The sequence below is a fragment of the Vibrio sp. RC586 genome, assembly GCF_000176715.1.
Taxonomy (GTDB): domain Bacteria; phylum Pseudomonadota; class Gammaproteobacteria; order Enterobacterales; family Vibrionaceae; genus Vibrio.
The window spans coordinates 1-115,343 of record NZ_ADBD01000008.1 but is presented as its reverse complement, the minus strand read 5'-3'; the positions used below and the strand labels follow the sequence as shown (position 1 = coordinate 115,343).

At 46.7% G+C, this 115,343-nt stretch carries 85 protein-coding genes and 3 pseudogenes (1 of these 88 running past the window's edge); 65 read left to right on the top strand and 23 right to left on the bottom strand.

Features of this window, described 5'->3' with window-relative positions:
* The 4 genes from VOA_RS09775 to VOA_RS09790 all read left to right on the top strand — a co-directional run.
* A protein-coding gene (locus VOA_RS09775) for a CHASE domain-containing protein (RefSeq protein ID WP_000032312.1) crosses the window boundary here: on the top strand, positions 1–4,483 show its 3' portion. It extends 278 nt beyond the left edge of the window; the window shows 4,483 of its 4,761 coding nt (coding positions 279–4,761); the start codon falls outside the window, past its left edge; the stop codon is at positions 4,481–4,483.
* A complete protein-coding gene (locus VOA_RS09780) occupies positions 4,480–5,424 on the top strand; it encodes a GGDEF domain-containing protein (protein ID WP_001006497.1) in 945 nt (314 codons plus the stop codon). The genes VOA_RS09775 and VOA_RS09780 overlap by 4 nt, the downstream gene beginning before the upstream one ends.
* Positions 5,425–5,578: 154 nt before the next feature.
* Positions 5,579–5,926 (top strand): hypothetical protein, encoded by a 348-nt coding sequence (locus VOA_RS09785; RefSeq protein ID WP_001069525.1) that lies wholly within the window; start codon positions 5,579–5,581, stop codon positions 5,924–5,926.
* A gap of 111 nt (positions 5,927–6,037) precedes the next feature.
* Entirely contained in the window at positions 6,038–7,450 is a 1,413-nt protein-coding gene (locus tag VOA_RS09790; RefSeq protein WP_000109033.1) for a PepSY-associated TM helix domain-containing protein, read from the top strand.
* A 77-nt stretch (positions 7,451–7,527) separates the two neighbouring features.
* On the opposite strand, the gene gloA2 is transcribed toward VOA_RS09790, so the two are convergent.
* The 3 genes from gloA2 to VOA_RS09805 form a co-directional block, all read right to left on the bottom strand.
* The gene (gene gloA2 / locus VOA_RS09795; RefSeq protein WP_000919369.1) at positions 7,528–7,911 is read right to left on the bottom strand and encodes an SMU1112c/YaeR family gloxylase I-like metalloprotein; all 384 of its coding nucleotides are present in this window, start codon (positions 7,909–7,911) and stop codon (positions 7,528–7,530) included.
* A complete protein-coding gene (locus tag VOA_RS09800; RefSeq protein ID WP_000926308.1) occupies positions 7,905–8,843 on the bottom strand; it encodes a LysR family transcriptional regulator in 939 nt (312 codons plus the stop codon). The genes gloA2 and VOA_RS09800 overlap by 7 nt, the downstream gene beginning before the upstream one ends.
* Before the next feature lie 146 nt (positions 8,844–8,989).
* Positions 8,990–10,258 (bottom strand): O-acetylhomoserine aminocarboxypropyltransferase/cysteine synthase family protein, encoded by a 1,269-nt coding sequence (locus VOA_RS09805; protein WP_000651105.1) that lies wholly within the window; start codon positions 10,256–10,258, stop codon positions 8,990–8,992.
* Between the two features lie 310 nt (positions 10,259–10,568).
* Between VOA_RS09805 and VOA_RS09810 the strand changes: the two genes are divergently transcribed.
* On the top strand, positions 10,569–11,762 hold the full coding sequence (locus VOA_RS09810; RefSeq protein ID WP_000092861.1) for a glycine C-acetyltransferase: 1,194 nt from the start codon (positions 10,569–10,571) through the stop codon (positions 11,760–11,762).
* A gap of 2 nt (positions 11,763–11,764) precedes the next feature.
* Positions 11,765–12,796 carry an L-threonine 3-dehydrogenase gene (gene tdh, locus VOA_RS09815; RefSeq protein ID WP_000692623.1) on the top strand — a complete coding sequence of 344 codons (1,032 nt, stop codon included), beginning with the start codon at positions 11,765–11,767 and terminating at the stop codon, positions 12,794–12,796.
* A gap of 381 nt (positions 12,797–13,177) precedes the next feature.
* Here tdh and dcm read toward each other — a convergent pair whose 3' ends face one another.
* A complete protein-coding gene (gene dcm, locus VOA_RS09820) occupies positions 13,178–14,503 on the bottom strand; it encodes a DNA (cytosine-5-)-methyltransferase (protein WP_000151217.1) in 1,326 nt (441 codons plus the stop codon).
* A gap of 70 nt (positions 14,504–14,573) precedes the next feature.
* Between dcm and VOA_RS09825 the strand changes: the two genes are divergently transcribed.
* Positions 14,574–16,022, top strand: a complete 1,449-nt coding sequence (locus tag VOA_RS09825) for an AAA family ATPase (RefSeq protein ID WP_000490936.1) — start codon at positions 14,574–14,576, stop codon at positions 16,020–16,022.
* Positions 16,015–17,319 (top strand): LlaJI family restriction endonuclease, encoded by a 1,305-nt coding sequence (locus VOA_RS09830; protein ID WP_000551758.1) that lies wholly within the window; start codon positions 16,015–16,017, stop codon positions 17,317–17,319. Before VOA_RS09825 ends, VOA_RS09830 begins: the two co-directional genes overlap by 8 nt.
* A gap of 219 nt (positions 17,320–17,538) precedes the next feature.
* Here the strand turns inward: VOA_RS09830 and VOA_RS09835 are convergent, their stop codons facing one another.
* From VOA_RS09835 to VOA_RS09850, 4 genes are all read right to left on the bottom strand, one after another.
* Complete coding sequence (locus VOA_RS09835) at positions 17,539–18,762, bottom strand: site-specific integrase (RefSeq protein WP_000157849.1); 1,224 nt, start codon at positions 18,760–18,762, stop codon at positions 17,539–17,541.
* Positions 18,744–18,926 (bottom strand): hypothetical protein, encoded by a 183-nt coding sequence (locus VOA_RS09840; RefSeq protein ID WP_000083583.1) that lies wholly within the window; start codon positions 18,924–18,926, stop codon positions 18,744–18,746. The genes VOA_RS09835 and VOA_RS09840 overlap by 19 nt, the downstream gene beginning before the upstream one ends.
* Before the next feature lie 5 nt (positions 18,927–18,931).
* Complete coding sequence (locus VOA_RS09845) at positions 18,932–19,195, bottom strand: hypothetical protein (RefSeq protein ID WP_000741597.1); 264 nt, start codon at positions 19,193–19,195, stop codon at positions 18,932–18,934.
* 251 nt (positions 19,196–19,446) lie between these two features.
* Positions 19,447–20,160, bottom strand: a complete 714-nt coding sequence (locus VOA_RS09850; protein ID WP_000196480.1) for a S24 family peptidase — start codon at positions 20,158–20,160, stop codon at positions 19,447–19,449.
* Between the two features lie 75 nt (positions 20,161–20,235).
* Between VOA_RS09850 and VOA_RS0117755 the strand changes: the two genes are divergently transcribed.
* The 38 genes from VOA_RS0117755 to VOA_RS10020 all read left to right on the top strand — a co-directional run bounded on the left by VOA_RS0117755 (position 20,236) and on the right by VOA_RS10020 (position 54,157).
* Positions 20,236–20,430, top strand: a complete 195-nt coding sequence (locus tag VOA_RS0117755; protein WP_000844441.1) for a Cro/CI family transcriptional regulator — start codon at positions 20,236–20,238, stop codon at positions 20,428–20,430.
* 617 nt (positions 20,431–21,047) lie between these two features.
* The gene (locus VOA_RS09855) at positions 21,048–22,016 is read left to right on the top strand and encodes a helix-turn-helix domain-containing protein (RefSeq protein WP_032468229.1); all 969 of its coding nucleotides are present in this window, start codon (positions 21,048–21,050) and stop codon (positions 22,014–22,016) included.
* A 63-nt stretch (positions 22,017–22,079) separates the two neighbouring features.
* Positions 22,080–22,898, top strand: coding sequence for a TIGR02642 family protein (locus tag VOA_RS09860; protein ID WP_000038417.1), 819 nt, complete (start codon positions 22,080–22,082; stop codon positions 22,896–22,898).
* Positions 22,899–23,011: 113 nt separating this feature from the next.
* Positions 23,012–23,857 (top strand): hypothetical protein, encoded by an 846-nt coding sequence (locus VOA_RS09865; RefSeq protein ID WP_000968086.1) that lies wholly within the window; start codon positions 23,012–23,014, stop codon positions 23,855–23,857.
* Positions 23,850–25,547, top strand: a complete 1,698-nt coding sequence (locus VOA_RS09870) for a hypothetical protein (RefSeq protein ID WP_000609066.1) — start codon at positions 23,850–23,852, stop codon at positions 25,545–25,547. Before VOA_RS09865 ends, VOA_RS09870 begins: the two co-directional genes overlap by 8 nt.
* Positions 25,544–27,631, top strand: coding sequence for a portal protein (locus VOA_RS09875; protein WP_000983247.1), 2,088 nt, complete (start codon positions 25,544–25,546; stop codon positions 27,629–27,631). Before VOA_RS09870 ends, VOA_RS09875 begins: the two co-directional genes overlap by 4 nt.
* Positions 27,632–27,925: 294 nt before the next feature.
* On the top strand, positions 27,926–28,138 hold the full coding sequence (locus VOA_RS09880) for a cold-shock protein (RefSeq protein ID WP_000066466.1): 213 nt from the start codon (positions 27,926–27,928) through the stop codon (positions 28,136–28,138).
* Positions 28,139–28,303: 165 nt separating this feature from the next.
* Entirely contained in the window at positions 28,304–28,489 is a 186-nt protein-coding gene (locus tag VOA_RS09885) for a hypothetical protein (protein WP_000901369.1), read from the top strand.
* Positions 28,490–28,640: 151 nt separating this feature from the next.
* Complete coding sequence (gene nhaA / locus VOA_RS09890; protein WP_032468250.1) at positions 28,641–29,987, top strand: Na+/H+ antiporter NhaA; 1,347 nt, start codon at positions 28,641–28,643, stop codon at positions 29,985–29,987.
* Positions 29,988–30,255: 268 nt separating this feature from the next.
* A complete protein-coding gene (locus VOA_RS09895) occupies positions 30,256–31,404 on the top strand; it encodes a DUF1611 domain-containing protein (RefSeq protein ID WP_009355900.1) in 1,149 nt (382 codons plus the stop codon).
* Positions 31,405–31,417: 13 nt separating this feature from the next.
* Positions 31,418–31,669, top strand: a complete 252-nt coding sequence (locus VOA_RS0117745; protein WP_000249021.1) for a hypothetical protein — start codon at positions 31,418–31,420, stop codon at positions 31,667–31,669.
* Positions 31,670–31,829: 160 nt separating this feature from the next.
* Entirely contained in the window at positions 31,830–32,237 is a 408-nt protein-coding gene (locus tag VOA_RS09900; RefSeq protein WP_000864712.1) for a LexA family protein, read from the top strand.
* Complete coding sequence (locus VOA_RS09905) at positions 32,237–33,493, top strand: Y-family DNA polymerase (protein ID WP_000457815.1); 1,257 nt, start codon at positions 32,237–32,239, stop codon at positions 33,491–33,493. Before VOA_RS09900 ends, VOA_RS09905 begins: the two co-directional genes overlap by 1 nt.
* A 302-nt stretch (positions 33,494–33,795) precedes the next feature.
* Positions 33,796–35,550, top strand: a complete 1,755-nt coding sequence (locus tag VOA_RS09910) for a MotA/TolQ/ExbB proton channel family protein (RefSeq protein ID WP_009355898.1) — start codon at positions 33,796–33,798, stop codon at positions 35,548–35,550.
* 2 nt (positions 35,551–35,552) lie between these two features.
* A complete protein-coding gene (locus VOA_RS09915; RefSeq protein ID WP_000413035.1) occupies positions 35,553–36,260 on the top strand; it encodes an OmpA family protein in 708 nt (235 codons plus the stop codon).
* Positions 36,257–37,375: an HNH endonuclease gene (locus tag VOA_RS09920; protein WP_000779144.1), complete on the top strand. Its 1,119-nt coding sequence runs from the start codon at positions 36,257–36,259 to the stop codon at positions 37,373–37,375. Before VOA_RS09915 ends, VOA_RS09920 begins: the two co-directional genes overlap by 4 nt.
* A gap of 131 nt (positions 37,376–37,506) precedes the next feature.
* Positions 37,507–37,818, top strand: coding sequence for a phage holin family protein (locus tag VOA_RS09925; RefSeq protein ID WP_001128531.1), 312 nt, complete (start codon positions 37,507–37,509; stop codon positions 37,816–37,818).
* 68 nt (positions 37,819–37,886) lie between these two features.
* Entirely contained in the window at positions 37,887–38,405 is a 519-nt protein-coding gene (locus tag VOA_RS09930) for a glycoside hydrolase family 108 protein (protein ID WP_000460727.1), read from the top strand.
* 9 nt (positions 38,406–38,414) lie between these two features.
* Positions 38,415–38,573 carry a hypothetical protein gene (locus VOA_RS20015; protein WP_000359321.1) on the top strand — a complete coding sequence of 53 codons (159 nt, stop codon included), beginning with the start codon at positions 38,415–38,417 and terminating at the stop codon, positions 38,571–38,573.
* A gap of 4 nt (positions 38,574–38,577) precedes the next feature.
* Complete coding sequence (locus VOA_RS20010; protein WP_001007095.1) at positions 38,578–38,754, top strand: hypothetical protein; 177 nt, start codon at positions 38,578–38,580, stop codon at positions 38,752–38,754.
* Between the two features lie 94 nt (positions 38,755–38,848).
* Entirely contained in the window at positions 38,849–39,070 is a 222-nt protein-coding gene (locus tag VOA_RS09935; protein WP_000835321.1) for a hypothetical protein, read from the top strand.
* Between the two features lie 2 nt (positions 39,071–39,072).
* Positions 39,073–39,651, top strand: coding sequence for a hypothetical protein (locus VOA_RS09940; protein ID WP_000228312.1), 579 nt, complete (start codon positions 39,073–39,075; stop codon positions 39,649–39,651).
* Between the two features lie 11 nt (positions 39,652–39,662).
* Entirely contained in the window at positions 39,663–39,923 is a 261-nt protein-coding gene (locus VOA_RS09945; protein ID WP_032468249.1) for a hypothetical protein, read from the top strand.
* A gap of 117 nt (positions 39,924–40,040) precedes the next feature.
* Positions 40,041–41,045, top strand: coding sequence for a hypothetical protein (locus tag VOA_RS09950; protein WP_001091867.1), 1,005 nt, complete (start codon positions 40,041–40,043; stop codon positions 41,043–41,045).
* A gap of 62 nt (positions 41,046–41,107) precedes the next feature.
* Positions 41,108–42,313 (top strand): phage capsid family protein, encoded by a 1,206-nt coding sequence (locus VOA_RS09955; RefSeq protein WP_000207895.1) that lies wholly within the window; start codon positions 41,108–41,110, stop codon positions 42,311–42,313.
* Between the two features lie 14 nt (positions 42,314–42,327).
* Complete coding sequence (locus VOA_RS09960) at positions 42,328–42,708, top strand: hypothetical protein (RefSeq protein ID WP_000149719.1); 381 nt, start codon at positions 42,328–42,330, stop codon at positions 42,706–42,708.
* Positions 42,709–42,765: 57 nt separating this feature from the next.
* A complete protein-coding gene (locus VOA_RS09965) occupies positions 42,766–43,230 on the top strand; it encodes a hypothetical protein (RefSeq protein WP_000149031.1) in 465 nt (154 codons plus the stop codon).
* Between the two features lie 2 nt (positions 43,231–43,232).
* Complete coding sequence (locus tag VOA_RS09970; protein WP_000450578.1) at positions 43,233–43,832, top strand: hypothetical protein; 600 nt, start codon at positions 43,233–43,235, stop codon at positions 43,830–43,832.
* Positions 43,832–44,461 (top strand): phage adaptor protein, encoded by a 630-nt coding sequence (locus tag VOA_RS09975; RefSeq protein WP_000117292.1) that lies wholly within the window; start codon positions 43,832–43,834, stop codon positions 44,459–44,461. The genes VOA_RS09970 and VOA_RS09975 overlap by 1 nt, the downstream gene beginning before the upstream one ends.
* Entirely contained in the window at positions 44,461–46,980 is a 2,520-nt protein-coding gene (locus tag VOA_RS09980; RefSeq protein ID WP_232202785.1) for a right-handed parallel beta-helix repeat-containing protein, read from the top strand. Before VOA_RS09975 ends, VOA_RS09980 begins: the two co-directional genes overlap by 1 nt.
* Positions 46,981–47,052: 72 nt before the next feature.
* Positions 47,053–48,660, top strand: coding sequence for a hypothetical protein (locus VOA_RS09985; protein ID WP_001217585.1), 1,608 nt, complete (start codon positions 47,053–47,055; stop codon positions 48,658–48,660).
* Complete coding sequence (locus VOA_RS09990; protein WP_001129477.1) at positions 48,660–50,636, top strand: phage tail tip fiber protein; 1,977 nt, start codon at positions 48,660–48,662, stop codon at positions 50,634–50,636. The genes VOA_RS09985 and VOA_RS09990 overlap by 1 nt, the downstream gene beginning before the upstream one ends.
* 4 nt (positions 50,637–50,640) lie before the next feature.
* Complete coding sequence (locus tag VOA_RS09995) at positions 50,641–51,003, top strand: hypothetical protein (RefSeq protein ID WP_000989818.1); 363 nt, start codon at positions 50,641–50,643, stop codon at positions 51,001–51,003.
* Positions 51,004–51,043: 40 nt separating this feature from the next.
* Positions 51,044–51,385, top strand: a complete 342-nt coding sequence (locus tag VOA_RS10000) for a hypothetical protein (protein ID WP_032468248.1) — start codon at positions 51,044–51,046, stop codon at positions 51,383–51,385.
* Positions 51,385–52,035, top strand: coding sequence for a hypothetical protein (locus VOA_RS10005; protein WP_000509008.1), 651 nt, complete (start codon positions 51,385–51,387; stop codon positions 52,033–52,035). Before VOA_RS10000 ends, VOA_RS10005 begins: the two co-directional genes overlap by 1 nt.
* 3 nt (positions 52,036–52,038) lie before the next feature.
* On the top strand, positions 52,039–52,416 hold the full coding sequence (locus VOA_RS10010) for a hypothetical protein (RefSeq protein WP_000115807.1): 378 nt from the start codon (positions 52,039–52,041) through the stop codon (positions 52,414–52,416).
* Between the two features lie 2 nt (positions 52,417–52,418).
* Positions 52,419–52,679, top strand: a complete 261-nt coding sequence (locus VOA_RS10015) for a hypothetical protein (protein WP_000331793.1) — start codon at positions 52,419–52,421, stop codon at positions 52,677–52,679.
* Positions 52,679–54,157 (top strand): hypothetical protein, encoded by a 1,479-nt coding sequence (locus VOA_RS10020; RefSeq protein ID WP_001175572.1) that lies wholly within the window; start codon positions 52,679–52,681, stop codon positions 54,155–54,157. The genes VOA_RS10015 and VOA_RS10020 overlap by 1 nt, the downstream gene beginning before the upstream one ends.
* Positions 54,158–54,293: 136 nt before the next feature.
* Here VOA_RS10020 and VOA_RS0117740 read toward each other — a convergent pair whose 3' ends face one another.
* The 6 genes from VOA_RS0117740 to VOA_RS10040 form a co-directional block, all read right to left on the bottom strand.
* Positions 54,294–54,638, bottom strand: coding sequence for a hypothetical protein (locus tag VOA_RS0117740; RefSeq protein WP_000032307.1), 345 nt, complete (start codon positions 54,636–54,638; stop codon positions 54,294–54,296).
* Positions 54,631–55,191 (bottom strand): EndoU domain-containing protein, encoded by a 561-nt coding sequence (locus VOA_RS10025; protein WP_000708300.1) that lies wholly within the window; start codon positions 55,189–55,191, stop codon positions 54,631–54,633. Before VOA_RS10025 ends, VOA_RS0117740 begins: the two co-directional genes overlap by 8 nt.
* A 105-nt stretch (positions 55,192–55,296) precedes the next feature.
* Positions 55,297–56,166 (bottom strand): hypothetical protein, encoded by an 870-nt coding sequence (locus VOA_RS10030; protein ID WP_000016431.1) that lies wholly within the window; start codon positions 56,164–56,166, stop codon positions 55,297–55,299.
* Positions 56,167–56,564: 398 nt separating this feature from the next.
* Complete coding sequence (locus tag VOA_RS0117735) at positions 56,565–57,026, bottom strand: YrhA family protein (RefSeq protein ID WP_001009527.1); 462 nt, start codon at positions 57,024–57,026, stop codon at positions 56,565–56,567.
* A 7-nt stretch (positions 57,027–57,033) separates the two neighbouring features.
* Entirely contained in the window at positions 57,034–58,077 is a 1,044-nt protein-coding gene (locus VOA_RS10035; RefSeq protein ID WP_000570346.1) for an HNH endonuclease, read from the bottom strand.
* A gap of 245 nt (positions 58,078–58,322) precedes the next feature.
* Entirely contained in the window at positions 58,323–59,408 is a 1,086-nt protein-coding gene (locus VOA_RS10040; protein ID WP_000944731.1) for a M23 family metallopeptidase, read from the bottom strand.
* A gap of 376 nt (positions 59,409–59,784) precedes the next feature.
* Between VOA_RS10040 and VOA_RS10045 the strand changes: the two genes are divergently transcribed.
* From VOA_RS10045 to VOA_RS10055, 5 genes and pseudogenes are all read left to right on the top strand, one after another.
* Positions 59,785–72,495 carry a PLxRFG domain-containing protein gene (locus VOA_RS10045; RefSeq protein ID WP_001152925.1) on the top strand — a complete coding sequence of 4,237 codons (12,711 nt, stop codon included), beginning with the start codon at positions 59,785–59,787 and terminating at the stop codon, positions 72,493–72,495.
* Positions 72,496–72,776: 281 nt separating this feature from the next.
* Positions 72,777–73,004 carry a hypothetical protein gene (locus VOA_RS0117730; RefSeq protein WP_002022671.1) on the top strand — a complete coding sequence of 76 codons (228 nt, stop codon included), beginning with the start codon at positions 72,777–72,779 and terminating at the stop codon, positions 73,002–73,004.
* A 160-nt stretch (positions 73,005–73,164) separates the two neighbouring features.
* Positions 73,165–73,326: pseudogene (locus VOA_RS19115) on the top strand (L-threonine 3-dehydrogenase); the annotation flags it as partial.
* Positions 73,327–73,773: 447 nt separating this feature from the next.
* Complete coding sequence (locus tag VOA_RS10050) at positions 73,774–76,464, top strand: AAA family ATPase (protein WP_232202784.1); 2,691 nt, start codon at positions 73,774–73,776, stop codon at positions 76,462–76,464.
* A 311-nt stretch (positions 76,465–76,775) separates the two neighbouring features.
* A complete protein-coding gene (locus VOA_RS10055; RefSeq protein ID WP_000903432.1) occupies positions 76,776–77,816 on the top strand; it encodes an IS481-like element ISVvu4 family transposase in 1,041 nt (346 codons plus the stop codon).
* A gap of 101 nt (positions 77,817–77,917) precedes the next feature.
* On the opposite strand, the gene VOA_RS0117725 is transcribed toward VOA_RS10055, so the two are convergent.
* Together VOA_RS0117725 and accD are read right to left on the bottom strand one after the other, a co-directional pair.
* Positions 77,918–78,157 (bottom strand): tyrosine-type recombinase/integrase, encoded by a 240-nt coding sequence (locus tag VOA_RS0117725; protein ID WP_000269805.1) that lies wholly within the window; start codon positions 78,155–78,157, stop codon positions 77,918–77,920.
* 29 nt (positions 78,158–78,186) lie between these two features.
* Positions 78,187–79,083 (bottom strand): acetyl-CoA carboxylase, carboxyltransferase subunit beta, encoded by an 897-nt coding sequence (gene accD, locus VOA_RS10060; RefSeq protein WP_009355895.1) that lies wholly within the window; start codon positions 79,081–79,083, stop codon positions 78,187–78,189.
* Positions 79,084–79,191: 108 nt separating this feature from the next.
* Between accD and VOA_RS10065 the strand changes: the two genes are divergently transcribed.
* Positions 79,192–80,091, top strand: a complete 900-nt coding sequence (locus VOA_RS10065) for a LysR family transcriptional regulator (RefSeq protein WP_009355894.1) — start codon at positions 79,192–79,194, stop codon at positions 80,089–80,091.
* Between the two features lie 121 nt (positions 80,092–80,212).
* Here the strand turns inward: VOA_RS10065 and pbpG are convergent, their stop codons facing one another.
* The 3 genes from pbpG to VOA_RS10080 form a co-directional block, all read right to left on the bottom strand.
* Positions 80,213–81,160 carry a D-alanyl-D-alanine endopeptidase gene (pbpG, locus tag VOA_RS10070; protein ID WP_000765630.1) on the bottom strand — a complete coding sequence of 316 codons (948 nt, stop codon included), beginning with the start codon at positions 81,158–81,160 and terminating at the stop codon, positions 80,213–80,215.
* Between the two features lie 358 nt (positions 81,161–81,518).
* A complete protein-coding gene (locus VOA_RS10075; RefSeq protein WP_000793077.1) occupies positions 81,519–83,168 on the bottom strand; it encodes a hypothetical protein in 1,650 nt (549 codons plus the stop codon).
* 479 nt (positions 83,169–83,647) lie between these two features.
* Positions 83,648–83,884, bottom strand: a complete 237-nt coding sequence (locus VOA_RS10080; RefSeq protein ID WP_000369570.1) for a hypothetical protein — start codon at positions 83,882–83,884, stop codon at positions 83,648–83,650.
* Positions 83,885–84,124: 240 nt separating this feature from the next.
* Between VOA_RS10080 and ompW the strand changes: the two genes are divergently transcribed.
* On the top strand, positions 84,125–84,769 hold the full coding sequence (gene ompW, locus VOA_RS10085) for an outer membrane protein OmpW (RefSeq protein WP_000751636.1): 645 nt from the start codon (positions 84,125–84,127) through the stop codon (positions 84,767–84,769).
* A gap of 381 nt (positions 84,770–85,150) precedes the next feature.
* Positions 85,151–86,989, top strand: a complete 1,839-nt coding sequence (locus VOA_RS10090) for a M4 family metallopeptidase (protein ID WP_000809710.1) — start codon at positions 85,151–85,153, stop codon at positions 86,987–86,989.
* Positions 86,990–87,073: 84 nt separating this feature from the next.
* Here VOA_RS10090 and VOA_RS10095 read toward each other — a convergent pair.
* From VOA_RS10095 to VOA_RS10105, 3 genes and pseudogenes are all read right to left on the bottom strand, one after another.
* Positions 87,074–89,469 (bottom strand): annotated as a pseudogene (locus VOA_RS10095) (VolA/Pla-1 family phospholipase).
* Between the two features lie 15 nt (positions 89,470–89,484).
* Positions 89,485–90,720, bottom strand: a complete 1,236-nt coding sequence (locus VOA_RS10100; protein WP_000932967.1) for an outer membrane protein transport protein — start codon at positions 90,718–90,720, stop codon at positions 89,485–89,487.
* Positions 90,721–91,103: 383 nt separating this feature from the next.
* Entirely contained in the window at positions 91,104–93,161 is a 2,058-nt protein-coding gene (locus tag VOA_RS10105; protein WP_000772609.1) for an alpha-amylase, read from the bottom strand.
* 291 nt (positions 93,162–93,452) lie between these two features.
* On the opposite strand from VOA_RS10105, the gene VOA_RS10110 reads away from it, so the two are divergent.
* From VOA_RS10110 to VOA_RS10160, 11 genes and pseudogenes are all read left to right on the top strand, one after another.
* Complete coding sequence (locus VOA_RS10110; protein WP_001187212.1) at positions 93,453–94,376, top strand: aldo/keto reductase; 924 nt, start codon at positions 93,453–93,455, stop codon at positions 94,374–94,376.
* A 272-nt stretch (positions 94,377–94,648) separates the two neighbouring features.
* Entirely contained in the window at positions 94,649–95,299 is a 651-nt protein-coding gene (locus tag VOA_RS10115) for a hypothetical protein (protein WP_000845180.1), read from the top strand.
* A 10-nt stretch (positions 95,300–95,309) separates the two neighbouring features.
* The gene (locus VOA_RS10120; RefSeq protein ID WP_000911537.1) at positions 95,310–95,993 is read left to right on the top strand and encodes an ABC transporter ATP-binding protein; all 684 of its coding nucleotides are present in this window, start codon (positions 95,310–95,312) and stop codon (positions 95,991–95,993) included.
* The gene (locus VOA_RS10125; RefSeq protein WP_000517224.1) at positions 95,981–97,240 is read left to right on the top strand and encodes an ABC transporter permease; all 1,260 of its coding nucleotides are present in this window, start codon (positions 95,981–95,983) and stop codon (positions 97,238–97,240) included. The genes VOA_RS10120 and VOA_RS10125 overlap by 13 nt, the downstream gene beginning before the upstream one ends.
* Positions 97,233–97,979 carry an outer membrane lipoprotein-sorting protein gene (locus VOA_RS10130; RefSeq protein ID WP_000335402.1) on the top strand — a complete coding sequence of 249 codons (747 nt, stop codon included), beginning with the start codon at positions 97,233–97,235 and terminating at the stop codon, positions 97,977–97,979. Before VOA_RS10125 ends, VOA_RS10130 begins: the two co-directional genes overlap by 8 nt.
* A 10-nt stretch (positions 97,980–97,989) precedes the next feature.
* Entirely contained in the window at positions 97,990–99,237 is a 1,248-nt protein-coding gene (locus VOA_RS10135; RefSeq protein ID WP_009355889.1) for a hypothetical protein, read from the top strand.
* Positions 99,238–100,293, top strand: a complete 1,056-nt coding sequence (locus tag VOA_RS10140; protein WP_000970550.1) for a sensor histidine kinase — start codon at positions 99,238–99,240, stop codon at positions 100,291–100,293.
* A 24-nt stretch (positions 100,294–100,317) separates the two neighbouring features.
* Positions 100,318–101,097, top strand: a complete 780-nt coding sequence (locus VOA_RS10145; protein WP_032468228.1) for a LytR/AlgR family response regulator transcription factor — start codon at positions 100,318–100,320, stop codon at positions 101,095–101,097.
* 232 nt (positions 101,098–101,329) lie between these two features.
* Positions 101,330–102,322 (top strand): retention module-containing protein, encoded by a 993-nt coding sequence (locus VOA_RS20115; RefSeq protein ID WP_009355888.1) that lies wholly within the window; start codon positions 101,330–101,332, stop codon positions 102,320–102,322.
* A complete protein-coding gene (locus tag VOA_RS10155) occupies positions 102,210–113,717 on the top strand; it encodes a T1SS-143 repeat domain-containing protein (RefSeq protein WP_083806476.1) in 11,508 nt (3,835 codons plus the stop codon). Before VOA_RS20115 ends, VOA_RS10155 begins: the two co-directional genes overlap by 113 nt.
* A 146-nt stretch (positions 113,718–113,863) precedes the next feature.
* Positions 113,864–114,523: pseudogene (locus VOA_RS10160) on the top strand (diguanylate cyclase domain-containing protein); the annotation flags it as partial.
* A gap of 317 nt (positions 114,524–114,840) precedes the next feature.
* Here VOA_RS10160 and VOA_RS0117710 read toward each other — a convergent pair.
* Positions 114,841–115,343, bottom strand: a 503-nt coding sequence (locus VOA_RS0117710) for a type II toxin-antitoxin system HipA family toxin (protein WP_000385645.1), incomplete at its 5' end; no start/stop codon positions are given.

The following is a 115,343-nucleotide window of genomic DNA, read 5'->3' as shown; positions in this document are numbered from 1 at the left end:
CGATATAGAACGAGAGTTTCCAGGCGCTCTAGGGTTTGGGTTTATTCGGAGAGTTCCTGTAGCACAGGAAGCGGATTTTGTTGCTGCCGCGCGCCGAGATGATTTTCCCAACTTTACCATTCGCACACTCACCCCTCATGATGGCGATCGCTTCATTATCCAATACATCTATCCTGAGAAACCCAATCTTCAGGCGATTGGGCTAGATATCGGTTCCGAAACTAACCGTCGAAAAGCGGCGCTTGCTTCAGTTCGAGAGCAGCAACCTTATCTCACCGCGCCAATTACCTTAGTTCAGGCGGATAGTAAGCCTCGTCGTGGCGTACTCATTCTGTTGCCGGTCTACCCAAGCCGAATGGAACTCAAAACCCCAGCTGAAAGAGAGAAATACTTTTTAGGATGGGCATACGCCCCCTTAGTTGTGGACGATGTGTTATCCGATTTAAGTTCGGTCATGGCCCATGCCATGATTCAACTCAGCAATACCACCGAGAATGAACCCTTCTTTCGCTCTCAAGTTTCCAACAATAAGTACTACCCAGAAGAAAGTATTACCCGAACGATTTCAGTGCTTGGGCAAGAGTGGGTGTTTGAACTTGTGCCCAATGATCTGGCTTTCCAGCATGTCCGGTGGGATATCCGCTGGGTTATTGTGCTTGGTCTTGGGGTGACGTTTTTAAGTGTATTAGCGCTGAATGTATTGCGGACAAGTGCTGGCGGAGAAACGGTCGCGGAAGATGTCATGCCCAAAGGGCTAAAAGGCGTGTCCTTATTCTGGAATAGCTCAGTAAGAAAACGCACTTGGCCGCCTGCTATAGCCGCTTTGCTACTGATCTTTCTCACCATCGCATGGCTGATTGTTGAGCGTGAACTCAACGATGTGAAAGCAAATCTAACCAATGCGACAGGCACTTCTTTGGCTCGATTAGAAGATGCAGCAAAGCAATATAGTCGAGATACGGTTTCTCTGGCCAAAACGCCACCGTTGCATGCATTGATAGAAAATCAAGGTAATAACGAAGCTGCTGAACAATGGAAAGCGCGGCTTGCCGATGTGTTTAAGGCTTACATGTTGGCGACCCCGGAAATTTACCAAATTCGCTTGCTTACGGCTCAATCTGGTTGGCGTGAGCAGGTGAAAATTCAACAAAGCGAAAAGTTGTTCGAAACGTTCAAGGATGATGCTCTGCAAAATAAAAGTGGAGAGCTCTACATTCGGGAAACACTGAAAATGGGTGCGGATAAAGTCTACATGTCCGATATCAGTCTGCATCGGGAGTTCGGGGTAATTGTGCACCCTGAACGCCCAATTTGGCGCTTTTCCACCCCCATTTTTGCCGATGATGGGACACCGTTTGGGATTGTCATCATTAATATCAGTGTGAAACCCGTTTTGAGTGAGATTGCCGAAAATGATCGCTACGATGTGATTACCTATGTCACTAATACAGAAGGCGAATTTATCTATCATCCTGATCCGGAAAGCACCTTTGCATTTGAGCATGGGCACTCTTTTCGTTGGCAAGATGCGTTTAAAGAGGCCGATTTTCTCAGTTTAGATGTGGCGGGGGTTCTGAGCATTAAAGGCTGGCGGGGAAATTTCTGGGAAAAACAAGCGAAATTGTTGCTTGATGCCGGCTTGGATCAACGTTTTATTACCATTCATAACGCGCAACCGCAGCTACCTGTACTCATGCGTATTGCGACACAAATATTGATAGTGATCGCCATCATGATGGTTTTTGTGTTGATGAGTGTCAGTATTCAATACTGGTTGTGGTTAACTTCCATGGTGAAGCAAAGGGAAGAGTGGAACCTTCAATTGCAGAACCAAAAAGAAAAAGAAGTGCTTCGGTTTAAAGCCTTATTGGAATCCTCTCCCGAGGCGACGCTGATTGTGGATACCAGTGGCATCATCAAAATGGTCAATGAAGAAGCGGAAAAAGTGTTTGGGTATGGGCGAGATGAACTCGAAGGGTATCCCATGCATCGCTTGTTTCTTCATGATCTCGAATCAGCGCGTGCGAAACATGCGCGATGGTACGAGTTACGACCGGGTAATCAAAGAATAGAGATCGCGGTGAGGTCTGATGAAACAGAATTCCCTGTTGAAATTAGTTCCAGCTCTGTGCAGATGGATGATGGGCTATTAATTTCCGTTTCCATCCGTAACATTACAGACAGGTTAGCGTTTGAGCAGACACTCAAAAAAGCATTGCACGATGCTGAGCAAGCCACTCAGGCAAAAAGTGTGTTCCTTGCCAATACCAGCCATGAAATCCGTACGCCGTTGAACGCCATTCTTGGCTTAACCCATTTACTGTCGGATGAATCGTTAACCGAATCTCAGCATCGTTTGGTGGATAAAATTGGCATTTCAGGAAAATCGTTATTGGGGATCGTCAACGATGTTCTTGATTTATCGAAAATTGAAGCCAATGAGATGATACTTGAAGCGTTACCGCTTGATCTCAAAGAGTTTCTCGAAGAAGTAGCCAGTGTTTTCTCCACTCAAGCTGAAGCTAAAAACCTCGATTTCAAGCTTGAAATGGGCGCGGATTTACCACATTGGGTCATCGCCGACAGTATGCGCCTGCGGCAGATATTAACGAACTTGCTGAGTAATGCGCTGAAATTCACCAGTGTGGGTCATATTGCATTGCGTGTAGAAGTTATCGACAAATTTAGTTGGAATGGCGCAGAAAAAAACATTGTCCGTTTCTCTATCACGGATACCGGGATAGGGATATCAGAAGAAGCGCAGAAACGGTTATTCAAACCATTTTCTCAAGCTGACACGAGCACAAGCCGCCGATTTGGAGGCACAGGTTTAGGGCTTTCCATTGTTCACAAACTGTTGGGATTGATGGAGGGGAAAATTGGCGTAGAGAGCAGTGAAGGGCAAGGTAGTACCTTCTGGGCAGAAATGCCGTTACAGACGCTGTCGGATGAAGACATTATCCTACAAGAACAGCAGGCGCAGACTCTGTTTGTGCTGATCGCGGAAGATAATCAGGAAGAAGCGAAACACCTTCAATCTATTGCGCACTCCCTCGGCTGGCGTTCGGAAATTGTGCATGATGGTGCCGCTTTGATAGATGCCGTGAAGGTGAGAAAAACACAAAAATTGCAGCTTCCGGATGTGCTTATAGTGGATAACCAGATGCCAGCGATGGATGGGTTAACCGCAATACATCATCTCACTGAAACATTCGGTGCCGAGAGCCCACCTGTCGTATTGATCAACTCCGATGGCAGCTTAGAACAGCACAAGATCCAAGAAAGTGAACTTGGGGTCAACAGCTTATTAGATAAGCCCATTAATGCTTCTGCTGTGTTTAATGCAGTGAATAGCGCCGTTAGTCAACATTCTGGAAATGCCAACCGGGTTTTGTTGTCGACACGTACAGAAGCGATCAAGGCGAAATGGCTGCTCGGTTTTCGAGTGCTGGTGGTGGATGACAGTGCCACTAACCTTGAAGTTGCAGACTATGTACTGACCCAAGCGGGAGCGACCACGAATGTGGTTGCCAGTGGTGAAGAAGCGATTAATAAGCTAAAGCAGCAAAACGAGTATGACGCGGTTTTAATGGATGTTCAGATGCCGGGAATGGATGGGCTGGAAACGACGCGTTATATACGCAATACATTAAAATTACACTCATTACCCATTATTGCTTTAACCGCGGGCGCGTTAGTGGAGGAGCGTAAACGCGCCTTTGCGTCGGGGATGAATGATTTTCTGACCAAACCGATCAGCCCATCACGTTTGATTAGTGTATTGCGTACTCAAGTTGCAAAGTATCGAGGAGAGGATTACTTGTCTGAAAATATCAGTTCACAACCGCTTAGCGTTAATGATTGGCCGCAAATTGAAGGGCTTAATCAGGAGCAGGCACAAGAGTTTTTCATGGGTAATCAACAGCTCTTTTTTACCGCCTTGAGTCATCTGATAGAAGACAATACGAATCTCACCGAAGGTGAGCAGGATTTTGATGTCCTAGACGCTAAGCCGTTACGTCTGGCTACCGCTGAACAAGTTCATAAATTGCGCAGCACTTCTGGAATGATAGGTGCTGAAAAAATGCAGCAAATGGCTTCGGAAGCAGAGGTGATACTGCGCCAGCAAGGTGTGCCAGCCAATGCCATTATGGCGGAGCTTTCCTCTGAGTTGCTCACCTTGATTCAAGTGAGCAAAGAGTCGATTGCTGCTTGGAAAAAAGCCTCTCAGCTTGAACTGTCTCCGGCAGAGAGGGATGCGGTGGATACGATTTCACCTGAAACGCTCAAACTCTTGCTGCAACTGTTGGCTGACCAAGATCTGGAAATATTAGATCAGGTTGAACAACATCGCGCTGCTCTGTATTCGGCAATGGGCGTTGAAGCTTTCCAACAACTGTCAGACTCATTGGAACGGTTGAACTTCAAACAAGCAAAAAGCCTAGTTGAATCACTCACGCAACATATGGGGGCATCAGCATGAATGAAGTGGGCGATACGACATTACCTGACATTCTCATCATTGATGATGACAGCACGGTCGTGATGTCATTGCATAAAGTGCTATGCAAAATAGGGCGCATTCGTTTCGCCTCGGATGCGACACAAGCTTTCTCGATGATCGATGCATTAAAGCCCGATCTCATTTTGCTGGATGTTGAACTGCCGGATATGAACGGCTTAATTGTGTGTGCCAAGCTCAAAAGTAACCCCGCGACACAAGACATCCCAGTGCTGTTTATTACCAGTAAAGCGGAGACTGGATTTGAAGAAAAAGTGTTTGATGCGGGGGCGGCTGATTACATTGTTAAGCCACTTAAACCGCGTGTTGTAGCGGCTCGTGCGCAAACTCATCTGGCTTACCACAAAGCGATTCGGTTATTGGATAAAATGGCGCACACCGATAGCCTATCCAACTTAGCCAACCGCCTTACCTTTGATGAACAGTTGGATGTCGAATTCAGACGATCTCGACGCCATAATGACCCCTTAACCGTTGCGTTGATTGATATCGATGAGTTCAAAAAATTTAACGATCATTTTGGGCATATCGCGGGGGATGAATGTATTCGAAAAATTGCGCATGCCCTACGCAGTATTACCAAAAGACCCGCAGACTTAGCCGCGCGTTATGGAGGAGAGGAATTCGCCCTCATCTTACCGAGTACCGAGGAAGAAGGTGCCAAATCCATGGTGAATGAGTTAATCAAAGCGGTTGAGCAGCTTGAAATCGCGCATTCACCAGAGGCGATGAACCAATGCGTTACGGTGTCTGTGGGCTATACCGTTCTTTACCCAGAACAAGTGGATTTTGAACAGATGAAAGCCGTTGATGTTGCTCAAACGGCGGATAAAGCGCTTTATACCTCAAAGCATAATGGCCGCAATCAAGCTACGTTTGAACCGCTTCCCATTGCCACATAAGACAATATTTGAGAGCCAAGCGTATTCATCGGTTTGCTCTCCATTAACGTGTTTGTAAACAAAGCTTGGTTTTTTGTTAAAAACTTAGGCATGTCCCACTGTTATGGTTATCACTAATGGTTATAGTAGTGCCCAATCCATAAAGAGTGTTGTTATGAACCCGCAACGTACTTTTCACCGTTTGATGCTGAAACTCAGCCTGCTTAGCTGGCTGCTGGTTTCGCTCATGCCTGTGCTGAATGCGCACGGTAATGCGGCGGGTGTTTGGGCAACACTCTGTACCATCAATGGTTTTGAACTGGTTAAAATTGAAGATGGCAAACCGCAAACTCAACACAGTAAACCGTGTCCGTTTGCCCATTTCTCCAACTTTCATCACACCGAACTTCCAACCACACGACTTCCAATTCGACAAACGACGGCGCAAGTAGATGGTTACACTTTTTTGGCTCTAAGTGTCCGTTTTGAAAGTGCTGTCCCGCGTGCTCCGCCTTTGGCTTAACTGAATTCACTCCCCAATAACAATAAATCTATTTAGTAAAGTCACACGCTCATATCCCATTTGGTTTCTCGACCAAAGGGATAATTTGCGTTTAAAAAAGGAAGAAATACGTTGAGTACCGTTACTACACCTCAACCGACGGCGGCTGCGCGTCGTAAAACCCTCTATTTTCTCACTTGGCGTTGGCATTTTTATGCGGGCCTGTTTGTGGTGCCTTTTATGTTGATGTTGGCGCTGACGGGCTTAGTCATGTTGTTTGATGATGAAATTGAACAAGCTCGCTATGCCGAGGTATTAAACGTTACACCACAAGCGCAGGTCATGCCTGTTTCTCAGCAGCTTGCGGCAGTACAAAAGGCGTATCCAGAAGCGCAAGTTACCCAGTTTATTCCTGCGCCTCAGCCGAATTTAGCTAACCGTTTTTCTGTACTGTTTAGCGATGGTTCAACCCAATTTGTCACGGTTAATCCGTATAGCGCTGTGGTTCTGGGCACCATTGATCGTAGCGAAAGCTGGTATGAATGGGCGAACAGCATTCACGGTACCTTATTGATTGGCGATTGGGGCGACTATTTGATTGAAGTCGCGGCGAGCTTGGGGATGATTTTACTGGTGAGTGGTATCTACTTATGGTTGCCGCTGGATAATGCGCGTAAAGCGGGGTTTCTCAAAATCCGAGTGGGCAGTGGGGCGCGATTGTTCTGGCGTGATCTACACGCCAATTTAGGTGGCATGCTGTCCTTAGTTTTGCTGTTTTTCCTGATTTCCGGTCTTTCTTGGGCGGGCATTTGGGGCGGAAAATTGGTGCAGGCATGGAATACGTTCCCGACTTACTACACTTGGGGAGAAAAGCCACAATCAGTACTGACGCATGCGGACTTAAACCACGGCTCAGAAAAAGAGATGCCTTGGAACTTAGAGCAAACACCAGTACCACAATCGCATCATCATGGGGGTGAGCATGAAATGGTTGCGGTTAATCCTCAATTCGGTATCGATCAAGTGATCGCTCAGGCCAAGGCGCTCGGTTTTACGCAGTACCGCGTTGCTTTTCCGCGTGGGGAAACGGGCGTGTATACCGTTTCTGCCAATACCATGGCGGGTGATATTGTCGATCCACGTGATGATCGCACCGCGCATTTTGACCAATATTCTGGTGCGTTACTCACCGAGGTCACTTGGCAAGATTATTCGCCATTTGCCAAAGCAATGGCGGCGGGGATTTCGCTACACCAAGGCGATCTGAGTGTATGGAACAAAATAGCCAACGTGCTGTTTTGCCTCGCTTTCATTCTTATCTCTATCACGGGTGTGGTGATGTGGTGGCTGCGCCGCCCAACTGGTCAAGCTCGGTTAGGTGTTCCGCCACGTTTTGAACAAGATGGGATCTGGAAAGCTGGCTTAGCTACGCTACTGGTGATTGGCGTGGCATTCCCATTGGCGGGAGCGACGATTGTGTTGGCTTTGCTGCTTGATGGGTTACTGGTGAGCCGTATCACTAAGTTGAAAATTGCTTTCAGTTAAGCGCAAAAGTAGGAAAGAAAATAGAGGCCAGATTTTATCTGGCCTTTTTCGCTCACATGAGTACGAGGCAATCTTGTTTAAGCCTGATACAACTCAAGTGGCAACCCATCCGGATCAGCAAAAAAGGTGTAGGCTTTGCCTGTGTATTCATCAATGCGGATCGGCTCCACACTCACGCCTTGTTGCTCTAACTGAGCTTTTATTTCAGCCACATCATCCACCACAAACGCCAAATGGCGCAGCCCTTGTGCTTCCGGAAAACTTGGCCGTTCAGGTGCGTTGGGAAAAGAGAACAACTCAATTTGCGAATCATCGGGCAGGGCTAAATCTAGCTTGTAAGAATCTCGTGCTGCGCGGTAGTTTTCGGCCAATACGCGCAAGCCTAAAATTTCTGTATAAAACGCTTTTGAGCGTGGGTAATCCGAGCAAATGATCGCAGCATGATGAATGCGTTTTAGCATATGGACTCCTGACCATTGAGCTTGGGACTGAGGTGTTCGAGCACAAAATCAATAAACACTCGCAATCGAGTAGGCATGTATTTGGTCTGCGCGTACTGCATCGCAATCGCGCCGTGATAATTGCTCTTAATATTCCACTCTTGCAGCACTTGTACCACCTTGCCAGCCGCCAGCGCATCTTGCACCACAAAATCATGGAAAATGCCGATGCCGAGGTGATTTTTCACCCCAGTTAAACGCAGTTGCGATTGGTTCACCGCATAACGGCCACTCACTGCTACGGTGTGCGTTTCATCGCCTTTGGCAAACGTCCAGATATGATCTTTATCGGTTTCCGCGAGGTAGAGGCAATCATGCTCGGCTAAATCGGTGGGGTGAGTCGGCGTGCCGCGCTGCGCCAAATATTCAGGACTGGCACACAGCACCAAATTGGTTTTGCACAGCTCACGCAGCACGAGGTTCTCATCCGGTTTATCGGTGAGGCGAAAGGCGACATCAATATTGTGTTTGAACAGATCAATGTCACCATCCGCCGCACGCAGCTTGAGCTGAATATGCGGATATTGGGCAAGAAAGGGCACCACAAACGGCTGCAATACGGAATTTAAAAACGCCTCTGGTGCAGCAACCGTCAGCGCGCCAGTCGGCTCGGCATGTTCTGAGCTAGAGATTTCAATGGCTTGCTGCGCGGCATTGACCATCAATAAGCTTTGGTCATACACCTTTTGCCCCGCTTGAGTAATGATGAGTTTGCGCGTCGTGCGTTCAAACAGCTTGACCGACAAGGCTTGCTCGAGGCGAGTAATCAGCTTACTGAGCGCGGAAGGGGTAACGCCAAGTTTGCTGGCCGCAGCGGTAAAACTGCCTTCATTGACCACCACAATAAAAGTGGCGAGGTCGGGCAGTAGGGCAATCAATTTGGGAAGTAGCATAAGTGTCGATAAGTCGGCCAACAAGTGGCGTCACTGTCGCAGAATCATCGGCTAAATGCAATTTGGTGAAACTAAAGTGAGGGGGTGTCGGACAAGAACAGTATCCCGCCTAGATCTAGATATAGACGGGACAAGGTAAGCATTGCTTAAGCGTTCAATGCTTGTTCTAAGTCAGCCAGAATGTCATCGATGTGTTCAATGCCGACTGAAAGGCGGATCATCTCCGGTTTCACGCCCGCTTTGAATTGCTCTTCCTCACTCATTTGACGGTGAGTGGTAGACGCAGGGTGGCAAGCCAGCGATTTAGCGTCTCCAATATTGACCAAGCGTTTGAAGATTTGCAGCGCATCGTAAAAACGCACGCCTGCTTCATAACCGTCTTTCAAACCAAAGGACAAAATCGCCGAAGGTTTACCGCCCATGTATTTTTGCGCTAGCGCGTAATACGGCGAGTCTTCTAATCCGGCATAGCTTACCCAACTGACTTTTGGATGCTGTTTTAGGTACTGCGCAACTTTCAGCGCGTTTTCGGTGTGGCGCTCCATACGCAGTGGCAGCGTTTCCAAACCTTGTAGGATCATGAAGGCGTTCATGGGTGAGAGGGCAGAGCCAGTATTGCGCAGCGGCACCGTACGCGCGCGGCCAATAAAGGCGGCATCGCCAAAGGCTTCGGTGTACACCACACCGTGATAAGACGGTTCTGGTTGATTAAATACGGGGAAGCGCTCTTTGTGTTGCGCCCACGGGAATTTGCCTGAATCGACAATCACGCCGCCCAACGTGGTGCCGTGTCCGCCACAATATTTGGTCAGCGAATGGACAACGATATCTGCCCCAAAGTGAATGGGTTTACACAATGCAGGGCTGGCGACCGTGTTATCGACCATCACCGGCACACCTTTGGCGTGGGCTAAATTCGCGAGGCTTTGTAAATCAATAATGTTGCCCGCTGGGTTGCCAATGCTTTCGCAGTATACCGCTTTGGTCTTGTCATCGATAAGCTCAATCAAACTCTCGGGGCGATCGTCCTTGGCGAAGCGCACTTCAATCCCTTGGCTTGGCAACATATGCGCAAATAGGGTGTAGGTGCCGCCATACAGTTGCGGGGTGGAAACAATATTATCGCCTGCTTGCGCCAACGTAAGAATCGCGTAGTTGATAGCGGCGCTGCCCGCACTCACGACCAACGCGCCAATTCCGCCTTCGAGGGCGGCCATGCGCTTTTCCAACACGTCATTGGTTGGGTTCATGATCCGCGTATAAATGTTGCCCGGCACCGCTAAGTTGAATAGGTCTGCGCCGTGTTGTGCGTTATCAAATTCGTAAGCGACCGTTTGGTAAATCGGAGTTGCCACCGATTTGGTGGTCGGGTCGGTGGTGTAACCAAAATGGATAGCCAGTGTTTCGTCTTTCATCGTCTGTCCTTTGACTGGATTGTTAATAAGACATCTTTGAAGTTTCATGCTCATAAATCAAGCGTTCGCGATTCAACACGAGATGCATGACACAACGAATCCTCAATAAGATTGGCTAGAAAAGTGTATCTGTGCCTGAGATTCATGAATGCTTTTCCGTTACCGCAGATAATCGCTTGCGTGAGCTTGGATTACACTAAGGAAAAGGTTTTTACAGTGTAAATATACCCTTGCGACTTGAAGCATTGCCGCTAAGTATCTTAGGTATAAATCCTGTTACCCACAAAACAAAAACAAGAAGGAACACGCAATGTCTTCTGCTTTTTATCAGCAACTCCGTACTCAGCTTGAGGAAGTGAAAGCTGAAGGGCTTTATAAATCCGAACGTGTGATCACCTCGCAGCAACAAGCGGCGGTCGAAATTTCTACGGGTGAACAAGTTCTGAATTTCTGCGCCAACAACTACCTTGGCTTAGCCAATCACCCTGTGTTGATTGAAGCGGCGAAACAGGGGATGGACAGCCACGGCTTTGGTATGGCTTCGGTGCGTTTTATCTGTGGTACGCAAGATATCCATAAACAGCTAGAACAGAAGCTCTCTCAATTCTTAGGTAAAGAAGACACCATTCTTTATACTTCGTGCTTTGACGCCAACGCAGGTCTGTTTGAAACCCTGCTTGATAAAGAAGATGCGATCATTTCTGATGCGCTAAACCACGCTTCAATCATTGATGGTGTGCGCCTGTGTAAAGCGATGCGTTTTCGCTATTCAAATAACAACATGCAAGAGCTAGAAGAGCAACTTATCGCGGCAGATGCTGCCGGTGCTCGCCACAAGCTGATCGTGACTGATGGCGTGTTCTCAATGGACGGCGTAGTGGCTAACTTGCCTGCCATCTGTGACTTGGCAGATAAATACAACGCCTTAGTGATGGTGGATGATTCTCACGCGGTCGGCTTCATGGGCGCGAATGGTCGCGGTACACATGAATACCACGATGTGATTGACCGCATCGACATCATCACCGGTACGCTGGGCAAAGCCATGGGCGGTGCATCCGGCGGTTATACCTCTGGTAAGAAAGAAGTGATTGATTGGCTGCGTCAACGTTCACGTCCATATCTGTTTTCTAACTCGGTTGCACCTTCGATTGTTGCGGCATCTTTGCGCGTGTTGGATTTGCTACAAGAGAGCGGTGATCTGCGTGAGCGCCTATGGGAAAACGCAGCGCACTTCCGTACTCGTATGGAAGCGGCGGGTTTCACCATGGGGGGCGCTGACCACGCCATCATTCCAATCATGCTAGGCGATGCCAAAGTGGCTGCAGAATTTGCGGAACGCGCACTGGCCAAAGGCATTTACGTTATTGGTTTCTCATTCCCGGTTGTACCAAAGGGACAAGCGCGCATTCGTACGCAAATGTCAGCCGCACACAGCCGTGAACAACTGGACAAAGCCATCGACGCCTTCATTGAAGTCGGGCGTGATATGGGACTCATTTAATTATGAAAATCAAAGCACTTTCAAAACTGAAACCAGAGCAGGGCATCTGGATGAACGAAGTGGACATGCCTGAGCTTGGCCACAACGACCTGCTGATCAAAATTAAGAAAACCGCAATTTGTGGTACGGACGTACACATTTATAACTGGGATGAGTGGTCACAAAAAACCATTCCAGTGCCTATGGTAGTCGGCCATGAATATGTGGGTGAAGTGGTTGGCATTGGCCAAGAAGTGCGTGGTTTCCAAATTGGTGATCGCGTTTCTGGTGAAGGTCACATCACTTGTGGCCACTGCCGTAACTGCCGTGGCGGCCGCACGCACCTGTGCCGCAACACCATTGGTGTGGGCGTAAACCGCACCGGTTGTTTCTCTGAATATTTGGTGATCCCCGCCTTTAACGCATTCAAGATCCCGGATGGTATTTCAGATGATCTGGCGTCTATCTTCGACCCGTTTGGTAACGCAGTGCATACCGCGCTTTCTTTCGACTTAGTGGGTGAAGATGTGCTGATCACCGGTGCTGGCCCAATCGGCATTATGGCCGCTGCGGTTGCAAAACACGTAGGTGCACGCCATGTGGTGATCACCGATGTGAACGAATACCGCCTTGATTTGGCTCGTAAAATGGGTGTAACTCGCGCTGTGAACGTTGCGGAGCAAAACCTAGAAGAGGTGATGAAAGAGCTCGGCATGACCGAAGGCTTTGATGTGGGCCTAGAGATGTCTGGCGTACCAAGTGCGTTTAGCGCCATGCTAAAAACCATGAACCACGGTGGCCGCATCGCTCTGTTAGGTATTCCACCATCATCTATGGCGATTGATTGGAACCAAGTGATCTTCAAAGGTCTGGTGATCAAAGGCATCTACGGCCGCGAGATGTTTGAAACTTGGTATAAGATGGCGAGCCTGATCCAATCGGGTCTTGATATCAGCCCAATTATCACTCACCACTTCAAAGTGGATGACTTCCAAAAAGGCTTCGACATCATGCGCAGCGGGGCTTCCGGCAAAGTTATCCTCGATTGGCAGTAACCGAAAATCTCTCCACAGAGCGCTCCGTAAGGGGCGCTTTGTTTTTGGCTAACACTGTTTTTATAAACAGTAAAGTGGAAAATATGACCCGATTTAGCCCTCGCTTTGGTCCCATTTTGGTCCCATCTCACTTTGTAATGGGACCACGTTCAGTTTGTTTTGGTCCCATCATCGCAACACGTAGAGGCGAAGAAGTTCTATGTAATAATTGGACATAAATCATTTAGAATACCAACTTAAATTGGCAATTTATAAATTATTTTTTGTATAGCGGCGTGAGTTAAGGACAACTAGCGCTATGGTTAAAATGGCGCTAGCTGAAAGGGTTGGATTAGTTTAGCTTCGTACAAAGTGCTACTACGTAAAATCCAATTTTTCACATTATGCGGCTTTTACCTGCGAAGTTTTGATTTTTTCAGCAGCCTTGAGTGTTGAAACCATTTTTTCTGCCACCGCTTCGATGACTTTCACGCAGACCGAGTTCCCGAATTGCTTGTAAATCTGCCCCTGTGAAACTGCATCAATGATAAATTTCTCCGGAAATCCCTGCAGGTTGGCGCACTCTCTTGGTGTCAGCTTACGTGGATTCTTGCCCAGATGTTCTTGGTCAATTAGGATTTCTGAGCCGTCTTTGTAATAACGTGCACTGATAGTGTTGGTATATTCGCTGTCCGCATTGAAAAGTGAATAACCAAAGCCGTTACCTTTGATTTTATGCTCTTCCTTGCGCTTTTTATGGCCGTCCCAGAGTTTGTCTGAAATTGTGTACCTGTCCTTACCAAGCGCTTGCTTTTCTTCATCCAACACATGCTGTGGCTCCAGAATGTCACCTACACGGGTTGGCGTTTTAGGCGCTTCCGGCCATGAAAACAGCGAATCAAAATTCACACCGCGGAAGTAATTTTTGTCAAAACCAACGATGAAAATACGTTCGCGGTTTTGTGGTACGCCGAAATCAGCCGCTCTGAGTACCTTGTAGCTCACCCAGTAGTTGAGCTTTTCAGACAGCGCGTGGCGCGACTCCTCACTCATCGGGATGTCTTCAGGAATTTCTTGGTCATGTTCCCCACGCAGTATGTTGGTAATGGTTTTCAGAGTGCGCCCTTTGTCATGGCCCTGAAGCTGCTTGACGTTTTCCAGCAGGAACGCTTTAGGTTTTTTCTCAGTCAGTATTCTCTGGATCTCAAAGAACATGGTACCGCGTGTATCACTGAAACCCTGCTTCAGGCCAGCCTGTGAAAAGGCTTGGCACGGAAAACCGCCAAGAAGAATATCGTGGTCTTTAATGTCTTTTGCGCTGATCTGGGTGATATCGCCGCTCGGCATTTCACCGTAGTTGGCCAGATAGGTTTTCTGGGCGAACTTGTCCCATTCAGAAGTAAAAACACAGTGTCCGTTCAGTTTCTGAAAAGGGAGCCTGATCCCGCCGATACCGGCGAAAAGATCGATAAACGTAAACTCGGAGTCTTCAACCGGATTTTGTTTGAACGGCGCGTTTTCAAAGTGCTTCTGAAGGGATGCTTCCAGAGCCATGACCGCTTTCATCTTGGCTGGAGTCGGTGTGTGTTCGCCGTTTTCCCAGCCGCGGATGGTGCGCTCTCCAGAGGCGTTCATTCCCAGTAAATTTGCCATTTCTGAGGCACCGAGCCCGAGCTTTTGTCGTAGGTTTTTGATATATTGTGCATTATCTAGAATTTCAATTGTCATACAGGCTCACTTATCCGGTTTTTATCCCGGGATGTTAGCACTGTGTTTATGAACATGCAATGGAGCAGTGATGTTTAGCGGAGCTATCGATCAATTTATCGATCAATGCAATGGGTTATCAGGCGAAATGGGTGTTAGCTACAGTAACGTTGCTCCCACATTCGTATTCTCAAATACAGGTCGTCGGGGCGATACAAAGTACTTCTCTATTACGCTTTGTCAGCTTATTGAGGTATTGCAAGACATTATTGATAATCATTCAGAATATGTTTCGAACGCGCAGTACGTTGAAAAGAATTGGAGAGATTTGTTTTCCGACACTATTTCGAATGATGTGGTTAATGCTTTATCAACAGTTCAGACCCTTCCACTATTTGAATTGATCAATAAGGTGATTATTATCGCCAACGGCCTGCAACATCGTTATAAATACAAGGAAATGGATTTATCTCCTGGGAATGTAGAAAGGGCAAAATCTTATCTGGAAAGCCAGCTTCCTGATAACGAAATTTATTTGGCAGGACTGTCTGGACGAAGAAGTTCTACGGTGGGAACTTTATCAACTGTTCAAGGCCGTAATGAAATCTACTACGGCGCACCCGGTACCGGCAAGAGCCACACAATTGATGAACTGACTGCCGGAGCCAGAAAGGTAGTCACTGTTTTCCACCCTGATACCCAGCATTCTGATTTTGTCGGTGCGCTGAAACCGGTGATGAACGGTGGCAACATCACCTATCAGTTTCGCCCAGGTCCTTTCACACTAGCGCTGATTGAAGCGCTGACCCATGCGGATCAGCATGTCTATCTGATCATCGAGGAGATCAATCGAGCGCCGGCTGCAGCCGTATTCGGTGAGCTGTTCCAGCTTCTGGATCGCAAAGACGGTGCCAGCAAGTATGATATCGATGCGGCTGACCCTGATATGCTGGCCTACATTAACGCCTCGCTAGCTGCTAAGGGTATTGCTGCAGTAGATAAACTCTCTATTCCTTCCAACCTTTCTCTACTGGCCACCATGAACAGTAGCGATCAGGCGGTGATGCCGCTGGATACGGCTTTCAAACGCCGCTGGTCATTCCGCTATAACAAAATTGATTTCAGCAACCAAGACGTCAGCAATCAGACGTTCCGACTGATGACATCACAGGGGGAGGTAGATATTACCTGGCGTGATTTTGCCGATAAAGTGATCAATTACTATCTCAAAGAGCTGAATGTTCCTGAAGACCGTCTGCTTGGTCCTTTCTTCCTAAGTAAAACTGAATTGTCTGATGAGGCTTCTGCAAAGGATGCCTTATGCGGAAAGTTATTCGTTTACCTGTGGGATGATGTGCTCCGTCACCGAGGCAGGGATACTATTTTTGCCGAAAATATCAGAACATTCGGTGAGCTTCATGACACCTTTCTGGCCGGCAAGGTTCCGGTATTCAGGGGCGATGTGGATGCCGCTGTTTACAAGCAGGGTAAGGCAGTGGATGAAACTGAGGAGCCAGAGGAAAACGGTGAAGATGCATAATCTTTACTATTTCACTGACCGCTCCTATCTGTCTTGGCTGAATGAGCCGACGGGCACCTTGGTGGAAGCAATGCGTCAGCAGGGGATCATTGCACCCGATCACCACAGAGTGCGGTTCTGTGGTTTCTTTTTTTGGTGTGGTGGGACGGCGGTATTTCTGCCGGCAAACAGCGATGTTTCGGTAAAACCTGCGCTTTCCGCACACTTGCTTCTGCGCACCCTGAACCGTTATTACGCTGGCCGGCCAACTGGTATTCTGGGTACTGGGGGGGATTCTCTGATCGGAGGAAGTTTGCTCTCGCTTGCCGTCACCCTCTTTGATGACTATCAGGCCAACGGGCTATATGTCCGCCGGTGCCGGCATCGCACCATTAATCAGGGAAAAACCAACTGGCCACGGACCTTCGCCCGTCATACCCCGTTTCCGGCTGCGACGGCACCGATTTATTTTGAACTGGAGTCTTCGAGAACACGCTACGTTTCCGACTGTGAAACCGCAAGAATACACGCTGCAGTGATCAGGGATATCAGGGAAAAGTTCGGTATTCTGCTTTACGGTGAAACCGTTCTTTCCGACGAAAACCTTGAGAAAATGCAGTCGCCAACTGGGGGCAGAGAGGCGCAGCTCGCGTATCTCAACAGGGAATTGTCTCTCAGCTACTCTGAACGTGACATTACGCTTATCAATTCACTGAAGCGTTATATCGACAGTTCCCAGGGCTGCGATGAGGATTCACTCATCATCGGTACCCGTCATTTCCACAGTGTTTGGGAGGTGATGCTGGACAATGTGCTATCGGGTGAACGGAATTTCAACAGCAGGCTACCGGTGCCTTACTACTTCAAAGATGGGCTTTTCCATGAAGTGGCGGAAAAGGGGCAGCGGACGGACACCGTGCTCCGCAATGATGACGGTACCCGTTATGCTGTGGTTGATGCGAAGTACTATACGGCGTCAGCGCCTAAAGATGCGCCGGGCTGGCCGGATTTGGTGAAACAGTTTTTCTATCAGAAAGCGGTAAAATCGGTGACCAATAAGGATGCAGAGGTGACGACTCACTTTGTATTTCCAGGCTCCGTCAGTTACCTAACATCGGCACATGTGGGTGAAAGGGGGCAGCATCAGCAGAAAACGCTGCAACATACTTCGGGCTATCCGGTCGTTAACTGTCACTACTGTGATCCTACTGATCTGATGAAAGCGTATGTCTCTTATGGAAAGATGCAAAACCTCCGTGATTCCATTCTGAACATTTCTGAGACGTGGTACTCTGATTGCCAAGGCCATTTGGAGTGACTTCCGTATATAGATGGCTTCTTGATCGCATAACGACTATTACCTCAGCTTTCCAAGCTGATGACCAAGATTTAATCGGGCAAATGCACGCTCACTAAATTTTCAGAGTATTTGGTCTAAGCATTTTGGGGGCAAAAGTTTGTTGTCATACCCACTTATCTGGTCATGTACAGTTTCAATAGACCATTCGATAGGATCAAAAAACCGCCTAATCGGCGGTTATTGATTCCTCACTTTTTCTAGCTCTTGCCATACCCGTTCGGATTCTTTCTTGTTCGACTCAATCAGCCATTTACCGTAGACCCTTGCGACCATGGTGATATCAGCGTGGCCCATTTGTTGTGCCAAGTAACTCACGTTGACGTTAGCGTGAGTGATCATCCAACTAGCGTAGGTATGTCGAAGTTGATACTGGTTACGGTAACGGACACCTCCTTTTTTACAAAGTGCCGTCCACATTCGGCCTAGTGCACGTTTGCCATAATAGTCATAGCCACTGACCTTCTGTTCCCTAACGACTTTGGGATTAAACACAAAACGCAAAGACTCTTTTCTGTAGGCCTGACCGGGTAATTCGACATCGTACTCTTTAGGCTCTAACGAGTAGGTTAAATATTGTTGAGCTTTTAAAGCATCTAAAGCGGGTGGCAGTAAGTCAACAAACCGCTCTTTGTCTGTTTTGGTGGTTTTTAATCCGCGCATATCATAAGTCGAACGGCGGATATGGATCGTTTTATTCTCAAAATCCACATCCTCCCATGCGAGCGCACAAAGCTCGCCACTGCGTATGCCACTATAGACAAGCAAGGTCACGATATTGCGGTGCTGCAGTTGGTGGCAGTGTTTCAAAATGCTGTCGATCTCCGCCATCGAAAAGGGCTGAATATCGACTTCGCTTTCTTTGACTCTTTGCAAAACCTTGGATAAATCGCGACTGATGTATTCCATTTTATAGAGCCAAGCAAGGAAGGCGTTGATTGTCACCAGATTTCGGTTAATGGTGCGACCTGTTTTCCCTTTAACGAGCTCTTGGCGAAACTCCGTCAAAGTGCGCGGTGAAAGAGTGTCACTACTTCTTGTTTTTCCATAAATTTCAATAAAATCTCTTAATACCCAATCATATCTTTGCAACGTAGAGCGGCGGATATCGTGATCTTTAGAGGCAAGGAATTGCTTAGTAAGTTGCAATAGACTCTTTGCCCTCGGTACGCCTGATGCGTGTTTTGACTCGGGAAAGTGGGCGGCATAATTGAAAGTACCGATCTTGATTTCATATTGAATTGCTTCCCGCTTCTGTTTAGCAAAATTTATGTTTTGTTTTGTTGGAGGTAAGCCTAATGATTCTCTACGACGTTTGCCCATGTAATAAAATGAAATTCTCAGAGAATTGCCGCGGATTTCTACGCCTGATGGGAGATTGTCGGTTACTGCATTCGATGCCATTTGTTCCATTCCTCAATATCAACCATCCAAGTACCGCAAATTTTTTTCACGATTGTTGATGGATAAAATCCTTCGCGTGCTTTATGCCTCAGCGTTTTAGTGCTTAGGCCAATCACTTCTGCAGCTTTTTTAAGAGTGATGATGGAAATTTGTGATTGACTCATATTGCCTACCTCTCGATGCCATCTTGTTCACCAACCTTTTTGATGGAGTGCATCGCGCCAAGCTTTTTAGCGAGTGGTGCGGCATCATTGGCAAACATGTTGAGAAATGAAGGTGTAATCGTGATTTCTGCTGGGCATTCTCGGCTTAGCCCCCAGCTATCGTCAGTGGGATAAAGTGTTAGCGCGATTACTGAACGATGTAATCTTTGACTAAAGTAAGGTGGTGAAGTGGTTACTGTTCCGTATTGAGTATCAATGGTTGCCGCCATGGATATTTCCTCGCAATAAGTGATTGTGAATCAGGAATCACGCGCTATTGGAATAGCTATGATTAGATAACTTATATTTTATGTTAGTTATCTAACCTCGATATTGCAAGTGTTAATGTAAGAAAACTAACTTTAATGTGTTAGGTCAAACATTTCTAAGATTTGGCTTATGGAGTAGTAGAAAGGAACGGTGATGAATCACCATTCATTGTTGAGTGTGTAGTATGACGAATTGGGAAAGAAATAAGGAATTACAACAGGACTGAATACCAGAAAACCCTACCTACAATAGAGATTTGTTGTTCAGCAACTTGCTCTTGTAAATACTCTCTCGGAGGGTATTCAATTTCATTAAAACTATAAATTCTTAGTCCACCACCGGGCAGACGATAGAGCTTTTTGATAAAGAGTTCGCCGTTGTGGTTAATGGCGTAAATCTTCCCATCAATGAGCGTTTTATCCCCACAATCAATACCTACCGTGGAGCCATTTGGCAAGACGGGTTCCATGCTATCACCTGTGATGGCCACACAAACTGCATTTTCAGGGTCAACGTTATATCGGCGTAAGGTGGACTTGGCGAATCTTAATCGAAAGCCATTATCTGATTCACTATCACTGACGAAGCCATTTCCTGCCGATAAACGCACATCAGATAAGAAGGGAACCGCAACCTCGTCATCACCAAGGGGAGTATTGCTATCCCAAACTTGCATGTTACCAAGTAGTTCAGCATTACCCGCGGTTGAGTCTTGAGTTCCCTTGCCTGTTTGCAGCCACAGCGGATCAACTCGCAACTTTTTGCACAGAGCAATTAGGTTCGAGCCTTTAGGCGTAGTTTCATTTCTCTCCCAGAAAACAAGAGATGTGGGTGAGACTCCAATACTGGAGGCCACTTGTTGTTGGGTGAGTTTGAGTTCTTTTCGAACTCGGCGAATACGCTCGCCAATCGTTTCTCTCGTCATGTTAGATATCTTACATTCACTTGCGTTAAGTTTTCTAATGATATTTAATGTTAGAAAACTAATAACGAGTGAAGTATGAAATCCTATTTACCACCCATTAAGACCGCAGATGTCATTAAGTTCTTTGGTTCTAAACAAAAAGTTGCTGAAGCAGTCCAGACCACGCATTCAGCTGTTAGCCAGTGGGGAGAATTTGTACCTGATAGCCGAGTCTTCGAATTTCATTTTTTGATGAAAACCAAAGAGTGGAAGCGAAGCTGTAACAGCTAAATTTCTATCATTCTGATTTATGGTGATTTTATGAGAACAAACTCATTTTGGACCACGGTGGAGCAGCTTGCCTGTATCACGGTGAATACCTGTCGCGTAGCGTTATCGCAGGGGCAGGAGACATTAACTTTCGAGAGGGATCAAATTCAGCGATTGAAGGATAAGTGTGAGCATTACCTTCGGGTATTGGATGAGGAAAGAGAGTTGGCTTTAAACCGCGGCAACGGTTTAAAGCCGAGTGAAAAGTCTTGCGAGGAAATTTCACATACCACTTCGGAGAAGCAGTGATGGGAAGAATAGCATTAAGAGCTCGGATTGAGAATCTTCAATGGCGTTTGTTCAAGGTTGAGAAAGGTCAGCAAACCGAGATTACCTACGACGAAATGGCTGACCTTTATGAAGCTAAGCGTCTGTATGTCAAAGCTGTCTATGAGGGATTGGTCCGTGGTTAGAAAGATGCCATGTTTTCCGTACCGAATGCTCGGTGAGTGGATCTGGTTGGTGGCAAGCTTACTTCATCACTTTCTGATTGCGAGGGAATGGGCTTTCTATTGGCCATGGGGAGCTATTCGTAGACGGCAAGTGGCTTTAGATAGATTGATCATTGAGGTAATACGATGTCCGTTAAGGTAATGAGCTACGTATGGGATATTTCTCTTTTCAAGGGTTCTGACAAACTCATTATGCTTTGTCTGGCGGATCATGCTGATGATGCTGGCGTGTGCTGGCCTTCGATTGAAACCATCGCCCGTAAAAGTGGTGTCTCTCCAACTACAGTCAAAGCAACCTTGAAAAAGTTGGAAGCGGGTGGCTGGATTGTGAAACGAAACCAGTTCAAGAAAGCCGATTCAGGTCGATTAGTGCGTTCCAATAACCAATATCAACTGCCCGTGAAGCGATTGAAATCTACCGCTGATGAACAGTCGGATTTCGAACAGTCGGATTTCGTCCATTCAAAACTCGAACATTCGAAATACGAACAGACGAATTTACCCGAGGGGGTAGGTCAGATTTCGGCTGGGGGTAGGTCGGATTTCGGCTATAAACCATCAATAGATCCATTAATAGATCCACCAAAAGGCGATGCGCCGCTTTTCAGTGCTCAAACTGACCCTATTTTGGATCCGGTTGTGTTTGAGATCCCACTCAAAGGTAAAAACGTTTCGTATCCGGTGACCCAATCTCAGTTGGTGGAATGGCGCTCGCTCTATCCTGCCGTTGATATTCGCCAACAGCTTCGCAACATGATCGGTTGGTGTCAGGCAAACCCAACACGCCAGAAAACCGCGCAAGGGATCCAGCGATTTATCCACGCTTGGCTTTGCAAAGAGCAAGACAAGGGGCGAATCGTCGCGGTGTCTCAAGCTGCGGCAAAGCCCATTGATGATGCGCAGTTGTTGAAGCGAAAGATCCAGCAAATTGAAATCGATATTAATAACGAGAACGTCGCGCTGATTTCATTTAAACAGCGTAAGTCCGCGGCATCAGAGCAGGCTGTGCAATCGGCTGAGCGTAAAATCAAGGCCATGATGGCTCAACGAGAAAGTTGGCTTCGAGAGCTTTCGGTGCGAGCGAATGAGTCTTGATGTAATGAGCCCATACCGTTTTGCCATTTTTAGACCATATTCTCAGAGTAAGGAGTCACGACAGTGAGTAAAAAGCTTGAGCTTTTAACACTATTAAGCGCCGCAAGAACCATGAAATGGGAAGAGTCTGTCAGTAAAAATGGACCGACCAAAGAGCAGCTTCTCGGTGCGATGGGCTTAGCGCAGCGCGATAATCCTATTGGTATGGCAATCCTTAATGCCAAATACTTGGATTGTGCTTATTCGTTGGTGGTATTGAGGGATTTTCTTGGATCACTGGAGGTTCATCGCTTAGAGATCGGTTTGGCTTCGAATGAGCTTAAACATTTGCATTATCTGGTCATGGCGGATGTGTTGAATGTTCCGATAGACAGTCAGCAAGCTCGTTTGGCTTCGGTTTGGCGACGATACAGCGCCTACGCAGCGAGGACCCAGAAATCGATTGAAGTACTTAGTAAAGCCATGCGCTCGATGGAGCGAGCAATAGAGATCAAAACCAATCCATTTGAGAGCCGTCGTTTGCAGGCCAACATTGCGTCACACCAAACTCGTATTGATGCGCAGAAGCAGCTATTGGCCGATTACGCACAGAAAAAGGCCGCAGAATCAGCAAAATGTCCGCGTTGCAAAGCAACAGGCGTTATTCCCAAAACGCAGCGACCTTGTGAGAGTTGTGATGGCGTAGGTGAGTTTCGAACGACGGAAGCGGATTGGAAATCCTCATTTTTGGGTGCAGCTTTGCCGGCTCACAAAGAGCTCATCATTCGCCATTGGCCTGCGATTGTTCACCTACTTCAAGAGTGGAGAACGCAATTGTATCAGCATGAAGCCGAGGCACTTTCGACGCTTGAAAAGCGCTTATCTGCTGAGTTTGAAGATTGAGTAAACTCGAGTCGCTCATTGATATGACAAGGTAATTGCGGTAGATTTTCCAACAATAGCGAGGCTGCATCTTTTGATGCGGCCTTTTTTATTGCTCGCAATTCGGAGCCTTAATGATGGCCAAACGAGATTGGAAAGCGCTGCAACAAGAGTACAAACTCGCGTTTGAACAAACAGGCATCACAATCAAAGCGTGGTGCGATCAAAACCAAATCAATTACAACACGGCGCGTCGATATCTGCAGGTGTTGAACTCGCCACTCGAAAACAGCGAAAACCCAGCAAAAAACGTTCAATCCCCACGTGCTATCACTTCTTCGCCCGATGTGGAACGGCTCGCTCAATGTGATCAGTTAGGAGGGGGTAGGGGAAAAAAGGTTTTTAAATCAAAAGGTAAGGATAAAAATGCGCCAGTGATCAGTGAAAGTGATCAGTTCACTGATCACGTGACTGATCAATACTCACCGAAACCGACCCATGCGCAATTTTTACAGCGTGTTTTGCATCTAGATACGACTCATCAACGCGATGAAAGTGGGCGGTTTATTCATGGCAACCAGTGCTCAACCAAACACAATGGCTATGCACAGCGCTTAAATGATCCAGATGCCATTTTTGATGCAGCGAACTCGGACATTGACCACGAGATTGTGTTTTGTCGGGCGCGGGTGCTGAAAGCCATGGAAACCTACCAGAAGATAGGAGCCGAGCTTGGCAAGGAGGGCTTGGCGCTGGCTGAACGCGTCAAACTGTATGAGCTCTACGTCAGCACCGACAACATTGTTGATAGAAACATGGCGCGTGTGGAATCTCTACTACGAACCAAAGCACAGGTAAAGAAAACAGAATTGGAAGCTGAGCGTATTGCACAAGAGTCTGCTGGGCTTGGAACTGCAATTGCCGACATTGTGCAAGAAATTCAAGAGATGGGATCGGACGGGTTTGTTCTGAATGATTAACCTTGGTTCCGTCCCTCAAGAGAAGATAAGCGCGCAGGATCGCGCTTTTCTTTTTTCTCGGCTGAGCAATAAGTGGTGGCGGCTCAATCATCTTTACAAGATAGAGAATGAAGATGGCGAGCTGGTGACGTTCAAGCTTCGCCCTGCCCAAGCATTGCTGTTTAAGATGATGGGCCATCGCAACATTATCCTAAAAGCGCGCCAGCTTGGTTTTTCGACCGCCATTGATATCTACCTACTCGATGAAGCGCTATTCAATAAACGGCTTAAGTGCGGCATCGTCGCGCAGGACAAACAAGCTGCGGGGGAGATTTTCAGAACTAAAGTGGAAGTGCCTTATGACAACCTTCCGGCATGGCTCAAGGCGGCAATCCCAACCGAAGAGCGTAAGAGTGGAGCCAACGGTGGGCGCATGGTGTTTAAGAACGGCTCAAGTATTCAGGTTGCCACCTCCTTTCGTTCCGGTACTGTGCAGCGCTTGCATATTTCTGAGCATGGCAAAATTTGTGCGAAGTACCCACACAAAGCCAAAGAGGTGAAAACCGGTACGCTTAACGCGATACATCAGAACGCGATCTGTTTTATTGAGTCGACGGCAGAAGGTGTCGGGGGCGATTTCTATACCATGTGCATGCGCGCTATGGAGCAAGCCAAAAGTGGGGTAGAGCTGAGCCGCGAGGATTATCAGTTTCATTTTTTCGCATGGTGGCAAGATCCGAAATACCGCTCAAAAGTGCCGATGAATGGGCTCGTTGTGCCGAAAGTGATGGCTGAGTACTTTACTGGAGTCGAAAAATCGATGGGCTGCCAGCTCGATGATGAGCAAAAGCAGTGGTATCTCGAGAAAGAAGCCATGCAGGGCGAGGAGATGAAACAGGAATTCCCGTCCACGCCGCTGGAGGCGTTTTTAACCTCAGGGCGTCGGGTGTTTAATCCTGTCCATATTATGGCCGCGGAAGCGGATGTTCTTGCCCCGTTCTTGGTCTATGACCTTGAACCTATGACGGGAAACCTAACTCGGGTGCACTCGATGGAGAGTCACGATTCGCTTCGCATGCAGCGCAACGCGATGAACCTTTTGCTGATGTGGGAAATGTTTGATGAGGATGAAGAGTATGCGCTGGGTGTGGATATTGCCGAAGGGCTAGAGCATGGCGACCGCAGTAGTATCGATGTTGTGAAAAAATCCGATGGTGAGCAAGTGGCCCACTGGTTTGGCTATATCGATGCTGAGTTATTGGCTTATCTGGTTAAACATATCGCGATTTTATACGGCAACGCTTACGTGATGCCTGAGCGCAATAACCACGGCCATGCCTTTATTCAAAAGCTTCGAGAAATCTACCCCACACCCTACATCTATTCAGAACAATACCTAGATCGCGACAACGATGATGAGACGGTCAAGCTCGGCTGGTTAACCACCAAACAATCCAAACCTATCCTCACAGAAGGCATGAAGACGCTCTTTCAAAACGGCGTCTCTGGCATTCGTTGGATGGGGACTATTTCGGAATACCACAGCTATGTGTACGACAAAAAGGGAGCGATGAACGCTCAGGAAGGGTGTTTTGATGACCAAGTGATGAGTCATATGCTCGCCCAAGAAGCCCGTGCACGTATGCCAAAGCGTGTGAAGTCAGAAGACCTCAAACGCGATCCTTCTAACAATCATTGGCAGACCAAATGATGCAACACGCAAAACTCGATACTTTTATGCTGCGTATTCTCTCCGATATTGATGGACAACCTGACTGGCGCAGCGCTGCCAAAGTTGCCACCGCGTACTACGATGGCGATCAGCTTGATCCGAGAGTCAAAGATAAGCTTAAACAGCGTGGCCAGCCCACCACAATCCATAACCTGATTGCGCCGACCATTGATGGTGTCCTCGGGATGGAAGCCAAAACACGCACCGACCTTTTGGTGTGCGCAGATGATCCCGATGAACAAATGGAACTGATGGCGGAAGCCGTGAATGCCGAGTTTGCGGATGCGGCTCGGCTAGGTCGACTCGATAAAGCACGCTCAGAGGCGTATGGGTCGCAAATCAAAGCGGGCGTGGGTTTTGTTGAGGCATACCGAAATCCGAACCCGTTCGGGCCTAAATACAAAATCAAGCTTATCCCTCGTGATGAAGTGTTTTGGGACTGGTTCTCCACTGAACCCGACTGGAGCGATTGTCGCTGGGTGATGCGTATGCGCTGGATCGATATTGATGAGCTCGCGACTTTGGTTCCCCACAAAGCGAAGGTACTGGAATACGCGAAAAAGGATTGGCGTGGATTTGTTGATGTTGAAAATCTCGAAGGGCTCGACCCACTGTTGACCAGTGCGCATGAGGCATTTAATCACTGGTCACGGGATCATTCGGAGTACTTATCCCATAACCGTGAGCGTATTCGTTTGCAGATTGTGTATGTGCGTCATATAGAGCGCAAAGCCGTGCTTGAAACCCAAGATGGGCGTGTGATGGAGTTTGACCCGAGCGACCTGACTCATGCGATGGCACTGGCGATGGAGAGAGCCACACTGCGGCAGGCTCAAGTCAGCCGGATTAAAGAAGAGTGGTACGCCGGGATGTATCACTTATTGAGCCGTGACTGTGCCGCGCCTAATGGCCAGTTTCCTATTGTGCCGTTCTGGGGATTTCGCAAAGACGCCAGTGGTGAGCCCTATGGTCTGATTGCTCGAGCCATTCCTGCGCAAGATGAAGTCAACTTTAGGCGCATTAAATTGACGTGGTTACTGCAGGCCAAACGAGTCTTAATGGATGAAGATGCCACCAATATGAGCCAACAACAGATTTTAGAAGAGGTTGAACGACCCGATGGCCTGATTAAGCTCAATCCACAGCGGAAAAACCAAAAATCCATCAGCGAAGTGTTTCAGGTTCAACAAGATTTCAATATCGCCGCGCAGCAATTTAATGTGATGCAGGATTCGATGAAGCTTATCCAAGATACCATGGGCGTTTATGGAGCCTTCTTGGGGCAAGAATCCAACGCGACCAGTGGGATTGCGATTGCCAATCTGGTGGAGCAAGGGGCGACAACGCTTGCCGAAATCAACGATAACTACAACTTTGGATCGCAGCTATTGGGTGAGCTGCTACTGGGGTATATCCTTGAGGATATGCGTGAGCAGCACAATAAAGCGATTGTGATCAACCGCAATGACAAGCGAAAGCGCAAAACCGTGGTAATGAACCATGTCGATGAACAAGGGCTACTGACCAATGATTTAACCCGCTTACGCGCCCATATTGCGCTCGCTCCCATTCAGCAAACCTCTGCTTACAAATCGCAGTTGGCAGAGCGAATGATGATGATCACCGCGCAGTTGCCGCCAGAGGTACAAATCACCGTGATTGATTTAGTGCTTGAGCTTACCGATGTGCCGAATAAGCAAGAGTTTATGGAGCGTGTCCGAGCGGCGCTGAATATTGAAAAAGAGCCGGAGGATATGACAGAGGAAGAGCAGGCCGAGTTAGCCGCACAAAAGCAGCAGGAGCAACAGCTTCAGCAAAAGCAGCTTGAGTTGCAGATGCGGGAAATGGAGGCTAAGGTCCTCAAACTGGAAAGCGAAGCAAAGAACATCATGGCCAAGGCGCAGCGCGAAGAAGGTTTAACCGATAGCCAGCGCTACGATAATGCCAAAACCCAAGCCGAAACCAAGCGGATTTTGCAAGAAATCGAAAACCTTAATCTCGAAATGAGTCAAATGCAAAGCCAGATGCTGCAAACCGTAGAGGCCATGATTGAACAGATGTGACTCACGCTTGTGTCATTTCGATAGAATTGAAAGGATTATAAATCAACAAAGGCTTAATATTGTTAACCTAATGATCTTAAAAAATAAATCAAATAAACGAAAAATGGCTGTTTATTCTGTATGCAAAGTGTATAGTGTAGTGGGCTCACAAATGCGGGCTATTAATGAATAATTTAGTTCAAGTATCTTCCTAGTTCTCTTTCGAATCTTTTCGTCATATTACTCCTTCGGTACCTTACCTTTATCCCATTAAATAGCTTCGTATATTGGTTTTTAATTTTTATCGAGGTGTTTATGTCTAATAAATTAACAGGTTCGGTTAAGTGGTTTAATGAAAGTAAAGGCTTTGGCTTCATTACTCCTGATATTGGCGGCTCTGATGTATTTGTTCACTTCAATTCGATCGCTTCAGGTGGTGTTAAAACTTTATTTGAAGGTCAAAAAGTCAATTTTAGTATCGAACAGGGAAGTAAGGGCCTACAGGCTGTGAATGTCATTCCTGCTTAAATTTTGATGCAGGTGCATCTATACATCAGCTTAATAGTGATATGTTTAAACAGTATACAGCACCTAAAAGAGGATTTTTTGATAATGTTCTTCATTTCTATTTCTGTGAATAGATAGGCAGATGTGAAATATTGGACAGTAAAAATCTGTGCTTAGGAGTTTTTATTGTTGGGAAATAACGGTTTTTATGGGGATTTTATTATGAAGAAAAGAAATAAGAAAAAAATAACTAAAAATGATGAACTTAATCAGGATAAGACTGAAAGCTTGAACCAAGTGAGAAGACGAATTGAGGATATCTTATTGAAAAGAGAACAAGATAAACTGTTTGAACTCGATATGTATTATTAAGAACAAGAAATCATCTCTTGCCTACCAATGCTGGCATTTTTATGTGTGCCAATATATTTAGCGAAATAAATCTTGCTTTGATGAATTAACGTAGATTATTGATAGATTACGTTGGAGTGACGTGTTTTCGTTGATGGATAATATACTAAATATGAATTTCAAATCTAGAAAACCCACTACCATGAATTTAACTCAGTTACCTAAAGAGTATATTGATTGGTTCTCAAAACCTATTACTAGATTTATTGCGATTGAATCGGCAGCTGGGATTGTATTGTTTATTGCAACTTTATGTGCGGTTATTATTGCGAACTCACCTCTTAGTGAGTCATATGCCAAGTTTTGGGAGCTTTCGTTAGGTATTACAATTGGTTCTTTTGTGTTTGAGCGATCATTACACTCATGGATTAATGACGCTGCAATGACAATTTTTTTCTTTCTTATCGCATTAGAACTTAAACGTGAGCTCGTATTGGGTGAACTACGTAACCCTAAGTTAGCCATGCTTTCTATTTCGGCGGCTCTCGGGGGAATGTTGGTTCCTGCTTTTTTCTACCTAACCCTTCAAATTGGAGAGCCCGGACAAAATGGTTGGGGTACAGTTATGGCAACGGATACAGCATTTGTTATTGGATGCCTTGCTTTATTAGGAAAGAGTATCCCTAAAAGCTTAAGGGTATTCATGTTGTCAATGGCTGTTGTGGATGATATCGGGGCTATTTTGGTGGTTGCCATTGGTTATGGAGAAGATATCAAGTGGCTTGCTATTTGCTTTTCAATTCTTGGATTTCTAATGGTTCGCCTCATGTCTTTTATGGGGATCCGCAGCATTGGACTATTTTCTATTGCTGGGAGTTTAGTGTGGTTAGCCGTTGATGCTTCTGGCGTACATCCGACATTAACCGGTGTTATCCTTGGCTTGTTAACACCGACAAGTAGATGGGTTAGCAAACAGCGCCTCTATACTATTATGAACACGATAGTTTCAGCGTCACCTCGTGGGCACTGGAGTGGCAATAATATAGAGCGTCTTACTTTGAAAACTGCAGGTGCTGCGGCACGGGAAGTTCTCTCACCTGTTGAGCGATTAGAGATCATGTTGCATCCCTGGGTCGGATTTCTAATCATGCCATTATTTGCGTTAGCAAATGCTGGTGTTGTGTTAGAGAGAAGCAGTTTTTTCTCACCAATTACGCTTGCGGTACTTACCGGGTTTGTCTTTGGGAAACCTATTGGTGTTCTATTATTTAGTTGGTTTGCAGTTAAAATAAATATAGCAAAGCGTCCCGATAATCTGCAGTGGAATATGATTATTGGTGGGGGGATGTTAGCGGGGATCGGGTTTACAATGGCTCTATTTATCGCCGAGTTGGCGTATACCCCTGAGCAAATTCAGTTTGCTAAGATAGGTATTTTTTCAGCGTCTATCCTGTCAGCATCTTTAGGATTTCTTTTCTTACGATATTGTACGGGTTCTCCATCCTCAAGAATTGATTAAACAGCCATTTTCTTTGGTTCACGCAGGCATGTACGAGTTTAATAATATAAAATACGAGTATTCATGAACTTACTTAGAACCTAAGAATGCGGTTATATCTAGGCGTGAGCATTGTTGATGAAAAAGTGTTCAAATGTCTTGTTGGTATTTTGAAATACGTGCTACAGTGTTTGCCATCCCCCACAGCTTAGTGGGGACATTTTGTCGAAACTGGAAAAACTAGCCTCCCCATTTTGCCCTCCTAAGCCTAACCGAGTTAGGTCTTATCATGTCTTCTACAACACGGAAAATGACTACGAGTCAGTATCTTCAAGGTGCTTCTTTACCTCAATCTAATTTATTTCCACAACAGAGAGAAACGGCCATTGTATATAGTGAAGGTTACTTTGGTGAAAATACTGGAAAAACAGCGAATGGTCTTATTCGAGAGTCAAATCGCTTCCATATTATGTCCATCATTGATAGTACAAAAGCGGGGCAAGACAGTGGGTTGTATCTTAATGGTATTGAAAATGGAATCCCGATTTGCTCAAGCTTAAGTCAAGCTATTTCCATTAGTGAATGTATACCTGAATATTTTATTTATGGCTTAGCACCGGATAGTGGACATTTAACTTTAATTGAAAGACAGCTAATTCATAAAGCTATGCGTCTTGGTATGAATATTGTTATTGGTTTGCATGAGTTCTTAAATGAGGACCCGGAGTTTGTTGAAACGGCAAAGAAGCATCATGTAAAAATTGTTGATATTAGAAAGCCGAGACCCACGAAAGACTTAAAGATTTTTTCTAATCGTATTCAAAATGTACACTGTCCAAGAATTTTAGTGATGGGCACGGATTGTGCGATAGGAAAACGTACAACGGCTTTAGCATTAACAAGAATGTTGAAAAATAGCGGGTTAAACGCAGTTATGATTGCAACTGGGCAAACTGGCTTGATTCAAGGCTCAAGTTATGGTGTTGCGCTAGATGCTGTTCCTTCTCAATATTGTGTGGGTGAGCTTGAGGCAGTCATTGTGGAGGCCTATGATAATGAGAAGCCAGATGTGATAGTCATAGAAGGGCAAGGTGCACTTAGTCATCCTTCGTTTTGTACTAGTGCCTCTATCATTCGAGGCTCTCAACCGACAGCTATCATTCTACAACATTCTCCTATGCGTGTTTATTTGAGTGGCTCCGAAGAGTATTTAATGCCTGAACTGGGAGCAGAAATCGATTTGATAGAACATTTTTCGGGAGCTCCTGTTATTGGTATAACATTGAACAATACAGGTATGGATGAACATTCGATCAGAGAAACAATTTTTCAATATAGTAATAAATATCAAGTGCCTGTAACCGAATTGTTTACATTACCCAATGATGTTTTAGTGAATATGGTTCTTGACAGGTTCCCTGAATTAGATGTGGTCTAATGACTGAAATTAAATGGTGCCCAATATCAGATTAATACCAAAAATATCAAAGCTACCTTCGGGTGGCTTTTTTATTTTTGAATACTGCCAATGGTGTGGTTTTTTATACCTTGATCGGGAGTTGAGGTACCATCGCAAGAGCCAATGCTATGACAACGCCAAACCCAAGCGGATTTTGCAAGAAATCGAAAGCCTCAATCTCGAAATGAGTCAAATGCAAAGCCAGATGCTGCAAACCGTGGAGGCAATGATTGAACAGATGTAGCAGGTTAGATTTGAAAGTGTATTGATTACAGACATTTGGACAAACGCCTCTCAAATGCTCGCTGAGAGGATAGGAAATTTGTAACTTAGTATCGTTTTTAAATTGCTTTTTCGCGATTTCAATATAAAAATAATACTGTATATAAGTACAGTAAGGTTATATGAAAGTCATACCTATTTACGCAAGTGCGGGCATCACAGGTTTTGAAAGTCCTGCAACTGAATACAAACAACTCTCCATTGATCTTGATGGTTTACTTATCCAGCATCCGAGTGCCACTTTTATTGGTAAAGCGAGCGGCGATTCTATGCAAGGAGTGGGGATATTTGATGGCGATTTGCTGATTGTTGATCGTCATCTTGAAGCGATGAATCACGATGTGATTGTTGCGAATTTTAATGGCGAGTTTGTGTGTAAGATCCTCGATATTCGTCGTCGATTATTGCTCTCTGCAAATGAAAAAATGCAGCCTGTCGCTATCAACGATTTTGATACCTTCTCTTTAGAAGGCGTTGTGGTTAGCTCCATTCGTTTCCATCGAAGTAATCAGATATTGAGTGATCAGTGATGTTTGCTTTAGTTGATGCTAACTCGTTTTACTGTAGTGCTGAACAAGTCTTTCGTCCGGATTGGCGAGGAAAGCCCATCATAGTGTTATCAAACAATGATGGTTGTGTTGTGGCTGCGAATCGCCAAGCAAAGGAAGCGGGTGTTGAGAAGTTTAAACCCTACTTTCAGGTTAAAGCGCTTTGTGAGCAAAAAGGCGTTATTGCACTTTCATCAAACTATGAATTGTATGCCGACTTATCGTCAAAGATGATGCAGGTGATCGGGAGATTCGCGCCCGAGCAACACATATACAGTATCGATGAGTCTTTCCTTTCATTTGAGCATAGCTTTCCTGCCATTCGTTCTCTCAAAGAGCATGGTATGAAATTACGACGAGCCGTCTGGCGTGAGTGCCGTCTTCCTGTAAGTGTTGGCTTTGGGAGTACATTAACACTCGCGAAAGCGGCTAACCATGCCGCAAAAAAATTGGATGCTTATCAGGGTGTTTGTGTACTTGATAATGAAAAAGAGCGTCAAATAGTGTTATCTCAATTACGAGCAGTTGATGTGTGGGGCATCGGCCGTAAACTTGGACAGCGCCTACAGCTAATGGGCATTAAAACCGCTTTACAACTGGCTAACTATCCTCCCGCCCTCATTAGGAAAGAGTTTAACGTTGAGGTTGAACGTACCGTTCGTGAGTTGAATGGACAAAAATGCAAAGGATGGGATGTAGCTCGAGCCGATAAGAAACAAATTTTTTCTACGCGTAGTGCAGGGCAGCGAATTACAGATATTGAGTCCTTGAAGCAAGCCTTGTGTAAACATGCCAATATTGCCTCTTATAAGGCCCGTCAACAAAAATCACTCTGCCGAGTCATGCTCTGTTTTGCAAATAGCTCACCGTTTGACGAGTATTCGGTTGTACGTAGAGCGATCCATAGATTTGCTTATCCGACATCTGATGTGACGCAATTGACCCAGATTGCCTCTTTATTGGCTGAGCAATTGTTTCAGGAGGATATTCGGTTTTATAAGATTGGCGTGGGTTTGCTTGACCTTGTTGATGGGCAACATGAACAACCAGATTTATTCAATCCTAATCCGAACAACCCTGCGTTGATGCATGTCTACGATACCCTAAATGACCGGTATGGGAGTGATACCCTTTTTTTGGCGGCGCAGGGTATCACTCAGAAATGGGCAATGCGGCGTGATATGTTGACCCCGCAGTACACAACGCGTTGGCAAGATATCCCCAAGATAAGATGTTGAATTAGCAAAATCTTGAGAGTAAGTGGCTAAGACTTTGTAAAAAAGCATCGTTTCGTTTGAACTGGTCGTCAATTTCAAACAAATGACTCAATAATTACGATTCTCAATCTCGGCGATTTAAAAAGTGAATCGCGATTAAATGCATATGTGATTGTTGTGTGTATACATGGCGCCGATCCTATAATCTAAGGTTTTCATAACTATTGCCTACTTCACGATCTAAGCATTTAAGGTATAGCGTGCCACATATCTTTGATTTAGAATTTTGTTCCTCGTCACCATATACAACAAGTTTTTAAGCAATGACAAACGCATTGGCAAGCTTTATAGCATCATACTCCGCAGCAGCAATTTCAGACGCATTTATTATTCTCATTGTACTTCTTTTGGTTTTGTCGACGGCATTGGCTTACAAAGGGAAAGCACCAAGATTTACCTCAAGTACGACAAACATTTTAACATCACTTGGTATCCTTGGTACTTTTGCTGGAATAGTTGTCGGCTTAATGGAGTTCAATCCGTCGAATATTGATGAAAGCATAGAGTCTCTATTAGCAGGTCTTAAAACTGCTTTCTTGACAAGCCTCGTGGGCATGGCGGCTTCAATACTATACAAAGCTTTCTTAGGCTTGATTTCACAGAAAGAGAAAGAAGTTATAAAAAGTGTTGGGCCTGAGGAAATCTATTCCGTTATGTCTGCACAACTGAACTCGTCACAAGAACTGTTGACAGCGATAAAAGGGGATGAGGACTCATCATTGACATCGCAGATAAAAAATCTCCGGATTGACATTAATGATGGACAAAAGTCTATGAATCGTTATTTGGAGCAAGCAGCCATAGACAGTAGCAATTTTCAAAGCAAACTGTGGCAGAAGATGGATGAGTTTGGTGACCTTTTATCAAAATCAGCAACAGAACAAGTTATTAACGCTTTGAAAGAAGTAATAGTTGAGTTTAATGACAAATTGACAGAACAGTTTGGTGAAAACTTCAAGCGTTTAGATGAGTCCGTCAAGAAGCTAGTTGACTGGCAAGAAAATTACAAAGCACAGCTAGCAGATATGGCAATCAAATATCAGATGGGAGTTGATGCCATTTCATTTACTGAAAAATCGGTTGCAAGTATTCGTGAACGTACAGAAGCGATCCCAGCAACGATGGAAAAACTACAACAAGTGATGGAGTTTGGTCACGAGCAAGTTATTGAGCTTGAACATAGATTAGAAGCTTTCAAAGATCTTCGTGATAAAGCGATTGAAGCAATGCCTCAAATTCGTGAACAGATGGATAATACCATGTCGGTTATCTCTGAATCTGTTCAAGCCGCATCAAGCCACTACGTAGCAATGCTGCATGAGTCGCAAAACATAATCGAGCAATTTACTTCAACTGCGAATCAAAGTGTTGAACATCTACGCATGAATTTAGAAACTGGTGCTGAAAAGGTATCCCAACAGCTAATTGAAAGCTCACATACTTTAAGTGGCAAACTAGCAGAAGCGTCATTAGATATTCAGGAACAAGTCGGTACTGCCACTGGTGGTTTAAGCAATGTTACGAGTCACTTGACTGATACAACAGAACAGATCCGCCAACATCTTGAAGATTCCATCACTGAGCTAAATGGTCAATTACGTGTACTTGTTGCGGACATCAAAGATGATGCTCGTGAAACAGGTAAAGTTTTGAAGGATGCGAATCAAGAACTAATCATTAGTACGAAAGAGGTTCAATCTGAAATGACTTCGGCTACCACTAAGCTACATGAACGCTTGGAAACAACGTTGGATGAAATATTCAAGGTACAAGCTCAAGCAGTGCGTAGAACATTCGATAGTCTTGAAGATCAGATTACACAATCGGTAAGTAAAACAGGCAGTGCAGTCGAAAAGCAGGTTGAAATTCTAGATCTACAGATGCAACAAGAAATTAATAGAACCATGAATGAAATGGGAGAGGCTCTGGCAACAATCACCCAGCAATTTACTAGAGATTACCAAAAGCTGGTCAGAGAAATGTCAAACGTGGTCAATGCAAGTAGAGCTGCAGTGTAATCATGGAAAAATTATTTGGTGTTTCTAAAACTGCCGAACAAGGTGGTGAACATTGGATGTCAGTATCAGATCTCATGGCTGGTTTGATGATGGTTTTCCTCTTTATATCTGTAGCTTTAATGCGAGATGCAGTGGTTGAACGTGACAAAATAAAAGATGTTGCTGAAGCTTATCAAAAAACTCAACATGCGATTTATGTTTCACTATTAGACGAATTTTCCAAAGATCTTGAAAAGTGGGGAGCGGAGATAGATAGAGATACGCTAAGTGTAAATTTTACAGCTCCTGAAGTGCTTTTTGCTAATGGTAAAGCTGATTTGACGCAGCAATTTCAAATCATTCTCAATGACTTTTTTCCTCGTTATCTTGAAGTCCTTGAACAGTATAAGCCAACAATTCAAGAAATTAAGATTGAAGGGCATACCTCTAGTCGTTGGAACCATGATTCAAGCGATTATGAAGCCTATTTCAATAATATGGGTTTGTCTCAGTCACGAACGCGTGCTGTTCTTAGCTATGTTATGGCTATTGATAAAGTGAGAATAAATCATTACGGATGGGTAAAGAATAACGTTGCAGCTGTTGGTTATTCATCATCGAAAGCAGTTATTAAAAATGGTTTAGAAGATGAAAAACGCTCCCGTAGAGTATCGTTTCGAGTGATCACAAATGCGGAGGCACAGATCTTGAAAATACTGGGGGCAGAATGAAGTTAACTCTCAATCTACTCTCTTTGAAAAATGCTATCGCCGAAATGAAGCCTGATGAAAAAGGCATATTTGCGTGGGTACGCGAAGTCACACCGATAAGTAAGATTGATTATGAGTTAGCACAAGGTAAGGATGTCGAACTCAAAGATGTTGATATTGATTCGGGGCTGCTCAGTTGTAAAGGTAGACAGGTTATTTTATATATAAAGGATCATGGTTCAATGACTCAATCTGCAATCAATATTCCATATTCAGGTAAGAAATTCCATCTTGCAGATTGTTCAACCTTGAAGGACAAGAGATCGAAAGGACGATTTGAAAGGTTCGTTGCAACTAATGATACATCAGGGGAATTTTTGATTTCTGGAGATGGGATTGAAGGAAAAGCGATATTGAGGATCTGCCAAAATTGTCTTAGCACTTTGAACTACAAAGGATGGTCTACAGGTGAAGAGCGTAGCAAAATACTTAATAATTTTAGTATGGCAGAATTCTTTTCAACCTACAGTTCGTTTTTTCCTCACATGCCTTCAAGGATTGCTGAAACAGCAGAAAGCGACTATGCAAGTAATTGGGCCAAAATCTCTTCTCATTATAGAGTTGAAAAAAATTTTGAATGTGAACAATGCGGCGTGAATATGCGTTCTCATAGAGCACTTTTACATGTTCATCATATAAATGGTGTTAAATCTGACAATAGGCCTTCGAATTTAAAAGCACTTTGTATTGATTGTCATAGTAAACAGCCTATGCATGAACATATGACTCTGAGTCATCGTGAGCGCCAAACTATCAATGATATGCGTAAGCAGCAAGGCCTTTTAGATAGATTAACGACATGGAAAGAATTGTTCGATTATGCTGATCCCGGTTTACACGGTGTTATATATGCATGTAGAGATGCTGGTTTAAAATTACCGGAAGTTAATTATTTAATAAAAGATAGTTCTGGTAAATTAGCCGCCCATCTGGAGTTAGCATGGCCCAAACATAAGTTTGGTATTGCTATATCAGAAAATGATATTAATGATGCTAGAAGCAATGGTTGGAGTGTTGTGGGAATGAATGAGTTTTTAGATAACTACAAGTCACAGTCTTACAACCTCAAATTCTAAAGATGGTAACTCTTGAGCTTTCCTCCAACTTGCGGTAAATTTTCCAACAATACCAAAGCTGCCTCCGGGCAGCTTTTTTGTTTCAGGACCCTGCAATTGGCGGGGTTTTTTATTGGCTGTCGGGAGTTGAGATGCCATTGAAAGAGCCGGAGAGCTGGACCCAACTCCAATCCATAGGCCTTGCGCTGATGGCGATTTGGGGAGGGCTGGTGACTTATATCATCGATATTCGCAAAAAAAATCGTCCCTTTCGTTGGGTTGAAGCGCTGATGCAAATCATCGTCTCTGGATTTGCGGGCGCATTGTGTGCTTTGGCCGCAATGTACTTTGAATGGCCGCAAGAATTGGCGGGGTTTGCTTGTGGTATCAGTGGTTACGCTGGCTCGCGGATCCTTGCCATTTTTGAGCGCAAATTTATTAGCTCTATCTCAAATCAGCCTTAAACGCCGAATGCTTTGTATTGCCCTCACATGCTTGGTTGGATGTGGGGGCTTTTTATTGGAGAAACGTCATGTTTGATGTGGTGTTCGAACGTCTCATGCCCCACGAAGGTGGCTTTCAATGTGACCCCAAAGATCGCGGCAACTGGACGGGAGGACGTGTCGGCGTTGGTGAGCTTAAGGGCACCAATCGTGGTATTGCCGCGATGACTTACCCACATCTTGATATCAAAAGCCTCTCTTATGAGCAGGTGAAGGCGATTTACTTCGAGGATTGGTGGCAAGCACTCGGTATGGCGCGTTTTCGTCCGGCGATGCAATACCAACTTTTTGATGCTGCGGTGCAGCATGGTTGGCATCGTGCCGTGAAAATGCTGCAAAGCTCGGTGGGTGAAAAGCCTGACGGCATTATCGGCCCGAAGACGCTGTCGGCGACACAAACGATGGATCTCAATGATTTACTGATGCGCTACATCGCCTATCGCATCACGTTTTACACCAAAGTCTCGACCTTCAACGAATACGGACGAGGGTGGATGCGCCGAGTCGCGCAGTGCTTGCTGTTCGCCGCAGTGGATAATGACCTTTAAGGGGAACTTATGGATAAGCTAGGTCTTATTTTGAAAAGCCGCAAAGTGATCCGAGCGTTGGTGGCGTTATTGGCGGCACTGATGCTGTCATTGGGCTACCAGATATCGCCGGAGTTTCAGTCGCGGGTGTCACAGGCGGTGTGTGAAGTGATGGAGTGTATCGAGTAACACCATGAACGAATGGTTATCCCTTTTGATGAGGCTAGTGAATGCGATTTTGGATTCGATTAATCGGTCGCGTAAACAAGCGGCAACCGATTCTCCTAGTGAGCATATTGCTAATGGTGGTCTCGTGCAGCGCAGTGAGAAAACCTTCGCCGATGTGGCCAACCAACCTGACCGTGATTGAGCTCGCTGATGGCGGACTTTGCCTTGACCGAGCTTCGGCAGAAAAGCTTGCCGCTTTTAAAGCGGAATTAGAGTCGTTGTAAGCGGGAGAATTGATGAAAAGTATCGCGCATGAACTTACAGTCTTGGTGGATAAATCCAAGCCGTTTCGTTCGTTATTGGTAAAAGCTGAGGTGGGTGGCTCCGTCGAACTGCAATACGAGCTCGATGGTGAGCGGATCACCGCACAAACCTTTACTGCGACAGGTCACTATGAGCTGGTGATCTTGCGTAGCGGGTACCTTGTTCCAAACAATGCCCACTTTTCCTTGGTGTAAGCATGGTCGATCAACAGCCACTTTGGGTACGCCGAGTCTTGGTGAGCCGCGAACGCTACGCCCCATATTTTGATGGTTTAACGCAATATGGAGTATTGGATAAACCTATGGTTTTCACTGGTGATTTTGATATTTCTATTGAGGCCGAAGGGTTAAGAAACGACAGTTTTCAAGCGCTCTTTTCTGGAGAGACGGTCGATAACTTCTTTCGATTGCTCCAAGGTGGCAGTGGGATCCAGTGCTATATCGGTGGTGCAATTGTCTCTTGGTTGACCAATCAGTTTGATGCGTCTAAGCCTCATCATTACCGGCTGAAACGGGTGGGGTCAGTGGCCTCAATTGGGGTTGATGGCGAATGGAAAGTCAGCCGTGAAGGTATTCAAACGCCGCTCACCGTCACTCGTATGATGCGCTCTTGGACCACTTCACTTTTCACAAGAGGGCAGATCCGCGAGCTCATCATTCAAGGGGCGGTGTATCCCTTAGATCAGAAAGAGAGTGCTATTCAAAGAAGCCAGCCAGATAACGGCAATTCGCTGACCATTATCAACCATACCAAAGCGATGTGGAGACGGGTGTGAGCATTTATCAGATGTATGCTTTCCTTTCGATGTCCGAGTGGCAAATGTACTTTAAAGCCCGATTTCCTGATGCGGTTGAGGTTCAGGGCTATAAGCTGGCGGTGTTTTTGAATACAGAAAAGGGGACGTTGATGCGTCAGGCGAGCCAAGCTGTCGAACTGGAGGCGAGCGCCATTATCACCGCACTGGCCACACAAAATCACGCCTGCATGATTTGCGATTACGCTGCCGCCATGCAGGTTTGCCAGCATTTCGAGTCCAGCGAGCAATAGTCCCCATGAGTATTCAGTGCCGAGCCTTGTGCTCGGCTTTGTTGTTTTTGTCGCTAAGCGTTTTTTCGAGAGCGCTTAACCGCACAGACAGCGACACGTCTAATCAAAGGAGTCACCATGAATACCCATCAAGACACGATTGCCGTCACTGGTAATGAAACATTGGAAGAGCTGGAAGCTTTGCTGGAATCGATGGAAGCGGAAGAAAGTCGCGCAACTGTCGAGAAGGAACAAGGCGCTGACGAGCACCTTGCTCCCTCTTCACAGTCGCAAAGCGTGGAAGGTTTAGACGGCGATACCGATGCAGCCTCGCCAACTGCAGAGCCTAACGCAAAGCCAGACGGTATTCTTGCCAAAGACCAAAAGCACATTATCCCGATGGAGGTGCTCGAGCGAGAGCGGCAAGAAAAAGCTCAGCTTCGCCAAGAGCTTGAAGAGTTAAAAGCGCATTCAGCGCAGCTTGAAAAAGCGCAGCGCATGATTGATGTGCGTAATAAACAACTCGAGGAATTGGGCGTTGCGCCGGCTGACTTACCCGAAGATGTCACCATTGATGAAAAAAAACTTGCCGCGTTACAGGAGGATTACCCCGAGCTTGCCCCTTTCTTTTTGGCTATGAATAACAAAATTGAGGCGTTGGTTTCCAGTGGCACGGTGGCGGCCTCGACCACACCACCGGAGACTGAAAGCGCCGCGCCAGTGGACAACGCTGAGTTGACGACCGCGCTAAAAGCAAACGCGGATTTGCAGTCGTGGATGAGTGAAGGTGGTGCGCGTTGGAATGCCGCGCAGCAAATTGATGACCATTTGGCTTCAAGTTCTGAATGGGCGAATCGAAGCTACGCCGAGCGATTTGAAGAGGTCAGTAAGCGGGTACGACTGGCGTTTGGTGATGATCCTAAATTGTCAGCCCAAGAGGCTCTGAGCGCGGCGCAAGAAGCAAGCCGTAAAGCGAAAAACGCTTTGCCTGCGTCACCGAGTGAGCTTGGCAATACTCATCGCACGGGGGATTCCGATCTGATGAACCGGGTACAAAGTGCTAATCACGAAGAGTTGGGTAAATTGTTTGACTCTCTCAGTGAAGCGCAAATCGAGCAACTGCTTTATAACGCTGGATTCTAAACCCGTTTTTCAAACACTAAGCCTCAGCTGACACGCTGGGGCTTTTTTATTGGAGTGAAAGTATGACAACCATTACTGACGGCGTGAAGTTACAGGAAACCGCGCTGTTCAAAGCGACCCTGCGCAATCGCTCGTTTACTAATATGTTGACCGAAGATGCGCCGCAGAGTGTGACCAGTAATAAAAAAGGCAATGAGCAAACCTCACCTCATGCTCCGATTGTCCGCTGCTCCGACTTAAGTAAATCGGCAGGGGATGAGGTAGAAATGCAGATTGTGCATGGTTTGACGAAAAAGCCGACCATGGGCGATCGCCGAATTGCCGGACGGGGTGAAAGTTTAGAGTTCGCGGACTTCTCACTGAAAATCAACCAAGGCCGCCATCAAGTGGATTCTGGCGGTAAGATGACGCAGCAAAAGACTCGCCATCCACTGCGTAAACTCACTCGAGCTTTACTGCCGGATTACGTGAATACGCTGCAAGATCAGGTTACGACAGTGCACCTTGCCGGAGCACGGGGGGATTATGCGACCGATGACATCATTGTGCCTTTAGAAAGTGATACTGAGTTTGCCGAGATCATGGTCAATGATGTCTTGCCGCCAACGTATGATCGCCACTTCTTTGGGGGCGATGCGACCTCCTTTGAAGGGCTCGATGCGGCGGATATTTTCTCGATTGAAACATTGGATAATATCGGTCTCTACCTTGAAGAGATGCCTCATCCACTGCAGCCAATCCGTTTTAATGACGACAAGATGGCGGGTGATGAGCCCTTCTATTTACTGAGTGTTACCCCACGTCAATGGAGTGACTTCTATACCTCAACCTCAGGTAAAGATTGGCAAAACCTCACTGCGAATGCGATTTCCCGCTCGCGTAACTTTAATCATCCGGTGTTTCGTGGCGACTGTCTGATGCGGGGCAATATCTTGGTACGCAAATACAAAGGTATGCCGATCCGTTTTAATCCTAGTTCTGTTGTCTCGATTTCCAATAACGATAAAGCAGCCAGTATGCGTCAAGTCAATGCGGCCACCACCATAGATCGCGCCATGTTACTCGGCGGGCAGGCGTTGGCATACGCGTGGGGGAAAACGCAGGGTGGCCAATCCTTCCGTTATCACGAAGAAGATGTGGATGCGGGTAACCGTACCGAAGTCACTGTGTATTGGATGAATGGCTCCAAGAAAATTCGCTTTAAAGACAAAACGGGTCGCGTGAACGATCACGGGGTGATTGCGCTCGATACGGCTGTGAACCTGTAGTGGAGTAAACGTGAATGACTCATCGACAAAGTGAAACCTTTAACAACCGTGTCTACGTTGGGGCGCACGGCAATTTATCACTTGAAGAAGGAAAACTCAGTGCCAAAAACACGCCTATCGACACGGTATTCGCTGTCTTGGAGCTGCCGATTGGTTTAAAGCTGACGGGGGTACGTCTGGTGACCAATGGGCTTGGAGCCTCGGTCAGCGTCGATATCAAAGTCAACGATATCGCCCTAGCGCTTGGGGAAGCGGTCGCCAATAAAGTCGCCAAGCAGATCCCTATCAAGCCCGTGTACCTCAAAGAAAAGGGCATCCTGAATGTCACCATTAAAGGTGGCGTCGCCACAGGCGAGCTTCTCATCTTGCCGGAGTACGTCAACGTTGGGTATTAAGCCCAGCCACTGTAGAGAGGGAGGCCAAGAGCCTCCTTTGATTTTTGGGAGAGAGTGATGACGCATAAAATTGCTGTGGTCTATATCGGGCCTAAGCCGAAGAAAAAAGACACGGTCGCTGGCTCTAGGCTGGTGTTTCCGCGCCATAAGCCGGTGTTAGTTGAACAAGATTTGGCTTATCAGCTACTGGATTTTCCGAGCGTATGGATAACGGAAGAGGAGTTAGAGGATCATCTGAAGCTTCTTGATGAAAAGGCCCAAGCGATGGCTCATCAACGGGCAGCGCAAGAAGCAATGCAGGAGGCAGAAGAAAAAGCGGCGTCCATGGTTGTGATGCTAAATGGTGAGGAGTTGGATCTCGATAAGCTCAACTCAGCCAAGTTAAAGACGCTGATCGCTGCTAATGAGCTAGATATCGCCCCCAAAGGCGCGCAGGAAGAGGTGACAGAGTTTCGAGTACGAGTGCGCGATTATCTGCGTCGCATAAGTGAAGAGAGTGAACCGGCAAACCTCGCGGAGTGATTATGGAAACCGTCGCTATCGAACAGTTTGTGCCTACCCTTCGGCAATTGGTCAATGTCGCACTTGCGCCATTACTGCACAGTGCTTTGCTGCAAGCCGGACAAGAGTTTTGCCGAGAAAGTGGTCTTGTACGTTACACGAGAACAATCGACAGGGTTAGTGCGCACCAAGTGGTCGCGATTGTGGGTAGCTCTGAGTTGAATTTACCGAGTGTTGGTCGGTACACCACCGCTGAGTTGATGGCGGTGGTGGATGATAAAGGCTCGGCATTAATCAAAGGTATTGATTATCTGCAAACCAGTCGTGATGAGCTGCGCTTTCTAAGGGAGGGGAAAGATCTTTTCATCCACTGTGCGATAGAGCCGCAACGTGACTCACAGACCTTACCCAAAGTGCTTTGGGATGAGTATGGCCAAGCGATCTGTTATGGCGCAGCCCATTGTCTGATGTTGCAACCCGATAGTGATTGGCACAATCCATCGCTGGGTCGTGAGTATCGAACGTGGTTTGTTGAGGCGATCCGCTGCGCTAAGCGTTTTGGCTTAGAAACGGGTCAACAACAGGTCTTTACCAATCCGGTACGTCAACGGGAGTTCTTCTGATGAGCGTCACCATTAAAGGGCTTATTGATCGCGTTGCGCGCGATCTCATCGATGTTCGACATGTGCGCTGGTCGCGCCCTGAGTTGATGGACTTTGTGAATGATGCCATTTCAGCCATGGTGATTCGCCGGCCTGATTTATCTCGAACAACGGCGATGATCGAATCAAGTTCTTATCAGGTCAGTCTACCGGCGGATGCCTATCAAATTTTGGCGGTCAACCACATCAATCAACAGGCGGCGCAGTTTGTGAATATTCATAAACTCAATCAACTCTATCCAGAGTGGCGTAAAACCGCAGGGGTACCTGTTTGTTGGACGCGTAATGAGCTTGATGAAACCACCCTGTTTTTATACCCGTCGCCTCAAGCACCAGTCAATGTGGAGCTGGTTTACTCACGGACGTTACAAGTGGCGAGCGAAAGCGATGCCTTTCCACTGCCTGAGATCTATTTAGGGGTAGTGTCGGATTTTGTGATGTACCGAGCCTATAACAAAGATTCGCAAAATCCTGCAGAAGGCCAAAAGGCTCAGTTGCATTTACAAGCCTTTGCTACCGCGTTGGGCGATAAGACGGCCACCGATAATGCTAAGGCGCAGATGATCCTGAGCAGTGAAGGGGCACGTTAATGAGTTCGCCGTCGATGGAAGCACTGGTGAAAACGATTGATGCGCTCGAGAAATCCACCGCAGAGCTGGTGGATCTATACACTCAAGCGCTCTTTGGTGTGGATTCGAGTGCCCATGTGCTCAGTAGTAACGTCAACGCGAAAGCGCTGCAAGTGGCTGAGAATGCTATCACTACGACGGCGAAAGCAAGAGAAGCGGCGCTATCGGCGCACATTGCCACCGAACAAGCCTCACTCTCTGCGCTGCATGCCGACCGCTCTGAAGCGGCGACGCAGATTGCGGTGATTCATGTTTCGCATTTAAAAGCGCTGCCGACCTATGAGCTGACTGACGGGAAACAGTTTTCTGTCGCGGGGTTTTACGCGGGGAGTTATGCCGGTGGCGGCTTCTTTGTGTTCGATAGTGAGCGAGATTTCTCGGATCATAATGGCGCAGAGGTCATAGCCCTGGATGCACTAAAAGCTTGGGATGGCGAAGAGCAGACGGTAAACACATTTTTAAGTTGGTCGGGTGTGGGGCAAGGTTGCTTTGTGCAAATCGGTACGCAAACGCTGTATGCCAGCCAGTTTGTGACAGATCCCAATGATCCCGTCTCGGTCTATCGAGGACTCGATAGGCTCAATAAGCAGGTGACCCACGGCTCAATCATTTATTTGGATAGGCCGATGGTTGCGCCGAGTTCTGCACTCATCATCGACAAAAATCAGGTCAAAGTGATTGGTGGAGCCCTGACTCGAACGTCTGGCGCGACCGAATACCCATTTTGGGTTGGTCGCGCAGATACCCAAGTCGACGGAGTCACTTTTATTGGTCTTTCCTTGACAGGTGAGCGAGAGGACAGCAATCCGCAGTGGGGTAAGCAAGGGGTATATATTCGTCGGGCCACCAATACGGCGTTTATCGGCTGTCAGTTTAAAAAAGTGGGGGATGCCGCAATTCGACTGGCCGCGTCTCTCTCTAGCCATACGGTGGAGGGCGCTTTAGAGTCGCGAACCGATGGGGTTCAGTTGATTGGTTGCGTCTTTGAAGATTGTACGCAGGTAACCACCAATAACACGGGAGCACAGAGTGTGATTTTCAGTGGCTGTGTGCTGCGGCGCATTGGCTCGGTGAAGTTCACCCAAAGAAATTTGGTCAAAGGCAAACCCAGTCTGCTCATCGGCTGCTTATTTGATGATGTGTCAAAAATTATCGAGGTACAGGGTGGGGGCAATGTAGAGATAGTCAATTGCTCTGGGAAAGCAGAAATGCTGATTGCCGCTTACCCAAACGCTTCCACATTTGTGACGGGACAACCTATTCCTTACGGCAATATCCAAATTTGCGGGGGCAGCTTTGTATTGAGCTGCCCCTCTGGGAACGCCTGTTATCTGGAAACCCTCGACTCTCCCAGTGGGGAAAGAGTGGTTAACTACGGCTCAGTAGCCATTTTAGGTGCGAAGCTCACGTCGTTAAATCCTCAAGCTCGATTGCTGCGTGCACACGCCAATCCTTCGGTCACGGCCTCAATGCATCCCAATATTCGCGTGGATGGATGCCAACTGAATAACTTTCTTGGTGATGGATTGGTCAGTGTGAGTCACAGCGTGGTGGATGAGTGGTCGCTAGAGATAGCGAATAACCAGTGGGATGAGGTGAATCGCGTGTTAGTGGCCGAATTGAGAAGCGGTGGAGCTTGGTCCATCGATCTCTCCAATAACCGTGGCAAAGTTCGTCTAGGGTCCCACAGTATTGCTCGTGCAGCTTTGGGGCGATTACTCAAAGTTCATCGTAATCGCTTGGAATGCAGCTCGAATGAGGGCAACAGTTTTGCCTTCTTTGATATGGCGTTCTTCGCGTTTACCTTGGAATTGACCGAAAACGAGCTAGATGTTTCCCAGTATTGGCGACCTGTTTGCGCCTCATTTGCTCAGCCCAGCACTTCGGGATGCACCCTGAAAATGGGGGGGAATAAGCTTTATCTGCCTGCCTTGGGATCAGAAGGTACGCTGCCAAGACCTGTGTATGTCAGTGCTGGTACGGGGATAGGTTGGCAGGGCGTTTTACAATGTTACCCAAGTTATGTGTTTGGAGAGGGGCGCAAACTCAGGGCGGAAACGGCCAGTGGCCTCAGTTTTTCGGTGATTGAATTTGAGTACCTCTGGGTGGGTAAAGAGTCGAGCCGCCGATTACTGAAAAGAGTCTTTGCGGAAAACATCGCAGGCGTCAGTGGTGCTTGGCGAGTCGTTGAGGTGTACAGCGATGGCGTGGTGAGAAGCCATGGCCGGCACCAAAACCAAACCGCCAATGATTTTAACCTTTACTTTCCCTTTTCTGGGTCGACTTTACTGGCTGAGCCATTCGCGCCGCAGATCATCCCTGAAGAGCCTTGCTTACCTTATTTTGTGCAGCCGATCAGTAATGGGTTGGTCGTCAGATTTATGAATTTAGCGGGTCAAGGCGTTTCGCCATGGTTTCGTTATTCGGTGGAATACAAGGTGAGTCTGAATGAGCTGGCGAACTGGACCGGCGGCAGTTAATGCAGAAAGAGAGATTGAGTCATTTTTCGATGCGGTCTGTGGCCGTAGGGTTTGTTTTTTTAAGGGGAGCGTATGCGTATTGAGATCTCGACAATGAAAGGTGAAATACCTCGCCTTGAGTCTCATCTATTGCCAAACGAAGCGGCTTCTCTGGCGTTTGACTGCACTTATGAGCGTGGCGTGGTTGCGCCGATGCGCTCAGATCAAGAGCATGGCACCTTGGCGACTCTGTCACCGGTCACGCTGTTTTATTATGCACACTCACATTGGTTTACCTTCACTCAACGCGTGAGTGTGATTGCTAATCCGATGGCGCAAGATGCTTATCAACGAGTCTATTGGACAGGGCAAGGTAAACCCAAGGTGACCGCACAAGATATTGCGGTTACACAAGGTCAAATGCCAGCCGCGTGGTATGACTTAGGTGTGCCAAGACCTATGGGTAAGCCCGTTGTGATTAAGGTCGATGCGACGACCGGCGACAATCCCCCTGAGGGCGAGTTACCCGCCTACGATGATGAAGACAGGCTCTACATTCAAACCTACGTGACACGCTTTGGGGAAGAAGGGGCACCGGGTTTGCCGAGTGTCCCTGTATTGATTGAGAAACCTGGCTCGACGGTGACGGTGCAACTCGCGCCAATGTCTGTCAACACACACAATATCACTCACACTCGCTTGTATCGTTCGGTATCTGCAAGCGGAGTTGGGGATTATTTACTGGTCGCTGAGCTTCCCATCAGCCAAACCGAGTACCTAGATTCGGCACGCAATGTCAATGGACCACCGATTGAAACATGGGACTACGATATGCCCGATGCCAATATGCAGGGACTTTGCACAATGGCGAATGGCATTTGCGCCGGCTTTGCGGGTAACGAGGTGATGTTCTCTGAAGCCTATTTGCCCTATGCGTGGAGTAAGAGTCATCGTGGTGTTACGGATGACGATATTGTAGCCATCGCTCCAATTGAAACGTCACTGGTTGTAGTCACTAAAGGCAAACCATACCTCTTTTCTGGTGTCACACCGAGTATGGTTACCAGCATGCGCCTTAATGTTGAGCAAGCCTGTGTGAGTGCCCCCTCCTTGGTCGTTATAAACGGAATGGCGATGTATGCCTCGCCGGATGGTCTAGTCGCGATTTCGGGAACGAGCGCCATCGTCATCACCGAAGGCATTATGGATAGAGAGAGTTGGCAGAATTTCATGCCAACGACGATCAAAGCGTGGGTTGCCGAAGGCCAATATATCGCTCAATACCAAGGCGGAGCGTTTATTTTTGATCCGAGTACGCACAGCCTGACACGTTTATCGAATACTTGGGATAGTGCATTTCACTACTTGCATGACGATACGTTGTTCATTGCCAAGGGCAATACGCTTAACGCTTGGCAACGAGGTCATCAACCGGTCGCCATGACATGGCAAACCAAAGCTTTTCTTATTCCTCAGCACGCCTTTTTGACTTGCGCTCGCCTTGAAGCGAAAGCGCCTGAACGTTTAAGGGTAACGGTTATCGTCGATGGTGAGGCGATTTTCAAGCTGGAACAGGGCGAGCTCACTCACGCGCCATTTCGGTTGCCCGCAGTACGCGGCAGCCGATGGCAAATCAAGGTAGAAGGGACCAGTCAGGTCGAGCGGATTGTCATGGCAGATAGCCTCTCGGAGTTGTACTGATGGCAAAGCGATCGCCTTTTCGGGCAGGACGTTCACTGGAGGCGTTGTACGAAAACGTCGAAATTTTAACTGGGCAACGTGGCGATGGTCGTTACCGAGCGGTGACCGAAAAAGAGGTGGTTACGCTCAATGCGATAATCGCGCAATCGAATCTGAATCAAAATAGCGAATCTTCATCGAGTTTGGTTCAAGTCCCGCATGCACCCCACCACGTGCAAGCCTTTGGTGGGTTTACTGCCATCTTAGTACAATGGGATACGCCACAATTTAGAGGATTTGCATACGCTGAAGTATGGCGGGCAAATCACAATGACTTTTCTCAAGCGGTAGTCGTGGCGACAACGCCGGCTAATGTGTTTTCTGATGTGGTCAACGCAGGGAGCCGATTCTATTACTGGGTTCGCTTCATCAATACGAAGAATTTTGCGGGACCTTACCATGGCGTAAACGGGATACTGGGTGAAACCTCGCAAAACATTGGTCAAGTGATTGATGAGCTGGCCGAGCAGCTAAAACAATCCGAGCTTATTCAACTCTTGCAACAAGAGATAAGCGCTAAAGCGCCACAGACTTTGCTTGAACAACTGGATAGTGAGCTGGCGGCTTCTGGAGAGCTGATCGCGCAAATCCAGCGCCAATTGAAAAGTGCGACAGAAACCTTCGCGGCTCAAGTGACTCAGCTTCATGCATCTTCACTGGCAAGAGATGAGGCGCAAGCCGCGTTGAATGAAGCGAAACTTCTTGATGTCTCGACGGTGTTTGCAAATGCAGATCAAGCATTAGCCGAGCGAGTGAATACCGTTGAAGCCACCGCGGGTAACGCCAAGGCCGCCGCGCAAACCAATGCCCAAGCGATAGCGACCATCAATCAAGATGGGAGCGTGGCATTTAAGGCAATGTGGGGGGCGAAAGCGCAAGCAGGCGAGATTAGCGTTGGGATTGGTTTGATTGCGAAGAGCGATGGCACCAGCCAAGTGGCAGTCAGTGCCAGTCAATTCTTTGTCTACGATCCCAATAAGCCCGGAACCTTAGTGCCGACGTTCGCGATTGATAATGGCGCGGTCGTTATCCCCAAAGCGATCATTGAAAAAGCGACTATTCAGATCCTGCAAGCACAAACCATTGTGGCCGATGAAGTGAAAGCGGGTATCGAAATCACTTCGCCTGTTATTCATACCGGTCAATTGCGAGGTGGTGACGCAGGATTCGGTGCGGGTGGTCCTTATAACGGCTATCACACCTTTATTCACTCAAACGGCCTCTTACAAACCAACAATTTACAGGCCAATAATGGTTATTTTCGTGGCAACATCGAAGGGACCACCATTAATGGTGGTGTGATCAAAGGGGCGACAATTATCGCCAGCACCTTCTATCAATCGGTAGTGCTCTATACCACATTTGGGGATAACGCGACGACCAGCCTCTCTTACCCTTCTGCGTTAGGGGGCGGGTTAGTGGTCACCTCTGAATCGGTTCGTGTGACCTTGCCGGAAACAAGCTACTACAGTGATGGCGCTACCGCTCCGGTGGATTTTTTCCCAGCAGGGGATGTGTCCATTAACACCATGAACCGAGCACGTTACCGCACTATTCCGGATGGAGTATTTAACTTTACGGTGAGACGGCCAAGAGTGGGGGGCTCTGGTTTTTTACAAATCTTTGTACAGGCCATCAATCTCAGTGGTGGCGTCGTTGCCGAGGCAAGGATTGTCGGAACCGATACCGCCAATGCGGTAGGTACAACCGTAAATGTGGCAGGGGTGAGTTTTGCGCTGACTTATTACCGAGGAGGAAGCAGCGGTTATGCTGTCGAAGAGGCGCACATTGCGAGTCGTCGTTCGCTGTTGGGTTCGGGCTGGACTTACTCTGCTTCCCAATCTTTACGCTTTCGGCTGCGTTTAACATCGCTGCACGATGGTGCGGTGATCGTCAATATGTCGGCCTCTATCAATAACAGTATTGACCCAAGGTGATGGCATGATGGTGACAACTGAAAAAGAGCCATATCGCTTTTACTTCCAAGGCGAAGTGACCGACTGGAACACGTTCAAGGCGGCTTATGATGCCGGAAACATCCCAGATGAACTTTATTATGAGCGATTGGCACTGCGGCAAACGTGGCTTGACGGTCATGAGGTCAATGAAAGGGCTTGGGCGCGCGCTGAACTTGCGGCTACCGATTTTATGGAGTTGCCAACGGCGACCTATCAAGGAGAGCGGTTAGTGACATCGCCAAAACTTGCTGAAATGTTGGCTTATCGCGAAGCGGTGCGACGTTACGATTTACGTGAAGAGTCTCGCCCATTGAGGCCGGCATGGTTTGTCGATGAGTCTTTATAAACTGTCTTACGAATCGTGGCGTTCTCGAGTATTGCCGTTGATGGAACAGACCGAGAAGCGCAACCAGCACTGGTTCGCCAAACAAGTGGATGAAGCCCTACTCAATAGTAGGGCTTCGCTGTTTTTGGTGGAGGAGGGATTCTTCGTCCTTGAGCCCAGTTTGGACAATGGTGAAATGCAGGTATGGGTACTGTTTGCTTGGAGCAATCAAAAAGGTGCGCTTAAGCGCCATTTACCGACGGTAGAGCAGTTAGCTAAGCGGGTAAAGGCCAAGAGGTTACTGCTGAATACTGCCGTGAAAGCTTTGCAAGTAAGCCTTATTGACGGTGGGTTTAGTTGTATCGAAACCGGTGATGTTGAGACTTGGTGCAAGGAGATCTAATGGGTGGGAAAAAAGATGGCCGCATTCAGGAAACCTCGGCGGAAATCGCCGCTTCCCAAGTTGCGGTGAAAGAGTGGAACTTATACAACACAGAGCTCAAAGCGTTTGAAGATATCTTCATACGGCGAGTGAACAACCTTAACTCAGAGGCCAATATGGCCGACGTGAAACAGGCGGCAGATTTAAATTATCAAAGCGAGTACGGCCAAGCGCGAGAGGCGGCCACCGAGAATCTTGTGGCCTCAGGTGTTGATCCGAGCTCCGGAACATTTAAAGCAACGTTAAGCCGTTTGGCGACAGACCAAACTCTCGCTCAGGGCGATACCGTAAACCGCGCTCAAGTCAATGAGCAGGACAAGTATGTGGTGGGTAAGCAAGATATCGTCGCTCTCGGTGCTGGTCAGAAAGCCGAAGGCTTGGCTGGCATGGAAGAGACAGCGCGGCTCTCTTTGAAAAAAGCCACAAGCGATGCCGCCACAGCGTTTAACCGACGTAGCGCGAATGCTCAGGCTGTAGGGACGTTGGCTGGGATTGGAACCAGTATGTACATGAACCGTGCCAAGCCAGATACGAGCTTTGTCAATGTCGATACTAAGACGCTGAAAGGTCAAGCGGGCATGGATCAGAACTATGTACTCAACAGAGGGTAAGTGATGAGCGTTAATGTTTCAGGTTCGGCGGCCAATAACTATGCCAATATCACTCATGCCATGTATCAAGACTGGTTAGAGCGATTTTATCCGCAGCAAAAACAGCTTTTAGAGCAAACACAAAATGGCGAGTTACTGACACAGCAACTTGGCCGAGTTGGAGCCAATTTTTCGAGCGCGCAACAGAGTGCGCGGCTTGCGAATGTTAACCAAATGGCACGTTTTGGAGTTGGGGCAGATACCAATTCTAACGATGAAGCCAAGCTCTCTCTGGCACAGGTGACGGCCAAGAACAGTTTGCGTGAGAACGAGCAAGAGCGTGCGATGAGCGTGCTCAGTGGTGGCGCAAAGGGGAAGTTATCACAGCTTAAAGTGGGGTAATCATGGCATACAGTTTATTGAATTTAGGCGCAGATACCCGCAAACGTGCATTGGCAGGGATGCAAGAATCGGCGCAACGTGAAGAGCAGCGTAATCAAACCAATCAAAGCCTCAAAGACGCGCAGCGTACCAAGCGTTTATCCAGTGTCACCACGGGGGCTGGCATGGGCATGATGGCGGGCATGCAAGCGGGTAGTGTGGGTGGACCCATGGGCGCGGCGATGGGTGCGGCAGCAGGTTTGATTCTAGGGGAGCTTTTTTAATGCAGTTAGATACACGCAGCGCTATTGATGGTGCAATCCGCGGATTTCAGGTCGCAGAAGGTTACTACCAGCGTAAAGCGGATAATGAACGCCAAGCGAAATTGGATGAGCGTAACGAGGCTCGCTATCAAGATGAGCGGTCTAGACTCTCTCAGATTGAAGCCAAGAACGAGCAACGTTATCAAGACGAGAAGGCTTTTCGTCAGGCTGAAACGGAAAAAGCCGATAAACGTTATCAAGATAGCCTTAAACGAGAAAATGAGGATCGAATCCAGCGTGATCGACTAATTGATGTACAGGTTGATGCGCAGAAAAGTGCAAAAGCATTGAGCCAATACCAGCTCAATCAGCAAAAGAAAATGGCTTACATGCAGGAGAATTTGCCGCTAATTCAATCTGGCCTCAAACGTTACATGGAAACCGGAGAACTTGATCCCTTGTTTGAGCAGGAGCACATTAAGGGCAGTGCTTACGACCCGCGCCGTTATACACCTCGTGTGGTACAGGCGGCCTTTGATATCGAATCGACTATGCCTAAAGTGCTTGATGGCTCTATTTCTTACCAAGACTCACAATTCACCAAATCGATGGGCGTGTTGCTTGAGCGTAATGTTAAGCAAGGGATTGGCGATAAAGATCATGAATCGGGTAAGGTGATTAAGGATAAAGAGTATCTGCGTCATGATTTTGTTGCCGATATTGACCCAAATCGCGAAGGCGATCAGCCGGGCGTGGTGGTCGGTTTGAAAGTGACTTATGAGGATGGCACGACTAAAACCGCGCCAGTAACCGAAAGCCGTTTGGCAGGTAGCCAAGAAGCTGTAAAAGTGATCCCGCTCGATGCGTTAATGAAAGACGTGACAGGCCAAATCCATATGGCTAAGCAGTTTTTTACCAACGAGCACTATGCCAACCTTTTCAATGTGGCAGAGACAAAATCACGCACTGAAATGGATAAGCAGTGGCGAGAGGCGGTGACCGAGCTTGAAAAAGACCGTACTGCAGCGCTGAATGATTTGTTGGAGCCGACACCAGAGCAAATTTCCGTGGTTAATGCTCGATTTGATGAAAGAAAATCGATAATTAATCAAGTGTATGGACGATTAGGTGACAATCAATCCAATCGTGAGGTCGGATCAAATAGCGCGCAAAGATGGGCAGGCGAAGACCCACAAAAGCGCCAATTCATCAATGAGCTCAGTCAATCCATGAATCTCGCAGAACTGACACCCGAAGCGTTGGAGCATAACTATCAGCGAGTTCTGACAATAAAGGCGAATCACGAAGCCGAATTGAAGAAGCAGCAACAGTTAGAACGATTACGCCAAAGCCAGCAATCTCAAAAAATTTATGAGGATTCAGGGGTGTATGGTGCTGCTAAGCCAACCGATGGTAGAGATGCGATGAAGTATGGCAGCCACAGCCTACTGAACCGCCATGAGTGGAATACTACTCCGAATGGAGAGTTGAAGTTTTAGTGGGGATTATCAGTTCCGTAAACTTTGAGCCGAGTAAATATCATGTATCATCATGAAAGACCTAAATAATAGTTGGGGGATAGATGAATATCCCCAACTATTTTAGGATTTATTAACTGACTAGCTTAATGCAAGATCATTCAGTTTTAGGTGCCTCATTACGATTAAATATTATCATTTCCGCTATAGTCAAAGCAGATAAGATATCATCATAATCCACGATGACTGGAGTTCTGGAGTCATTTGGATACAGGCAATCAATATAAAAACCATCGTGCCTACACTCGAACTCATACGCATTTCCAGAACCGGAGAAATCATGATTTTTAGTTAAATATTCAATGATTCCAACGCGGAAAAAAGTACATTGCTCTTTCGAGCTCTGTACTTCAGTAGCAATTAGGCTTTTAATAACTTGGTGCCCCAAATTTCCATCTTTATATTTTGTCCAAGTTATGTTTTCTAAGTTTTCTTTACTCATCGATAGGGAACGCTGTATTCAATTTTGTGTTGTCATTAGGTAGAGTGGCAGTAGCGATAGTAAAAGCTTTGCCATTTTTTCCAATACAATAAAGTTTACTATTGTCTTCTTTGGGAGAACTAGGCCCACACGTTGCCCAATTAACATTTTTACACTGACCATTACTGTTTTTATGAGAATATACAGCGGAAGCATTAATTTGCTCTAAGGTGCAAGATGTTGGGAACATCGTACTAAATGCTTTCTCTACTTTCAACCCATTAAAATCTAAGACGATTTTTTTTAGTGAATACAAACCGAACTCATTTTCAGGTGAAGAAGTTTCTGAAGATTTAAAAGTACTTGGTGGATTATTATCTGGCATAGAATGAAAGCCTACTGCTTTTGTATTGTTTTTATTCGGCTCTCCACAGAATATATGATGTTGATTCACTACCATTCCATCATAAGTGTTGCTCCATGTCGAGAGTTTGTCGCACTCAATACCAGTAGCATTTACTGTGAATGGTAGAAATATAGAAAGAAATATAAGATGAGTACCATAGATTTTCATTTTTGATAATTCCATTTTTCTTTTGTTGAGAAATCGATGCTGAAATAAAAAATATTCAGCATCGATTTGTAGACTATATAAAACACATGCATTAATAATGATTATCTATACAGCAGAAAGATCACAATTCTTACATGCATTCTTCATATTTTGAAGTTCTTCGTATGCAGATCTTTGTTGATCTTGTAACATTTTTAAGGTGTCAAGCCTTGCTGAGAGAGCCTTACTTAAATCGATATTATCAAGAGGGACAGATGCAAGTTGAGAACCTAAAGATTGGATCATTTTGTTGATTGTCATGTTGAATGACTCAATTTGACTCTCAAGTTCAAGGACATGCTCCACTTGAGCATCTTGTTTTGCAAGATCTAAGTTGAAGCAAAGCTCATATGTAAAGTAATAATTGTAAACGGAGCTAGACGCTAATATGTGGTTGGTGTCTCTCTTGGCTGATACTGCATAACAAAACATTCTCAGACCAATCCCTACAGACTCTGTTTTCACTTCATAGCTATATGTGTTTGATTCTTCGTAGGTCAGCGAATTAAGAATATCGCCAATGACTTCACCAGCCAATAAAAGGTATGTTGCTTGCGATTTTGCCAATATACTTGTTTGACCTGTAAGGTTTTCCAGTAATTTATCGGTTTTATCTTTATTGTCTTTGTTAGCTTCTGCTTTCGTACCATCCATGTTTATACTGTTATTTGAACCAGTAAACACACTAACAATGCCTTTAACCATATTACCGATTACAGAAAGATCTGTTTTTTCTTCACAGCTATAGTGATAGCTTTCGCCATAACCAAGCGACAGAGTTTGATTAGGATTCACTGATTTAAAAGCTGCATCCTTCATTTCTTGAATTTTCACTTTTGCTAACGAAGTGTATTTTTCTTGTATATCTTTCGTTTGTTGAGCAACGTAGTCGTCGAAAGCTTTTTTATCTTCTTTGTAACTGTTGTTTCCAGACATTTTTTTTCTCCAATAGTTTTTTACCTAGCCAGTAAAACTTTACTGACAGGACAAACGATAGTAGACCTTACGATTTAATCCACTCCATATGAATCAAGTTGCTTATTGTGTGATCTGTATCACGCATTAAGAGAGGGGTATTTTGTAATGAGTTCACTAATGCAAGCTTTAAGTTATTAGAGATTTGTTGCCTAAATGGATGGAACTAAGTCTAAATTCCACGATCTGCGAGATTCATTTGCTATAGTAGGATTATGTCTAAACATTGTTACAGTATTACGAAAAGATATTAGCTAATTGGACAATAGTTAGAATAGGCTGTTTATCATTGACAATGGTGAGCATAGTAGCTAACCATTGTCATTTTTAATTTAGATGACCGTGATCGGTTTTATGTTTTAAAAAATACAACAATCTTCTAAGTTAAAGCTTAAAGCCTCTATAAAATTATCGAATTCATAAAGTTTATCCCAAGATACTCTATCTACAATTTCATACATTTTACTTTCAATGTTAAATACAATGCGAGTTGTAGACTCTTCACTATAAGCAAAGTACTTTCTAAGAGACTCCTCTTCCCAGAACTCCAAGTTTATTGCGATAATACCATCCAGATAATAAGGTTCTTCTTTTTGTTTACTACCATAAAGATTAAAACCGTTACAAGAAAATCCATCAGTATATTTTAATATCTCAGCATAGTTTTCGTCTAAATGAAACTTAAAAAGTTTTGTTGTATTCTCTATGCATTGACTAATTTCATGAGCTTCTGCGGGAGGTGTCATAAAGCCAACTCCGAAATTTTTACGGTCTGCCTCATTTTGGGAAATTAAAAAGTCTAATAATTCTTTGAAATTCATAAAACACCTATTTTTTGGGGTAAATTGAACCATCTGGAACTGGCCATTTAACTTCTTCTACACTTCCTACAGTTAAACCTTTTGTTGTTTGTTTTTGATATGTAGTAAGGGCAGCATGTTCTGGCGCTTTTCTTATCAGAACTAAATTCGAAAAGTCGTTAGTACCACTGTCATCTAAGGGTAACTTATGGTGTACTTCAAATGAAGCAGGGACTCTACCTGAAGCTAGTTTATTTATTTCTGCATCAGGTACATTGAGTTGTCTTAACTTTTTAATCACTTCATCATCTTTGGATAGCTCAATTAAATAGTCTTTTCTAACGCCATTGTTGAACTCCTTTCTTAGTAAATTAAGTTCTTCTCGGTTTCTTTTAAGATATTTTACATCGACCATCTTCAAATCATCGAGAACAATATCCTTACCCTTATATTTTCCTACAAAATTAGTAAGATTATCCGCGTACTTACCTGGGATAGCAACTACAGCCATTGCTGCTGCAGCTTGCCAAGATGGATCTGTTACCAAGTCCTTGGCTGCTTCAAACGTATCAATGATCTCATCAACAAGCATAGAGGCTGGATCAATATTTACTGGGGATATTGCTTGAGAGCCCGGATTTTTCAGGGCTTCATCAAGATCGAATTTAGGGACTTCAATTCGCTTCTTTGGTGTTCCAGTTCGGTTGATGAAGGCTTCTCTTTCTGCTGAGTATCGAGCTTGGTTTGCCTCAACATATGCCCAAGTATTGTCTGATTCTGAAAGGCGTTCTTTACGTTGACGAGCAATTTTATCTTTAGGGCTTTCTAAAGGGAAATCGGGCGCAAGTAGCGTTTTAATATTAGGAACCGTAGTGCCCGATGGACTGATGTTTTTTGCTTCAGCTGCTTTTAGTGCAGAACGACTTGTACTCACTAGCCTTTGGTTAAAACAAGAAGCGCAAGAGCAAGTATCAGGGTCTTTCCAAAATGGGCAGCGATATTGTATTTCATTATTGAATATATCGAGCATAGCGTTAGTGAAATCTCTGACGTTTTTGAATTTTTCTATCATAACCCTAAAAGTTCGCAGGCAAAAATTTGCCCAGAAATGATAGGCTTATCAAAAAAGCTAGCTTTACGATTTTTTCGCTTAGCAGTTGGTTATCGAAAAGAGTTTAGTGTTCCCTGCGCTAACATCAGTCGATTAATTTTGCTGATACAGCCTTATTGGTGTAAAGGTGATAAATACCCAGATGTTCAATTTGCCAGAGATTGAACATCTGGGTTATCTAGTAATGAATGGATTCAAACTTCTTACTACTGTGCAGGGTTATCAACCTGCTGAAACAGACAAATTTTACGTTGATTACGTGTGTCAGTTAACCAACTATAGCGACAGTTATTGTCGTAACTATATCGCCCTGTTTGAATTTGATAAGGGCCAAATCTAACACCTTGCAGAGATTGAAAACGGCCATTGTAAAGCAATGAAAAATGTAAATGGGGTCCAGTCGATGAACCACCTTCGCAAAGTGCAATCGAACGTTGGCTTGCGTACACACCTAGTTTGGTATCTTTCGTTACCCACTGATTGTTGCCTACTTGAATACCATCCATATGATAATAGTTTGTCGCCCACCCATTTGGATTGGTTACTCTCACCTGACAACGAGACATAACAGTGACATAGCCATCATGAGCGGCAGTAACACTGTAGGTTGGTTGTCCCCATTGCGGCCAATCGTAAGATACATCTATTGAGGATAACGGGAATCCAGAACCGCTATGAGCATGTGGTCCGTTTGGTACCCAAGAATAACCCTGTCGCCATGGCCATTGCATTGTAGCTAGGGTTGCTAAAGAGGGCTGGGTAGAATCGATATCAAACTCTGACGCAATAGGCTCAAACCATGCTACATACTGGCGTTGCCAATCGATCCAGTTTGTTAGCTCCGGCAACTGCTGTGCTATCGCTAGTGTTGCAGCAGTGTAACTTTCCAGAATGAACGAAGTACTGGAATCATAATAATAGAAACGTTGTGAGAGTTGGTTAGCGATTGCCTTAACATCCTCAGATGAAGGTAGATCCCTAGGGTGCAGAATCGCCAGCGTCGTTATAAGTACTCTAGGATCAACACCTGTAGCCCCTGCCCAATGTTGTAGCGATTCTTGAAGACTTTTCCACGACGGTTGAGTGTCTGATAAGAATTTTTCAAAATCAAATGGACGAAGATAGGGTTGATAAACAAACTTATTGTCACTGAGCAACACCGTTGGCAGATTACTGTGAGTTAACTTTGTAAGAGGGATTTCATGAATTGTAATCTCGGGATATAGGGAGTGTGCTAGCACGCCACCACTAAAACTGAACCAAGCTAATCCGATAGACATTTTTCTTAACATAAGACAAACCTCATAAGATATTGGTTGAATATCAAATGTAGCCTAATACATCCAAAAAGCACGTTAAACGGGTAATTCGCTGAGCAGTTCATGCCACCACTTTAAGTAAATAAAAGCTGTTTACACAATGAGTTGGCAGTAACACAACGAAGATTGAGCATTCTGATGCCCTTGTATTTCTTTACTATTTTTCTGGAAACCAATTAAAAATATTACAAATCAAAATCTTATATCAATAAGGCGGCTTGCATTCTGTACGTTCAGTAGCTGTATATCCGAAATTGTGGTAGCGTTTCCCACACTAACACCAGTCTATTAATTAAGCCGCTGCCCTTCGGGGTGGCGGTTTTTTTATGCCTGAAATTTGGAGCCGCACATGCAAGACAAGAAGTTATTGGGCGATGAACTCTCACTAAAATCGACCATTAATGCCACTACGGATATGAGTCAGTCTGCTTTTCTACCGAAAGGCTTTCAGTTTGAAGCCCCTAAAGCGCCGCAACGTAACTACGATGTGACGTTAGGGGATACCGCTAAAGCCGTCGGTAGTGGCGCTCTGCGTTCACTGGCTGGCCTTGGTGAACTCTCGGAGAACTTCCTTGGTGTGGGTGAGAGCTTTCGAGATTTGATGTCGTCTGGCTCGGATTCTCTGCAAGAGAGTATGACTCAAGATGGTCGCGACGCTCTGAACTCCCGTATCTTTGAAGAAAACGAAAATGGCAATCCGACGTTTGCCGAAGGTGCGGCGGATATCGATGTGTGGGCGATGAAAATCGCTGACGGGCTAGGTTCGCTGGCGGCCAACTTTGCCGGTGGTGGTTTTGCAGGTGCGGGTGCAAAAGTGGCACTGCGCTCAACCATTACTAAATCGATGCTGAAAAAGGGCATGACAGAAAAAGCTGCGCAAGCCGTGGCTGATAAAGCCATCTCTCGAATGGCGGCCACCAGTGCGGGTGCTACGGGTGTAGGAACGTCGCTCGGTGGCGCAAGCATGGATGCGCGTGACGCGGTAATGCAGATGGATAGCTCATGGCTTGCGGATCACTCGGAGTATTTTCAGCAATCCTTGCTCCGCCTTGCGGATGATCCGCAATATCAGGGGATGAGCGCAACGGAGTTATTCGACCTTGCTAAAGAAGAGACGGCCAGTTATGCCAGCTTGCAAATGTCTACCGACCCGACCGCCGTGGCGGCCTCTGTCGCTGGTGCGATGGGTGATAAGTATTTGTTTGGCGCGTTACTCGGCAAGATGGGTAAAAAGGGTGTGGTTGCTGGCGCAGCGAAAGGCGCACTCACCGAAGGCGGTACGGAGTTTATTGAAGGCTATGGTCAGACTTATGCCAGAAACCAAGTGATCAATGAGGTGACGGGGCAAGAGATTGACCCTACGACCGGTGCTTTGGTGGATGGTTTGGAAGGTGCGGTGATCGGTGGTGCGCTTGGTGGTCCTCTTGGCGCTGTCGGTGGGTATCGAGCTAAAGGACAACCGACTGAGAATACGCCCGCGCAAACGAACTCGCAAAATGTTAGCGATACTCAAGAGCAAGAGATCGCAGAGCAAGCCGCAGATGAAGCGCAAGCGATGCCTAACAGTGGGGATGCGCCTGCGCAAACTGCCGCGATGAATGCGGTTGATCCTACGTTGAACCCACAAGGTCAATACGAGGAGTTGCTGCAAGGTGCGCAGCAAAGACAAGCGGATAATGGTAGGGATGCGGCCATCCGCTCTCGCTTTGCGCAAAGTCGCCAAGCGCTGACTGAGCGTGGTGTGTTGCCAGAGCGCAACGCTTACCAAGAAACGATTGAGATGGCTCGCGCCGTAGACCCCACGCGGGCTGCGGAGATTGAGCAATTCCTGAAAAGCGAAGAGGCAGACCAAAATCCAGAGTTGACCGCACAGCTAGAACGAGAGTACGAGTCTCTTGCGCAAAAAGGGCGTGATCTCGATATCGACCCGACGTTAACCCAAATTGAACACCGCCAAAACCAAAACCGTTTGGATATGGCCAAGCGTGAAAAGCCGCACCAGCGTATCGAGCGCAAGCAGAATGAGTACCAGCTCGATGATACGGTAAGCTCACGCAAAGCAGCGATTCGCGCAGAAATCGAGCCTCAGTTACTCAAGGAGGACCGCAATAAGCCTGAGCTTCTAGAGCGCATGGTGGAACTGGAATACGCCCGCCGCTACCCACAGCCTGAGAAGGAAAAAGCGACCGGAGATCAGGATGATGGCTTAGCGCAGTTTAAGTTTGCCCGTTTTGACCGTGATACGGCGCAAGCGGCGATTGAAGCTAAGGCGCAGGAGAGTAAAAACGCCGCGCAATTGGCCGCCGCACAGCGCGAAAGAGACAGCCGCCCTGCTTCACCGGATGAGAATCCGGCATGGTTTGGTGTGCATCCTGAATCGGGTGAGCGCACGACTCGCGCTTTTATGCGTGACTTGGCCAACCAGAAAGGACAGGCACAAGCTTCTGAGCGCCAAATCGATCTCGATGCGCGCCGTGAGCGTTTAGGTCAGCCGGTATCGAGCTTTGTGGACCGCCCGAACTCGATGAAAATGCGCGAACAAGGCAAGAAGCCTATCCGTGATTTTGCGGGGATTGAGGGAAAAACGTCAAGAATGTCGAAGCGTTTACGCAAGCGCTTAAGTCGTGCTAAAGGCTTTGATACCGATGCGGTTTTAGCGGAATTTCAAAACCATGAGAAGCGCCTCGCCGCCTACGAAGAAGCCGCCCGTCGCCGTGCTGACTATGAGGCGAATCAGCCTGAGAATATCGAGCGTCGTAAGAATGCCGAAGCGCTGTTTAAAGAGTTTGTTAGCGACACTGAGGCGCGTACCTTTGCTGAGAACGAAATCACTCAGACGATCAAACGAATTAATGCGTTAGTTGATGCCTCGCCACAAGGTTCGGTATTAGAGCTGGATGGGCAAACCAGCTCATTACCGGTTATTAAAAAGCAGATGGCACACAGTGTGCGTAATTTGGCGAATCAGTTTGTGGGTAAAACTGCCGCGATGATGAACGCCGCCGCGTTTAAGGAGGAGGTTAGTACACAGTCCGTAGGAAGCTTGGACGAGCCCAATATCATTCGACAAGCAAAAGCAGTGATCCGCGAGGTCATTGATAACAATGGTGGTGCCAAACCCAAGCTTAAAGGCGTACGCGAAGCTTATCGAGATAAAGGTTTTACCGCAAAGGCGCTGCAAGAAGCGCTAGGCGATAAGTCCCTTTCGGATTTCGAGCGTGAGCAAAAAGAGAGCTATACCGAAAGGTTATCTGCCTTATCTGAACCTTCAATTCATTCTGGCCAAGAAGTACCACTACAATCAAAAGGAGATATCAACCATGGCAACGAAACCTCAAATACAGCAAGATTTGATGAAAGATCTTCGCCGCAATCCGAAGTACAAGAAAATGAGCAACGAGGAACTGACGCCAATCGCCAAAGCGTTAGCGAAGAAGACGCGAGCGCGGGAAGACGAGCTAATGAGTCTAGGCGTACATTACCTGACAGCACAGAGCGAAGCGTATCGAGAGACGCTATTGAACGCCTAGCGCTCGATGAGGTGGATAACCTCGCCAATGGAACTGCTACACAAAGGATCGCCGCGAATATCGCGGCGATTCGCTTAATGAAGGATCTCACTCAGTCAGGAATGCCCGCGACGCTTGAGCAGAAAAAGGTACTGGCACAGTATGTGGGATGGGGCGGCCTCGCTTCTGTGTTTGATAACACGAACACTTCCAAATCACAGCAAGCCGCGCACCAAGAGCTAAAAACGCTGCTGACCGAAGAGGAATACAACAACGTTCGGATGAGTACCCGTAACGCCTTCTATACCTCAGAGGCCGTAGTGAAAGGCATGTGGAGTGGCGTGAAAGCGTTGGGTCTTGGCAACAGCCCGATGAATGTGGTCGAGCCATCGCTGGGTTCAGGTAACTTTATTGGTTGGCAACCGTCCGACATGCGCGATCAATCGCGCTGGTTTGCCTCCGAACTCGATCCTGTGACCGGCAATATTGCCAAGCTTATCTACCCTGAAGCCGATGTTCAGGTAAAAGGATTCCAAGAAACGCCGTTTAAAAACGGCGTTTTTTCTTTGGCGATTGGCAACCCGCCTTTTGGCAGTCAGTCTATCCGTGACAACAAGAACCCTGATATTTCAGGCATGGCGATCCATAACTATTTCATCGCTAAATCAAGCAAGCTTTTGCATGAAAACGGTTTGCTGATGATGGTGGTGACAAACCGCTTCCTCGATACGCTGAACAAAAACCACAAACAACTGAGCCAAGAGCTGGATTTTGTCGGCGCGGTGCGCCTGCCGAATACGGCGTTTAAGAGCAATGCTGGTACGGAAGTGACCACGGATATCGTGGTGTTTCGCAAGCTTAAGCAGGGGGAGACGGCCAAGAATACGGTTTGGACGGACGTAGACGGCGAGGTGAACGGTTTTCGTGTTAACCAGTGGTTTGCGCAAAACCCGCAATACATTCTGGGCGAAGTCGCGCAAGGCAAGATGTACCGTGGGGATGAAAGCGAATCGACGGTGAACCCTGTGCCACAACACGCGAACCTTGAGCAGTCAATCAGCAAAGCGCTGGCCTCACTCGCACAAGGGCAAGATTTAGCGTTAACCCCTGAAACCAAAGATGCGATTGCCGGTGAGGTGATGTTGGCGGAATCCGACCTTGCGATAGGCGGCATGATGGTGAACGCCGACGGCAAGGTGATGCGCCGTGGCGACGATCACCCGACCAATGGTGCTCAGGTGTATGAAGTGACGCCCGATTCGATTTGGAGTGATGATGGCTGGTTGATGAGTCGAGCGCGCCATTTTGTCGAGCAGGGTGATAAAGCGCGCCTACAACAGTTCGCAGACAATGAGTTTCTGAATAAAGGCAAAATCAAAAGTGATTTTACTGGCTCCAAACTCAAAGAGAGCGCGGTCAAGGCGGTGCTGGCTTACCTCACCGGACAGCAATCCAAAAACCAAGCTTTGAGCGCGCTTGATGACGCCATTGATAACACGCGCCTTGGTCCTAATAAGTTTCGCAAACTGAAAGCGATGCTGACCATTCGCAATAGCGCACTGGCACTGCTGCGCGCCGAGAAAACCGGTGCGGGGGATATCGAGCGTCTGCGTCAGCGCCTGAACGTGCAATACGATGAATTTGCCAAGGCGTTTGCGACCAAAGGCAAAAACAGTAAGCCCGCGACGCTGACTAAAAACCTGAACCTTCTTGACGGCGATACCGGCATTGAAGCGGGTTTGGATAATGTCAGTGAGAGCGGGGTGATCACGAAGAGTGATCTCTTCTCTAAACGTTTGCTCTTCCCTTATCAGCGCCCTGAATCAGCAAGTAATGTGGCGGATGCGGTGAACTACTCGATGCGTGAACGCGGTAAGGTGGATATCGAGTACGTGAGCGGCTTGCTTGGGCTTGGCTATGATGATGTGTTGGCGAAGCTGACCGAAGGTGAAAAGCCGTATTTGCTGATGAACCCTGAAACGCAAAAGTATGAGTTCATCGACGATTACTTATCGGGCAATGTGAAGGCGAAGTACCAAGCGGCGAAGAGTGCAGGGCTAGACACTAACGTGAAGCTTTTGGAAGCCGTGCTTCCCGAAGACAAAACGCCAGAGCAAGTGAAGCCCTCTATCCGAGCAACATGGATTGACTCTGATGTGTTTGAACGCTTTGCCGAAGCGCTAGGTTATAAGGCGACGGTGAATGTTAACCGTCATATCGGGGCTATTTCAGTGTTGGGCGAGGCGGGCGGCTCACTGAGTGCATTAGGCTCACAGTTTAAGCATGACCGCGCCACACTGGCGGATTTATTGAACTCTGCGGCCAATGGTAAATCGCTGGTGATTTACGACACCAATGGCAAAGAGCGCACCAAAAACGAGAAAGCGACCAAGGAAGTTAACGCGCTGGCCAATAAGCTCGCTTCGACGTTTGTGACGTGGGCGAAAAGTGATGCGCAGATTGCTAAGCAAATCGCCGATAACTTTAACGAGCGGATTAATACCCACGTTAACCGTAAATACAACGGGCGTTTGTACCTGCAAACCGTCGGGATGAACCCTGCGGTCGATATGCGTAAAACCCAGCTCGATGGCGCGCTTCGCATGATCCAGAGTAAAAATACTTTACTCGATCATACTGTGGGGGCGGGGAAAACCTTTACGGCCATTACCGGCATGATGGAGCGTAAACGCCTTGGCCTAAGCAAAAAGCCGATGGCGGTGGTTCCTAACCATATTCTTGGCTCCTTCCATAAAGATATTTTGAAGCTCTACCCGTCGGCTAAGGTGCTGGTCGCGGATGATAAAGCCTTTACGGCCAAGAAGCGTAAGCAGTTTTTCTCACGCATTGCGACCGGCGATTACGATGTGGTGTTGATGGGGCATAGCCATTTGCGCGCCATGCCCAATGATATTGAGCATTTCCGCACGGTGATTAACGAGAAAATTGACGAGTTGCGCAGCGCACTGGAAGAGGCGAAAGCCGAAGCTAAGCAGTCAGGGCAGCGTGGGGCGACGGTCAAACAGATTGATGACTCGATTTCCCGTCTGCAAGACAAAATCAAAGAGAAAGAGGAAGCGCTGAGTAAGAACGCTGACCAAATCGGGTTTACCTTTGGGGATTTGGGCGTGGATTACTTGGTGGTCGATGAGGCGCACGAGTTTAAAAACCTGACTTACGCGACACGCACTGACCGTGTAGTGGGGATGAACGATCCGAAAGGCTCCGAAAAGGCGCTCGATTTGCTCATCAAAATCCGCAGCATTCAGGGCTTAGAGAACGGTGGTGTGACCTTTATGACCGGTACACCGATTTCTAACAGCTTGGTCGAGGTGTACACCATGATGTATTACCTTGGCCACGACACGCTGAAAGAGCTGAAAATGTCTTTCTATGATGCGTTTGCCGGCTCGTTCTTCAATACCGAAATCACCTTGGAATACACGCCAACCGGCACGGTGAAAGAGCGCAGTGTGTTGAAGGGACTCAATAACATGCAGCAACTCTCGACCCTGTATCGTCAGTTTGCCGATGTGATCACCCAAAAAGATATGGTGAACATCTTCCGTCAGGATGTGGAGGCCAAGAACAAGGCGACGGGCGAGAATAAAGCGACCCGATTCCCTATTCCTAATATCAAAGGCGGTAAACGTCAGCTTAACATCGCACCAGCGACCGAAGCGCAGCGCGAGTACAACGATTATCTGATTGCCCGTATGGAGGCGTTTAACCAGCTCAAAACCAAAGAGGAGCGAATCGCTTACGCTAAGATTGATAACCCACTGTGGGTACTGACCGATGCGAAAAAAGCCTCGCTCGATGTGCGCTTGGTGGACCCGACCGCACAGCGTGACCCAACAGGGAAAGTGGCTCGCGCCGCCGAGCGGATCAAATCGATTTACGACCAGTGGCAGGACGATAAAGGTACACAACTGGTGTTCTCCGATATGGGGACGCCCGCGAAGTACGCGATTGCAACGGTGAAATCAGACCTGAAAAGCTTGGCGGAAACGGTCTTAGGTAAGGGCAAAGCGGCAGCGTTTATTTCCAGTCGTTTGGAAATCTACGAGGGGGAAATGCCTTACTCGCAAACGCTAAAAGAGTTGGTTGATAAGGTGAACGCTCAAGCGGAAACCGGCGAGATTGATGCGGACCAGTACGAGAAGCTGGAAGAGCAGATCCGCGAACTGACCGCCTCTACCATGACGGCGGATACCGGCTTTAGTGTGTACGATGACCTGAAAGCCTCGCTGATGGAAAAGGGCATTCCCGACGATGAGATTGCGTTTATCCACGACTACAACACTACGTTGAAAAAAGAGGCGCTGTTTGATCGCGTTCGCCGTGGTGAGGTACGGGTATTGATTGGCTCATCGATGAAGATGGGCGCGGGAACCAACGTGCAAAATCGTTTGGTGGCCTTGCATCATATGGATGCGCCTTGGCGTCCGTCAGATATGGAGCAGCGCGAAGGGCGAATTGTGCGTCAGGGCAATGAGTTTTACCAACGTGCTGCGAACGCGGGTAAACCGGAAGACTTTGAGGTTGAGTTGATTGCGTACACCACTCAAGGTTCGAGTGACCCTGTGATGTGGCAAATCCTAGAGCGTAAAGCGGGCGCGATTGAGCAGTTCCGTAACGGCGAGTTAGATCAGTTTGTTGAAAACAGCAATTCGGATGCGGATAGCTACGCGGAGTTTAAAGCCGCGTCAACCGGCAACCCTATTTACCGTTTGAAACTGGAATCGGACGCTAAGCTTTTGGATTTAGACAGCTCTTACACGGCGCAAGCCAGCTCGATTGGCGCGGCCAAGCGTTTTGTTGAGCGTTTTGACGATGAGAAAGCCGCGATTGAATTGCGCCTTGAAACGCTGCGTCAGGCTGATATCACGGAGTTTGATGCACAAGCGTTCACAGAGCTGTACCGTGATGCACAAGCCGATTATTTAGCGGCGGATAATGAATACGATGCGGCGATGGCGATTTACTCTGAGCTGGATGCGAAAACCCGCAAAGAGCGCGGCTTGAAGAAACCGCAAAAGCCTAAGCGACCAATGATCCATGAACTGGATGATGAGTATTCTATCGAGCTGAATAAGGCCATTATTCAGCCCGCGATTGCAGCGATCGAGCAATCTCGGCGTTGGCAAGGGGAAATCAAGCTGGGTAAGCAATTGGGCTTGGTGATGGACGTGGATTATTTCACCCATGAGGGAACGAAAACGCCTCTGATTGACGTGCGCTTGGTGGATGGCAAGGGTAAGACCATCGACTATATGACGCGAGGGATGCAAAGCAGTTCGATTGTGCAATCGCCTAAGCTGATGAATGCGCTGCACCTTAATGCGATTGCCACGGCGTTAAATGGCGAGCAAGAGCGCTTCGAGAGAAAGCTGCAAAGCTTGCAAAGTACGCTCAAGGATTCGCGCCAGATTGCCAAGATGGATATCACCGCGCTTAAACAAGAGCTGGATGAGGCGAAAAGCCGCAACCTGTGGTTGTCGGTAGAAGCCTCGATGGCCGATATCAAAGAAGAGCTACGCCGAAGTGAAACGCCCAACAAGTTTGTTGACCGTGAAAAGCTGCGCAAAGTGAAGCGCTCCACCTTTGACCCGAACTCTATCCGCCCTGAAACGGTTGAGCATAACGGCCAGCGTTACCAGACAGTGGGTGTGCGCATTCCTTATCCCGGCTGGCAATACGATTCAGTGATGCCGGCGCTCGATGCTAACGGGGATTATGTGCATCTTCTTCTTTCACACAACTCAACAGTGGGGGAAGCGCCGGTACTGTCTGAGGTGATACCGCAACCGACTCAAACGCCCAAAGCGGAGTATGCGTTTTTAGCTGAGGCTAAAGCGCGCCATGAAGCGCGCCAAATTGAAGAGGCCAAACGCGAGATTGGCTCGCCGGTGGATGAGTCGTCGGGGGATTCAGCGGCGAGTGATGGCGTCGTCTTGTTTAGTCGTACCAGTACGAATGCAGGGCGTACCGGGGTGAAAACCGGAAAGATAGCCGGTGGTATCACTGTGAAACGGAGCACCATTGATGCGGTGACTCGCACGGCGCTCGGCAAGCTCGGCCTCAAAGACTTCACGCTCCGCTTTGAGACGGTGGATACGGAGGCGGATCTTCCTGATTATGTAAAAACTGCCATAGCCAAGAATGATGCCCAAGGCGAAGTGTACGGGCTTTATGACACCAAAGAGCACAAAGTCTGGTTGGTCGCTGAAAAACATAATTATGCCTCAGAGGTAGAAGAAACGATTTTCCACGAAGTGGCCGGTCACGTTGGTTTGGCGCGATTGCTCAAAGAAGGCAAGGCGCAACCGGATATTAATACCCTAGCCTTAAGGTTAGGCGGCATCAAGGGAATTCAACGGTTTGCAGAGCAAAATGGTGTGGACTTAACACCTTACTTAAATTCCACGCAGACGCTCACTAAGGCGGATGCCGAAGAAGTTCTGGTGCATGAGCTGGTCGCGCACTTGGCTGAGCAGCAAAAGTTTGCGACGCCTATTCAGCGACTATTGGCGAAAGTGCGCGGGATGCTGCGTTCGTTATTTGGTTTTATTTACTCCCCTGAGTTTAACAATAATGAATTACTCACCTTGGTATTCAAAGCTAAGGAGCAGCTAAAAGCGCCGCCGCCAAAAGATAAGGTGACTAGACCTGAGAATGATGCGCTGTTTTTCTCGCGCTCAAGAGCGCAGGGTACGCCAGCGGATACGGCCTCTACATCAAACCAGATGAGCGCCGATGAGGCGCTGGCACAAAAGCAAAACGCTTTGGTGAGTAAAATCAAACAGGCGCTGTATGGTGCGCCGGTGATTGGGCAATCGCTCGATGCGCTTGGCCGCAACAAATACGCGATGTTGACGCTGCGCCAGATGGGGGAAGTTTCCGCCGTGATCAACAAGCCTTTGGGCAAGATGATTGACGCCTACCAAGATGAAATCAACTCTATGGTGGTGACACAGAACATGTTGGCCGAAGAGGCGGCCAAGATTGCCGAAGACCTTAGCGATTGGGCTAAGGCGAACCAGAAAGAGGCGGATGAACTGTTTGCTTTTGCGCACGAGGCGACCTTGGCGGATGTGGACCCGTCTGAGGCGTTCCAATCCCGCGAGGAAGAGCTGAAAGAGAGTATTGCTAAGCAAGAGCGGATTTTGAAAGAAGAGGGCGGCTTAAACAGTGAACGTGGCTCTAAGGCTTGGAAAACCCTTCAAGAAGAGCGAGAGCTTTTGAAACAAGAGCCAAACCGCCGCAAGCGCCATGTGGAGTTACGCCCCAAATTTGCCCTCCTCAACGCTGAGCAGAAGCGCCGTTATCGACAAATGCGCGATCACTATCGTGCTCAATCTGAGCGGATGAATAAAGCGCTGGAAGAGAACATTGTACGAGCGGTGTTTGATGCCAAGATCCGCAAAGCGATGCTGGCCGAGTTGCGCCAGCGTCACGAGCGCGCCGCCAAAGGGTTGTACTTCCCATTGTCACGCAACGGTGATTATTGGATTGACTTTGCCGATGAGAACGGCGAACGCCAATTTATGATGTTTGAAACCAAAGGTGAAATGGAACTGGCCGCCGAGAAACTGCGTAAGGCTGGCTTTTCTCTCAACTCTGGTATGAAAGCGCAATTTAATGCGGTGCAGAAGGCGTCGCTGCCGTTTGTGGCCGATGTGTTGCAGTTGGTAGAGCAAGCGAACATGCACACACCGGCGAAAGAGTCGCTGAGTGATGAGATTTACCAGATGTATTTGCGCACGTTGCCCGCTCGCTCGATGCGCCGTAACTTCATTCACCGCAAAGGCGTTGCCGGTTTTAGCCAAGATGCGGTGCGAGCACTGGCTGACCAAGGCTTTAGACAATCGCGTCAGCAGGCTCGCCTCGACCATATGGATATTCTGGATAACCACCTCGATAGCATTCAGAAGTACGTGCATGAGCTGCCGAACAATGTGGAAGCCGACCGTGTAGTGGAAGAGTTGAACAAGCGCCATGAATGGGTGCGCAATCCTTCCCGCGCTGGTTGGGCGCAAAAACTGACCAGTTTGGGCTTTGTGTGGATGCTGGGTTTAACGCCTGCCGCAGCACTGGTGAACTTAACCCAAAACCTTCAAGTCGCCCTGCCTATTTTGGGTTCCCGCTACGGTATGGCGGAGTCTTCCAAAATGATGAGCCAAGCGACGGCGCAATACCTGAAAGCAGCATTTACCCGAAACCGCCCGAAAGGTCAGGGGATATTGGGAAGCGTGCTCACTGGTGGCGAGAAAGAGGCGATGCGCCGTGCGGTTGCGCAGGGCGTGATTGATGTTACGCAAGCGGCAGACTTAGCTGGTTTGGCAGAAAACCCCAACGCGAAGTATTCAGGGACTTGGAATAAAGCGATGAACATCATTGGTTGGGCTTTCCACCATGCCGAAGTGTTTAACCGCGAAGTGAGCTATATTGCGGCCTATCGTCTTGCTATGAAGAAACACGGCGACCATGAAAAGGCAATCGCGGATGCGATTAAAGATACGTGGGATAGCCATTTTGACTACTCATCGATTAACCGTGCGCGCTTTATGCAAAGCGATATGGCGGCGGTCGCCCTCCAGTTTAAGCAGTACAGCCAGAACATGACTTATTACTTGTGGGCGAACATAGCCAAAGCGTTAAAAGGGGAGACGCCCGAAGTCAAATCGATGGCACGTAAACAGCTTTTAGGAACGCTGGCCTCGACCTTTTTTATTGGTGGTGCGGGTGCGTTGCCATTGTGGGCGATCACCACGGCGATTGACGCGGCGCAAGAGATTGTGGGGGATGACGACGAGCCGTTTGATGCGGAAACTGAATTAAAACGTATGCTGGCCGAAGCATTTGGTAAAGAGAACGCAGCGTTAATCTGGCATGGTACTTTACCGAGTATTTCTGGCCGTATCTCACTTAATGATTTGTGGGTGCGCAGCATTAACCGTGATGTGGATGCCTCCACCGCGTATGTGGAATACATGAAGCAAGCGTTAGGACCGGTGATTGGTGGTATTGGTGTTTCATGGGCGCAAGGCTTATCCGATATTTCTAACGACCAATTTGCTCGCGGTATCGAGCGTATCCCGCCGAAAGCGATTAAAGATGTGCTTAAAACCGCTCGATACATCAATGAAGGTGGCGTGACGACGAAGAACGGCGACGAGATTGTGAGTGATCTAACGGCCTTTGAGCTGCTTGGCCAAGCGTCTGGTTTTGCGATTGGCCGTGCGAACCTTCAGTATGATGAGAACAATGCGATTAAGAACTATGAAACCTTTATCGTTAAGCGCCGCCAAAGCTTGATGAACGCCTACTACACGGCCTATCGCCTGAAAGATGGTGAAGCAATGAAGTCGGTGATGGTGAAGATCCACAAGTTCAATCAATCGCAATATGGTAAGCGCAACCCTATCACTAGTGAAATCTTAAGGCAGTCGCTGAAAGTGCGAGCTCGCAAGCGTTCAATTACGCAAAATGGAGTTCAGGTGAACCCTAAAATGAATTCGCTCGTTATGCAGTATGACTATTTCTGAGTGCTGGGCCTGTAAGGTAGTATTTAGCCTATGATGATCTAAATGCTCATGTCATGAATAAATACCTTTGGTTCATAAGGTTATCGTAAGATAGGATCCCTTTGAAACTCGGTAGTCTGACAAAATTCCGCGATTAGGCTAGGGTGTTTAATGTGAAAATTTTTATCAAATGGGTTTTGCTCTTGCTCGTATCTACCAGCTTAGCTCTGGTGATATTGGGAACGTTATTGTTCAAGTTGGAGTCTTCTCATACTCCAGATGATGCTCAGGTTATTGGGCGTATGCTTTGGTTTCCAGAACCCACGGCAAGAGGGCTTAGTATTGTAGAAAGCCGTCACCCTATTTACAGGATTAGGGTCACTTGTGGTTCGCCCGATGAGATTTGTCATGAAGGTCAGTTTGCGTATAAAGGCAACAAACTCAGTGGCATCGAACTGACAGATTTTGCGAGCTACTTAGGGGAAGAGATCGTATTAAAAAATGGCGAAAGTTTAGAACCTGTAGAGTAGAGAAGAGATTGTAACTTACTGATTTAATATACTATCGATGGGATTAATCAGTTTTTAGGCAGTAGAAATACAAGGGTTTAAACTTATAGCCCCATTTTAGCCCCAATGATGGTGGCCTTGCCGTTAATGCATTGATTTTAAAAAACAAAAATGAATGGTGCGCAATATGTTCGAAACTTGGTATAAGATGGCGAGCCTGATCCAATCGGGTCTTGATATCAGCCCAATCATCACTCACCACTTCAAAGTGGATGACTTCCAAAAAGGCTTCGACATCATGCGCAGCGGGGCTTCCGGCAAAGTTATCCTCGATTGGCAGTAACCGAAAATCTCTCCACAGAGCGCTCCGAAAGGGGCGCTTTGTTTTTGACTGACACTATTTTTATAAACAGTAAAGTGGAAAATGCGACCGAATCTAGCCTTTCAAAAAGCCCTAATTTAGCCCTAATTTACCTTGATACAGATCCCTAAAAAGTAAGATTTAGCCCTAAAGCTCATGGTCCTATTTTGGATAGCAGATCGCTTCAAAGGGTAGAGCGAAATGTTGCTCTTACAAAAGACCCAAAGTGTTCCTACTAAATCGTTTTTGGACAATTCCGTGCCAGTGGCTTTCCTAAATTAGCATCTCACGGATAATTTCAGGTATTGCAAACCTCCAATCAAGTGTTCGAATTCCCTCAGCCACTACAATTAGCCAGTCCTCCTTATATGGTCATATCAAGGAGAAATAATTTGAGAAGATAATAAATATTATGAATAATTTAATTACTTGTTGATTTTACGCATTTTATTAAACGATACACCAATTTTTTATACCTTTGGTGCAACTGAACTCTATTATACTAGGCTCTTATTTGGCGTGTTAAGGTTAATGATGATGAATGCGGTAGAATCAATAGTAGAGTGGTCCAAGGATAAGCCCGTATGGTGGAATCTAGCACTAAAGGTTGCTCTTGAAGAAGGAGAGCTAAACCAAAACCATATCGATTTTATTTTCAATTTTGCGAAGAGTGTTGAGGGCTTGGAACCGAAACACCCAAACCATGAGCAGCTGTTATCACCGATTGATATATCGGGCTACATGGCCGAAGAAAACTCGGTTCGACTGATTAGCTTGTCTCAAGTTGAAGGTGTTGCTGCGTTAGCGGAAGATCAAAAATTAGATTTTAGAAAAGATGGATTAACTATCGTATATGGAGACAACGGAGCCGGTAAGTCGAGCTATACGTCTATTTTAAAACATGCGTGTTTGACTCGGGGAGCATTGAAACCTATCGCGGGTAATGTTTTCACTTCTGCACCTAAACCTCCTCAAGCTTTACTCACACTCGAGATTGATAACACACCGACAGAATTAACTTGGAGTAATGGGGCATCAAACAATAATGCTGCCAAGTCTATTCGTGTATTCGATACATCTTCAGCACACCACTATTTATCTAATGAAGACGCTTTAGGTTATAAACCAGTAGGTTTGAACTTAATCACAGAACTTACAAAGGTTGTGGAAAGTATAAAAAATAGAATAAGTGAAGATGTCATGAGTGGTAACGGTTTTGTTGCTATTCCATCGTTAAATTCACAAAGTAAAGCTTCATTGTTCCTTAATCAAATTTCAGAGTTAACAAATGAAGCTGATATTGAATTGCACTGCGCAACTAAGGACGAAATTGAATCTATAAAACCATTGCAGGACGAGCTTGTTAGCGACATGGCCAAATCGCCAGAACAAATCAGAAAGAGTTTAATTAAGCAACGTAGTTATATTTCCCCTTTACTTGAGTCATACAAAAGACCTATCGAAGTACTCGGTCCTAGTAACTTCGAAGTGTTAAAAAGTTTAGATCTCGACTATCAAAAAAAGAAACAAGTATCTGATACTTTGAGACAAAAAACACTGAGTGATCTGCCGTTTGATAATATTTGTGATACACAATGGACTGTCCTTTGGAGAGCAGCAAAAGACTTCTTGGTAAAAGAAAATAAAGGCCAGAAATTCCCTCCAACAAAAGGTGATTCCTGTCCGTTATGCTTACAAGATATCCAAGAGACGTCGGCCGACAAACTACAAGAACTCGAAGCTTTTATTAATGACAAGGCTGCAAAAAATACAGATGAAGCATTGAAAGCGCTAATTCAGGCTAAATCTGTCGTTAGATCTTTGAGTTTGAATATTGCCCAATTTGAAGGTGTATTGAATGAACTTGACGTAATTAAACCTGGGTTAAAAGTTGGGCTTGAGAAATTAAACCAGAGTTTAATAAACAGACAGGCTGTTTTATCAGGTTCCGCGCTACCCGAGTCATTAGACGAAATTAGCTTGTCTCATTTCCAAGCATTGCGGGAAATAGATAAAGAGCTGTTCACGCAAATCGGAGAACTTGAACAGCAAAGCAGTAACAACGAATTTGTGGCAAAAAAACAAGCAAGACTGACCGAATTAACAGATCGAGCCTATGTTGCCAAACACAAAGCAAACATCATAACTAATGTAAGACGGTCAAAAATAGTCGCTAAGTTAAACAAGATCTCAGATCAGAGCGCTACGAGAAGTATATCAACGTTGTCAGCTAGGATTTATTCACAAGGTGTTATAGAGCCACTAAAAGAGTCTTTTGTAAAAGAACTTAAATCCTTTGGTTTTAATAGATTTGACATCAACGTTAAAACAAGAAATAAAGCCGGACAACAGCAATTTAAATTAGAGCTAGCAAACTCAAACGAATCTGTTGTTGGTAAAGTTGCTAGTGAAGGTGAACAAAGGTGTATAGCAATAGCGAGCTTTTTATCAGAAATGAAAGCTGATTCTAGAAGATCTGCTGTTCTATTTGATGATCCAGTGAATTCGCTTAGCCATCAATGGAGTGCAAAAGTCGCAAAAAGGTTAATAGAGGAATCACTAGAACGCCAAGTCATTGTATTTACTCACGACATAGTATTCTACAAGCTACTACTAGAAGCTTCAGATAGCCTAAAGCAAGATAAGGTCAATTGCATCAGCCTCGAAAGATCTAGAAGTAACTCCGGCCTTGTAAGAACTAACCCTCCGTGGGACGCGCTTCCTACATCGAAACGAATTGGAGTTTTAACTACTAAGCTCCAAAAGCTTCGAAAGATTGATGAGACAGGAACAGAGACTGAATTTAGAGAAGCTGCTGCGGTTTTCTATAGTTTTCTGCGTGAAGCATGGGAGCGATTGGTTGAAGAGAAACTATTAAATAAAGTCGTTAATAGGTTCGAAAGAGGTGTGCATCTGCAAAGATTAAATCGAGTAGATGATATTACTAGTGTTGATTTAGAGCGTATTCACCTTGCGTATGATAAATGTTGTGTCGACTTTGTTGGTCACGACACAGCCGCAGGTATACGTCCTTGTCCAACGATCGATGAAGTGGTAGCAGATTTAGAAGAAATCAAAGACTACCTCAACCATCTACAAACAGTTCGAAAGAGGACTTAAGATTAGCTAACGCTGAAGGAAAGGTGGAACTTACCCCAGTGATACAACATGGGGATTCACAACAAACAGCATTGGAAGAATGAATAACTTTTAGTGGGGCAAAAACCCCATTAACAGGATATGAATGAGTAAAAGGTCTATCCAATAATGGGGCAAAAGTTTGTTGTCATACCTAGTTGTGCGAGGATGAGCAGTCTCGATATATGTATTAGTTCCGACTAGATCTGACACTTCAATTTGAAAAGAAGAGAGTTACCCATTTTGATTAAAGGTGCTTAATCACTAATCAAAGACAAAAAGAGGTAACTCTCATGCTTCATACTAGCAATCCAATTATCAAACACAAAGCGGGCCTTCTCAATCTTGCAGAAGAACTCGGTAATGTATCTAGAGCCTGTAAGGTTATGGGGGTATCAAGAGATACTTTCTACCGTTATCAAGAGTTGGTTGAGACGGGGGGTATTGATGCTCTGATTAACCGTAGCCGAAGAGCACCGAATTTGAAGAACCGTGTTGATAGTGAAACTGAGCAAGCCGTTATCAAATACGCCATCGACTTCCCAGCTCATGGACAAGTTAGAACGAGTAATGAATTACGTAAATTGGGAGTGTTTATCTCTCCAAGTGGCGTACGCTCAATCTGGCTTCGCAATGACCTAGAGAACTTCAAGAAACGTCTTATCGCACTGGAGAAACAGGTCGCAGAGAACGGTATTATCCTAACGGACGAGCAAGTTGCGGCTCTTGAGCGTAAGAAGCACGATGATGAGGCTTGTGGTGAGATAGAAACAGCGCATCCAGGTTATCTCGGCTCTCAAGACACATTCTATGTTGGCAACTTGAAAGGTGTTGGGCGCATCTATCAACAAACCTTCGTTGATACCTACAGTAAAGTCGCCTTTGCCAAGCTCTACACAACGAAAACACCAATCACCGCAGCGGATATATTGAATGATAAGGTTCTACCGTTCTTTGAGGCGCATGAACTGCCAATGCTGCGAATCTTGACTGACCGAGGCACTGAATACTGTGGTCGTGTTGAACAGCACGATTACCAGCTCTACCTAGCTATTAATGATATCGACCACACGAAAACTAAAGCGATGTCACCACAAACAAATGGTATCTGCGAGCGCTTCCACAAGACCATATTGAATGAGTTCTACCAAGTGACATTCAGAAAGAAACTGTATGGTTCTATCGAAGAGTTGCAGAAAGATCTGGACGAATGGATGGACTACTACAACAATCACCGTACTCATCAAGGAAAAATGTGCTGTGGCAGAACGCCGATAGAAACATTAGAGGATGGGAAATCAATCTGGGCTGAAAAGAATCTAGCCCAGATATAATCTGACAGGCACCAAGTCGAAAAGTGGGTAACTGTCAGATCAGGTCTGAATTAGTACACGATATAGCATCTAGATGCGATCAAAAAACCGCCTTTCGGCGGTTATTGATTCCTGACTCTTTCTAGCTCTTGCCAAACGCGTTCAGACTCTTTCTTGTTCGACTCAACTAGCCATTTACCGTAGACCCTTGCGACCATGGTGATATCTGCGTGGCCCATTTGTTGTGCCAAGTAACTCACGTTGACGTTAGCATGGGTGATCATCCAACTGGCATAGGTATGTCGCAGTTGATACTGGTTACGGTAACGGACGCCTCCTTTTTTACACAGTGCTGTCCACATTCGGCTGAGCGCACGTTTGCCGTAATGTTTTAACCGTTGGAAGAATGAAAACTCATACGCTCTATATCCAATGAAGTGGTGGTATTGGTCATTTTAGCGATCAGTCCCCCAATTCGTTTGCGCATCTCACGTCTATCCACAATCATATCTAGAGCGCCATGTTCTAAGAGGAATTCACTTTGCTGAAAGTCTTCTGGTAGTTTCTCTCGAACGGTTTGTTCTATAACTCGGCGCCCAGCAAACCCGATCCTTGCTTTCGGCTCGCCAATATTAATGTCACCTAACATGGCGACACTTGCAGATACTCCCCCATAAGTTTGATCGGTTAACACTGAGATGTAGGGCAATTTAGCCATTGATAACTGATTCAATGCGGCACTGGTTTTAGCCATCTGCATCAGTGCAATGAGTGATTCTTGCATTCGAGCGCCCCCACAAGCAGAAAAGCACACCAATCCACAATTTGCATCAATAGCTGCGTCAACAGCCCGAACAAAACGCGCACCTACCACTGACCCCATTGAACCGGCCATAAAAGAGAACTCGAATGCGCAAGCGACAACAGGTAAGCCCATCACTTTTCCCTTAATCACAACCAGTGCATCTTTTTCACCAGTGCTTTTCTGTGCTTGAGTAAGGCGCTCTTTATAGCGTTTTAAGTCCTTAAAATTGAGCAAATCTCTTGGTTCACATTCGCTTGCTATTTCGATTCGCTCTTCTTTGTCCAAAAAGCTGTCTAATCGTTGGCGAGCGCCCATCCGCAGATGGTGATTGCATTTGGGGCATACTGAGAGATTATCCTGGAGTGCTATTCGGAATAAGATCTGCTCGCATGAGGGGCATTTAGTCCATACACCTTCTGGAATGGATGCTTTACGTACATTGATAATGTCTTTCTTATCCAATAGCTTTTCTAGCCAATTCATGGAGAAACCTTACTCAAATAGTATGAATAAAGAGCATTGTATTAGCCTGACTTGGGTAATAAAGTGGCAATTATTAATTTAATAATCCCACTAAATGGGACTAAATATATGCTTGATAAGATTGAACAGCAGTGGTTAAAAAGTTTTCATTGTGTCTATGAGAACAACAGTTTTAAACGAGCGGCGGAATTTTTAGGTTTACCCACATCCAATGTCAGCCGTCATGTTGCCCTTTTGGAAGAGCGCTTGAATATACGGCTATTTGATAGAACGACACGCCGCATTGCAGCGACTGATGCGGGTGATCATCTTTATTTGTGTACACAACCATTGTTGGAAAAGTTGAATGATGCTCTTGAGGAGGTGACTCTTCATGCAAACCAAGTAATAGGCCAGCTTAACGTGTTAATGCCTGACTCACCGGCTTTAGCTCAAGCTGTGGTTTCTTTTTGTCTCCGGCACCCCTCTATTTCATTATGTTGTGATACGAGCATCAGCCCGAAAGAGGATCTGCTTGATGGCTTCGACATCGTTTTAAGTTTTCATCGGGGTAAGCTCGAAGATAACAGTTGGGTTGCTCAGGAGATTAAACGGTGGCCAAGTGCTGTTGTGGCATCGCCCCAAATACTACAGCGCTTTCCAAGACCCTTTCAGATGAGTGATTTAAAACATGTTCCATGTATTAATAGCTTTACCGTAATAAATGGCGCGCCATGGATATTTAAAAACGCTAAAGGTGAGCTGATTATTCAAAAAGTACAATCGGCTTTTAAAGTGAACAGTGGGCATCTTGCCAAAACAGGGGCAATATCTGGTTTAGGATTGGCGATACTTCCTACTGAATTTTGTCAGTCTGAGATAGAGGCAGGGACTTTAGAAGTGGTGGAAATGGAATATCAACCCGCTGATCTTGTTCTATGTGCTTTTTATTCCTCTAGAAAGCACTTAGCTAAGAAAATTAAGATGTTTATTGAACATCTGAAGTGTCACGCAAATATCGTCAACTGAGCTGAATACTTGATTAGAAAGACGCTGGGGCTTTGTTGCATAACTCAGCCCCACAATAACCCCCCCCCATTAGATGTATAAGAGACAAAATGGCAATTTGGCTCAGGGTTGGGTTTGGCTGCTAATTTTTGTAATCACTGATTTTGGCAATTTGCTCTCGGCTGCGTTGTTTCTTGTATTGCTTCGCATCGGCAGGGATTGGGGTGACTTTGCCAGTTTCAACCCAAGTTCGTAAACGGTTTGCATCGCCGACAGGCGAAAGCTTTCCTTTAGTGTCTAACACAACAAAAGCGACTTGGCGTTTCCCCATTTGTGTTCGCATAACAAGGCAATGACCTGCAGCGTTGGTAAACCCTGTTTTGGTTAAGTCAATCTTCCAGTTATCGTTAAAAACCAAGCGATTGGTATTACGAAAATCGAGAGTGTATCTAGGTTTTGCAAAGGTCACGGTTTTCTTCTCTGTCGAACTGAGTTGGCCGAGCAGAGGGTACTTTTTACTGGCCTTCAGTAACACCACCAAATCGCGGGCACTGGATACATTTTTTGGTGAAAGCCCAGTCGGTTCAACAAAGCGAGTGTTTTTCATTCCCAAGGCTTTTGCCTTGGTATTCATTGCTTTGATAAAAGCTTTATAGCCACCGGGGTAGTGGTGAGCAAGGCTTGCTGCGGCTCTGTTTTCCGAAGACATCAACGTGAGTAGCAACATGTCTTTGCGGCTAATTTCGCTGCCAATTTTAACTCGTGAATGCACCCCTTTCATCTCTTTGGCTTCTTTGATAGTGATAGGTAGTTTGGTATCCATTGGCAGTTTGGCATCCAAAGTGACAATTGCGGTCATCAGCTTGGTGACGGAAGCAATGGGCTTAACCGCATCTGGGTTGCTCGAATAAATCACTTCGTTGGTTTTAAGATCGATGACCAAAGCGCTGTTTGCAGCAAGCTCCTGTTTTTTAACAGTCTTTTTTGCAACAGCCTTTGTTGTTACTGAATCTGCGGAATAGGTTGGCATTGCAATGCTAGAGCCAATGCATATTAAGAAAACACTACCAAGGAAAGAGAAGAGTTTCATGTTGAGTTCACTGGGTGGTTGGTTAAGTCAGGTATGTCACAACGCTTTTGTTGAGTATAAGAGAGCAATGAAAAGAGCAGTAGAAAACACCATGAAAATATATTTATGCTCAATCTTTACTCGGACACTTGAAAATCGACCATTCTGGTATAGGGATTTCCGTGCTGAGCTTATGTGAAAATTGAAACTTAGAAAAGATGTAGATCGGATGCCTGTCGCACTTAATGATAAAGTTCAGTTTTTTTAGTCGGTAATCATCTTGGGTCTCCTCCCTCTTTCAGTTTTTTGAATTTTCTTTAAAGTTTGACTTTTGGGAAGGGTAAAAAGCCCCATTAATTGATGAGGCTTTGAGTGGAGTTTATTTTGGGGTGAATAAAAGGAACTGATAGGCATCGGCTGGTATCGAATAATTCCAAGCACTAAAATTTTGGCCTATTGGATTTTTTTGAAAATCAAAATAATTAATTTTTCCCACATCTCTGTACCCCAAAAACATATGGCCACTTTGATCTTCAAGTAAACCATTGACAATACGCTTAGGCCTTGTAAAAGCAACTCCAGCTGTAGATTGCTCTGGTAATGTTTTCATTGCCTCCTCAAGAGCAAATTTAGAATGATATTTTCTGATTTCAACCTCTTGTCCTGCCGCTTTAAAAAGGTCTTTTATTTTCTGTATATCGGCTAAACAAAATTCTGGAATTCCTGTTTGAGCCGCTAAATCCGCTGTGGTTGAGAAGTTGAGTAAGACGGCTGCTGTTACATAGGAACAGTTTTTATCTCCACCAGAGATATTCACTATATTTTGAGGTGGGACAGTATTAAAACCTCTTGTAGGTGCTGACATATTATTAGTATCAAGTGTTTCCGCTATAGATTGAAATTCAGCACCTGTGCTTCTAATTAAAATTGGATGTTTTCCTGCTTGGTCGTACAGTCGAAAGGTGCCACCTTCTTCATATACCGGCACCGCTTTTCCATTTAGATTACCCAGAACCAAATGCCCATTTTGGCCTGCTCGAAGCCTAGTTCCATTAGCATTAGCTAATTTTCTTATGCCATTATGCTCGCTACTTGTAACAATGTAGTTTTGATTTTCATAGGTAATAACGTCTCCTGGAACGGTATTGCTAAATGCTGTTTTAGCTTCTGTTTCTAATACCGAGTCTTCCAGTGCTTCACCAGCATATTTGTCATAGTCAATAACTCGGAAAGCCCCTGTTCGATGAAGACGTTTAGCAACATTAAAAATGTGCTTTTCGTGTCCTTCAACAACCTCTATGGTGCCTCGATGAAAGATCCGCACATCAACTTGCTTGTTGATTGGGTCATACTCACCCACTTCGAAGTTTCTTGCCCACTTCCCACTTAACGCTCTCACTTCATTTTGGACAACATTCTTGGCTTGTAAACCTTCAGGAAAAAAACTCCAAGCAGTTCTTTGGATTTCGCCTCTTGCTATGGCTGCTTTTAGTTCTGGTGAAAATTCTTTCTCCATATTAATCAAAGCTTCCCTCATAACAGTTCCTGAGTAGGAAGACACAGGGTACAGTTGACTATCCTCAACGAGGGCCATTGTTTCGGTGATAGATAAATTTATAGGATGCAATACAGCATCTCCTGCAGTTTCTTCTCCAGCAGCAGCTGAAATATCAGTTAGTTGAGTAAAAACAGAGGCCTCTGTTGCTATCAAACCATCTAAATTTGAAACAGCCTTTTCTAAGGTGATGATTTCCTCTGCAACATTAGTGGTTCCGAATAAACCTAATGTTAAAAGGTTTAATAATCTGTTTGAAAAATGTGTTTTCATTGGTTGGAAGGCCAAAGTGGTAGGCCGTTTTACAAAAGTACCGACTAACCACAATGCAGAACGCTTTTCTCGTGATGAGCTTTCAGCACTTGATATCACAGTGTCAGAAATATTTTCAGCAGCAGTAATTGGTGTGCAGACTATAAAACTACTACTGATAGCAGCAGCGATGGTTATTTTTTTTGATATTAAATTTTTCATTCTAATCTCCGGTCAATAATATTTATTGAATGCTTTTGTTTCCAGTGCTGTATTTGGTGGTTTTTAAAACCACTCTATAATTAATTGCAAGTTTATTTTTGTTGGGTAGTTTATTATTTATTTATGGTTACTTTTTTTAAGTTTTCTGTTTAAAGCAAAGAATCAGCACAGGGAAATTAGCAATTTAAATATTTATAATTAATAATTTTTACTGTTAATTGGCCATGGCTTCTAAAATTCAACACAAACGGTTACTATTGACTGTTTTGTAATTTGATGTCGGTTCGAAATTTATAAATTGCCTATCTATATGACAGAAAATAATGAAGTAGGTAGGTACTGCTTCCTTCCATTCCTCCTATTTGAGGTGCAGTAACTCAAATAGGAGGTAGTGAATAGTTATTTGCATTGCAATATGCAAATGGCGGCTTATGCCGCCATTCATCATACCGTTATTAGTGCCAAGAGTAGGATGCGACTCAATGGGCAATGTTCACGTTTGTGGTTTCAAATTGGCTGATATCCCACGCCGTCAATGAATCGGTCACTTTGCCCACTAAAGGGAGCAAACGCCAAGCCTCGCGCTCTTGAAATGGGTGGTTAGTGATCACTGCAAATCCTGCAATGTAGCAGTGGCCGCCACGGGACCGAATAAAGCTAGCAATGGTATTTACGGCTTCATCGCTGTAAGACTCGATCTTATAAAGATTATCCATGTTGCTATCCTCCATTTGGGGAACATGGAATTTATTGCATATTTGATGCCATGATGGCACGCCAAAGTTGCACTAGATAACCGTTAATTGTGTTTTTAAAAGGTGACTTAAGTTGCATAAATGTATTATTGATGTGCGCAGATGATGCAAATTGATTTCCATCAAGTTTGTGTGGTTTTTGTGTGCTACTGTGCGCGCAACAGAAAGATAACAATAGCCCTACACAAAAAGGAAAATGTAATGAAAAAAACACTTTGCGGTTTATCCGTGCTTGCAGCCCTTATGTCTACTCACGTTATGGCACATCAAGAAGGTGATGTTATTGTTCGTGTCGGTGTTGCTTCGGTAGTGCCTAATGACAGCAGTGACAAAATCTTAGGCAGTCAAAGTGAACTTGCTGTCAACAGCAACACTCAACTGGGTTTAACTCTTGGTTATATGTTTACGGATAACATCAGCTTTGAAGTGTTGGCTGCTACGCCTTTCTCACACAAAATTTCTACCGATCTTTCGAACCTAGGTGATATTGGTGAAACAAAACATCTGCCGCCGACTTTCATGGTTCAATATTATTTTGGAGAAGCAAATTCTACGATTCGCCCTTATGTTGGTGCGGGTTTAAACTACACCACTTTCTTTGATGAAGGCTTCAACAGCTCAGGTGAAGGTGCAGGTTTGAGTGATCTGAAACTGGATGATTCATGGGGTTTGGCTGCGAATGCCGGTGTGGATTACATGCTTAATGACAGTTGGTTCCTCAACGCTTCTGTGTGGTATGCCAATATAGAAACGACAGCGACTTACAAAGCGGGGGCAGATGCCAAATCCACTGATGTAAAGATCAATCCGTGGGTATTTATGATCGCTGGTGGTTATAAATTCTAACCCCCGAACTTGATATAAAGCCGCGCGTCAGCGGCTTTATTTTTTCTCGCCTTATGCGATATTCATTCATAGCACGGTAAGTTCGTCAATCTTGCCATCGTATTGATAAATAAGTGTCTAATTTTAAAGGCACAATCCTATCAATGGATATCTATCTCAATGATTTTATGTGTTTTTATTCTGCTTTTTATGCAATGTAAATGGGCTTAATGAGTAGTTTGTGACACGAAAAATGCACACCTTTATTTAACATTAAATTAACCTCGGGTTGGTGTTTTCAATCGTTCTGTACCACTTTGATTGAACGCGGTATTTCGCGTGCAATCGGCGTTGATGGGAGCTGTTCAACGCTTAATAACCTAACATCTCTAGGATTGAGAAATGAAACAAATACCCCGTCCTTTGAATTGGCTAGTTTTGGCTGGTGCAGCCACCGGTTTTCCTGTTTACGCGGCACAAATGGTGACGATTGATGATGCATCGTTTGTCCAGCAGGCCTTAGTTCAACAGCAGTACAGTATGGTATCTTCCGCTAATGGTTTTAAAGCGGTCAACACCATTCAGTTACCTAATGGCAAGGTGAAAGTACGTTATCAGCAACTCTACAATGGGGTGCCTGTATATGGTACAGCAATCGTTGCAACGGAATCGACGAAGGGCATTACCCAAGTTTATGGGCAGATGGCACAGCAATTAGAAGCCGATCTTCCCAGTGTGGCTCCCGATATTGATAGTCAACAAGCTATTGCTTTGGTGACAACTCATTTTGGTCAACAGCAAGCGAATGTGCTTGGTGAAACTTTGCCGATTGAGAATGCAAACGCTCAGTTGCTAGTGCGTTTGGATGGCAATCAACAAGCTCAGCTCGTGTACTTAGTTGATTTCTTTGTTGCCTCAGATTCGCCAACTCGCCCGTTCTACTTTATCAGTGCGACCACAGGTGAGGTACTTGAACAGTGGGATGGTATTAACCATGCGCAAGCTACTGGCTCCGGTCCTGGCGGTAACCAAAAAACAGGTCGTTATGAATATGGCAGCAATGGTTTACCTGGTTTTAGTATCGATAAAACCGGTACGACCTGTACTATGAACAATAGCGCGGTAAAAACCGTGAATCTGAATGGTGGTACGACAGGGACAACGGCCTTTAGTTACGCCTGTAACGACAGTACCAATTACAACAGCGTGAAAACGGTCAATGGCGCTTATTCACCACTTAACGATGCGCACTATTTCGGTAAAGTGGTGTTCGATATGTATCAGCAGTGGCTGAATACCTCTCCACTCACCTTCCAATTGACTATGCGTGTGCATTACGGCAGTAACTATGAAAATGCATTTTGGGATGGTCGCGCAATGACCTTTGGTGACGGCTATACCCGCTTCTATCCACTGGTTGATATTAACGTCAGTGCGCATGAAGTAAGCCACGGATTCACCGAGCAAAACTCAGGTCTTGTTTACAAGGATATGTCAGGGGGTATTAACGAAGCCTATTCCGATATTGCGGGGGAAGCTGCGGAATATTATATGCGTGGCAGTGTTGACTGGGTGGTTGGGTCAGACATCTTTAAATCTTCCGGAGGTCTGCGCTATTTTGATCAACCATCGCGTGATGGTCGTTCGATAGATCATGCATCACAGTATTACAGTGGTATTGATGTTCACCATTCAAGCGGGGTTTTTAATCGCGCATTTTATCTTCTCGCGAATAAAACCGGTTGGAATGTGCGTAAAGGCTTTGAAGTTTTTGCCGTTGCTAACCAGTTGTACTGGACACCTAACAGCACGTTTGATCAAGGTGCCTGCGGTGTGGTGAAAGCTGCACAGGATCTTAGCTACAACACGGCGGATGTGGTAACTGCGTTTAATACGGTAGGTGTGAATGCCTCTTGTGGCACAACGCCTCCACCGGTCGGTAAAGTGCTTGAGAAAGGTAAGCCGATCACAGGACTGAGCGGCCTACGTGGAGGGGAAGATTTTTATACCTTTACGGTGACCAACTCGGGCAACGTTGTTGTTTCCACCAGCGGTGGCACCGGTGATGTGGATCTGTATGTCAAAGCGGGCAGTAAACCCACCACAACGGTTTGGGATTGCCGACCTTATCGTTCAGGTAATGCAGAGCAATGCGCGATCTCGGCGGTAGCAGGTACGACTTACCATGTCATGTTGCGTGGTTACAGTAACTACTCCAGCGTTACGTTAAGACTTGATTAAATTCCCATTTCCCTTGTAAAACAAAGCGCACTCTTAGAGTGCGCTTTTTCTCGTTATCCCTAACCCTTTTAGAAGGGGTGAAGATTATTTCAAGACAGAATTGCTATTGGACACGGTTCCAAGGCTATCGTCAGCAAGGAAATCAGCGGTTTCAGTTTGCATTTCGGTGTGATGATTCAAGTCAGCGTATCCCGTATCTTGTGGGGCAACAAAGGTCGAGTGTTTCGCCGTGCTGTTAAACTGAACAAAGCTTTTGGTTGCGTCTGGAGCGGTTTGTCCTGAATTGACAGTGGTTAGGCTCAGTAAAGTTGCGAGTGGTTCGGTACCTGCAAATTGTGGGCTGAGATAATCCCCCGAGCCAGTAGGATTACTCACCTTGTTAGGTACCACGCTGTCACCATCCACTTCTGAGAAGTAAAGTGGCGTGGTCAGCCCACCATTATTGAGCTTTGTGCTCACTACAGAGTAAGGGTCAATGGTGTCGAGTAGGGTCTGCGCCGCATACGAGAACATCTGGAAGCCTGAGGTGACTTGAGCACGTTGCTCTTCAGTTGCCGAGGTTTCAAACGACTTATAGCAAGTCGAATCGTCTAGGCTGGTACATTGTGCATCAGCAAAACCTTTGTATTCTGTGCTAGCGCTTAATGCAACGTTATGCTTGATCTGCGGCCCAAAGTATTCAGACCCTAACAGTAAGTTAGAAATTTGGCCTCCCGAGTTTTGAATGGCCGCTCCAGAGAAACTGTACAGAGCGTTAGCCAGTGTGGAGCCCAATGTTTTATTGCTTTCTGCTACGGCAGAAGTGCTGACAATTCCCCCTAATGAATGCCCCAGCATGCGAACTTTCGAACCTGTACCTACATTGATGCCAGACAGTGGTGTACCACTGAATAGAGGTTGAGACAGGGTTAACGCAGCTCGCAGTCCCAATACATCGAGAATGCTTTGGCGTAAGTTATCCCGTGCCACGGCCAAGTAGGTGAGGTTGATGTAAGCGAGAGGATCACTATTGGCCGAGCGTGTGCTGTCTAAACTACGTTCACCGTGCAGCGGTAAGTCAATGGCAATAACAGCAAGTCCTGCAGCCGTAAGATTTTTCGCGAAAGCGTAGGCATTTTCTTTGGCATTGGTGACACCGTGTTGATAAATCACGATATTGGTTGGTGTGCTGCCATTGGGTGTAAAGAGTAGGAATGGCACATTTTGCACCGATTTCACTTTGGGTACGGGTGAATAGCGAGTGATGTAGCGTTCAGGATCCAGTTGGCTGCCATCCGATTTGGTTAGGGTAAGGCCAATCAGCTTAAGTTGTTCACTGGCATCAGTGGCCAATTTACTGGTATCAATACCTGCTGCGAGTAGTTGTCCACCAATCGCTAATTGCTCATTAGTATCGGCGAGAGCTGCTTTAATTTTGGCAAGACTTGGCATCGCCGATTCAAACGGCTGAGTATTCCAGTTACTGCCAGTTTCAAGGTAGTAAGGCAGGCGAACGGTACCTTTGGTCACATTTACGGTACCTGCGCTGTATGTACCTAAAATAGCGGTTTTTTTGCTTGCACCAATATACGTACTGAAATTGTCATCCGCTGTCAAAGCGGCAGCTAAGTCAACTGGTGTGCCTAATTGCATTGTGTAAGCCGTATCGAGTCCAATGCCAGTTTGTTTCCACACTGTCTCTAATTGGTTACTACCACTGGCAAACGCAGATGCCGTTGCGGCGCGAGTAGCAAACAAGGTATTGCTCACCGATTGAGTTGAGAACCAAGTCGAATAGACGATTTGAGTATCATCCACACCACTGAGTCGGAAGATTTTTTCTACGCCTTGCGTCACTTTTTGCAGGGTTGAAATATCACCCTCGGTATATATCTTTTTCTTGGATTTCAGGGCGGCGTAACTGGACGATGTGCCAACTGGATTGCCGTTGGCGTCTGAAACGTCTGAGGTCACCGCCAGAATATATTCGGAAGAAGCATTCAGTGCTTTAATTGGCACAATGAGAATTTTATCGGACGCCGAGCTGGAAATTGCAGTGTAATCTGTACCATTAACTAACAAGGTTTTGATGCTCGGAGAGCCGGTCATCGAGTCGGTTAACTCGTACAGATAAATGCCCGATGTGATGATGTTATCGGCCAAACCTGCGCCTTTAAAATCGAGGAATAGCGGCATGGTGATGGGCCAGCCATCGACTTGTCCCATAGCAACTAACGGGTTAGAGCCAGAAGTATTGCTGCCAGGGGGAATTTCTAATGTGCCATCGTCTGGGTTCATCAGCGCAAAAGAGGGCAGGGGCACATTGGCATTGCTGCCACTTAACGCAAATTTAATGGTGGTGTCTCGATTGAGCGCTTGCTGAATATAGGATTCATATTCAACCGTGGTGCTCGCTCCTGAGCTCGTGGTTTCATTGCCACAGCCGACTAACCAGAGCGCTGAGCAGAGAAGAGAAGAGAGATCTTAATAACCTGTTTCATGTTCGACTCCGGAAATTAGTTGAAGCGGTAGTTAAATTGCAATGCGCTAATATAGGCGATGCCCTCAGAATCAAATTTGAGGGTTTGGCCGATTTGGTTTTCTTCGGTAAAGGTGCCTTTTCGGCTTTGCACAAGAGCAAAACCTGCGTCCATCGTTAGTTGAGAATTGATGGAATAAGTGAATCCTGCGGAATACCAGAAACGGTCACTATCCGGAATGCTCAGTGTTGCCTTGCCAGCTTGCTCATCAAACGCCACACCAGCACGGAATGTCCAACTTGTATTTAGGGTATACGTAGCGCCAGCAGACCAGCGTCCGTTGTCTTCGTATTTCTCGATTTTTTGGAAACAGGTGCCGTTTTTACATTGGCTTGAAGTCGCGGAGAGTTCACTAAAGCTGCTCCAATCCGTTTGCTGATAGCTGTAATGGATTGACCATTGGTCGTTCAATTGATGGAAGCCGGAGAGTTCCCAAATCGCTGGGAGCTCAATTTTGAGTTGCCCAGGAACCACAGCGCTGGTGGCGATGCCCGAATCGTAACTGGAGAATTCGCCATCATCAAAATTGAGTTTAACGCGTGAGCGATAACCAAAACCGATGCGATTTTTATCATCGAGTTCGTAGAGTGCGCCGATATTCCAACCCAACCCAAAAGTTTCGCCGGTCATGCCAATCAAGTTATCGCTAGGATTGCCACCAACAAAAGGGGCAAGGCCGCCTTTGTGACGAGTCAGCTCCGCTTTGGCGGCAACCAAATCAAGGCCAAAACCTAAGCTGAGCTCTTGGTTGACACGGTAGGCAATATTGGGATTTAGATTGACGGAAATTAACGAAGTATCACCGGCTAAATCACCAGCATAAATATCGTTCGGGTAGTCAGTTGCTACGCCGTAAGTGGTGAACATGGCAAAACCCCATGCCCACTGTTCATTGATCGGACTGATGTAGTAGGCCGCTGGAACGATTTGCAGTGGCGCAATATCTTTCATCGATTGGTTGTTGGAAAGATCATCTACGTTAACTTCGGGATCGACGATGGATAATGCACCAGAAAATTGCGCAGTTTCAAACAGCATCATGGCGGCGGGGTTACGTGCCAGTACGCTGGCGTTATCGGCCACTGCCGCTTCACCTGAAAACGCTCGGCCTAAACCGGATGCGGAGTGCTCGGCGACTTGAAATCCGGCGGCACTGGCTTGTCCCACTAACAGGGCGGAAATACAAGCAGCAAGGGAAGATTTATTCAGCATTCTCGACCTCCTGAGGTCTTAGTTATAGTCGTAATTCCATTGACGATCCTACGAGTCGTTTCTTCTCGCATGACGCTTTGTACGGGGAGAAACCCAGCGTTTTATTGCGAGAGAACATTCACGTGAAGCCTTATGTTAATTTTGTGTTAACTATATGTCAAAGGAGTTGGTGGTGTTATTTTATTTGCAGCGGCGGAAGATAGATATTTAATTCAAATGAATCAATGAATTATGTTGATTTTCTGGTTGTACCAGTTTGAGTTTGATGAGTTTGCAGTAAGTTATTATAGAAAGAATGATATTTAGCACGTTTTTATTGGCATCGCTTTGGGGCACTCATCGAGTCAGGAGCATGATGAGCATGCACCTGAGGAATAAGACCGCTAGCGGCCAACAAAGGCGATGACAACTTTATCGTCACCTAACTGGCGAGTGAAAAGATAAGTATTGGGCTGGGCGATTTCACGATGTGATCCAGCCCCAACGGCTGGGTGACGTTGCCGAAACTGCCCCAAGGTTTGCCAGTGTTTGAGCAGAGTCTGCTGCTCTGCACTCCACTGCCAACGCATATCAGAACGGGTTCCTTGATGGAAATCATCAGCGTAAGGTCCTGCTTCGCGAGCAATTTCATCGCCGTAATAGATTTGAACTGCACCAGGAGTGAGCAGTAGCGCATTGGCGGCATTGCGCTGCATTTCGAACGATTTAAAACGGCCGAAGAACAGCTCAGTATCGTGGGAAGACATATAACTGACGGGGTTAAAGTCGGGATATTTGGCGAGGGTTTGCGCGTAATCGCGATACACCATCGCCATCTGGCTCAAACAGGCTGCGCCGTTATCCATACGTTTTTGAATATCAAAGTTAATCAGTGCATCAAAGCCATCATCAAAGTAAGGGCTGCGATAGGCACCGTGCCCCCATACTTCGCCCATCATCCAAAAGGGTTCTCCGCTCTGCTGGTTTTCTTGCCGCCATGCTGTGAGGTTTTCCGAGGCCCTATGTTTTAAGCGTTGCCACACTTCCCCTTCCACATGTTTGACGGTGTCGATGCGAAAACCGTCGATCCCAAAGCGGCGTACCCAGTCGCTTTGCCATTCAATTAAATAGTCAGCGACAGTGTAATTGGGTTTGCTCACCACTCGTGTGCCGGGATTGTTGAGTAGCCACTGCGGCGGGGTAACGGCTTGGGGGGATTCAGTGCGAAAATCCGGTAAACCGGCGAGATTCATGGTGATGTCACTGCTGCCCGGCGCAGGATAGCCCGGTAAGCCTGCGCGTACCCAGTCTGGCCCCCACCACTGTTGCCAATTCTTGCTCTGGTAATCAATGGCTTGATGGAAACTGTGCCAGTTTTCGTCGGCGTTGGGTTTCCAGTCATTCCAACGTTCAGGCAGCATAGGTGCGTTGACCACTTGTACCGCATCTTGCTGTAAATCGGCTAATGTGGCGTAACCTGCATGGTTAAGCACGGCATCCATAAGAATTTTTATGCCGCGGAGATGGGCTTCGCGCACTAAGGTTTGCAGATCTTCATCCACACCGAAATTGGCATCGATCTTGGTGAAATCGCGGGTCCAATAGCCGTGATAGGCATAAAACGGGAAGGAGCCTTTCTCACCTCCGCCGACAAACCCATGCACCTGTTCGACAATCGGAGAGAGCCAGATAGCATCCGTGCCTAAGCTTTTAATGTGGTCGAGTTTGGCGATCACGCCTTTTAGATCCCCACCATGGAAGGTGCCGATCTCCTCTTGTCCGTCTTGTTGCCTGCCGTAGCTGCGATCATTGCTTGGGTCGGCATTGTTGAAGCGGTCGACCATCACAAAATAGATATTGGCATTGCGATAAGCAAAAGGCTGAGCATGAGTGCGTTGCGGTTCAAGCAGCACTAAACCTCCGCTGGTTTGGGAAGGGGTTAGGCGTACTTTGCCTTGTTGCACCGTTACAATTTGCCCGGTAAACGCTTCTTTTAACGCTGTGCCATTGGCGAAACTGTCGGCCAAATCTAAGGTGACATCACCGCCTTGGTACACCTCACAGCTGACGTTAGGAATTGGGCGGCGAAATTCAGTTTTGGTCGCCTTGGTGGTTTGGCGTATCAAAGTGAGTGTGTTGTTTTGCGCTTGCCACTGAAAGGCATAGTCGCCACTAAAACGAATCGTCAAGGGTAATTCAGTTTTACCAGTGCAACTTAGGGCGAGCGGTGTATTGAATTTGACGACTTGCGTTGGGGCAGCAGAGCAATCCCCTTCGAAACCACTGATAGTGAGAGTGTAATCCCCTTTGTTGAGTGGGATCACCAGTGGTGCATCGGCTTGCAGCGGAAAATCACGGCTGTTAGTGGTGGTCGCTACCGTTAAATTCGCAGTGGAAGCCGAGGCCAGTGCTGGCAAAGCTAGAGCTGAGAGCAGCGATAGGGTCAAGGCGTTCAGTTTCATTCTCTATCCTTCTTATTATTGATTCGGCTTTCCTACCCAAATGGCGCCGATTTTTGTATCGATAAAGGATAAATTGCAGCGCGTCACTCAACATCATTCTTAGCGCTACGCCTTGTTAATTTGCACTGCGTCACAACCCTGCAGGATAGGGCGTAGAAAGCCAGATTGCCGCCATGCGTTATCGTCTAAAAATCTAATTCAAGTCACAACTTTATGGATCGATATTGATAGTTTTTGCACAGAGACGGCCAGCTGCATAGGATGTGCTGAGTGAAAAACAGGAGAATGACGATGCAACAACAAGCAACCGTGCAGAAAGTGACGATGGCGCAACAAGGGCCAGAGCTGTCTGAATTGGTTCAAGGTTACTGGCGCTTAGCTGAGTGGAACATGACACCTCAGCAGCGTTTAACGTTTTTGAAGCAGCACATTGAGCTAGGGATCAGCACTGTTGACCATGCGGATATTTATGGCGGTTATCAGTGTGAAGCCTTGTTTGGCGAGGCGTTAGCGCTTGAGCCTTCAGTACGTGAACAGATCCAAATTGTCACTAAGTGCGATATTCAACTGTGTAACGCCCGCTTCCCAGAACGCAAAATTAACCACTATGACACCAGTGCCGCGCACATTTATCAATCGGTCAACAACTCGTTAGAGCGTTTGGGGGTTAATGACATTGATGTTCTGCTGATCCATCGTCCCGATGTATTGATGAATGCCGATGAAGTGGCTGAAGCATTCTCTGAATTGCACAAAGTCGGCAAAGTGAAACACTTTGGTGTTTCTAATTTCACACCGGCGCAGTTTGATTTGTTGCAATCACGCTTGGGCAAGCTATTGGTAACGAACCAAGTGGAAGTCAACCCACTTAATTTTGAAGTGGCACACGATGGCACCTTGGATCAATTGCAGCGTTTGCGTATTCGTCCTATGGCATGGTCATGTTTGGGTGGTGGCGCTATTTTCTCCGGCCAAACAGAACAAGCGCAGCGCGTACGTGCGGTGTTGGAAGAGCTTCGCGTGGAAATGGACGTTGAGTCGATTGAACAGGTGATTTATGCGTGGGTTCGTTGTTTACCAAGCCAACCGCTGCCGATCATTGGTTCAGGTAAAATCGAACGCGTTGAAAGTGCCATTGCAGCGCTGTCATTACAACTCTCTCGTGAACAGTGGTATCGAGTATGGGTGGCCTCTAAAGGTCACGGAGTGCCATAGCCTGCATTCGGCTTCTTGTTTTATCTTCTTGCGCCAGTCACTGTACTGGCGCAGTTGTTTCATCTGGTGTAATCCAGAGCGCACATTTTTCTCACCCGCCCCACTCATGCCATCAATTTACCATTGACGCCGCATATCGACCTTCTATCGCAAACTACAATAAGTCTGTATCGAGTCGGCTAAGCTCTGCTCATTCTTGATTGCCGTACTGTAGTGACATCAAGTTCACAAATCATTTGGACAGTTTCATTTTACTGAAAAGGATATTTCGTATGAAAACTTGCAGTTTGCGGTTCTTCCCTCTTTGCCTAATAGGCTTACTACTGAGCCTCAGTTCTTGGCAAGTGCTTGCCCTGCCTAGTGAAGCGTTGATCCAACGTTATAACCAAGCGGCGCAGGGTGATGAAAAGTTAGTTGAACCACTGTATGCCGATTTGGAAAAATTAGCGAAACAAGAAGGGGCGATGCCGCTGACCTTGGTGTATTTAGGTAGCACTCGAACTCTCATGGGACGTGATGCGTTTTTACCTTGGAAGAAGATGCGCTATAGCGAAGAGGGGCTTGCCACAATAGAGAAAGGGCTTTCATTATTAAGTGATGACGCGGCAAATTCACAAGAGCGCCGCAATGGTTTGCCGACTCAAATGCTAGCGATCGCCGTGGCAGCGGCGACTTACACGGCCATGCCTGACATGTTTAACCATTTTGAGCGTGGCTACGATCTCTATCTCAACTTGCTCGCCGACCCAACATTCCAAGCTCAGCCGTTTGCGGCTACAGCGTGGATTTATCGTTTAGCTATCGCCGCAGCGTTACGCGCGAAGGATCCAGAGCAAGCTCGTCTTTGGCTAGAAACAATGCAGCAAGCCGATGCCAACCATCCTGATACTCAGCAAGCGCAAGCTCTCGTCAATCAGGCGTAGGGAGGGGAACATGCTTAAATTTCAAAACATTGAAAAGCAGTATTCACTGGGAATGCAAAGTGTGCTTGCCCTACGTGGTGTCAGTGGTGTGGTGCAGCAAGGCGAAATGTTGGCACTGTGTGGACCATCTGGTTCAGGGAAAAGTACCTTGCTCAACATTCTGGGTTTGCTTGATCCCGATTATGAAGGCGAAGTGACGTTAGATGGAAACACTTATCCAAGCAGTGGTAAGTCCGCAGCGTTATTGCGCCGTACTCAGTTTGGCTTTGTGTTTCAAAAATTCAATTTAATCCCCGTGATGACGGCCTTAGAAAATGTGGCGTATCCCTTGATGCTTAATGGTTTCAGTCGATATGACCAGCAAAAATTGGCTCGGGAAATGTTGATGAAAGTCGGGTTAGAAGACGTGATGCAGCAGCGTCCGGATCATCTTTCTGGTGGTCAGCAGCAGCGTGTGGCGATTGCACGAGCTTTGGTACATAACCCCAAATTAGTGGTGGCAGATGAGCCTACCGCGAGTTTGGATAGCCAAACCGCGAGTCTTATCATTGGGCTGATGAAAAGCCTTGGTCATGAGTTAGGAACCACCTTTGTGGTGGCGACTCATGATGGACGCATGGCGGCGCAGTGCGATCGCACCATCAATTTGGTCGATGGGCAGATCTCCTTGGAGAGAATGCAATGGGCAAGTTGATCTCTCAAGCGTGGCGATTGGCTGCATTGAATCTGCAACGTAACCGCCGCCGTAGTGTGCTCTCCATCTCTATCATTGCGATTGCGCTTTTGGCCTTAACTTCTGCTGGTGGATTTGGTCTTTACACTTACGATTCACTGCGTGAATCGACCGCGCGCGATGTCGGGCATTTAACCATCAGCCAACTGGGTTACTTTGAGCAAGAGGAAGAAACACCGTTGGCCAACGGGTTGGAAGGGAGTGATCAGATTCGTCAAGCCTTGCTCGCTAACCCTAAAATTCGTGGCATTCAGCCACGCATAGAGTTGACCGGACTGGTTTCTAATGGTGCGAAATCAACAATTTTTACGGGGCTTGGCGTGGATTACAAAGAGTTCGATATGAAAGGCCCTTTTTTGGATGTACGTGATGGGCAAACGCTGCAAGATCCAAACTCGCCACGCTTTGACCCGACCCAACCGCAAGTGATGCTCGGAGTCGATCTGGCGCGCAACATGAAAGTTGGTGTTGGCGATTGGATAACGCTATTGAGTACCACCGCGGATGGCGCGCTGAACGCGTTAGATTTTCAAGTGCGTGGTCTTTACTCAACCGGCGTGCCGGAACTGGATAAACGTCAACTTTATCTGCACCTTACTTCGGCACAAGAACTGCTTAATTCAAGCAAAATCAGCACCTTATCTGTGTATTTATTTACGACAGAGCAAGCTCAAGAGATGCAGATATGGGTTGAAGAGCAACTGAATAAACTGCATTTAGCGCAGGATTTGCAAGTGACACCTTGGCAGCAGCTCGCCTTTTTCTACACTCGCGTCAAAGATTTATACGACCGACTATTCGGCGTCATGGGTACCGTCATGGCGATGGTGGTATTTGTAGCGCTGTTCAATACTCTAACCATGTCGGTCAGCGAACGGACTCGGGAAATTGGTACCTTATCTGCGCTCGGAGCATACCCTAAGGACATTGTGGCTGGATTTGTCCGTGAAGCAACGTTGTTGGCACTGTGTGGCGCGTTACTCGGCACTGTGCTCAATTTGATCACTATTGCCGTGGTGCGAATGGCGGATATTCAAATGCCACCACCACCGGGAAGAACCGAAGGTTATCCACTGGATCTCTATTTTTCATTCACTCTGGTCGGGCTATGTACCTTAGGCATGGTCATTATTTGTGTGTTGGCGGCTTGGCTTTCTGCTCGGAAAGGCGTGAACAAGCCGATCACGGAGGCTCTCACGTATGTGTAAATGGATTTCAATATGTTTATTAGGGCTGAGCTGGGTAAGCACAGTTGTGGCGACAGAGCTGGATGTGGTCGGCATGGTGCAAAAGGCAGATGACTATCGACTCAAAGAATCGGCCGCCAAAGTGATCACTGTGGTGCAGCTATACCACGATGGCACTCTCGAAAAGACCAACCAGTATGATGTGTATGTGCGTGAAAATCGCGAATCTTTAGTGCTGTTTCGCTCGGCTACCGAAGCGGGGCAAAAACTGCTGATGCTTGGGGACAACTACTGGCTATTGATGCCAAAAAGCCGTCGCCCAATTCGTATTACGCCAATGCAAAAGCTGCTTGGTGAGGCCTCGGTGGGGGATATTTCAACCTTGACTTGGAGTGATGACTATCAGCCGAGTTTTGAGGGCGAAGAGCGGCTGCTGCGGGAAGATCAATCCAGTGTGGATACCTATCGTTTGGCCCTCAAAGCCAAAACCGCTGGTGCCAGTTATCAGGCGATCACACTGTGGCTGAATAAGGCCGATGCTTCGCCAGTTAAAGCGGATCTTTACCTGCATTCGGGCAAGCTAGCCAAGGTTGCGTGGTTTAAAGTGCAAGGCGATCGCGTGGTTGAGATGCTGCTGTTTGACAAAATTCAACCGCAGAAACGTACGCTGATCGAGTATCAATCAGTCCAGCCAAAACGCTTGGAGGATAAGTTATACAACCCAGCTTATTTAATCCAAAACCCGTCACTGGAGCAGTGAAATGAACGGGATGGTAAAAGGGCTTGGTTTGTTCTGCGGGCTGATGTCCTTGCAAGGATTTGCGCAGAGCATGCCGAGTTTGGATTGGGATTGGATGGTGAGTGCGTCTCACACTCGACCTAGCGATTCCCCACTCTTTGCTCTCGCCGTGGGGCAAGAGAGAGAAACGGTTGAGCAAATTGAGGCGTTACTCGATCTGGAATCTCGTTGGAATGGGTGGACAGCGAGTTTAGCGCTCACCGCTTTCTCACTCTATGACAGCAGTGATCAACCGAGCGATACCCAATTCACGCTTAGTGAGTTGTTTTGGCAAGGGGCAAGCGATATTGCTGGCCAAACGCTCGACATCACGGTTGGAAAGATTCGTCTCGACTGGGGTGTGGGCTATGGTTATCGGCCACTGGATCTGTTTTTGCCTTATCGGCGTAACCCGCTAGGAATTCAAGTGGAAGAAGGGGCAGGAGTGCTCGCTCTCTCATCCTATCAAGGGTTGGGTGAGTGGACCTTGATTGCCACGGATAGTGGTTGGGGGCGTTCGAGCGACGCGCAGTTAGTGACACACAATGAGCAGCAAGGAATCGGGCTACGCCATTATCGTTTAGTGGGTGATAGTGAAATTCAGGGCATTGTGTATTACGACAATGTGCGCCGTGGTTTAGTCGGAGGATCATGGGTATCGGTGCTCAACACTGCGTGGGGCGTGCACACCTCTTGGTTGTATCAACGCGAATACTGGCAGTACCAAAGGCAAATTGAGCGTCCGCTCGAATTGATAAAAAGGTCAGATGCCGCGCAGTTTTTGTTTGGATTAAACTGGGCAAACGCTTCGGGGCATAATGTGATTGCCGAGTATTGGTACGATGGTCGCAGTTGGAATGAGCAGGAATGGCAACAAGCATTCAACAGCGTAGACCAGATGCGTGAAATGGGGCAGACTCAAGCCGCTTTCTCGTATGCTCAAGGTTATCAAGCGGCCAATATTGTGGCACATAACATTATGTTGCATTGGTCATGGGATGGGGCTGCGGATCAGCCGTTGGGCATTGATCAATTAACCCCCACCCTTGATCTACTTTGGGCGGTAGAAGAGGGGGGCTTTATTTTGACCCAGTGGCTGAATTGGCAAGCGTACGATAGTGGCTCTGCTTCGTTGGAACTGGAACTTGCAGCACGTTTTTTTGGTGGAGAATCGAGTTCGGCATATGCAAACATGCCGGATAGCGCTAGGATTCTGTTCAATCTAAAAGGAAAATTCTAGATGATGGAACGCTTTGATATTTCAGCACATGATGTGAAAAGTTTTGGTTTCACCACGCTTTTTTGCATCATAATAGCCCTAACGACAATGACGCTTTGGGATGGTGATTTTTCCGAGCATATTGCGATCAGTCTAGGCTACGGTTATAGCGCATTCTTCTCGGCACAATGTATTGCGCGGCGATGGCCTGAATTATCAAAACGCTTGGTGAATCTTATCGCATTAAGTTGCGCGGTGGTGCTAGGAACTTTAGGGGCATATTTTTGGTTGCATGAATACCCAGGGTTTAATGATTTTTCAGCTTATAAGCCAATCATGGTGCTTGGTTTTATTTTCTCAGCCGTGTGCTTTTTGTATTTTTACTCCCATGAGCAGAAGTTATTGGCGCAAGGCGCGTTAGAAGCGGCACGTCGCCGCCAATCTGAGCAAGAAAAAGCCTTACTCCTTAGCCAACTGAAGCAGCTACAAAGTCAAATCGAGCCCCATTTTTTGTTTAACACGTTAGCCAATATTAACGCTCTGATCTCGGTCGAACCCTATAAAGCTCAGTTGATGCTAGAAAAGTTAACGGAATTAATGCGTGGTGCTATGCGTTTACGGCGTAGCCATACGAGCACCTTACGCGAAGAGATGCAGTTGATTGATGCCTATCTGGGGATTCAAAAAATTCGCTTAGGTGACCGGTTAGAATATACGCTGCCCGAACTTGCGCAGTGGGGGAAATTGGGGATGCCACCGATGCTAATCCAGCCTTTGGTCGAAAATGCGGTGTCACACGGTATTGAACCCAAAGCGGAAGGCGGAAATATTCGCATCCACATTGACGTTACCGAAGGGTGGTTTGAGTTGTCGGTGGAAGACAATGGCATGGGGTTGAGTGGAACACCAAAAGGTAACGGCATCGCTTTGGAGAATGTTCGCGATCGTTTATCGGGGCTATTTGGTTATCAAGGTTTGCTCACCGTGGCACAAAACTGCTTGGGTGGCGTGACAGCCACCATTCGTGTGCGGCTGCACCATCTGCAAGCCTTACAACCCGCTGCGTATGGTGAATAATGCATGGATGAGCGAGCAAGGACGATGAACTCCACTTATAGCGCCGTGATTGCGGATGATGAACCGTTACTGCGTCACCATCTCAATAAGATGTTAGCGGACGTATGGCCTGCGCTTGAGATAGTCGCCAATGCGGAAAATGGAGAGGTGGCATTACAGGCGATCGAACAACATCAGCCGAATGTGGTTTTTTTGGATATTCGTATGCCTAAAATGGATGGGCTTGAAGTGGCACGCAGCTTGCTCCAACTGCCCAAACGGCCGTTAGTCGTGTTTATTACCGCTTATGATGAGTATGCGTTGAGTGCTTTTGACGCTAACGCTATTGATTATCTGCTTAAGCCCATTTCTCTATCACGTTTAATCGATTGCTGCGAAAGATTACAGCAGCAGTTGCAACGAGCTGCCCCCACAGCTGATTTGGCTCAATTGTTCTCCCAGTTTGAACAGTTGACCCGTAACGTAAAACCGGACTATCAAGTTTGGCTCAAAGCCAGCAAAGGGGAGGATATTCACCTACTGGCTGTCAGTGACGTTTTGTATGTGAAGGCAGAAGACAAGTACCTTTCCCTGTACAAAAACGATGGTGTATTAGCGCAAGAATACTTGCTTCGTACATCGTTAAAAGAATTACTTTCCCAGCTCGACCCTAACCAGTTTTGGCAAATTCACCGTTCTTTAGCGGTCAATGTCGCCAAGATCGATAAAGTAACCCGTGATTTGAATGGCAAAATGTGGGTGCATATTGATCGTATTCAGCTTCCTGTCAGCCGCGCCCTGCAACATCTGTTTAAAGTGAGATAACGCCCTGTTGGTTTTATTGGTGCGATCCATCGTTCAACTCTGCAAGAATTAGTTTTGTCTATGGCGTTTCGAGCCATTTCACAATTGAGACGACAAGTATTTATCTGGCTTATTGGTAGTTATTTAGTTATGCATCGCGTATAACTAAAGCTGGAACTTTAGTTACAGAACTATAATTACTTTCGAAGAACAAGTAGAGCTACCACAATTTATCGCGAGAAATGGGGGCAGTATGGAGTCTCAAGTTGTCACTCAACCTATCACAGTCATGAATATGACTGGGGATGTGATTGTCGTAAATGCACAAGGCCAAGCGCGAAGTGTGAATGTAGGGGATGCTCTGCAACCGGGTGAAATCCTTATTACGGTGAACCAAGCCGAAGTGACTTTGCAAACCACGCAAGGTGATGTGCGAGTTGATGAGAATTGCCTTGCTTGTTTGCCTGAACCTGCCTTTGGCGCCGATCCTCAGCTGCACGTTGCTCCAGTGCAAGGGGAGATCAATGCCGAATTAGCGCAGCTCGATACCGCCAATTTTGATGCTCAGGCCATTGCAGCGATTCAACAGGCGATTTTAGATGGGGTTGACCCGACAACGGCATTGCAAGCCGCTGCCGCCGGTGGGAATGCTGCAGGTTCCGCTAACGAAGGCGCGGTCACCATTGCTTATAACTACACAGAGGTACTAGCCAGCACCCTCTTTGATACTCATGGCTATAGCCAGACGTTATCGACCACACAAATTTTCGATAATCCTTTGCGGTTTGCGGCCGGCGGTGAAACGGTTTCTGCGCAGGTAACGGAAGGTTCACTCTCGCTTGGAACATACCCACAAACTTCGACTCTCACCACCTTGATTACCGCGGGTAGCCTCGCTCTGCTTCCTGCCTCGTTCGTTCCTGCTCCTACATTTTTAATCGCACTTTTAGCGGAACTGAATCAAGACATTACCTCTTCCGGTCAGCCTGTGGTGTTTCGCTATGATGCCACCACCAACAGCATTATTGGCGAGCAAAATGGTGCTGCGGTATTGAGCATCGCGATTAGCGCGGAATCGATAGGCCGAGATGTTAATCTCACCATCACAACCACACTCAGTCAGCCTATTGACCATGTTCCTTCGGTGGGGGGGAGGGTTGGTGTCGATCAGTGGCGATCAGATCTCGGTTGCATTACAACTGACGGGGACAGACAGCAACGGCAATCCAATTCAAGCTCCGATTGAAGTGACGGTCGGCATAAATGATGGTTCCCTACCTGTGATGGTGGCTGAGCCAACTCTGACACTTAATGAAAATGATCTCCCTACGGGATCGGACGGTGCCGATTCGCTGACCGTTGCTGGACAGTTTGATACTCAGCTTGGCTCAGATCGGATCGCCTCTTACCAAGTGGATCCTGCTAATGGCAACCCATTGGCAGGTTTGACTTCTCATGGTGAGGCGGTGATCTTAGGTGAACCGACTTTCATTAACGGCAACCGCGTTTATCAAGCCACTGCTGGAGGGCGTGATGTATTCCAACTGACGCTCAATGCCGATGGCAGCTACCAGTTTGTATTGCAAGGTACGCTTGATCATGCTGTGGGCAGTGATGCACTCACGATTAGTCTGCCGATTGTGGCGATTGATTACGATAATGATAGTTCTGCGCCCGGCGCATTAAACATTGAGATTCAAGATGATAAGCCCACCATTACGGCGGTGACACCACTAACGGTTGAGGAAAATACCCTCAGTAGCGGTTCAATCGGTGGTGGTGCGGGCCTGATTGCGGATGGTCAGTTCACGACCACTCAAGGTTCGGATGGCGTGGTTTCGTATCGCCTAGACAACCTAACTGATGCTGTCACAGGGCTCACCTCGGGGGGTGTCGCGGTAACGCTAACCGAATCGGTTGACGCTAATGGCAACTACACATACACCGCGACAGTGGGTGGTTCTCCCGTATTTACTCTGCTACTCAATCAAGATGGCAGCTACCGTTTTACCCTCACCGGTACTTTGGATCACAGTGTCGGCAGTGATCAGCTTCTACTCAATTTCAATGTGGTGGCAACGGACTTTGACGGTGACACCAGCTCTATCGTATTGCCAGTGACTGTCGTTGATGATAAACCCGAAATTCTTGATGCAACGCCGCTTTCCGTACAGGAAGATGACTTAGCAACCGGCTCAGACACTAGCAAAGAACCGCTAACGGCCAATGGTCATTTCACCACAACACAAGGTTCGGATCAGGTGGTTTCTTACCAGTTAGATCCGGCAAGTAACCCGTTGGCAGGGGTCACATCCGGTGGGCAAAGTTTAACGCTCACGCCAAGCACTGATGCGCAAGGCAACCATATTTACACGGCCACCAAGCCTGATGGCACGGTGATTTTTACTCTACAGCTGAATACTGACGGAACTTACAGCTTTACGCTCTCTGGGCCGTTGGATCACGAGGCCGCAAGTGATGAGCTACTGCTTAATTTCCAAGTGCTGGGGCAAGATTTTGATGGTGATACGGCATCGATCACTTTGCCGGTCACAATTTATGATGACAAGCCGACCATTACCGATGTTCAAGCTCTTGCGTTGAATGAAGATGATCTGCCACTGGGTTCGGATAACAGCAAAGAATCCTTGGTGGCTGATGGTCATTTCACGACCACACAAGGTGCCGATCAGGTGGTTTCCTATACACTCGACACCAGCAGTAATCCGCTTGCTGGTATCACGTCTGGCGGGCAGGCTCTCACTTTAAATGAAACGGTGGATAGCAGTGGTAGCCATATCTATACCGCGAGCAAACCTGATGGCACGGTGATTTTCACTTTGCAGCTCAATGCTGATGGCAGTTACCGCTTTACCTTGTCTGGCACGCTGGATCACGCGGTGAATAGCGATGAGTTGCTGCTGAATTTCAAAGTGATTGCTACTGATTTTGATGGTGATACTTCGAGTATCACACTGCCTGTTACGATTACGGATGACAAACCTTATTTCACCAATGTTCAGCCTCTGAGTGTTTCAGAAAATGATTTACCGCTTGGATCCGATACCAGTAAAGAGCCGGTGAGTGTCAGTGGTCAATTTGAATTAGTACAAGGCGCTGACCGAGTTGCGAGTTATCAGTTAGATGGCAGCGTTAATCCGGTGCAAGGGTTAACCTCCCATGGCGTGGCGGTGACCTTATCTGCCCCTGTGGATGATGGCAATGGTAATCTCACTTATACCGCGAGTGCTAGTGGTAACACAGTATTCACCTTGGTACTGAATAGCGATGGTAGCTACGTGTTCACACTGAGTGCGCCGCTTGATCATCCATTAAATAGCGATGAAATCCTGCTTAATTTCAACGTCATTGCCACTGATTTTGATGGTGATACCACCAGCGTCACGCTGCCGGTTAAAGTCTTTGACGACAATCCCTACTTCACCAATGTCGAAAGTTTGAGTGTCAGTGAAGATGATTTGCCGCAGGGATCTGACAGTAGCAAAGAACCTTTGACCGTAACTGGCCATTTCTCTTTGGTACAAGGTGCCGATCAGGTTGTCAGCTATCAACTTGATAGCAGCGTGAATCCAGTACAGGGTTTAACCTCCAACGGTGTCGCGCTTACTCTTTCCGCTCCCGTTGATGATGGCAATGGCAATCTGACATACACCGCGATGGCTGGTTCAACAACCGTGTTTAGCTTAGTGCTGAATGCGGATGGCACATATAGCTTTACTTTATCAGCGCCTGTGGATCATGCTCTCAATAGCAATGAATTGCTGCTGAATTTCAATGTGATTGCCACCGATTTTGATGGTGACCCCACAAGTGTGATCCTGCCCGTCAAAGTGTTTGATGACAAACCTTATTTCACCAACGTACAAAGCCTGAGTGTGAGTGAGGATGATTTACCGCAGGGCTCTGACAGTAGCAAAGAATCCCTCACCGCAAGCGGCCATTTCTCCCTTGTACAAGGGGCTGATCAAGTCGTGAGTTACCAGCTTGATAACAGTGTGAACCCCGTTCAAGGGCTGACCTCAAATGGTGTTGCCTTGACCTTATCTTCCCCTGCGGATGACGGCAACGGCAATCTCACTTACACCGCAAGTGCCGGTGGTAATACCGTGTTTACCTTGGTATTGAATGTGGATGGTAGCTACTCATTTACTCTGGCTGCGCCGCTGGATCATGCGCTGAATAGTGATGAGTTACTGCTTAATTTTAAAGTGATTGCCACCGATTTTGATGGTGATACAGCAAGCATAACCCTTCCGGTTAAAGTGTTTGACGACAAGCCACATTTTACCAACGTGCAAGCTTTGCTTGTGGATGAAGACGATCTGCCACAAGGTGCGGATAGCAGCAAAGAATCGCTCACAGCCAGTGGTCAATTCACTTTGGTACAAGGGGCTGATCAAGTCGTGAGCTACCATTTGGATACCAGTGTTAACCCAGTTCAAGGACTGAGTTCCAATGGTGTTGCGGTGACACTTTCAGCGCCTGTGGATGATGGCAATGGTAACCTAACCTATACCGCGATGGCGGGGGCAACGACTGTCTTCACCTTAGTGCTTAATACCGATGGCACATACAGTGTTATGCTTTCTGCGCCACTGGATCACGCCGCGAACAGCGATGAGTTGCTGCTCAATTTCAAAGTTATCGCCACCGATTTTGATGGTGATAAGGCTAGCATCACGCTGCCTGTGAAAATCATTGATGACAAACCTTTCTTCACTCAGGTACAAGCTTTAAGCGTCAACGAAGATGACCTGCCACAAGGCTCGGACAGCAGCAAAGAGCCGCTGAGTGCCAGTGGCCACTTTACTGTGGTGCAAGGTGCGGATCAGGTGGTTCGCTATCAGCTCGATGGCAGCGTCAATCCGGTGCAAGGATTAACCTCAAATGGTGTTGCCGTGGTGCTCTCTGCACCAGTGGACGATGGCAATGGTAATTTAACCTACACTGCAACGGCGGGTGGTAACCCAATCTTTACCTTAGTGCTGAATACCGATGGTAGTTACACCTTTACCCTGTCTGGACCGGTTGATCATGCCGCAGGCAGTGACAGCAAACAGCTCAATTTTAAAGTGCTGGCCGTGGATTTTGATGGCGACAAAGCCAGCGTGACTCTGCCCGTTACGATAGCGGATGACAAACCGACCATTACCGCGGTACAAGCGCTGTCAGTCGATGAGGACGATCTGACTCAAGGCTCGGATACCACGAAAGAATCCTTAACCGCTACAGGTCATTTCACGACAACGCAAGGCGCGGATCATGTGGTTTCCTACACGCTGAATCTTGCCAGCAATCCATTGGCTGGAGTGACTTCCGGCGGGCAAGCTCTCACCTTGGCAGACAGTGTCGATGCCAGTGGTAACCACACTTACACCGCTACTAAACCGGATGGTAGTGTGATTTTTACGTTGCAGTTGAATGTCGATGGTAGCTATCAGTTCACCTTATCAGGGCCACTGGATCACACCGCAAGCAGTGATGAATTGCTGCTGAAATTCAATGTAGTGGCGACGGATTACGATGGCGATACCTCAAGCATTGTATTGCCCGTGACCGTGGTCGATGACCAACCTTCAGTAATCAGTGCGCAAGCCTTGTCGGTCAACGAAGATGATTTAGCCACTGGTACGGATCAGAGCAAAGAATCAACCACCGCCAATGGCCAGTTTACGGCTACCCAAGGTGCGGATGGCATTGCTCATTACCAGATTGATACCAGCACAAGTAGCGACACCGGGCTCACTTCACAAGGTCAGCCTGTGGTATGGGGCGCGCCTAGCATAACCACAACCAGTAGTGGTCAAGTCTATACCTATCAAGGTATCGCCAATGGTGTGGTGATCTTCACCCTAGTGCTAAGAGCCGATGGCAGCTATAGCTTTACCTTAAACGGCGCGGTGGACCATCCGCTCAATGCCAATGAGCTAACGTTGAATATTCCGGTGCTCGCGCAAGATGCGGACGGCGATACCTCACCGATCACCTTGCCTGTCACTATCGTGGATGATGTACCGATCCTGCATGATAAAAATATCGCCTTGCAGGAGGGGGCTTCGGCATCGTCCGTGAATCTATTCTCGCGTGACAATAACCTAAGCCCAGATACGCAAGGCGCAGATCGCGGAGTGATTACTCACTTTAGCGCAGTAGACGAAGCGGGGCGTGATATCCAGTTCCGTGAAGGCAGTGTGCTGAGCAATGATATTGAGCTCAATGGCGCCGCGAAAACCGTCACAGTGGTGGAAATTGTTAATGGCGTGAGCCGCGATCTTGGTACGTTAACTATTCAACCTAACGGTACGGCCACATTTACTCCTGTTACACAGTTGGATCACACTGATGGAAACGACATCAAATTTACGGTGGATGTGACGGCGACCGATTACGATCTCGATACTTCAACGGAACAGCTCAACATTACGATCTCCGATCACAAAGCGACCATTACTCAGCAGAAATTTACGGGCTATGAAGACCAAGGCCACGATGTGGCGCTGAACTTGGTGCCTGCGGGTGAGCAAAGCAATGCGCAAGATAACTTGGGTGGATTGCCAGTTGAAGCACTGAAACTCGCATTGCAGGTCAACCTGTATGACGTAGACCAAGGGGAAAGTCTAGGTGAAGTGTCGATTTGGAATCCCAATAGCATTCACGGCGACTTCTACTACCTCGATGGTTCGAATCAACTGGTGAAACTGGATGTCGATCCGGCGACAGGGCATGTGATATTGCCTGCGGCTATGCTGCAACAATCGATCAATGGCAATATTGCTACGGTAGAAAACCTCTATTTTGTTCCAGAACGTCACTACTCAACCGCTAATGGCGGTATGAATGCATCGGTCAGCGTGGAGATTCTGCACAATGGTGTGCGTGATCACTTCACCAACGGCAACATGCGCATTGAAATTGAAAGCGTGGCCGATATTGCGACTTGGAAGAGCAGCAGTGAGTTTCACTATGATGCGGTGGAAGATGCTAGCAATGTTAGCCTCAATATCGCAGCGGAGACTCAAGACAACAGCAATCCTGAAGCGATCACCTACCAGATTCGTTTTACGGAGAATGGCTCACACGCCAACTTGGTGTACAGCGATGGCTCGCCGATCCAAACCAAAACCGATGCTAATGGCACTTACTATGAAGTGCCGGCTAACAAGATAGCCCAAGTTCAGGTCGATCCAGCGGATAACTTCGCAGGCCAAATTAAACTGGATGTTACGGCCATCACCACAGAGTCCACCAATTACGTTACTGGCAAGCAGACAGCGCAATCAGAAACCAAAGAGATTGTGATTGATGTCGCGCCAGAAGCCGATCGCGGCAGTTTCACGGTCAATCGTATTTCGATTTTTGAAGATAACGCCTCTAATCAAAATGCGGTCGATCCGAGTGTTGAGCACGATCCTCTCCTGCTCAGTGAAGTGATTTCCATGGCCAGCTCAAGCGATGCGGATGGCTCAGAAGCACTATTCGTTCGTCTGTCAGATTTTACGGATACGGGCGCCACTTTGGTGTGGCTAGGCTCTGGCCCAAGTCCAATCACGGTTGGAACCTATCCAAATGGGGAGACCTATTACGAAATTCCACAAAGTGCACTGTCGCAAGTCGAAGTGCTGCCGACAAAACACAGTAACGAGAATTTCTCATTTGTCGTTGAAGGCATAGTCAAAGACAGTGTCAACCTATCAACCGGTCAAGCGCAGGATATTGAGTCACTGGGCAGCAAAACCGTCAATGTCACCGTAAAAGGGGTGGCCGATCTTCCAGATGTTGATTTTATTAGCGGCAATACGCAATGGCAGCCATTTAATGACGGCACTCATCAAGGCGTGATGGCTACCGTAGCGGAAGATAGCTTAGTCGATCTCAACTTCAGCATCATTTCTGGTGAAATTGCGGACAGCCCAACGGACAGCTCAGAAACCATTTCGGTTCTGCTCTCGAACATTCCCGATGGTGTAAAGCTGTTTGATAGCGATGGTTCGCATGTTGACTTAGTGTTTGCGGGTTACGACAGCAACCACAAGCCTATCTATCAAGCAAATTTAACCACAGCACAAGTGATCACCGGTATTCAGGTGCAGCCTGTTACTTCATCAACGGCCAACATTGATATTAAGGCAACGGTGATAGTGACCGAAAACGATGGTCATGTACGCCAAGTGGAAGAGACGATTCGTATTTTGGTCGAGCCACAAATTGATGTGACCGAAAACTACCACAATGCTGTGTCTGGCAATGAAGATGGCCGTATTCATGTCACTTGGGTGCCGCAAAATACCCCAGGGAATATCCAAAACCCCGATGCACAAGAGTATTTCAGCCGAGTTGAAATTTCTGGCTTCCCTGATGGTAGCCGAGTCTTTGTCAACAATGTGGAAGTGACCTTAGTCAATGGTGTGCTGGTGCTTGAGCCTACTGCAGGGCAATCGGATCTCGATTTCTCAAATCAAGTCTCAGTTGCGGGCTACATTCAGGTCATCCCTCCGCACAACTCTAGTACCGACTTCACTTTGAATACGACGATTACCGTGAAAGAGCAAGACCACGAGTACGTGGATGCGGGTAATCCAGGCCAAGGCATTGCAGAGGAAGTGATCCACGGTTCGATTGGCGTGAAAGTGAATCCGATCGTTGAACCCGATGGACAGCTGTTAGTCGAAAACGCAGGCAGTGTAACTCAAACCGTGCAAGCTGATGCCAATGGCAAGATTGATTTCACCATCAACGATGCCAGTGGCGGTCAAGCGGGGGCGAATGTCATTCGCTTTGATAACCTTGATAGCAACACCGCAGGCAGTTATCAGTCCGATGAGTTGGTGGATCAACTGGTGGTGAGCTTTGGCAACGTACCGTCAGAAGTGTTGAACCAATTGCTGATCACCGGTGCCATCAACAATGGTGATGGCACATGGACAATCACCAACGAAGCCGATTTCAGCATCAAAGCGCCTAATGGTCTGGTGTATAGCAGTAATAACGACCCAGATAACAACGGTTTCAACGACATTAAGATCACCATTACGGCCCAAGTCTATGACCAAGGTGAAGACAGCAGTGAAGCGAAAATTACTGAGCAAGTGAGCACAGAGCTGACCTTGAGTTTCCCCACCGTTGTCACGGGTAATAACAGTGTTGCCGCGCAGCTCAATTGGGTAGGTGATGCTGATGATTTGGTGATTGGCAAAGAAGATAACACGGTAAACTTAGGGCAACAGATCCAAGACAAACTCATGGTTAATGCCACCGGTTTTGATGCGGTGGCAGATGAGCTGAGTATTGTGATTAACGCGAGCGATCTGCCTGCTGGCGCCTCGATTGGTGGGCAAGATTTCAACTTTGTTGATGGCCAATACGTGTTTAAAGGTACGTTGAATGCGGATGGATCGATTTCTGGTTTGGAAGGACTGGTGCTGATCCCACCGCGTGATTTTGCGGGTGACTTTACCTTACCGATCACTTTTGTCACCACCGATACTCAGTCGGGTGATGAAAAAACGTTAACCGCGCAAGTACCTGTCGCGATCTCTCCGGTTGCGGATGTACCCAGCAGCAGTGGTGATCAGCCACTTGATAACCATGTGACCCCAAGTATTACACTGAATGTGCAAGAAACGTTGGGTCTGGATGCGAACCATCAACCGACCGATTTGGCGAACGATACCCCAACGCAAGACGGTATCGCCTATGAAGATGGCATTGTGCATCTCAACTTAGCGATCGGTTTGGCGGATAGCCTCAATGGTAATACGCAAGGGCAAGAAGTATTAACCGAAGTCACCCTGACGTTGAATGACACCAATGCGGGCGTATTTGTCGATGCCAATGGTCAAAGTTTGGGAACGAGCATTACGCTCACTCAAGCACAGCTACCGGCGGCACTCGGCGAAATTTACTTCAAACCGGCGCCTAATTATCCAACGAGTAACGACATCAATACCGTGGGAATTACTGTGGCCGGAAAAGTCACTGACAGCACGGTATTCGATGAAACCAACGCCAGTTCGCAAGGGGTAAGCAGCAGCGATGCTGATAAAACCTTCACCTCACAAGTGAGCTTTGAAGTGAAACCCGTGGTGGATGAGATCACAATTGGCTCTGGTAGCCCAATTTCGGTGACGGGGGATGAAGACAGTTGGATTACGCTTGCCGATCAAGGTAGTGCGTTCAATGTCAGCCTCAATGATAACGATGGGTCTGAAGCTTTTGTCTCCTTGGTGCTCAGCGGTTTGCCAACGGATTTTCTAGTGAAATCACTCTCTCCTGATTACACAGTGAAGAATAACGGTGGTGGTGAATGGAGCATTCAAATTAACAATGCCAGTTTAACCACGTTGGATCTCTCTGCGTTGGCGATTAAGCCTGCCAAAGATTTCAGTGGTGAAGTGCAATTGGGGATCAAAGTCTTCACCCAAGAATCACTACTTGGTGAGCCAGTCGAACACACAGGGCAGTTCACACTTAATGTAACGCCTGTTGGTGATGATGTGGATATTGCTCCGGTAACGACTGTCACTGGCTCGGAAGGCCAAGCAATTGAAATCAGCCTCGGGGCGCAAATTCTCGATAAAGCGCCAAGTTTATCGGGTGGGGCGAATTACACCGAAAACAGCCCAGAAACTTTGCGCGTGGAAGTTTCCGGCGTGCCGGATGGCGCTTCTCTAAGCTTGCCTGATGGAACGCTTGCCACCCATCTTGGCGGTGGGGTTTGGGTATTTGAAATCAATGCTCAACAGCTTGATAAAGTGGTGTTCAACTCTGGTGATAACAATCAACTGAACTGGAACGGTAACTTACACTTTAAAGTGCAATCGGTGGATACCGGAGCGGTAGGTGATCAGCATCTTGGCTCAGCACAAGAGTTTGATGTCACCGTGGAAGTGACCGCAGTGAATGATCGCCCTGAGTTCGTCAATGTTCAAGATCAAATGACGGAAGAGGATACCCCTCTGCTGCTCAATAACTTCACCTTGGCGGATATCGATGCACAGCTAGATGACCCCAATGCGCAATATACATTGCAGATTGGTATCAATAGCGGCGTGCTACTGATCGATCCTCTCTTCAGCAACGGTTTAACCATCACAGGTGATGGAACTGGCGCTCTGTCCATCACTGGCAAAGTGGCCGACATCAATGCGGCGATTGCATCGGGAGTGGTGAAATTTGTTCCTGCCCCTGATTTTTATGGACAAGTAGCGGTGACCCTCAATGTCAATGATAACGGCAATGCAGGGGTCGAAATTGCCGGAGACACCTCAACCGCGCACGATAATAGTGCCCAGTTTGTGATTGATGTAACCGCAACCAATGATAAGCCTGAGATTGATGCGACTTCGGTGACCACTCAAATTGATGAAGCAGCAGGACAAAAACTCACTGGCATTACGGTGTCAGATGTGGATTATGCTGGCCCACACGCGAATGATGTGATGAAAGTGACACTGAGTGTGACGGAAGGTATTTTGAGTGTGCAGGTTCCTACGGGCAGTTCAGTGGTTGTCAGTTATGCCTTGGATGGCAGCGTGATCCTCGAAGGTAGCCCAGATGAGGTTAATGCACTGCTCAACAGCAGCAACGCGGCATATGGTGTTTTTGTTGACGCTACGGCCATTGCAGGGACAGAGATCGATCTCACCGTTCAGGTGCAAGATTTGGGTGTCTATTATGAAAATGCTTCCGGTATGGTGTTAGAAGAGATCAAAACCTATCCGATTCAAGTTAATCCAGTGGCTAACTCACCGAGCCTGAGTTTGAATCCAACGTTGGGTTATGCGCAGCAGATTTACGCTAACCAAAATGTCAGTGGTCAAGGTATTGCTATTTTAGGTGCTATCGCTGCATTAACCGACTTGCATGAAACTTTGAGCATTCGAGTTGATCACCTTCCTGCGAGTGCCAACCTTGAAAGCAGTGCTGGTACGGTCACGGATTTGGGTAATGGAAGTTGGGAAGTCTCACCAGATGCGCTTGATAGCCTGAAAGTGGTGGGGCTAGACATAGGCATACATACGCTAACCCTCACCGCTATTTCAACCGAAAGTGATGGTAGCTCTGCCTCTTCTACCACAGCGTTGGACTACCAGATTGAGATTGCAGCAAATGGTGCATCATTGAGCGACCACAGTGGCGTGAACCACGATAGCCTAGTGCTTGCTGATAACAGTGGCATGACGTTAATTTCGGGCAGTGGTAACGATTATGTTCAAGGTGGCGATGGTAACGATGTGCTGATTGGTGGTTTGGGAGCCGATATCTTAGTGGGTGGTGCTGGAGCAGACACTTTCAAATGGACGCTCAATGGCGTAGATACCCAAACCGATCGCATTCGAGATCTCAATGTAGGTGAAGGAGATAGTATCGACTTGACGGACGTTGTGCAGGATTTGGGTAATCATCTCACGATGGAGCAGTTGCTCAACCGCTTAAGTTCGTCGAACCAACTGACAGCTCAAGTGGTTGACAATAATATCGAACTCGCGGTGACTACCGATAACAATGTGCAACAGACGATTGTGATAGATAATCTGGCAACTCAGATTGATTTTAGTGGTATGAGTTCACTGGATATTATTGGCACCTTGCTCGATCAAAATGTGTTACGACATGAATAATGTTTACCGTTCATCCTAAAGTTAAGGTGTTGTTTTTAGCCCCTCGTAAGAGGGGCTAAGTATTTCTATGGCAGCGCTTTGTTTCTATTCTTGATTTCCTTTCCTATACTTCAAAAACATGGAGCAGGTAGGATTAAATATCATTTATGAATGACAAAGTGCTTGAATCCGTCATTGAAATCACTGAGCAGAAAAACTCACTGGCGCTCAGTTACAGCATTCTGGCGACGTTATCAGAACTTTTACCACTCTCTTCGGCCGCCATATTTCATCATTCACGTCGCTCTAGCCTGATGGTCGCACGTTTAAATATTGAGAGAGAAAAATCAGGCTCAAAGCGCTATCAGTGGCTTTATGATCAAGTATGTAACAGCGTTGACTACCAACATAATCTGAGGGAAATCGTGTTTTCCCAACAAACCAATGGCCAGTACCTGTGTAGTTGCCCTATTCCCATTGAAGAACATTTCTCTGCCGAGATGTGTTTGATCCTTGATGAAGACCCAGAGCCATACCGGCTACTGATCGATGGTTTTGCGAAAATATACCGAAACTACACGGTCATTCTGCATGAGAGTGAACGCGATAAACTGACTGGATTACTCAACCGACGTACATTAGAAGATCGCTTACGTCACTCCTTCGCGATTAATCCATCAACAGTTAAGAACAGATTGTGGATAGCGATACTTGATATCGACCATTTCAAAATGATCAATGATCACTTTGGCCACATGATTGGAGATGAAATTTTGCTGATGTTTGCACAGCAGATGCAGCTCTTTTTTGGTTTAAGTCACAAATTACTATTTATTTCTGACTCTGGAAGTATTCTGGAAACCTTTTGATTGCAAGGTATAAGGAGAGTTTTCCAGAAAAGACTAAAAATTGGCTAAATTTTAAGAAATTGTAAGTCTGGAAAATCGATTTTCCAGACTACTGAACATATCTAAAAGGTAACGTTCCAGAATAATTTAGCGGTCGGCGCTATCAGCAATATAAATTCAGAAATATATAGTAGATTGATTAGGGCTCTAAGCACACATAGACTGTACAATTCCAAAAGCTATCCAGGCGATCAATTGCTCCCATGGTAGTCTTAGCTTATAGATCTACATAATGCCTATGGCACTTGAAAGCAATCCCTGAGTAAATCCCGTTCCCCTTTCTCTATTCCTGCTTTTTTTGCTAGTTCCTCCCATCGTGAAACGGCAGTGGCTACTTTTTGGTAAATATCATCAGCTTTCTTAGAATCTAACTGAAAGTATTCTGCGACCTCATAGGCTAGTTTAATCTCAAGAGCATTGCTCATGTCATCGATGTTTAGGTGCAACCCCGTAGCATTCAGGGTAGGGTTAATGTCATACGCTGGCGATAATCGCCAACCTGTCGTATCAAAAATGAAACCGTGGTTACGTAGATGGTCGTCGCTATTGGAAACCATAATATTGAATAGTATGCGCGCCCAAAGCTGCTCTAAGTCTTCTTGTGTGTTTGAGCCATTCTGGATAAGGAATTCAGCGAGTTCTAGATAGCTTGCACCGTCATCATTACCGTCAAAATACGCTAATTGCGTCATGGCTGAAGTGAAATGAAGCCTTTTACCATCATCGTCACGGTCGAACC

Bases quoted from the DNA above. Each gene is read 5' to 3' on its own strand.
- VOA_RS10000 (WP_032468248.1), top strand. From the start codon at position 51,044: ATGGAACAGACCGAGAAGCGCAACCAGCACTGGTTCGCCAAACAAGTG.
- VOA_RS10030 (WP_000016431.1), bottom strand. From the start codon at position 56,166: ATGTCTGGAAACAACAGTTACAAAGAAGATAAAAAAGCTTTCGACGAC.
- VOA_RS10045 (WP_001152925.1), top strand. From the start codon at position 59,785: ATGCAAGACAAGAAGTTATTGGGCGATGAACTCTCACTAAAATCGACC.
- VOA_RS10080 (WP_000369570.1), bottom strand. From the start codon at position 83,884: ATGGATAATCTTTATAAGATCGAGTCTTACAGCGATGAAGCCGTAAAT.
- VOA_RS10090 (WP_000809710.1), top strand. From the start codon at position 85,151: ATGAAACAAATACCCCGTCCTTTGAATTGGCTAGTTTTGGCTGGTGCA.
- VOA_RS10015 (WP_000331793.1), top strand. From the start codon at position 52,419: ATGGCATACAGTTTATTGAATTTAGGCGCAGATACCCGCAAACGTGCA.
- VOA_RS09985 (WP_001217585.1), top strand. From the start codon at position 47,053: ATGCGTATTGAGATCTCGACAATGAAAGGTGAAATACCTCGCCTTGAG.
- VOA_RS0117725 (WP_000269805.1), bottom strand. From the start codon at position 78,157: ATGTGGACAGCACTGTGTAAAAAAGGAGGCGTCCGTTACCGTAACCAG.
- VOA_RS09945 (WP_032468249.1), top strand. From the start codon at position 39,663: ATGTATGCTTTCCTTTCGATGTCCGAGTGGCAAATGTACTTTAAAGCC.
- VOA_RS09900 (WP_000864712.1), top strand. From the start codon at position 31,830: ATGAAAGTCATACCTATTTACGCAAGTGCGGGCATCACAGGTTTTGAA.
- VOA_RS20115 (WP_009355888.1), top strand. From the start codon at position 101,330: ATGGAGTCTCAAGTTGTCACTCAACCTATCACAGTCATGAATATGACT.
- VOA_RS10035 (WP_000570346.1), bottom strand. From the start codon at position 58,077: ATGATAGAAAAATTCAAAAACGTCAGAGATTTCACTAACGCTATGCTC.
- VOA_RS20010 (WP_001007095.1), top strand. From the start codon at position 38,578: ATGAACGAATGGTTATCCCTTTTGATGAGGCTAGTGAATGCGATTTTG.
- VOA_RS09845 (WP_000741597.1), bottom strand. From the start codon at position 19,195: ATGGCGGCAACCATTGATACTCAATACGGAACAGTAACCACTTCACCA.
- pbpG (WP_000765630.1), bottom strand. From the start codon at position 81,160: ATGAAACTCTTCTCTTTCCTTGGTAGTGTTTTCTTAATATGCATTGGC.
- VOA_RS20015 (WP_000359321.1), top strand. From the start codon at position 38,415: ATGGATAAGCTAGGTCTTATTTTGAAAAGCCGCAAAGTGATCCGAGCG.
- VOA_RS09925 (WP_001128531.1), top strand. From the start codon at position 37,507: ATGCCATTGAAAGAGCCGGAGAGCTGGACCCAACTCCAATCCATAGGC.
- VOA_RS09785 (WP_001069525.1), top strand. From the start codon at position 5,579: ATGAACCCGCAACGTACTTTTCACCGTTTGATGCTGAAACTCAGCCTG.
- tdh (WP_000692623.1), top strand. From the start codon at position 11,765: ATGAAAATCAAAGCACTTTCAAAACTGAAACCAGAGCAGGGCATCTGG.
- VOA_RS09840 (WP_000083583.1), bottom strand. From the start codon at position 18,926: ATGAGTCAATCACAAATTTCCATCATCACTCTTAAAAAAGCTGCAGAA.
- VOA_RS10010 (WP_000115807.1), top strand. From the start codon at position 52,039: ATGAGCGTTAATGTTTCAGGTTCGGCGGCCAATAACTATGCCAATATC.
- VOA_RS09780 (WP_001006497.1), top strand. From the start codon at position 4,480: ATGAATGAAGTGGGCGATACGACATTACCTGACATTCTCATCATTGAT.
- VOA_RS09805 (WP_000651105.1), bottom strand. From the start codon at position 10,258: ATGAAAGACGAAACACTGGCTATCCATTTTGGTTACACCACCGACCCG.
- VOA_RS10055 (WP_000903432.1), top strand. From the start codon at position 76,776: ATGCTTCATACTAGCAATCCAATTATCAAACACAAAGCGGGCCTTCTC.
- VOA_RS09915 (WP_000413035.1), top strand. From the start codon at position 35,553: ATGGAAAAATTATTTGGTGTTTCTAAAACTGCCGAACAAGGTGGTGAA.
- VOA_RS10125 (WP_000517224.1), top strand. From the start codon at position 95,981: ATGGGCAAGTTGATCTCTCAAGCGTGGCGATTGGCTGCATTGAATCTG.
- VOA_RS09875 (WP_000983247.1), top strand. From the start codon at position 25,544: ATGATGCAACACGCAAAACTCGATACTTTTATGCTGCGTATTCTCTCC.
- VOA_RS10100 (WP_000932967.1), bottom strand. From the start codon at position 90,720: ATGCTGAATAAATCTTCCCTTGCTGCTTGTATTTCCGCCCTGTTAGTG.
- VOA_RS09880 (WP_000066466.1), top strand. From the start codon at position 27,926: ATGTCTAATAAATTAACAGGTTCGGTTAAGTGGTTTAATGAAAGTAAA.
- VOA_RS09965 (WP_000149031.1), top strand. From the start codon at position 42,766: ATGACGCATAAAATTGCTGTGGTCTATATCGGGCCTAAGCCGAAGAAA.
- VOA_RS10140 (WP_000970550.1), top strand. From the start codon at position 99,238: ATGATGGAACGCTTTGATATTTCAGCACATGATGTGAAAAGTTTTGGT.
- VOA_RS10145 (WP_032468228.1), top strand. From the start codon at position 100,318: ATGAACTCCACTTATAGCGCCGTGATTGCGGATGATGAACCGTTACTG.
- VOA_RS09895 (WP_009355900.1), top strand. From the start codon at position 30,256: ATGTCTTCTACAACACGGAAAATGACTACGAGTCAGTATCTTCAAGGT.
- VOA_RS09980 (WP_232202785.1), top strand. From the start codon at position 44,461: ATGAGTTCGCCGTCGATGGAAGCACTGGTGAAAACGATTGATGCGCTC.
- VOA_RS09920 (WP_000779144.1), top strand. From the start codon at position 36,257: ATGAAGTTAACTCTCAATCTACTCTCTTTGAAAAATGCTATCGCCGAA.
- VOA_RS09870 (WP_000609066.1), top strand. From the start codon at position 23,850: ATGATTAACCTTGGTTCCGTCCCTCAAGAGAAGATAAGCGCGCAGGAT.
- VOA_RS10040 (WP_000944731.1), bottom strand. From the start codon at position 59,408: ATGTTAAGAAAAATGTCTATCGGATTAGCTTGGTTCAGTTTTAGTGGT.
- VOA_RS09975 (WP_000117292.1), top strand. From the start codon at position 43,832: ATGAGCGTCACCATTAAAGGGCTTATTGATCGCGTTGCGCGCGATCTC.
- VOA_RS09800 (WP_000926308.1), bottom strand. From the start codon at position 8,843: ATGCTACTTCCCAAATTGATTGCCCTACTGCCCGACCTCGCCACTTTT.
- VOA_RS10115 (WP_000845180.1), top strand. From the start codon at position 94,649: ATGAAAACTTGCAGTTTGCGGTTCTTCCCTCTTTGCCTAATAGGCTTA.
- VOA_RS09995 (WP_000989818.1), top strand. From the start codon at position 50,641: ATGATGGTGACAACTGAAAAAGAGCCATATCGCTTTTACTTCCAAGGC.
- VOA_RS09970 (WP_000450578.1), top strand. From the start codon at position 43,233: ATGGAAACCGTCGCTATCGAACAGTTTGTGCCTACCCTTCGGCAATTG.
- VOA_RS09960 (WP_000149719.1), top strand. From the start codon at position 42,328: ATGACTCATCGACAAAGTGAAACCTTTAACAACCGTGTCTACGTTGGG.
- VOA_RS0117735 (WP_001009527.1), bottom strand. From the start codon at position 57,026: ATGAATTTCAAAGAATTATTAGACTTTTTAATTTCCCAAAATGAGGCA.
- VOA_RS0117740 (WP_000032307.1), bottom strand. From the start codon at position 54,638: ATGAGTAAAGAAAACTTAGAAAACATAACTTGGACAAAATATAAAGAT.
- VOA_RS09810 (WP_000092861.1), top strand. From the start codon at position 10,569: ATGTCTTCTGCTTTTTATCAGCAACTCCGTACTCAGCTTGAGGAAGTG.
- VOA_RS09955 (WP_000207895.1), top strand. From the start codon at position 41,108: ATGACAACCATTACTGACGGCGTGAAGTTACAGGAAACCGCGCTGTTC.
- VOA_RS09830 (WP_000551758.1), top strand. From the start codon at position 16,015: ATGCATAATCTTTACTATTTCACTGACCGCTCCTATCTGTCTTGGCTG.
- VOA_RS09940 (WP_000228312.1), top strand. From the start codon at position 39,073: ATGGTCGATCAACAGCCACTTTGGGTACGCCGAGTCTTGGTGAGCCGC.
- VOA_RS0117730 (WP_002022671.1), top strand. From the start codon at position 72,777: ATGCTTTGGTTTCCAGAACCCACGGCAAGAGGGCTTAGTATTGTAGAA.
- ompW (WP_000751636.1), top strand. From the start codon at position 84,125: ATGAAAAAAACACTTTGCGGTTTATCCGTGCTTGCAGCCCTTATGTCT.
- VOA_RS10005 (WP_000509008.1), top strand. From the start codon at position 51,385: ATGGGTGGGAAAAAAGATGGCCGCATTCAGGAAACCTCGGCGGAAATC.
- nhaA (WP_032468250.1), top strand. From the start codon at position 28,641: ATGAATTTCAAATCTAGAAAACCCACTACCATGAATTTAACTCAGTTA.
- VOA_RS09825 (WP_000490936.1), top strand. From the start codon at position 14,574: ATGTTTAGCGGAGCTATCGATCAATTTATCGATCAATGCAATGGGTTA.
- VOA_RS10110 (WP_001187212.1), top strand. From the start codon at position 93,453: ATGCAACAACAAGCAACCGTGCAGAAAGTGACGATGGCGCAACAAGGG.
- VOA_RS10065 (WP_009355894.1), top strand. From the start codon at position 79,192: ATGCTTGATAAGATTGAACAGCAGTGGTTAAAAAGTTTTCATTGTGTC.
- VOA_RS0117755 (WP_000844441.1), top strand. From the start codon at position 20,236: ATGAAATCCTATTTACCACCCATTAAGACCGCAGATGTCATTAAGTTC.
- VOA_RS09990 (WP_001129477.1), top strand. From the start codon at position 48,660: ATGGCAAAGCGATCGCCTTTTCGGGCAGGACGTTCACTGGAGGCGTTG.
- VOA_RS10105 (WP_000772609.1), bottom strand. From the start codon at position 93,161: ATGAAACTGAACGCCTTGACCCTATCGCTGCTCTCAGCTCTAGCTTTG.
- VOA_RS0117745 (WP_000249021.1), top strand. From the start codon at position 31,418: ATGGTGCCCAATATCAGATTAATACCAAAAATATCAAAGCTACCTTCG.
- VOA_RS09850 (WP_000196480.1), bottom strand. From the start codon at position 20,160: ATGACGAGAGAAACGATTGGCGAGCGTATTCGCCGAGTTCGAAAAGAA.
- VOA_RS10020 (WP_001175572.1), top strand. From the start codon at position 52,679: ATGCAGTTAGATACACGCAGCGCTATTGATGGTGCAATCCGCGGATTT.
- VOA_RS10135 (WP_009355889.1), top strand. From the start codon at position 97,990: ATGGTAAAAGGGCTTGGTTTGTTCTGCGGGCTGATGTCCTTGCAAGGA.
- VOA_RS09905 (WP_000457815.1), top strand. From the start codon at position 32,237: ATGTTTGCTTTAGTTGATGCTAACTCGTTTTACTGTAGTGCTGAACAA.
- VOA_RS09950 (WP_001091867.1), top strand. From the start codon at position 40,041: ATGAATACCCATCAAGACACGATTGCCGTCACTGGTAATGAAACATTG.
- VOA_RS09930 (WP_000460727.1), top strand. From the start codon at position 37,887: ATGTTTGATGTGGTGTTCGAACGTCTCATGCCCCACGAAGGTGGCTTT.
- VOA_RS10130 (WP_000335402.1), top strand. From the start codon at position 97,233: ATGTGTAAATGGATTTCAATATGTTTATTAGGGCTGAGCTGGGTAAGC.
- VOA_RS10075 (WP_000793077.1), bottom strand. From the start codon at position 83,168: ATGAAAAATTTAATATCAAAAAAAATAACCATCGCTGCTGCTATCAGT.
- VOA_RS10025 (WP_000708300.1), bottom strand. From the start codon at position 55,191: ATGAAAATCTATGGTACTCATCTTATATTTCTTTCTATATTTCTACCA.
- VOA_RS09865 (WP_000968086.1), top strand. From the start codon at position 23,012: ATGATGGCCAAACGAGATTGGAAAGCGCTGCAACAAGAGTACAAACTC.
- dcm (WP_000151217.1), bottom strand. From the start codon at position 14,503: ATGACAATTGAAATTCTAGATAATGCACAATATATCAAAAACCTACGA.
- VOA_RS10155 (WP_083806476.1), top strand. From the start codon at position 102,210: ATGTTCCTTCGGTGGGGGGGAGGGTTGGTGTCGATCAGTGGCGATCAG.
- VOA_RS09910 (WP_009355898.1), top strand. From the start codon at position 33,796: ATGACAAACGCATTGGCAAGCTTTATAGCATCATACTCCGCAGCAGCA.
- VOA_RS10120 (WP_000911537.1), top strand. From the start codon at position 95,310: ATGCTTAAATTTCAAAACATTGAAAAGCAGTATTCACTGGGAATGCAA.
- VOA_RS09935 (WP_000835321.1), top strand. From the start codon at position 38,849: ATGAAAAGTATCGCGCATGAACTTACAGTCTTGGTGGATAAATCCAAG.
- VOA_RS09835 (WP_000157849.1), bottom strand. From the start codon at position 18,762: ATGGCATCGAATGCAGTAACCGACAATCTCCCATCAGGCGTAGAAATC.
- accD (WP_009355895.1), bottom strand. From the start codon at position 79,083: ATGAATTGGCTAGAAAAGCTATTGGATAAGAAAGACATTATCAATGTA.
- gloA2 (WP_000919369.1), bottom strand. From the start codon at position 7,911: ATGCTAAAACGCATTCATCATGCTGCGATCATTTGCTCGGATTACCCA.
- VOA_RS09855 (WP_032468229.1), top strand. From the start codon at position 21,048: ATGTCCGTTAAGGTAATGAGCTACGTATGGGATATTTCTCTTTTCAAG.